The 115343-nt window shown below is 35.7% G+C and carries 105 protein-coding genes, 3 tRNA genes and 24 pseudogenes (2 of these 132 running past the window's edge); 57 read left to right on the plus strand and 75 right to left on the minus strand.

The window, feature by feature from the left end; genetic code table 11:
• The 13 genes from miaA to RHABOEDO_RS07980 all read right to left on the minus strand — a co-directional run.
• Positions 1–435, minus strand: the beginning of a protein-coding gene (gene miaA / locus RHABOEDO_RS07920) for a tRNA (adenosine(37)-N6)-dimethylallyltransferase MiaA (protein WP_215216856.1). It extends 597 nt beyond the left edge of the window; only the first 435 of its 1032 coding nucleotides appear in the window; the start codon lies at positions 433–435; its stop codon lies off the left edge, out of view.
• A 98-nt stretch (positions 436–533) separates the two neighbouring features.
• Entirely contained in the window at positions 534–773 is a 240-nt protein-coding gene (locus RHABOEDO_RS07925; RefSeq protein ID WP_245397501.1) for a KH domain-containing protein, read from the minus strand.
• 232 nt (positions 774–1005) lie between these two features.
• Entirely contained in the window at positions 1006–1932 is a 927-nt protein-coding gene (locus tag RHABOEDO_RS07930) for a cell division protein FtsQ/DivIB (RefSeq protein WP_215216854.1), read from the minus strand.
• The gene (gene murC / locus RHABOEDO_RS07935) at positions 1933–3279 is read right to left on the minus strand and encodes a UDP-N-acetylmuramate--L-alanine ligase (protein WP_215216853.1); all 1347 of its coding nucleotides are present in this window, start codon (positions 3277–3279) and stop codon (positions 1933–1935) included. It lies immediately after the preceding gene.
• A complete protein-coding gene (gene murG / locus RHABOEDO_RS07940; RefSeq protein ID WP_215216852.1) occupies positions 3272–4357 on the minus strand; it encodes an undecaprenyldiphospho-muramoylpentapeptide beta-N-acetylglucosaminyltransferase in 1086 nt (361 codons plus the stop codon). Before murG ends, murC begins: the two co-directional genes overlap by 8 nt.
• Positions 4347–5447, minus strand: coding sequence for an FtsW/RodA/SpoVE family cell cycle protein (locus RHABOEDO_RS07945; protein ID WP_215216867.1), 1101 nt, complete (start codon positions 5445–5447; stop codon positions 4347–4349). Before RHABOEDO_RS07945 ends, murG begins: the two co-directional genes overlap by 11 nt.
• A gap of 164 nt (positions 5448–5611) precedes the next feature.
• Positions 5612–6247 carry a LysM peptidoglycan-binding domain-containing protein gene (locus RHABOEDO_RS07950; RefSeq protein ID WP_215216851.1) on the minus strand — a complete coding sequence of 212 codons (636 nt, stop codon included), beginning with the start codon at positions 6245–6247 and terminating at the stop codon, positions 5612–5614.
• A 5-nt stretch (positions 6248–6252) separates the two neighbouring features.
• On the minus strand, positions 6253–7530 hold the full coding sequence (gene murD / locus RHABOEDO_RS07955) for a UDP-N-acetylmuramoyl-L-alanine--D-glutamate ligase (RefSeq protein ID WP_215216850.1): 1278 nt from the start codon (positions 7528–7530) through the stop codon (positions 6253–6255).
• Positions 7531–7760: 230 nt separating this feature from the next.
• Positions 7761–8774, minus strand: a complete 1014-nt coding sequence (locus RHABOEDO_RS07960; protein ID WP_215216525.1) for an IS30 family transposase — start codon at positions 8772–8774, stop codon at positions 7761–7763.
• A 640-nt stretch (positions 8775–9414) separates the two neighbouring features.
• Entirely contained in the window at positions 9415–10323 is a 909-nt protein-coding gene (locus RHABOEDO_RS07965) for a hypothetical protein (protein ID WP_220017525.1), read from the minus strand.
• Between the two features lie 23 nt (positions 10324–10346).
• Positions 10347–10757: a transposase gene (locus tag RHABOEDO_RS07970; protein WP_220017526.1), complete on the minus strand. Its 411-nt coding sequence runs from the start codon at positions 10755–10757 to the stop codon at positions 10347–10349.
• Positions 10696–10863, minus strand: a complete 168-nt coding sequence (locus RHABOEDO_RS07975) for a hypothetical protein (RefSeq protein ID WP_220017527.1) — start codon at positions 10861–10863, stop codon at positions 10696–10698. The genes RHABOEDO_RS07970 and RHABOEDO_RS07975 overlap by 62 nt, the downstream gene beginning before the upstream one ends.
• Positions 10820–11173, minus strand: coding sequence for a transposase (locus RHABOEDO_RS07980; RefSeq protein WP_215217041.1), 354 nt, complete (start codon positions 11171–11173; stop codon positions 10820–10822). The genes RHABOEDO_RS07975 and RHABOEDO_RS07980 overlap by 44 nt, the downstream gene beginning before the upstream one ends.
• A gap of 437 nt (positions 11174–11610) precedes the next feature.
• Between RHABOEDO_RS07980 and RHABOEDO_RS11815 the strand changes: the two are divergent.
• Both RHABOEDO_RS11815 and RHABOEDO_RS11820 read left to right on the plus strand, forming a co-directional pair.
• Positions 11611–11800, plus strand: a pseudogene (locus RHABOEDO_RS11815) (transposase); the annotation flags it as partial.
• A gap of 105 nt (positions 11801–11905) precedes the next feature.
• A pseudogene (locus RHABOEDO_RS11820) lies at positions 11906–12121 on the plus strand (IS5/IS1182 family transposase); the annotation flags it as partial.
• Here RHABOEDO_RS11820 and RHABOEDO_RS11825 read toward each other — a convergent pair.
• Positions 12101–12205 (minus strand): annotated as a pseudogene (locus RHABOEDO_RS11825) (transposase family protein); the annotation flags it as partial. The pseudogenes RHABOEDO_RS11820 and RHABOEDO_RS11825 sit on opposite strands and share 21 nt — an antisense overlap.
• Positions 12206–12419: 214 nt before the next feature.
• Here RHABOEDO_RS11825 and RHABOEDO_RS07995 point away from each other — a divergent pair.
• Entirely contained in the window at positions 12420–12638 is a 219-nt protein-coding gene (locus RHABOEDO_RS07995; protein WP_215217448.1) for an IS630 transposase-related protein, read from the plus strand.
• Between the two features lie 20 nt (positions 12639–12658).
• Here RHABOEDO_RS07995 and mraY read toward each other — a convergent pair whose 3' ends face one another.
• The gene (gene mraY, locus RHABOEDO_RS08000) at positions 12659–13858 is read right to left on the minus strand and encodes a phospho-N-acetylmuramoyl-pentapeptide-transferase (protein WP_215217447.1); all 1200 of its coding nucleotides are present in this window, start codon (positions 13856–13858) and stop codon (positions 12659–12661) included.
• Positions 13859–13925: 67 nt separating this feature from the next.
• On the minus strand, positions 13926–15239 hold the full coding sequence (locus RHABOEDO_RS08005) for a UDP-N-acetylmuramoyl-tripeptide--D-alanyl-D-alanine ligase (RefSeq protein WP_215217446.1): 1314 nt from the start codon (positions 15237–15239) through the stop codon (positions 13926–13928).
• A 99-nt stretch (positions 15240–15338) separates the two neighbouring features.
• Between RHABOEDO_RS08005 and RHABOEDO_RS08010 the strand changes: the two genes are divergently transcribed.
• From RHABOEDO_RS08010 to RHABOEDO_RS08025, 4 genes are all read left to right on the plus strand, one after another.
• A tRNA-Cys gene (locus tag RHABOEDO_RS08010) sits at positions 15339–15409 on the plus strand.
• A 20-nt stretch (positions 15410–15429) separates the two neighbouring features.
• Positions 15430–16251, plus strand: coding sequence for a 16S rRNA (cytidine(1402)-2'-O)-methyltransferase (gene rsmI, locus RHABOEDO_RS08015; RefSeq protein WP_215217445.1), 822 nt, complete (start codon positions 15430–15432; stop codon positions 16249–16251).
• A 96-nt stretch (positions 16252–16347) separates the two neighbouring features.
• Positions 16348–17931 carry a chaperonin GroEL gene (gene groL / locus RHABOEDO_RS08020; protein WP_215217444.1) on the plus strand — a complete coding sequence of 528 codons (1584 nt, stop codon included), beginning with the start codon at positions 16348–16350 and terminating at the stop codon, positions 17929–17931.
• Positions 17932–18065: 134 nt separating this feature from the next.
• The gene (locus RHABOEDO_RS08025; protein WP_215217443.1) at positions 18066–18410 is read left to right on the plus strand and encodes a hypothetical protein; all 345 of its coding nucleotides are present in this window, start codon (positions 18066–18068) and stop codon (positions 18408–18410) included.
• An 84-nt stretch (positions 18411–18494) separates the two neighbouring features.
• Here RHABOEDO_RS08025 and RHABOEDO_RS08030 read toward each other — a convergent pair whose 3' ends face one another.
• Both RHABOEDO_RS08030 and RHABOEDO_RS08035 read right to left on the minus strand, forming a co-directional pair.
• Positions 18495–19034: an IS630 family transposase gene (locus tag RHABOEDO_RS08030; protein WP_320412789.1), complete on the minus strand. Its 540-nt coding sequence runs from the start codon at positions 19032–19034 to the stop codon at positions 18495–18497.
• The gene (locus RHABOEDO_RS08035; RefSeq protein WP_215216866.1) at positions 18986–19354 is read right to left on the minus strand and encodes an IS630 transposase-related protein; all 369 of its coding nucleotides are present in this window, start codon (positions 19352–19354) and stop codon (positions 18986–18988) included. The genes RHABOEDO_RS08030 and RHABOEDO_RS08035 overlap by 49 nt, the downstream gene beginning before the upstream one ends.
• 267 nt (positions 19355–19621) lie before the next feature.
• Between RHABOEDO_RS08035 and RHABOEDO_RS08040 the strand changes: the two are divergent.
• The 5 genes and pseudogenes from RHABOEDO_RS08040 to RHABOEDO_RS08060 all read left to right on the plus strand — a co-directional run.
• Positions 19622–19792: pseudogene (locus RHABOEDO_RS08040) on the plus strand (transposase); the annotation flags it as partial.
• A gap of 189 nt (positions 19793–19981) precedes the next feature.
• Positions 19982–20854: a metallophosphoesterase family protein gene (locus tag RHABOEDO_RS08045; RefSeq protein WP_245397606.1), complete on the plus strand. Its 873-nt coding sequence runs from the start codon at positions 19982–19984 to the stop codon at positions 20852–20854.
• On the plus strand, positions 20847–21254 hold the full coding sequence (locus RHABOEDO_RS08050) for a YkgJ family cysteine cluster protein (RefSeq protein ID WP_215216997.1): 408 nt from the start codon (positions 20847–20849) through the stop codon (positions 21252–21254). The genes RHABOEDO_RS08045 and RHABOEDO_RS08050 overlap by 8 nt, the downstream gene beginning before the upstream one ends.
• 14 nt (positions 21255–21268) lie before the next feature.
• On the plus strand, positions 21269–23026 hold the full coding sequence (locus RHABOEDO_RS08055) for a phospho-sugar mutase (protein WP_215216998.1): 1758 nt from the start codon (positions 21269–21271) through the stop codon (positions 23024–23026).
• Positions 23023–23802 carry an SDR family NAD(P)-dependent oxidoreductase gene (locus RHABOEDO_RS08060; RefSeq protein WP_215216999.1) on the plus strand — a complete coding sequence of 260 codons (780 nt, stop codon included), beginning with the start codon at positions 23023–23025 and terminating at the stop codon, positions 23800–23802. The genes RHABOEDO_RS08055 and RHABOEDO_RS08060 overlap by 4 nt, the downstream gene beginning before the upstream one ends.
• A 134-nt stretch (positions 23803–23936) precedes the next feature.
• Here RHABOEDO_RS08060 and RHABOEDO_RS11565 read toward each other — a convergent pair whose 3' ends face one another.
• Both RHABOEDO_RS11565 and RHABOEDO_RS08065 read right to left on the minus strand, forming a co-directional pair.
• Entirely contained in the window at positions 23937–24065 is a 129-nt protein-coding gene (locus RHABOEDO_RS11565; RefSeq protein ID WP_215217007.1) for a hypothetical protein, read from the minus strand.
• A 322-nt stretch (positions 24066–24387) separates the two neighbouring features.
• Positions 24388–26523 carry an HD family phosphohydrolase gene (locus tag RHABOEDO_RS08065; protein ID WP_215217000.1) on the minus strand — a complete coding sequence of 712 codons (2136 nt, stop codon included), beginning with the start codon at positions 26521–26523 and terminating at the stop codon, positions 24388–24390.
• A 192-nt stretch (positions 26524–26715) separates the two neighbouring features.
• Between RHABOEDO_RS08065 and dnaX the strand changes: the two genes are divergently transcribed.
• Both dnaX and RHABOEDO_RS08075 read left to right on the plus strand, forming a co-directional pair.
• On the plus strand, positions 26716–28044 hold the full coding sequence (gene dnaX, locus RHABOEDO_RS08070; protein ID WP_215217001.1) for a DNA polymerase III subunit gamma/tau: 1329 nt from the start codon (positions 26716–26718) through the stop codon (positions 28042–28044).
• A 5-nt stretch (positions 28045–28049) separates the two neighbouring features.
• Positions 28050–28334: a YbaB/EbfC family nucleoid-associated protein gene (locus RHABOEDO_RS08075; RefSeq protein ID WP_215217002.1), complete on the plus strand. Its 285-nt coding sequence runs from the start codon at positions 28050–28052 to the stop codon at positions 28332–28334.
• Between the two features lie 197 nt (positions 28335–28531).
• Here RHABOEDO_RS08075 and RHABOEDO_RS11175 read toward each other — a convergent pair whose 3' ends face one another.
• From RHABOEDO_RS11175 to hprK, 9 genes are all read right to left on the minus strand, one after another.
• On the minus strand, positions 28532–28660 hold the full coding sequence (locus tag RHABOEDO_RS11175) for a hypothetical protein (RefSeq protein WP_256439906.1): 129 nt from the start codon (positions 28658–28660) through the stop codon (positions 28532–28534).
• Positions 28661–28681: 21 nt separating this feature from the next.
• Positions 28682–28933 carry a transposase gene (locus RHABOEDO_RS08080; protein WP_220017528.1) on the minus strand — a complete coding sequence of 84 codons (252 nt, stop codon included), beginning with the start codon at positions 28931–28933 and terminating at the stop codon, positions 28682–28684.
• Between the two features lie 5 nt (positions 28934–28938).
• A complete protein-coding gene (locus RHABOEDO_RS08085) occupies positions 28939–29118 on the minus strand; it encodes a helix-turn-helix domain-containing protein (protein ID WP_215217004.1) in 180 nt (59 codons plus the stop codon).
• A 22-nt stretch (positions 29119–29140) separates the two neighbouring features.
• The gene (locus tag RHABOEDO_RS08090) at positions 29141–29434 is read right to left on the minus strand and encodes a helix-turn-helix domain-containing protein (RefSeq protein WP_220017529.1); all 294 of its coding nucleotides are present in this window, start codon (positions 29432–29434) and stop codon (positions 29141–29143) included.
• A gap of 99 nt (positions 29435–29533) precedes the next feature.
• A protein-coding gene (locus RHABOEDO_RS08095) for an IS5 family transposase (RefSeq protein WP_434062186.1) occupies positions 29534–30326 on the minus strand; the annotation gives its coding sequence in 2 pieces (ribosomal slippage) (positions 29534–30061 and positions 30063–30326; 792 coding nt in all).
• A gap of 353 nt (positions 30327–30679) precedes the next feature.
• Positions 30680–30865, minus strand: a complete 186-nt coding sequence (locus RHABOEDO_RS08100) for a DUF4277 domain-containing protein (RefSeq protein ID WP_215217298.1) — start codon at positions 30863–30865, stop codon at positions 30680–30682.
• A 180-nt stretch (positions 30866–31045) separates the two neighbouring features.
• Positions 31046–32851, minus strand: a complete 1806-nt coding sequence (ptsP, locus tag RHABOEDO_RS08105) for a phosphoenolpyruvate--protein phosphotransferase (protein ID WP_215217297.1) — start codon at positions 32849–32851, stop codon at positions 31046–31048.
• Positions 32852–33112 carry an HPr family phosphocarrier protein gene (locus RHABOEDO_RS08110; protein WP_245397607.1) on the minus strand — a complete coding sequence of 87 codons (261 nt, stop codon included), beginning with the start codon at positions 33110–33112 and terminating at the stop codon, positions 32852–32854.
• Positions 33093–34067 (minus strand): HPr(Ser) kinase/phosphatase, encoded by a 975-nt coding sequence (gene hprK / locus RHABOEDO_RS08115; RefSeq protein WP_215217295.1) that lies wholly within the window; start codon positions 34065–34067, stop codon positions 33093–33095. Before hprK ends, RHABOEDO_RS08110 begins: the two co-directional genes overlap by 20 nt.
• A gap of 239 nt (positions 34068–34306) precedes the next feature.
• Here hprK and RHABOEDO_RS08120 point away from each other — a divergent pair, with 239 nt between their 5' ends.
• From RHABOEDO_RS08120 to RHABOEDO_RS08130, 3 genes are all read left to right on the plus strand, one after another.
• Positions 34307–35563, plus strand: a complete 1257-nt coding sequence (locus RHABOEDO_RS08120) for an NAD(P)/FAD-dependent oxidoreductase (RefSeq protein WP_215217294.1) — start codon at positions 34307–34309, stop codon at positions 35561–35563.
• Positions 35564–35701: 138 nt separating this feature from the next.
• Positions 35702–36298: a hypothetical protein gene (locus tag RHABOEDO_RS08125; protein WP_215217293.1), complete on the plus strand. Its 597-nt coding sequence runs from the start codon at positions 35702–35704 to the stop codon at positions 36296–36298.
• A 272-nt stretch (positions 36299–36570) separates the two neighbouring features.
• A complete protein-coding gene (locus RHABOEDO_RS08130; RefSeq protein WP_215217292.1) occupies positions 36571–38082 on the plus strand; it encodes a ComEC/Rec2 family competence protein in 1512 nt (503 codons plus the stop codon).
• Positions 38083–38477: 395 nt separating this feature from the next.
• On the opposite strand, the pseudogene RHABOEDO_RS11830 reads toward RHABOEDO_RS08130, so the two are convergent.
• Positions 38478–39444: pseudogene (locus RHABOEDO_RS11830) on the minus strand (IS30 family transposase).
• A gap of 86 nt (positions 39445–39530) precedes the next feature.
• Complete coding sequence (locus tag RHABOEDO_RS08145; protein WP_215217449.1) at positions 39531–39671, minus strand: hypothetical protein; 141 nt, start codon at positions 39669–39671, stop codon at positions 39531–39533.
• Positions 39672–40058: 387 nt separating this feature from the next.
• Between RHABOEDO_RS08145 and RHABOEDO_RS08150 the strand changes: the two genes are divergently transcribed.
• The 7 genes and pseudogenes from RHABOEDO_RS08150 (at position 40059) to RHABOEDO_RS08180 (ending at position 44937) form a co-directional block, all read left to right on the plus strand.
• Positions 40059–40132, plus strand: a tRNA-His gene (locus RHABOEDO_RS08150).
• Positions 40133–40198: 66 nt separating this feature from the next.
• On the plus strand, positions 40199–40423 hold the full coding sequence (locus tag RHABOEDO_RS08155) for a transposase (RefSeq protein ID WP_215217450.1): 225 nt from the start codon (positions 40199–40201) through the stop codon (positions 40421–40423).
• Between the two features lie 286 nt (positions 40424–40709).
• Positions 40710–41129, plus strand: a pseudogene (locus tag RHABOEDO_RS08160) (IS5 family transposase); the annotation flags it as partial.
• Positions 41130–41168: 39 nt separating this feature from the next.
• Positions 41169–41948, plus strand: a complete 780-nt coding sequence (locus RHABOEDO_RS08165) for an undecaprenyl-diphosphate phosphatase (protein ID WP_215217451.1) — start codon at positions 41169–41171, stop codon at positions 41946–41948.
• A 9-nt stretch (positions 41949–41957) separates the two neighbouring features.
• Positions 41958–44312, plus strand: coding sequence for an FtsK/SpoIIIE family DNA translocase (locus tag RHABOEDO_RS08170; RefSeq protein ID WP_215217452.1), 2355 nt, complete (start codon positions 41958–41960; stop codon positions 44310–44312).
• Positions 44299–44652 (plus strand): hypothetical protein, encoded by a 354-nt coding sequence (locus RHABOEDO_RS08175; protein WP_215217453.1) that lies wholly within the window; start codon positions 44299–44301, stop codon positions 44650–44652. Before RHABOEDO_RS08170 ends, RHABOEDO_RS08175 begins: the two co-directional genes overlap by 14 nt.
• Positions 44653–44688: 36 nt before the next feature.
• A complete protein-coding gene (locus tag RHABOEDO_RS08180; protein ID WP_220017530.1) occupies positions 44689–44937 on the plus strand; it encodes a response regulator in 249 nt (82 codons plus the stop codon).
• Between the two features lie 67 nt (positions 44938–45004).
• Here the strand turns inward: RHABOEDO_RS08180 and RHABOEDO_RS08185 are convergent, their stop codons facing one another.
• The 3 genes from RHABOEDO_RS08185 to RHABOEDO_RS08195 all read right to left on the minus strand — a co-directional run bounded on the left by RHABOEDO_RS08185 (position 45005) and on the right by RHABOEDO_RS08195 (position 47340).
• A complete protein-coding gene (locus RHABOEDO_RS08185; protein ID WP_220017531.1) occupies positions 45005–46015 on the minus strand; it encodes an IS30 family transposase in 1011 nt (336 codons plus the stop codon).
• A 213-nt stretch (positions 46016–46228) separates the two neighbouring features.
• The gene (locus RHABOEDO_RS08190; RefSeq protein WP_215217645.1) at positions 46229–47002 is read right to left on the minus strand and encodes an MBL fold metallo-hydrolase; all 774 of its coding nucleotides are present in this window, start codon (positions 47000–47002) and stop codon (positions 46229–46231) included.
• Positions 47003–47088: 86 nt separating this feature from the next.
• Positions 47089–47340 carry a hypothetical protein gene (locus tag RHABOEDO_RS08195; protein ID WP_215217646.1) on the minus strand — a complete coding sequence of 84 codons (252 nt, stop codon included), beginning with the start codon at positions 47338–47340 and terminating at the stop codon, positions 47089–47091.
• Positions 47341–47540: 200 nt separating this feature from the next.
• On the opposite strand from RHABOEDO_RS08195, the pseudogene RHABOEDO_RS10940 reads away from it, so the two are divergent.
• Positions 47541–48089 (plus strand): annotated as a pseudogene (locus tag RHABOEDO_RS10940) (ISAs1 family transposase).
• Positions 48067–48189 carry a hypothetical protein gene (locus RHABOEDO_RS11180; protein WP_256439931.1) on the plus strand — a complete coding sequence of 41 codons (123 nt, stop codon included), beginning with the start codon at positions 48067–48069 and terminating at the stop codon, positions 48187–48189. Before RHABOEDO_RS10940 ends, RHABOEDO_RS11180 begins: the two are co-directional and overlap by 23 nt.
• Positions 48190–48292: 103 nt before the next feature.
• Here the strand turns inward: RHABOEDO_RS11180 and RHABOEDO_RS08210 are convergent, their stop codons facing one another.
• From RHABOEDO_RS08210 to RHABOEDO_RS08250, 8 genes and pseudogenes are all read right to left on the minus strand, one after another.
• Positions 48293–49177: a glycosyltransferase family 17 protein gene (locus RHABOEDO_RS08210; RefSeq protein WP_215217768.1), complete on the minus strand. Its 885-nt coding sequence runs from the start codon at positions 49175–49177 to the stop codon at positions 48293–48295.
• A 338-nt stretch (positions 49178–49515) separates the two neighbouring features.
• Positions 49516–50490 (minus strand): IS30 family transposase, encoded by a 975-nt coding sequence (locus tag RHABOEDO_RS08215; RefSeq protein ID WP_220017533.1) that lies wholly within the window; start codon positions 50488–50490, stop codon positions 49516–49518.
• Positions 50491–50609: 119 nt separating this feature from the next.
• A complete protein-coding gene (locus RHABOEDO_RS08220; protein WP_245397504.1) occupies positions 50610–51110 on the minus strand; it encodes a GNAT family N-acetyltransferase in 501 nt (166 codons plus the stop codon).
• Positions 51111–51129: 19 nt separating this feature from the next.
• Positions 51130–51933 (minus strand): annotated as a pseudogene (locus tag RHABOEDO_RS08230) (transposase family protein).
• Positions 51934–51962: 29 nt separating this feature from the next.
• Complete coding sequence (locus RHABOEDO_RS08235) at positions 51963–52082, minus strand: transposase (protein ID WP_215217217.1); 120 nt, start codon at positions 52080–52082, stop codon at positions 51963–51965.
• 53 nt (positions 52083–52135) lie between these two features.
• The gene (locus RHABOEDO_RS08240; protein WP_215217216.1) at positions 52136–54094 is read right to left on the minus strand and encodes a heavy metal translocating P-type ATPase; all 1959 of its coding nucleotides are present in this window, start codon (positions 54092–54094) and stop codon (positions 52136–52138) included.
• A gap of 1 nt (position 54095) precedes the next feature.
• Complete coding sequence (locus RHABOEDO_RS08245) at positions 54096–54818, minus strand: VIT1/CCC1 transporter family protein (RefSeq protein WP_215217215.1); 723 nt, start codon at positions 54816–54818, stop codon at positions 54096–54098.
• 4 nt (positions 54819–54822) lie between these two features.
• Entirely contained in the window at positions 54823–56100 is a 1278-nt protein-coding gene (locus RHABOEDO_RS08250; protein WP_215217214.1) for a M18 family aminopeptidase, read from the minus strand.
• A 210-nt stretch (positions 56101–56310) separates the two neighbouring features.
• Between RHABOEDO_RS08250 and RHABOEDO_RS08255 the strand changes: the two genes are divergently transcribed.
• The 5 genes from RHABOEDO_RS08255 (at position 56311) to RHABOEDO_RS08275 (ending at position 63200) form a co-directional block, all read left to right on the plus strand.
• Positions 56311–57528 (plus strand): MFS transporter, encoded by a 1218-nt coding sequence (locus RHABOEDO_RS08255; RefSeq protein WP_215217213.1) that lies wholly within the window; start codon positions 56311–56313, stop codon positions 57526–57528.
• A gap of 76 nt (positions 57529–57604) precedes the next feature.
• Entirely contained in the window at positions 57605–58639 is a 1035-nt protein-coding gene (locus RHABOEDO_RS08260) for an IS630 family transposase (RefSeq protein WP_220017534.1), read from the plus strand.
• A gap of 103 nt (positions 58640–58742) precedes the next feature.
• Positions 58743–59756, plus strand: a complete 1014-nt coding sequence (locus RHABOEDO_RS08265) for an IS30 family transposase (protein ID WP_215216525.1) — start codon at positions 58743–58745, stop codon at positions 59754–59756.
• A 318-nt stretch (positions 59757–60074) separates the two neighbouring features.
• Positions 60075–61169: a UPF0158 family protein gene (locus RHABOEDO_RS08270; RefSeq protein ID WP_215217626.1), complete on the plus strand. Its 1095-nt coding sequence runs from the start codon at positions 60075–60077 to the stop codon at positions 61167–61169.
• Positions 61170–61178: 9 nt separating this feature from the next.
• Complete coding sequence (locus RHABOEDO_RS08275; RefSeq protein ID WP_215217627.1) at positions 61179–63200, plus strand: alpha-ketoacid dehydrogenase subunit alpha/beta; 2022 nt, start codon at positions 61179–61181, stop codon at positions 63198–63200.
• Here RHABOEDO_RS08275 and RHABOEDO_RS08280 read toward each other — a convergent pair.
• Both RHABOEDO_RS08280 and RHABOEDO_RS08285 read right to left on the minus strand, forming a co-directional pair.
• The gene (locus tag RHABOEDO_RS08280) at positions 63175–63573 is read right to left on the minus strand and encodes a hypothetical protein (protein ID WP_220017535.1); all 399 of its coding nucleotides are present in this window, start codon (positions 63571–63573) and stop codon (positions 63175–63177) included. The genes RHABOEDO_RS08275 and RHABOEDO_RS08280 overlap by 26 nt on opposite strands.
• Positions 63574–63816: 243 nt before the next feature.
• Positions 63817–64641 (minus strand): annotated as a pseudogene (locus RHABOEDO_RS08285) (IS5 family transposase).
• A gap of 170 nt (positions 64642–64811) precedes the next feature.
• On the opposite strand from RHABOEDO_RS08285, the pseudogene RHABOEDO_RS08290 reads away from it, so the two are divergent.
• From RHABOEDO_RS08290 to dnaK, 6 genes and pseudogenes are all read left to right on the plus strand, one after another.
• Positions 64812–65051: pseudogene (locus RHABOEDO_RS08290) on the plus strand (DDE-type integrase/transposase/recombinase); the annotation flags it as partial.
• A gap of 154 nt (positions 65052–65205) precedes the next feature.
• Positions 65206–65507: pseudogene (locus RHABOEDO_RS11835) on the plus strand (IS30 family transposase); the annotation flags it as partial.
• Between the two features lie 386 nt (positions 65508–65893).
• Positions 65894–68977, plus strand: a complete 3084-nt coding sequence (locus RHABOEDO_RS08300) for an NAD-glutamate dehydrogenase domain-containing protein (RefSeq protein WP_215217321.1) — start codon at positions 65894–65896, stop codon at positions 68975–68977.
• A gap of 125 nt (positions 68978–69102) precedes the next feature.
• The gene (hrcA, locus tag RHABOEDO_RS08305; protein WP_215217320.1) at positions 69103–70269 is read left to right on the plus strand and encodes a heat-inducible transcriptional repressor HrcA; all 1167 of its coding nucleotides are present in this window, start codon (positions 69103–69105) and stop codon (positions 70267–70269) included.
• Positions 70270–70842 carry a nucleotide exchange factor GrpE gene (locus RHABOEDO_RS08310; protein WP_215217319.1) on the plus strand — a complete coding sequence of 191 codons (573 nt, stop codon included), beginning with the start codon at positions 70270–70272 and terminating at the stop codon, positions 70840–70842.
• Between the two features lie 22 nt (positions 70843–70864).
• Positions 70865–72772, plus strand: coding sequence for a molecular chaperone DnaK (dnaK, locus tag RHABOEDO_RS08315; protein ID WP_215217318.1), 1908 nt, complete (start codon positions 70865–70867; stop codon positions 72770–72772).
• Positions 72773–72887: 115 nt separating this feature from the next.
• On the opposite strand, the pseudogene RHABOEDO_RS08320 reads toward dnaK, so the two are convergent.
• The 9 genes and pseudogenes from RHABOEDO_RS08320 to RHABOEDO_RS08360 all read right to left on the minus strand — a co-directional run bounded on the left by RHABOEDO_RS08320 (position 72888) and on the right by RHABOEDO_RS08360 (position 81952).
• Positions 72888–73671 (minus strand): annotated as a pseudogene (locus RHABOEDO_RS08320) (IS5 family transposase).
• Positions 73672–73724: 53 nt separating this feature from the next.
• On the minus strand, positions 73725–74078 hold the full coding sequence (locus RHABOEDO_RS08325) for a transposase (protein WP_220017538.1): 354 nt from the start codon (positions 74076–74078) through the stop codon (positions 73725–73727).
• Between the two features lie 3 nt (positions 74079–74081).
• Positions 74082–74678 (minus strand): helix-turn-helix domain-containing protein, encoded by a 597-nt coding sequence (locus tag RHABOEDO_RS08330; protein ID WP_220017539.1) that lies wholly within the window; start codon positions 74676–74678, stop codon positions 74082–74084.
• A 180-nt stretch (positions 74679–74858) separates the two neighbouring features.
• Entirely contained in the window at positions 74859–76811 is a 1953-nt protein-coding gene (locus RHABOEDO_RS08335; RefSeq protein WP_215216993.1) for a site-2 protease family protein, read from the minus strand.
• Positions 76812–76830: 19 nt separating this feature from the next.
• Entirely contained in the window at positions 76831–77973 is a 1143-nt protein-coding gene (gene dxr / locus RHABOEDO_RS08340) for a 1-deoxy-D-xylulose-5-phosphate reductoisomerase (RefSeq protein WP_215216992.1), read from the minus strand.
• A gap of 7 nt (positions 77974–77980) precedes the next feature.
• Positions 77981–78973: a metal ABC transporter permease gene (locus tag RHABOEDO_RS08345; RefSeq protein WP_215216991.1), complete on the minus strand. Its 993-nt coding sequence runs from the start codon at positions 78971–78973 to the stop codon at positions 77981–77983.
• On the minus strand, positions 78970–80298 hold the full coding sequence (locus RHABOEDO_RS08350) for a metal ABC transporter permease (RefSeq protein WP_245397505.1): 1329 nt from the start codon (positions 80296–80298) through the stop codon (positions 78970–78972). The genes RHABOEDO_RS08345 and RHABOEDO_RS08350 overlap by 4 nt, the downstream gene beginning before the upstream one ends.
• Positions 80295–81062: a metal ABC transporter ATP-binding protein gene (locus RHABOEDO_RS08355; RefSeq protein ID WP_215216990.1), complete on the minus strand. Its 768-nt coding sequence runs from the start codon at positions 81060–81062 to the stop codon at positions 80295–80297. The genes RHABOEDO_RS08350 and RHABOEDO_RS08355 overlap by 4 nt, the downstream gene beginning before the upstream one ends.
• A gap of 8 nt (positions 81063–81070) precedes the next feature.
• The gene (locus tag RHABOEDO_RS08360; protein WP_220017540.1) at positions 81071–81952 is read right to left on the minus strand and encodes a metal ABC transporter solute-binding protein, Zn/Mn family; all 882 of its coding nucleotides are present in this window, start codon (positions 81950–81952) and stop codon (positions 81071–81073) included.
• Between the two features lie 619 nt (positions 81953–82571).
• Between RHABOEDO_RS08360 and RHABOEDO_RS08365 the strand changes: the two genes are divergently transcribed.
• From RHABOEDO_RS08365 to lepA, 3 genes are all read left to right on the plus strand, one after another.
• The gene (locus RHABOEDO_RS08365; protein WP_215216988.1) at positions 82572–83120 is read left to right on the plus strand and encodes a hypothetical protein; all 549 of its coding nucleotides are present in this window, start codon (positions 82572–82574) and stop codon (positions 83118–83120) included.
• Between the two features lie 294 nt (positions 83121–83414).
• Positions 83415–85001 (plus strand): NTP/NDP exchange transporter, encoded by a 1587-nt coding sequence (locus RHABOEDO_RS08370; protein WP_215216987.1) that lies wholly within the window; start codon positions 83415–83417, stop codon positions 84999–85001.
• 148 nt (positions 85002–85149) lie between these two features.
• Complete coding sequence (lepA, locus tag RHABOEDO_RS08375) at positions 85150–86958, plus strand: translation elongation factor 4 (protein WP_215216986.1); 1809 nt, start codon at positions 85150–85152, stop codon at positions 86956–86958.
• Between the two features lie 37 nt (positions 86959–86995).
• Here the strand turns inward: lepA and RHABOEDO_RS11185 are convergent, their stop codons facing one another.
• Positions 86996–87124, minus strand: coding sequence for a hypothetical protein (locus RHABOEDO_RS11185; protein WP_256439920.1), 129 nt, complete (start codon positions 87122–87124; stop codon positions 86996–86998).
• Positions 87125–87231: 107 nt separating this feature from the next.
• Here RHABOEDO_RS11185 and RHABOEDO_RS08380 point away from each other — a divergent pair.
• From RHABOEDO_RS08380 to RHABOEDO_RS08395, 4 genes and pseudogenes are all read left to right on the plus strand, one after another.
• Positions 87232–87336 (plus strand): annotated as a pseudogene (locus RHABOEDO_RS08380) (IS5/IS1182 family transposase); the annotation flags it as partial.
• A 2-nt stretch (positions 87337–87338) separates the two neighbouring features.
• Positions 87339–87542: a hypothetical protein gene (locus RHABOEDO_RS08385; RefSeq protein WP_220017541.1), complete on the plus strand. Its 204-nt coding sequence runs from the start codon at positions 87339–87341 to the stop codon at positions 87540–87542.
• A 3-nt stretch (positions 87543–87545) separates the two neighbouring features.
• On the plus strand, positions 87546–87815 hold the full coding sequence (locus tag RHABOEDO_RS08390; protein WP_434062187.1) for a helix-turn-helix domain-containing protein: 270 nt from the start codon (positions 87546–87548) through the stop codon (positions 87813–87815).
• Positions 87788–88042, plus strand: a complete 255-nt coding sequence (locus RHABOEDO_RS08395; RefSeq protein WP_220017542.1) for a transposase — start codon at positions 87788–87790, stop codon at positions 88040–88042. Before RHABOEDO_RS08390 ends, RHABOEDO_RS08395 begins: the two co-directional genes overlap by 28 nt.
• A gap of 38 nt (positions 88043–88080) precedes the next feature.
• On the opposite strand, the gene RHABOEDO_RS08400 is transcribed toward RHABOEDO_RS08395, so the two are convergent.
• Positions 88081–89124, minus strand: coding sequence for a hypothetical protein (locus RHABOEDO_RS08400; protein ID WP_215217661.1), 1044 nt, complete (start codon positions 89122–89124; stop codon positions 88081–88083).
• 16 nt (positions 89125–89140) lie between these two features.
• On the opposite strand from RHABOEDO_RS08400, the gene RHABOEDO_RS08405 reads away from it, so the two are divergent.
• Positions 89141–89623, plus strand: coding sequence for a hypothetical protein (locus RHABOEDO_RS08405; RefSeq protein WP_220017543.1), 483 nt, complete (start codon positions 89141–89143; stop codon positions 89621–89623).
• A 191-nt stretch (positions 89624–89814) separates the two neighbouring features.
• Here the strand turns inward: RHABOEDO_RS08405 and RHABOEDO_RS08410 are convergent.
• Together RHABOEDO_RS08410 and RHABOEDO_RS11840 are read right to left on the minus strand one after the other, a co-directional pair.
• A pseudogene (locus RHABOEDO_RS08410) lies at positions 89815–90084 on the minus strand (integrase core domain-containing protein); the annotation flags it as partial.
• 9 nt (positions 90085–90093) lie between these two features.
• Positions 90094–90168: pseudogene (locus tag RHABOEDO_RS11840) on the minus strand (helix-turn-helix domain-containing protein); the annotation flags it as partial.
• A 137-nt stretch (positions 90169–90305) separates the two neighbouring features.
• Between RHABOEDO_RS11840 and RHABOEDO_RS08415 the strand changes: the two are divergent.
• Positions 90306–90911, plus strand: coding sequence for a transposase (locus tag RHABOEDO_RS08415; RefSeq protein ID WP_220017898.1), 606 nt, complete (start codon positions 90306–90308; stop codon positions 90909–90911).
• On the opposite strand, the pseudogene RHABOEDO_RS11845 reads toward RHABOEDO_RS08415, so the two are convergent.
• The 3 pseudogenes from RHABOEDO_RS11845 to RHABOEDO_RS08430 all read right to left on the minus strand — a co-directional run.
• Positions 90908–91111, minus strand: a pseudogene (locus RHABOEDO_RS11845) (IS481 family transposase); the annotation flags it as partial. The gene RHABOEDO_RS08415 and the pseudogene RHABOEDO_RS11845 sit on opposite strands and share 4 nt — an antisense overlap.
• 37 nt (positions 91112–91148) lie before the next feature.
• Positions 91149–91292 (minus strand): annotated as a pseudogene (locus RHABOEDO_RS08425) (transposase); the annotation flags it as partial.
• 445 nt (positions 91293–91737) lie between these two features.
• Positions 91738–92340 (minus strand): annotated as a pseudogene (locus tag RHABOEDO_RS08430) (helix-turn-helix domain-containing protein); the annotation flags it as partial.
• Positions 92341–93074: 734 nt separating this feature from the next.
• Between RHABOEDO_RS08430 and RHABOEDO_RS08435 the strand changes: the two are divergent.
• Both RHABOEDO_RS08435 and RHABOEDO_RS08440 read left to right on the plus strand, forming a co-directional pair.
• The gene (locus tag RHABOEDO_RS08435) at positions 93075–94109 is read left to right on the plus strand and encodes an IS630 family transposase (RefSeq protein ID WP_215216421.1); all 1035 of its coding nucleotides are present in this window, start codon (positions 93075–93077) and stop codon (positions 94107–94109) included.
• Between the two features lie 75 nt (positions 94110–94184).
• Positions 94185–95825, plus strand: a complete 1641-nt coding sequence (locus tag RHABOEDO_RS08440) for a phospholipase D-like domain-containing protein (protein ID WP_215216963.1) — start codon at positions 94185–94187, stop codon at positions 95823–95825.
• On the opposite strand, the gene gnd is transcribed toward RHABOEDO_RS08440, so the two are convergent.
• On the minus strand, positions 95822–97255 hold the full coding sequence (gene gnd, locus RHABOEDO_RS08445; protein ID WP_215216964.1) for a decarboxylating NADP(+)-dependent phosphogluconate dehydrogenase: 1434 nt from the start codon (positions 97253–97255) through the stop codon (positions 95822–95824). The two genes, RHABOEDO_RS08440 and gnd, sit on opposite strands and share 4 nt — an antisense overlap.
• A 90-nt stretch (positions 97256–97345) precedes the next feature.
• Here gnd and RHABOEDO_RS08450 point away from each other — a divergent pair.
• Positions 97346–97419: transfer RNA gene (locus RHABOEDO_RS08450), tRNA-Arg, on the plus strand.
• Here the strand turns inward: RHABOEDO_RS08450 and RHABOEDO_RS11570 are convergent.
• The 6 genes and pseudogenes from RHABOEDO_RS11570 to RHABOEDO_RS08480 form a co-directional block, all read right to left on the minus strand.
• A complete protein-coding gene (locus tag RHABOEDO_RS11570) occupies positions 97381–98073 on the minus strand; it encodes an N-acetylmuramoyl-L-alanine amidase family protein (RefSeq protein WP_215216971.1) in 693 nt (230 codons plus the stop codon). The genes RHABOEDO_RS08450 and RHABOEDO_RS11570 overlap by 39 nt on opposite strands.
• Positions 98074–98086: 13 nt before the next feature.
• Positions 98087–99571: a UDP-N-acetylmuramoyl-L-alanyl-D-glutamate--2,6-diaminopimelate ligase gene (locus RHABOEDO_RS08460; RefSeq protein WP_245397507.1), complete on the minus strand. Its 1485-nt coding sequence runs from the start codon at positions 99569–99571 to the stop codon at positions 98087–98089.
• The gene (locus RHABOEDO_RS08465) at positions 99559–101583 is read right to left on the minus strand and encodes a peptidoglycan D,D-transpeptidase FtsI family protein (RefSeq protein WP_215216965.1); all 2025 of its coding nucleotides are present in this window, start codon (positions 101581–101583) and stop codon (positions 99559–99561) included. The genes RHABOEDO_RS08460 and RHABOEDO_RS08465 overlap by 13 nt, the downstream gene beginning before the upstream one ends.
• The gene (locus RHABOEDO_RS08470; protein WP_215216966.1) at positions 101583–101945 is read right to left on the minus strand and encodes a hypothetical protein; all 363 of its coding nucleotides are present in this window, start codon (positions 101943–101945) and stop codon (positions 101583–101585) included. The genes RHABOEDO_RS08465 and RHABOEDO_RS08470 overlap by 1 nt, the downstream gene beginning before the upstream one ends.
• A 13-nt stretch (positions 101946–101958) precedes the next feature.
• Positions 101959–102878, minus strand: a pseudogene (gene rsmH / locus RHABOEDO_RS11575) (16S rRNA (cytosine(1402)-N(4))-methyltransferase RsmH).
• Positions 102868–103458 (minus strand): division/cell wall cluster transcriptional repressor MraZ, encoded by a 591-nt coding sequence (locus tag RHABOEDO_RS08480; protein WP_320412777.1) that lies wholly within the window; start codon positions 103456–103458, stop codon positions 102868–102870. The pseudogene rsmH and the gene RHABOEDO_RS08480 overlap by 11 nt, the downstream one beginning before the upstream one ends.
• A 167-nt stretch (positions 103459–103625) precedes the next feature.
• Between RHABOEDO_RS08480 and RHABOEDO_RS08485 the strand changes: the two genes are divergently transcribed.
• The 3 genes from RHABOEDO_RS08485 to dnaA all read left to right on the plus strand — a co-directional run bounded on the left by RHABOEDO_RS08485 (position 103626) and on the right by dnaA (position 106096).
• Entirely contained in the window at positions 103626–104132 is a 507-nt protein-coding gene (locus RHABOEDO_RS08485; RefSeq protein WP_215216968.1) for a DUF5399 family protein, read from the plus strand.
• Between the two features lie 9 nt (positions 104133–104141).
• Positions 104142–104537, plus strand: coding sequence for a tetratricopeptide repeat protein (locus RHABOEDO_RS08490; RefSeq protein ID WP_215216969.1), 396 nt, complete (start codon positions 104142–104144; stop codon positions 104535–104537).
• A gap of 215 nt (positions 104538–104752) precedes the next feature.
• Positions 104753–106096, plus strand: coding sequence for a chromosomal replication initiator protein DnaA (gene dnaA, locus RHABOEDO_RS08495; RefSeq protein WP_215216970.1), 1344 nt, complete (start codon positions 104753–104755; stop codon positions 106094–106096).
• 163 nt (positions 106097–106259) lie between these two features.
• Here dnaA and RHABOEDO_RS10965 read toward each other — a convergent pair.
• Positions 106260–106600: pseudogene (locus RHABOEDO_RS10965) on the minus strand (transposase family protein); the annotation flags it as partial.
• On the opposite strand from RHABOEDO_RS10965, the gene RHABOEDO_RS08505 reads away from it, so the two are divergent.
• The gene (locus RHABOEDO_RS08505; protein ID WP_220017545.1) at positions 106542–106865 is read left to right on the plus strand and encodes a hypothetical protein; all 324 of its coding nucleotides are present in this window, start codon (positions 106542–106544) and stop codon (positions 106863–106865) included. The pseudogene RHABOEDO_RS10965 and the gene RHABOEDO_RS08505 overlap by 59 nt on opposite strands.
• Positions 106866–106898: 33 nt before the next feature.
• Here the strand turns inward: RHABOEDO_RS08505 and RHABOEDO_RS08510 are convergent, their stop codons facing one another.
• The 3 genes and pseudogenes from RHABOEDO_RS08510 to RHABOEDO_RS08520 all read right to left on the minus strand — a co-directional run bounded on the left by RHABOEDO_RS08510 (position 106899) and on the right by RHABOEDO_RS08520 (position 110476).
• On the minus strand, positions 106899–108158 hold the full coding sequence (locus tag RHABOEDO_RS08510; protein WP_220017546.1) for a hypothetical protein: 1260 nt from the start codon (positions 108156–108158) through the stop codon (positions 106899–106901).
• Between the two features lie 340 nt (positions 108159–108498).
• Positions 108499–109512, minus strand: coding sequence for an IS30 family transposase (locus RHABOEDO_RS08515; protein ID WP_215216525.1), 1014 nt, complete (start codon positions 109510–109512; stop codon positions 108499–108501).
• Positions 109513–109692: 180 nt separating this feature from the next.
• A pseudogene (locus RHABOEDO_RS08520) lies at positions 109693–110476 on the minus strand (IS5 family transposase).
• 154 nt (positions 110477–110630) lie between these two features.
• Here RHABOEDO_RS08520 and RHABOEDO_RS11580 point away from each other — a divergent pair.
• Entirely contained in the window at positions 110631–110714 is an 84-nt protein-coding gene (locus RHABOEDO_RS11580; RefSeq protein WP_215217799.1) for a transposase, read from the plus strand.
• Between the two features lie 51 nt (positions 110715–110765).
• The gene (locus RHABOEDO_RS08530; RefSeq protein WP_220017547.1) at positions 110766–110963 is read left to right on the plus strand and encodes a hypothetical protein; all 198 of its coding nucleotides are present in this window, start codon (positions 110766–110768) and stop codon (positions 110961–110963) included.
• Positions 110964–111105: 142 nt separating this feature from the next.
• On the opposite strand, the pseudogene RHABOEDO_RS08535 reads toward RHABOEDO_RS08530, so the two are convergent.
• Positions 111106–111929: pseudogene (locus RHABOEDO_RS08535) on the minus strand (IS5 family transposase).
• A 376-nt stretch (positions 111930–112305) separates the two neighbouring features.
• Positions 112306–112896, minus strand: coding sequence for a hypothetical protein (locus tag RHABOEDO_RS08540; protein ID WP_215217760.1), 591 nt, complete (start codon positions 112894–112896; stop codon positions 112306–112308).
• Positions 112897–113248: 352 nt separating this feature from the next.
• Here RHABOEDO_RS08540 and RHABOEDO_RS10970 point away from each other — a divergent pair.
• Positions 113249–113482 (plus strand): annotated as a pseudogene (locus RHABOEDO_RS10970) (transposase); the annotation flags it as partial.
• Positions 113483–113655: 173 nt separating this feature from the next.
• On the opposite strand, the pseudogene RHABOEDO_RS10975 reads toward RHABOEDO_RS10970, so the two are convergent.
• Positions 113656–113850: pseudogene (locus RHABOEDO_RS10975) on the minus strand (IS481 family transposase); the annotation flags it as partial.
• A gap of 226 nt (positions 113851–114076) precedes the next feature.
• The gene (locus RHABOEDO_RS08550) at positions 114077–114232 is read right to left on the minus strand and encodes a hypothetical protein (protein ID WP_220017548.1); all 156 of its coding nucleotides are present in this window, start codon (positions 114230–114232) and stop codon (positions 114077–114079) included.
• A 124-nt stretch (positions 114233–114356) separates the two neighbouring features.
• On the opposite strand from RHABOEDO_RS08550, the gene RHABOEDO_RS08555 reads away from it, so the two are divergent.
• On the plus strand, positions 114357–115343 hold the 5' portion of the coding sequence (locus RHABOEDO_RS08555) for an IS110 family RNA-guided transposase (protein WP_220017549.1). The gene runs 45 nt beyond the window's last position; only the first 987 of its 1032 coding nucleotides appear in the window; its start codon is at positions 114357–114359; its stop codon lies beyond the right edge, outside the window.

Here is a 115343-nt window from a genome sequence, read left to right on the forward strand (position 1 = left end):
ACTAGGAGGGCCATAGATTAAGGAATGGATGTAAAAACCGGTTCCGCCGACTATAATGGGAACAGCTCCTCGATCCAGAATCTCTTTAATTGCTGAATTTGCTTCCTTACAAAATTCTACCACATTAAATGTTTCATCTAAACATCGGCTATCAATCAAATGGTGAATAACTTCGCTTCTATCTTCTAAACTGGCTTTAGCAGTACCAATATCCATCCCTCGATAAACTTGCATAGAATCTGCTGAAATGATTTCACCGCCAATTGCCTTAGCAATTAATAAAGATAATGCGGTTTTACCCACTCCAGTAGGCCCTGCAATAATAATTACCTTTTTCTTTTGAGACCTTGGAATCAATTTATGGGTTTGCTCTAAGGGAAACTGCGTTAATAAAAGCTGGAGTTCTTTATCTTCACAAATACCTACAGTGCCCACATCTACTCTCTTTGTAACTCATATTGCGACTTTCTTAAGTTAGCACACCTCTTTTTTTTGAAAGCATGCAAAAGAATCGCTTAAATTCTAAGATCAAATCAAAGAACCTCTACTCGCACGCGACAGTTAAAACGCGCACCAATAGCGCCAGCAATAATCCTTAAAGAACGAATCGTGCGTCCTTGTCTACCTACTACTTTAGCCACATCATGAGCAGAAACTCTCACTTCAACAGTGGTTTCTTTCTGATTATCAATCACTTGAACATTTACCTCTTCAGGAGAGTCAACTATGTTTTTAATAATATAAGCAATAAATTCTTTCATAATTTTAATCATCCCTAATGGTACTATTTGAAAAAATCTGGTTAAACACATTCTTAGCTAACATACTAATTGAGCTTCAATAAGATATCACTAAAAAATAAAAGAGAAATATCCTTCAAAAGGATAAAAAAAATTGAACTCTTGCCAACAGAACTCATTAAAGAGTATAAGCTCAAATTAAACCTTCTCGCGTCTTGGATCAGAAGGCGAACCAAAACAGCGCTAGCTGTAATCGTTCTGAGGTTTAAGACGCACTTTGTACAAAAGCTAATTTTGATAAACGCAGATCGATCACTTTTTCTCTTAGACGTAAAAAGGGCTGGTTTATCTGTAATACTACCCTCTTTTTTTCTTGCTCAATCAATTCCTCCTTTAAATTCAAATAATTCACAAGTTGTTCTTTATAATTTTTTGTACCTAAACGAAGAAGGTGAGGAAAAATCATTTGTTGTTCTAGTCCATTTTGCCATTGTAAGATGATATTATCCACTTTTAGAACAATCTCTCTTTTACCACAACTAGAAGCAAATGCATGAGAGAGATCGATCCGTACCACATTGGATAATCCCACTTCATGAATCAGTTGAAGCAAAGAAAAAACCAGATTTACATAAGTACCGGTCATGGCTTCTTTCCATCTCACAACGGGTTTATCAGGGTCCGTAGATCGCCTGCCAAAAGAAGACAACCCAAAGTAGATATACGGCAGGTTTTTAGGAGAAAGAAAAGGATAGAAAGGAAAAGGGTAACCCGCTTTATCCATTACCACATTTTCGTAGTCCTCAACCCATGCAACTGGTTGACGAATCGTATAATCTATGTAAAGAGTGGCAGGCTTTAATACTTTTACATCTGCCTGAGCGATTAAAGGAGAAGAAAGCAACCGCTGTTTAGCTAGCTCTTCATTAAAAAAAATTATACTAGTTGGAACATCGCGAGAAATTTGCAAAAGTTCCGCTAAATATTCTGTTTTCAAAGCTTCTTTTTGGGGACCTGTTTGGATAATGGAGTGGATTTGATTGTCATAGCTAAAGGCTTTTTGGTGTTTTTTTTTTAAATACTGCTTTAGATAAGCAAAAGACCCTCCTGTACATAGAAGCGTAGAAACAATAATCCAACCAATTGCATAAGAAAGAGGTAAACGTATAGAGAGTTTTAATCGAGATATCATCTAAAGATTTTCCATAATATCATAAGATAGGCTACTGATGTCTCCAGCCCCCATAGTTATTAGACAGTCCCCTGTTTGTAGGATTTTTACAAGCTGACAAGATAATTTGCTACGGGAGAAGTAATAAGCAGGACGCTTAATTTCCTTGTTAATTTCGCGTAATAAAAGCCCTTCATCGATCTCTTTAATAGGAGCCTCTCCAGCTGTGTAAATGTCTGTAATAACCACTATATCCGCAGCTTCAAAAGCAGCCCCAAACTCATTTAAACAAGCCAGGGTACGCGAATAACGATGAGGTTGAAAAGCCAAAACAATCCTTGCTGATCCTACTGCATTTTTTATAGCTCTTAAAGTTGTAAGGACTTCCGTAGGGTGATGAGCATAATCATCATAAAAAATGACCCCTTTTGCTTCTCCTTTACACTCTAGACGTCGATTTATCCCCTTAAAGCTCATAAAAGCACTGCGGATTTTTTCTTCCATCATCCCTAATTTAAGGCAAAGACCAAATACTGCAGATGCATTGAGTATATTATGCCTACCTATTATGGGTATTTCTATCTCTTTATAACGTTTATTTTCAAAACAAATAGTAAATATATTCCTCCATTTATCTTGACGATGGCTTTCTATAAATAGTGCATTTTTTTTATCAAACCCATAACTATACCCTTTAGTTACAATCTCCGATAACCACGGGTTATCCCCATGCCAAAAAAAATGCTCCCATGAGATAATTGAGTCAATAAACTTCTGGAATCCCCTAACCAATCCATTCATTGTTTGCCAGTAATCAAGATGATCACGATCGATATTTGTGATAATTGCCCCGAAAGGGGTATATTTTAAAAAAGACCCATCGCTCTCATCTGCTTCTGCAATAAAATAACGCCCTTTTCCATAGCCTGCATTAGCATTTAAACCACGGATAAATCCCCCTATTGCAAAACTTGGCTGCATCTCTTTTTCAAGCAAGATATGAGCTAAAAGAGAAGAACTTGTGGTCTTTCCATGAGTTCCTGTTACTAATAAAGCTTCTTGAGGCTGCATAATTAAGGCGAGTAGATCAGATCTATGCAAAATACTAAGCTTATGCGATTTTGCAAACATAAGCTCTGAGTTATCAGAAGAAATAGCGCTGCTGTAAACAACAGCAGCATCTAAAGGAATTTGCTCTTTTTTATGCCCAATAAAGATCTTAGCTCCTTTTTTTTGCAACCCACTTGTAATGCAAGAGTGCACGGTATCGCTTCCACTAACCATTGCGCCTTTTTCTAGAGCAATTAACGCCAAACCACTCATTCCAATCCCACCAATACCAATGAAATAATAGTGTTTGTTATACATGTAGAGTCTCTATAATGAGATCGCTCATTTCTCTTTTTTCACTCTTGAGATTTTGCAGAGAAACACGCATTTGCTCTCCTAATTCTGGATTTTTATAAAATGTATCTAAAAACTCTAAGATTACTCTTTGCATGTCGATTCCCTCTTTAACTACATAAGCTGCGGATAGACGCTCCAGAAACAAAGCATTTTCTCTTTGGTGCTGCTCTGTTGCATAAGGATAAGGAACAAGTATTGCAGGCACTTGGTAGTGAATGATTTCAGCTATTGTAGCAGCGCCTGATCTACAAAGAGCTAAATCTGCCGCATAGAAGACTTGGCTCATATTTTTCTCAAAGGTTTTAATGGATGCGGGAATATTATGCCTTTTACAGAACTGCTCTACTTCAACAGATATTGATCTACCAGCTAAATGGATGATCTGAAAAGGTATCTCTTTAGCAAGTAAGTGCTTGCAAATACTTAATACAGAATGATTAATAGCAGATGCTCCTTGAGAACCTCCAAAAATCAAAAGAGTAAAGCGATGAGGAGCTAATTGAAGTTGCTCTCTTGCCTTTACTTGCGATAGAGTAGACTCTTTTACTCTTAAAGGCCAAGCCACTTCTATCAGATTCCCCTTGATTTTCTTTGCGAGAGGTAGATGAATTGCGGTATGAGTAGCAAAAGAGGAAAAAAACCTGGTTACTTTTCCTGCTACTGTATTCGATTCGAATAGCATGAACGGTCTTTTTTGCAATTTTGCTGCACATAAAATAGGGAAGGCATGAAAACTGCCAAAACCGATGATAAGATCTGGTTTAAAGCCTTTAAGAAAAAAATAACTTTGAGCAACTGCTTTGAGTAAAGCATATAGCGCCCCTAAACATCTGGTTAATCCTTTCTGAAAAGGTGTTTTGGCCAAAATTTCATGAAACTTAAAACTCTTTCTGTCAAAATATAGATTTTCTTTTAACCCAGATCCAACAAAGAGAACTTCTATCTCTTTTTCTTGCAGCTTTTTAGCAATCTCTTGTGCGGGCAAGAGGTGTCCACCTGTTCCTCCTGCAGCGATTATCACTTTTTTTTTAATCATCATTTTTCAGTTGTTGTTTAGATTCTTCTGCTACTTTTATAATAACGGTTAGTGCGAGCATATTTGCAATTAAAGAAGACCCTCCTTGGCTAAAAAAAGGAAGATTCGTGCCCTTGCTAGGTAATAATCCTGAAACTATGCCTAGGTTTAAAAAAGCTTGAAAACAAATCAGAAAGGTAAAACTTGCCACAAGATAAAACCCACCGATTTCCTTTACCTGCAACGCAATAGCAAAACCACAAAACGCTACCATAGCATACAGAAAAATCAGAATACTCATCCCAATAAAACCACACTCCTCTGCAAAAATGGCTGCAATATAATCACATCTTGCCTCTGGAAGATACTCTAGCTTTTGTAAACTCTCTCCGATTCCTCTGCCAAATAACCTACCAGAGCCCGCTGCAATTCTTGCTTGATAAGGTTGATGTCCCTTGCCTTTCAGATCGTATTCTGGATGTAAATAGATCTTTAATCGATCTGATACATGAGGCATTTGTGAAGCAACCACAGCACCTATACAGCAAATAATGGCTAAAGGCAGTGCCCAGTATACCCAATTAATCTGGCTTAAGATGAACAAAACAATTAAAGCAGAGAGAATAATGGCCACTGTTCCATTATCGGGCTCAATTAAGATTAAGCCTAAAGGAATACAAATAACACCTAGCAAGCGTAAAAATTGCAGCCAATCCAAAGAGCTTTTTTGTTTAGTGACCGCATAGATATAATACAAAGGGATTACATACTTGACAAACTCTGAAGGCTGTAAAGAATTTCCAAACAGACTAATCCAACGACGAGCTCCATTGAGTTTAGGCCCAAATACCAAAACGAGAATTAAACCTATAACCCCTAAAAAAAGTAGCAATGGACTCAATGACAAAAGAGATCGATATCCCACCGACCAAATAGCAATCACGCCTATTGCGCTTATAGCTGCATAGAGAAGTTGTTTTACTAATGCATAATAAAGGCTACGGTCTGAAAAACGATCTAGAATTTGTGCAGAGGTTGTATTAAAGACCATAACAAGGCCTAATACAAAAAGCACAGAAATAGAGCTGAGCATGATAAAGGCGTAACGATTCATAAAAATCGATCCTTGAAAACAAAAGCTATACTCGTTTACATTCAAATTAAGAAGTTGAATATATAAACATTTTTATAAAAAGAATAACCTATTCTTGCAAGATAGAGCAGCTTTTTCAAAAAAACTCAGTTATGCAATTCTTAATTTGAAAGAAAACTAGTGTATTAACGAATACGCAATTTATCCCCAGGTCGTAGTTTTCGAGCTTTTTCCTCGCTCATCTCATTTAGATTCAAAAGAATTTCTAGCTTAATATTATTTTTCTTTGCAATAATCGAAGGATTATCTCCTTCTTTTACAATATAGTATTGGGTTGTCTCTTCCAAAACAGGGCTTGCGGTATGATTAGAAGGAATTTTCAGAATCTGGCCAATACGCAAATGAGATGTTTGCAACCCATTTAGTCGCATAATTTCATGAACCGTAGTATGATGTTGGCGAGCAATTTTTTCCAACATATCCCCTTTTTTGATAGTAACCTCTTGTCCAGCTAGTTTTTCCGTTTTATTTTCCAAAATAGCAACTTGCCTAGGTTCTCCTGCAATAACAGGATTTTGGATGACTACAGGTTGTTCTACAGTATTTAAGCGTTGCTTTGCAAATTGTTCTAAAGCGTGATCTACAGCATCTCCTTTTTGAATAACTACTTCCTTTTTAGGAGAACCATCTACAATAGGCTTCAATGGTTCTGGCTGATAGCACGTATTATGCATATGTGGCTTTAGGGCGCTGGCAAATAAAATAATTAATAAACCTGCATTAACCAATACAGCAATAATAATGGTATCTTTACGACTCATAACTCTTAAATCTCCCCATCTCTTAATAAGCGCACTTGATACTGAAATTCTTTTCCTCTATGAGCATAGTCACAAAACATATCAAAACTTGCACATCCTGGTGAAAGTAAGACGCTCTCTTTTTCCTTGGCAAGCTTTTTTGCCATAATTACTGCTGTTTGCATGGAGTCAACGCATATAACGGGAACAAAAGGATGCAGTTCCTGTTGTATTTTTTTTGCTGCTAAGCCAATTGCTATAATTTGTCTTACTTTTCCTGAAAAAGGTTTTTTCCAGACTGCATATGAGCTTCCCTTATCAACCCCTCCGGCAATCAGGATAACTTCCCCTTTCATTGCGCGTACAGCACAAATAACCGCATCTATATTTGTGCCTTTACTATCATCATAGTAATCAACTCCAGCAATAGAAGCTATATATTCTAATCGGTGTGGAGGCCTACAAAATGTGGTTAAAGCTTTCGTAAATTGTGTGTGGGAAATACCAAAAGGTTTACAAAGAGCCCAAGCTGCTAATGCATTTTCCCTTTCATGCTCTGCACATTCTCTATATAGTACCGATGAAAAATATTCAAGATCTTTTTGATAAAAACCTAATGTTTTATATTCGTTTCTTTCCAAAAGAAAACCAAACCGCTCCACCACTTTCTCATGTACAAATAAAGAACCTCTCTCTTTTATACAATTTTGTAGACGTAGCTTTGCTCTAGCATAAGCTTGCATATTAGAATAACGATCTAAATGATCTGGTGTAATATTAAGAACAACCGCTTGATCAAATACAGGAGAGTCTAAAGTTTCCAGTTGAAAAGAGCTCAATTCAACCACAAGAACCTCTGCTTTTCGAGGAGCAAGCACATAAGAACAAAGAGGCATGCCCACATTCCCCATTGCTTTTGCATAAATTCCACTTGCCTTTAGAATATGTTCTACCATTAGAGTTACAGTAGTTTTACCATTGGTTCCTGTCACCGCTATTAAAGGCGCTGAAATAAAAGGCAGGGCTAATCCTACCTCTGTGACAATAGAAATACCCCTATCTTTAGCAGTTGTATAGATTACATGTTTAGGATTAACTCCCGGTGAAATAACGCATTGATCTATTTCCTCCCAACAAATAGCTCCAAAATCGGGAATACACTTTAAGCCAAGCTCTTCTAAACGAAGAGCTTCTTTAAGATCCAAGTAATCATCAAAAGCACATACGTTTTTTTTATGGAATAAAAGTAATTCCGCAGCAGCCCTTCCGCTTTTTCCCAGTCCCAGGATAAGAGCCCTTTTCATAAAACCCTCTAAATACCAAACGGTTAAAGCTTATGCTTATTTTCAACTAAAACTACAAGATTTGTGATTTAAAAACTATAGATGAACCTATCTTGAATTGACTATAAATTTTCATTAGGATGCATGGTTTTTTTATTAGACCTCTTTCAAAACCCATTAACATAGCTCCAGATTGGCCCTTTCAACCTTGAAGTGCACAAAAAAGAACATATAAATACTTGAAAAAACATCTATTGTGCACCCGAGCATAGCATGTTTGTAGATAATCTCGTAAACACTTCTAGTGGAGTTTCGAAGTTGAGAGCCTTTCTAGGTCTGTTATTTAGTAAAGTTTCCACCCTTTCTATATCCTTAGAAGTCGTATCTAAAAAGCTTTGTGTTTTAGGAAAATATTGCCTAACTAGTCCGTTTGTATGCTCATTTAAGCCTCTTTCCCAAGAATGGTAGGGCGTTGCAAAGTAGAAGTCTGTCTCTAGCTCGAAACTAACCATTTGGTGATAGGCAAATTCTTTTCCGTTGTCTGCTGTTAATGTGTGTACAAAATCTTTGATAGGTTTAAGTTGTTCAATTAACGCTTGACTTACTTCCTCTGCAGTTTTATGAGAAACTTTGGCGAGCTTAGTTAGCTTGGAAGTTCTTTCTACCATTGATACAATTACGCCTTTATGTCCTGCCCCTATGACTGTATCTAGTTCCCAGTCTCCTAAACGAGTCTTTTTTTCTACAATACAAGGCCGTTGCTTAATATCTATACGACCAGGCATGTTCCCTCTTCCAGAAGCTCCCTTTCTCTGCTTGTTATATTTTTTCCCTCGATGACGGAGCTCTCTATAAAGCTGTCCTCCCTGTCGTTTATCTTTCCAGATATGATTATAGATGGTCTCATGACTAACATGTTCTTTACCATGTCTTTTAAGCCATCCGGATATTTGTATAGGGCTCCATTGCAACTTGATTTTTTCTTCAATACGGGTAACTATTTGAGGAGTCATTTTTTTATTGGGCTGAGAATTTTTTCTAAGAAATGCTTTTTCTTGAGCTTGCTGATGACGGTATCCTCGTTGCCCTTTATTTCTCTTAAGTTCCCTACTAATAGTGCTATGATGAACTTTTAGAATGTTTGCTATTGAGCTAGATGTATCTCCTCTAGCTTTTAAAATATAAATCTGACATCTTTGGTCATAGGTTAGGTGATGGTAGCCTTTAGGCAAGGTCTCTCCTTGTGTTTGATTGTTAAAAATCACAATAGAGATTCTTTCATCGCCTGCCTATTCTTTTTTTAATTCTTCTGTGCACTTCAAACTTGAAAAGACTTCCTTAAATATCCTAAAATCATGTCTTCTACCTTTGGAAAAAAAGGTACAAATAATCTTTTTTGTATCCTTGCTCATTACAAAATGAAAATGCTAGATACATTACACCAATTTGACACTGAACTTCTTGCATAACCCCCTATTTTAAAGCTTTCATTTATAGATTCCTATCTTAACAAAAGCATTTCCAGATATATCGCTCAAACAATCATATCTCATGGACTAAATTCCTTTAAAATTATTGGTTATGCAAGCGATCTACTGTCAATGAAGCGCTGCCTGTCAACTCAAGTTCTGTCTAGGACACAAATCTGACGCTGAGATAACCAATCTAATTTCTCAGTGCCCATACTTCTCTTATCTCACTACGTCCTCGAGTACATTTTTCAGACCGCCAATAATCACAGCTAGCTTCTTCCGGTATAACGTCCTGTGCTTGTTCAAAAAAGTTATGAGCTTCTGCATGTAAGTGGTCTTGATTGCCTTTAAGGGCAATAACATAATCTCCTCCCTGGGAACAAATCTGTTCTAATACTACTTTGTGACAACCGGCTGCATCGATTTTTATCTCTCAACTATCAAGCAAAATCTTCATGCGTTGGCCCTGTACTTGAGTATGGCCTTGTCTCTGCGAAGTTTTTAAGTTATTAGCAAGATGTAAACTATGCTGGCATCTTCTTTTTTTCTTAAACATGAAAATACCAGCTAATAAACTTCCAGTTGCAAATAGAGCTAATCCTATTAATGCAATCCCTCGTTGAATATTTGTTGATTTAGTTATTTTAGGTTCTGTTGTTGTGGTTGGTTCAGGTATTGCTGTTGAAGTAGCAGCTGTTGGTTTTGTTTGTTTAACTGTTGTTTCTGGAGCAGTTGTTGAGTGAGTTAGTTCAAATATTGTAGTTGGTTTTTCTGAACTTTTTTTATATCGAGTTGACCTACTACACTGCTCTTCTAATTGAGCAATCATGCTCTCTTTTTCTTTTAAAGAGCTATTACATACCTGATTTTCTGTACGGCAAGTATTAAGATCAGCAATCAGGTTTAACACGGTAGGTGGTAGTTTTGTGTGGTTAACTGTTATTTCTGGAGCAGTTGTTGAGTGAGTTAGTTCAAATATTGTAGTTGGTTTTTCTGAACTTTTTTTATATCGAGTTGATCTACTACACTGCTCTTCTAATTGAGCAATCGTGCTCTCTTTTTCTTTTAAAGAGCTATTACATACCTGTTTTTCTGTACGGCAAGTCCTATAATCGATAACCAGGCTTGTCATGTATTCTACCGATACCTCGTAAACAGGTTCTATTACTCTAGGTCTTTTATGTCTTGCATGAATACGCTTTGACCGTGGAATATTTCCATACTTTGAATCTGTAAACCCATTTCCAATTTTCACCTTAGCCACTCTATCTATTTTTCGATGTGAAGAAAACATATTGGTAGCATTCTTTAAATTCATTGGAAGTTCATTTGAAAATGGCACTATGAACCTATCTTGAATTAAATTTACTGTTTTAAAGATACTTGCCGACTTAAGAAATTCATCCAATATCCCAGTAGTCCAAACATTAATAGTCCGTTCCAATATATTGCCTTTCTTTCCCAGCGCACTGTAAGACGACGGAAGCATGTCTTTAACCAAGAAATCGTTCTCTCAACGACCCAACGTTGCTTTTCAAGGTAGCAAATGCCTTTTATCTTATATCCCTTAGTGTTTCTTTTCCGAGCTATCAGAGGAAAAACCTCATGGGAAAGAACATCGATACGTGTTTGCTCTGAGTCATAACCTTTATCTGCTTCAAGTATGGGTACTTTTCCCTGATTCCATGCTTTTTTAATGAAGGAAATGACTTTCCTAAGCAGAGGGATCACTTGTTTTTTTCTCATCCCCGGATGCTGATGTAAAAGTGATTGCAAGAGGCTTTCCTGATTTTTCTACCAGTAAATGCGATGTCACGCCTTTACCTTTGTAGCCATAATCAACTTGCTCTCCTCCTCCGCGTCCGCTGGAAAAAAAAACCATCTACAGAGAGTCTCTGGGCATCAATACACCCCAGCTGTTCGGCAAGCTTAAGCAGCTCTTCTAAAAATTGATCTAAAAATCCAGCAGATTGCATTCTTCCAAGCCATGCGTGTGCTGTTGAGGGATGAGAAAACTCCTTGTTTCTAGGTGCATCTTTCCAAGGAGCTCCTGTCCGAAGCACCCAGAAAATAGTATTCACTACAGGTCTCCATGGCGCTAATTTTCTTCCATAATGGTTACGATTTACCCATTTTTCCATTTGAGGTTCGAGTATTTTAAACTGTTCTTCATTTAATCCTTGCTTGCTCATGTCATCTGTCTTTAGTTAAAAAATAAAAAGATCTGGTATCATAGCGAAAATTTATATTCAATTCAAGATAGGTTCTTGAATTGATAAAGCTCATTTTTATTTCCTAATATTAAATTGTTCAACTTTTTAAAAAACAAGAATACGAAGACTTATTTATTGCAAAATTTCGCGAAAATAAATATCCTAATAACGTTGAAGTTATTCTTTGAAATACATTATCTTGAATTTTGTGCATACATAAATCGTCAAAATCTTTCGACTATACTAGTGCCGATTCAAATGGCTAACTTATATAGAGTTCAAGTCAACGAATTGAAACTTGTCGTTAATCCTACATTTCAAAACATCTGTTAGTTTCGGTATCTCTTCTAAGAGCCTGTTTAAAATCTTCTCATTAAGGTATAATGATAGTTTTCATAAAACCTTTGGAGGTAGTTATGACCCGCTCTTATCCAAGCGATATTTCTCGTAAACAATTTAGCAAAATCCATCTAATAATTGAGTCTACACGCAAAAAAACACGTCCACGAAGAGTTGATCTATATGATATTTTTTGTGGAATTTTGTACATTTTAAAAAGTGGTTGCCAGTGGCGTATGTTACCCATAGAGTATCCTAAATGGGAATTATGTTATTATTATTTCCATCTTTGGAATAAAAAAGATGATAAAAATTCTAAGAGCCTGTTTAAAATCTTTTCAAAAGTGAGGATATTCTGGAGAAAGATTTGGAAAGAGTGTACAGGAAATATTAGAATATATATTAGAAATAGCAAAAAGAAATGCACTTCATACTTTTACAGTCATTTCTAGAAGATGGATTGTAAAGCGTTCTTTTGCGTGGATAGAAAAATGTCGCAGGCTATGGAAAAATTGAGAAAGAAAACTACATACAAGCCTGAATATGGTGGTTCTTGCTTTTATTGCTCTACTTTTGAAAAGATTTTAAACAGGCTCTCAGACCGTACCTGCAACCTGTGTGAAAATACGTTCGATATTCTCTCAAATATTCTAAAGTCTTTAAAAGCTTGTCTTCTAGGTTTAAGTAAGCCTTTTCTCCTAGCTTTTCTCTATCTTTTGTTTTGCTCTTCCAATAAAATTAAGACCTTTTCTTCAAAAGTTTTTCGTTTCACTCCTGTTAGTCTTCTAAATTGCTCGGGTGAGAGTGATTGAAGTTCTAAGTAATTTTTCATATTCCTCCATTTAGGAAGGAAGTATAGCAAAAACCTAATTACGCAAGAAGTCTAATGAAGGCTAGCCAGCTATTTCAAGTTGGGATTGCAACTGTCTACCGATGGGTAAAGAGTAAGAAACAAAGAGGAAACGTAGAACCTCTAAAAAAGAAAAGCACTTATAGGAAAATTGATGATCAGAGATTAATCGCTTATGTAGAGAAAAACCCCGATCATTTTTTATCAAAAATTGCAAAGCATTTTGGTTTGACTATGCAAGCAAATACAAACTAAAATAGCAACAGCTCTAACTCTTACTGAAATTTTAAGGAAACTAACCCCAATAACGCTAAAATCAAACCCATAATCCAAAAGCGAATAACCACTTTTGTCTCAGGCCAGCCCTTATATTCAAAATGATGGTGAAGAGGTGTACATAGAAAAATACGTTTGCGATTACGCAATTTGTAACTTCCTACTTGTAAGATCACAGAAAGGGTTTCTGCAACAAATACTCCCCCCACTAAGGCTAAAAGAAGCTCTCTTCGTAATAAAACAGCACAAAAGCCAATGATCCCCCCTAGAGATAATGAGCCGATATCGCCCATAAAGACCTGTGCCGGGAACCCATTATACCACAAAAACCCAAGAGTTGCGCCAATAACAGCAAATAAATAGATAGCTATTTCTCCACTTTGTTTGATGTATAAGATATTTAGGTAACGAGCCATTTCTTTATTATTTGATAAAAAGGCAACGATTCCTAATACAACCGCTACCATAATCAAGCAACCTGAAGCTAAACCATCTAATCCGTCTGTTAAATTTACCGCATTGGAAGAACCGGTGATTACAAATACACTTAAAAAAATTCCAAGCACTAAGCTTAAACCAGTTAACTTAAATAGAGGCTTTTTGATAAAAGGAACAAAATAATAGCCCATGTATTGCTGTGTATTTAATACTTTCCACTCTCCTTCTGTCTTGCTTCTTTTAACCCATTCTTTAGCAATAGGTGGATGCAAGAAGTCTTCTTGTGTAAACTGAGGGATATATAGATAGCTACAAATTCCTAATGTAATAAACAGCTGCATGAGAAATTTGGTGCGCGCCTTCATTCCTTTAGAATTTTTTAATTTCATTTTTAAATAATCGTCAATTCCACCTATAACTGCTAGACCCAAAGTAAGTAAGCATAACATGATGGTAAAGCTGCTTCTCCAATCCATCCACAAAATAAGGGAAATCAGTGCCGAAAATAAAAGGAAAATACCTCCCATAGTCGGGGTTTCTTTTTTTTTTTGATGAAGTTCTGCTAATAGAGGGCAATCTTCCACACGAATTGACTGTCCTGTTTTTAAGGCATAGAGCCTTCTGATACAGTAAGGGCCTATCCAAATCGCACATAGCAAAGAGCTCAATGCTGCTAGTATCGTCCGAGTAGATGAATAAGTAAAAACCGAATGTAATGGAATTCCTAAACTACTTAAATATTGATAAATGAAAAGAATCACGGATGCACTCTTAAGTTGTTCTTTAAGTAAATGTTATCTTAAGCTAGAAGATGAAAACATCGCAATCCTAATCCAAAATGCGCCATAATTGATGAGAATTCGCGCCTTTAATTAAAACAACATCACCATGGCTTGCAAGAGCATATACAGCTTTGTACAGATCTTGAAAATCATGATATAGATAAGCTTTGCGTTTATTCTTAATAAATAATTCTACCATTAAGGAACAATCTTTTCCTAAACAGAGCAATATATCGGTGACTTCTAATGCGTATTTAGCCACTTCCAAATGACATGTCTCTGTAAACTCTCCGAGCTCTTTCATATCCCCTATTACAGCAATTGTCTTTCCTTTAGACTTTGGCAAGGACTTAAAAGCTGCTCTCATGGAAGACACACTAGCATTATAAGAGTCATCAACAAATATAATCCCTTTTTTTTCTACAATAGTAAATCGATGAGAAATGGTTTTAAGTTGCTTGGTTTGTTCAATAATCTTTTTCCAGCAAACGCCAAATTCCCTAACAACTAGAGCAGCACCACAAAAATTTTCCCATAAATGCTCTGCTTGAAAAGGCAAAGAAAAAAAAGAAGATCTACCAGATTTTTCTATCAAACAAAACTTTTCCTCACAAACTTGTAAATAGAGATCTAATCCTTGTGATAAACCATAATTTTTTTTGGGCAACAAGCTATTTTTAATAGCGGAAAAATTTCCTACATTAGATCCTAAAATAGCAAGACGCGTTTTGCTGGATGACAAAACTTCAGCCTTTGCCTGAGCAATAGCTTCTAATCCTTCTGGAAAATAAGCGCTATGAGCTAAACCTATATTGGTGATTACAGCAATTTCTGGAGGGGCAATAGATACAAGTTTAGCTATTTGTCCTTTTTGACTCATTCCCATTTCCACAACAAAAATATCTGCTTTTCTATCTGCATTTAATAAAGCCAAAGGTACCCCTATTCGAGAATTGGCATTACCGGGAGTTTTCGCAACCCTAAACTGCGCGGATAAAAGCGCTGCAATAAACTCTTTAATAGTTGTTTTCCCCACAGATCCAGTAACTGCAATAATACGGGTTTGTCTCTTTGAAAATACAACCTGTGCCAAAAGATGTAATGCATTCATGACATCTTCTACAGCTAATAGAGATAAACCATAGCTTGGCCCTTTGTATCGCTTGGATACAACAGCTGCTACTGCCCCTTTTTTTGCTACTTCTCTTAAAAAAGCATGACCATCCACTCTCTCTCCAGACAGAGCAAAAAACAGATCGCTTGGCTCAATTAGCCTGCTATCTTGATGAAATCCCTTTATGGAAACCAGATTAGAGGAGAGGATGCCTAAATAAGCTGCAATTTCTTTACAAGTATACATTTGTATGAAAGAGTAACTAAATAAAGATTTTAATCATTAAAAAAACTTATCCTTGACCCTTTTATGCTTAATACAGCATAATTTTTGCAAATTCCTTAAGGTGGCATGGCCAAGTGGTAAGGCAGGAGCCTGCAAAGCTCCTATCCCCAGTTCGAATCTGGGTGCCACCTTTTATTTTTACTAAAAATCCATGTTATATGTAGTTTCAACCCCTATTGGCAATTTAAAAGATTTTTCCTTTCGTGCACTTGATGTACTTAAAGAATGTGATTATATCTTATGTGAAGATACCCGTCATAGCCAAATCCTCTTAAATCATTACTCGATTAAAAATCCCCTAAAAAGCTTTCATCGCTTTAATGAAAGAATGAGACTCGATAGCATTTTAGAAGATTTAGCAAATGGAAAAAATGTAGCACTTATTTCCGATGCGGGAACTCCTACAGTTTCAGATCCTGGTCTACCACTTATCTCTGCATGTCGCCAGAAAAAAATTCCTATGACAGTGATCCCAGGAGCTTGTGCTCTAATTGTTGCCCTTGGATTGTCTGGCTTTTCATCTACTGTTTTTCAATTTCTAGGGTTTGTTCCTAAAAAAGAAAAAGAAAGGGCTCTAATCCTTAAGATAGCATTAGAGTATAAAGGAACTAGTATCTTCTATGAGACTCCTCATCAAATACAAAAAACCCTGTCTCATTTACAAAAACTAGATAATACAAGGTTTCTTTGTATTGTAAGAGAAGCAACCAAACTACATGAGGAGAGTTTGTTTGGAGAAGCTAGTGTCTTACTCGATCATTTTCAAACACATACCCCTCGTGGAGAAATCGTCTTATTAATTTCAGAAAATACACAAGAGGGCTGTCTAACAGGCAATGTCATTTCGCATATTAACATACTACAAGAAGAACTACATCTTAGCCGCTCTGAAGCCGTTAAAATAGTCGCCAAACTGCATCAACTCCCTAAAAGAAAAATTTATAAAGAAGATCTTGACTTTGAAGACAACTAATTGCAAAATAAGCTTTCTCTTTTTATACTTCTTCTATCAGAAATAATCACTATTATGTCACTCTGTATGACAACCACTTTTAACTAGGAGATAGTTATGTCAACACTTAAGGAACTGATTTTCGAAGAAGAAGCCAGAAATAAATTACTCGAAGGAATAGATCAACTTGTAGACGCTGTTTGTAATACATTAGGTCCTAAAGGCAGCAATGTAGCTATAGAATCCTCTTGGGGAGCTCCTAGTATTACCAATCATGGAAATAATGTGGCTAAAGAAATCGAGCTAAAAGATCAATATACAAATATGGGAATTGCTTTAGGTAAAGAGAGTGCTGCAAAAATGAAAGAGCTGTGTGGAGATGGAATCACTACCTGTTTGATTTTACTACGCGCAATTGCAAAAAATGCCGCTAAACAAATCACATCAGGATCAAACCCTGTTCATTTAAAACGAGGAATAGAAAAAGCACTTGACGCCATTTTACATGATTTGAAGACAAATGCTATTACCATTGAAACCCAAAAAGAAATACAAAATATAGCAACAGCTTCTGCTTCAGGCGATCAAACCATTGGAACCTTTATTGCTGAAGCTATTGAACGAGTAGGGAAAAATGGTGTTATTACTATAGAAGAGAGCAAAGGAATCCACACAACGGTTGAAATAGCTAAAGGGATGCAATTTGACCGTGGCTATATCAGTTCCTCTTTCTGCACAAAAGAAGATGCACTATGTGTAGAACTACATAACCCTCGCATTTTAGTCACAGATAAAAAGATCTCATCTGCTCAAGAATTACTGCCTATTTTACAATCCATTGCCACTTCCTCTTCTGAATTATTGATTATTGCAGAAGAGGTAGAAGCAGATGCTCTTTCCACGCTAGTGATTAATAAATTAAAGGGAATACTTAAAGTAAGTGCAGTAAAAGCCCCTGGTTTTGGAGATAACCGTCAGGAAATGCTCAAAGATATTGCTATATTAACAGGCGCTAAGTTTATCTCAAAAGAGACCGGTTTGTCTTTAAAAGATGCTACTTTTGAGGATCTAGGCTATGCAGAAAAAGTGATTGTGAGCAAAGATAAAACAATTATCATTACAGATGAGAGCAAAAATGAAGAAGTAAAAGTACGCATTAAGCAGATTGAGTTAGAAATTACAGAAACTACCTCCTCTTACAACAAAGAAAAGTTAGAAGATCGCAAAGCTAAATTGATAAGCGGAGCAGCGGTCATTCGCGTAGGAGGTGCTATTGAGGCAGAAGCCAAACAAAAACAACAAATATTTAAAGACAGTCTCAATTCCACAAGAGCTGCAATTGATGAAGGAATTGTAATTGGAGCAGGAATCGGGCTTTTAAGAGCTAGCCGCAACATAAACGTGCATCTAAGCGATGAAGAAAATAGGGGAGCGCAAATTTTGATCCAAGCTTGCGAAGCTCCTCTTAAGCAAATCATTGCTAATAACGGTCTAGACAGCGCTGTTATTTTTAATGAGATTCTGAGCAAAGAGTCGCAATTTGGATTAAATGCCCTAACAGGAAAAGTAGAGGATCTTCTAAAAAGCGGCATTATAGACCCATTGAAGGTTTTAAGGTCTGCTCTACAATGTGCTGTATCAACAGCTATTCTTATTCTTTTCTCAGAGGTTTTGATTGGTAATGCTCCTGAAAAAGAATAAAAAGCTTTTATTTAGCCTAGGTTTCTTTAGACCTAGGCTGATTTTACACAAAAATACTGGTTATAAATTGAAAATAAATAAATTAAAAAATAGAATGAGCATTTAAGAGCAATATATCCATTCAAGGCTAATCTATGAAAGATCAACTCTCTTTAAAAAATCGCAAAAAACAAAGAAAAGAAATTCATTCTGCTCAAAAAAACCCCGTCATTCAAGAGAATCCTCCTGTAAAAATTCCTAAAAAAATCATGCAAAAAAGAAAAGAGTTAATGGATTCTTTTACAAGACATATGAAAATTAAAAAAGCTAGACACAATACTAAAAATTCTAAACGCACTACGCCGGGAATAGGCATTACAACAACCGATGCTCAACCAGCTCACACTCACATTGAAGGTGTTCGCTGGATAAAAACAACCATCAAACAAAATCTTGCCCAGCAGAAGATTTTGAGCCGCAATGGACCTAGAAAAAAATAAGGACGTTTTTGTCTTGCCTCTAGGGCTTTTTTTATTAATGCCAAATGTAAGAGTTTGCCTACGCTAGTAAGAAGTTATAGTTATTTAAATCGACATTGATAAAACAGCTTGATCTAAGGCTTCGGATAAATTAGCTACAGTAGGTAAAAGTTCTCGGATTTTCGTTTTCATATTGGCCCAATATTTTTCGATAGGATTTAAGTCCGGTGAATAAGGCGGGAGAAAGAGCATTTCGTATCCACTTTCCTCTATCAATGTTCTAGTTGTCTTTGATTTATGAAAGCTCGCGTTATCGAGAATCAAAACTTGGCCATGAGTCAAATTTGGAATCAATTCCTGTTTTAGCCATACATTAAATAGATCCGTATTGCAAGTTCCTTCAAAACACATCGGTGCCAGCAATTTCTTCCCTTGTAGTGCCGAAATTACACTCTGTCTACCAAATCGTTTTCCTGAAATTCCTCCAAATATTTGTTTTCCCCTCGCGCTCCTCGCATATTGCCTATGCACATATTGACTGATTCCGCTCTGATCCAAATAGACCCTTTTTTCAGGAGAAATTGCTTCTATCTTTTTTAGATATTCCGCTCTTGCTTCCGCATTCCTTTCCTTATAAAACGCAATCTTTTTTTTCTTGTGATCTTGAGTCTTTTCAAAGCGTAAAAGATTGCTTGCAAAGTCAAACCAAAATGCTTTGCAATCTCTGATAAAAAATGATCGGGGTTTTTTTCTACATAAGCGATTAATCTCTGATCATCAATTTTCTTATAAGTGCTTTTCTTTTTTAGAGGTTCTACGTTTCCTCTTTGTTTCTTACGCTTTACCCATCGGTAGACAGTTGCAATCCCAACTTGAAATAGCTGGCTGGCCTTCATTTTGTCGTTATTTTCTTCTAGGTATTGAAGCACTCGTTTTCTTAGATCCATTGAATAAGGTTTAGGCATTTCTCTACCTCCATATATTTTGTTGGAGAAAAATATACAACTTTATCAATAATATTTTAAATAACTATACATTGACTTAACAGATATATGCATACTCACTAGGTCTTTCAGAAATGCTATGGCCCTCATTTTGGCATCCATCCTATTGTTGAAGATCTTGCTACTGAGTCTTTAGATGTAACTATACTCGTTTGCATTCAAATTAAGAGTTTGAATGTATAAACATTTTTCTATCCACGCAAAAGAACGCTCTACAACCCCTTCTTGAGAAATACACTTCATACTTTTACAGTTATTCCTAGAAAATGGGTTGTAGAGCGTTCTTTTGCGTGGATAGAAAAATGTCGCAGGCTATAGAAAAATTGCGAAAGAAAACTACATACAAGCCTGAATATGGTGGTTCTCGCTTTTATCGCTCTACTTTTGAAAAGATTTTAAACAGGATCTTAGAAATATTTCTTGTATAGAGTAATTGGGGATTATTTATTGACTAAAACCCAAAACTGAGGTTCTTACACTTTTGCATAAAGAACATTGTGCGACAAGCCTTTTGCTCGTTTGTATATTTATAGAGAAGAATTCTCAGATCGGTTAATCTAATGACCAAAGTATTTTAGGATGATCACAATGGTTCGCTGCGCTCATATTTCAGATCTACATTTTGCAAAACCGTCTTGGAAAATCCATCAATTTTTTTCTAAGAGATGGATAGGAAATGTTAACTTCTATCTACGCAGACGCTCCCAATTTTGTTTTGAAAATATACAATCGCTCCCTTTGCTTTTTAAACAGTTAGGGGTTTCTAAGGTACTGATTACAGGAGATCTAACTACTACTTCTGATGAAAAAGAATTTTTAATGGCGCAAGCTTTTCTTCAAAGACTAGAGGAACAGGGCCTTTTAGTATTTCTTCTTCCTGGTAATCACGACCAATACACAAAAGCTGATTTTTCCCATAAAACCTATTATCGTTTTTTCCCCTCTTATTTTTCTGAATCTACATGTAACTTAAAAGACGATGGTCTAACAATCGTTGAAATAGAAAATAAATGGTCTGCTATTTTTTTAGATACCGCAATAGCTACGCCTCCTCTTGCGTGTCATGGTTTTTTTTCAATAGAACTAGAAAAGAGATTAAAACAAGCTTTAAAACAAATACCTAAAGATCACAGTATATTGATTTTAAATCATTTTCCTCTCATTTATAACGAAGCTCCTGAAAAAGGTCTTAAACGCTCAGAGGCTTTATGCGATCTCATTAAGGAGTTTCCTCGGGTTAATTTATATCTACATGGGCATACCCATCGCCATTGTATTGCAGATCTTAGACAAAGCGATTTACCTATTATCCTAGATAGCGGATCTATTATAGAAAAAAAAACGGGCTCTTGGAATCTCATTGAATTACATGAAAAGGAATTTTGGGTTGAGGGCTTTAAAATCATTAACAGCAAATGGCAACCTACTTCCCGCTCTTATTTTAAGGTTAATAATGTCTGAAAAATGGTATAAAGAAGGTCTACGTTTTCATTGTACAGGATGCGGTAAATGCTGCACAGGATCTCCTGGATATGTATGGGTAAGTGATAGCGAAGTGAAAGAAATCTCACAATTTTTACAAATAAGTTTTGAAGAATGCATAAAAAAATACACCCGTAAAGTGGTAGGGAGACTCTCGCTTTTAGAGGATTATCTAAGTTATGATTGTGTTTTTCTAAAAGATAAGAACTGTCAGATTTATTCTACTAGGCCTAAACAATGCCGCAAATTTCCTTGGTGGCTAGAAAACTTAAAAACAAAAAAAGATTGGGAAGAAGAGGCCATACGTTGTGAAGGAATAAACCATGTTGATGCGCCTTTGATCTCTTTTGGAGAAATAGAAAAACAAGTAGATTCTTAAAAAAGCGGTGATATATGGCAATTCCGGCAGATATTCAAAAACGTGCTGAGGTTTGGCTAAATAGCCCTTTTGATTCTGACACGCAAAACCAAGTGCGTTTGCTCATGCAAAAGCCCCAAGAGCTTATCGATGCCTTTTTTTGCGACCTTTCTTTTGGGACAGGAGGTATGCGAGGATTAATGGGAGTAGGGACCAACCGTCTAAACATCTATACTATTCAAAGAGCTACCCAAGGTTTAGCAAATTATGTAAATCAACAAAAAAAAACAGGAAAAGTTGTCATTGGTTTTGATAGTCGACATCATTCTAAAGAATTTGCAGAAGAAGCCGCAAAAGTACTTGCTGCTAATCAAATTCAAGTCTTTTTAATCCATGAATTAAGACCGACTCCTTATATTTCATTTGCTTGTCGTTTTGTGCAAGCAGATGCTGCTATTATGATTACCGCTTCTCACAATCCCGCTCAATACAACGGATATAAAGTCTATTGGAGCGATGGCGGTCAAGTTGTATCTCCACATGATATAGGTATCATGCAAGAAGTAGAAAAAATATCCCAACTTTCACAAATTCATTTAAGTGATTTTTCTAATCCAATCATCCAAAAAATTAATAATTCTTCAAATCAACTAGATCAACTAGATCAATTCTATTTACAAGCAATAGCCCCTCTGCAGGTCTTTCCCAAGCAAGACCATCAAATGGGTAAGAATTTGAAGATTACCTATACAAGCTTATACGGTACAGGTAGCACTATCGTGCCTCAAGCTTTAACACATTGGGGTTTTGATCAGGTCTATCTAGTCAAAGAACAGTGCCAACCTGATGGTTCTTTTCCCACTGTAGCTTTTCCAAATCCTGAGTATAAAGAAACATTTACAATGGGTCTGAAATATATGCTAGATACCAAGTCTGATCTTTTGATCGCAACAGATCCCGATGCAGATCGGATAGGGATTGCGATTTTACATCAAAATAAACCTATCCTATTGGATGGGAACCAAGTAGCAGCTATTTGCGCAGACTATCTTGCCCAAGTATTGAACTCAGAGAACAAAATGCCAGCTAGAGCAGCAATTGTTACAACTATTGTTTCAACGCAGCTCTTAAAAAGCATTGCAAAGCGCTATAAAATTGCCTATAGAGAAGTTCTTACTGGATTTAAATATATTGGCGAACTGATTCATAAATGGGAACAATCCCAAGAAGGCCCTCATTTTCTATTCGGTGCTGAAGAGTCTTACGGCTACTTAATCGGTACTCACGCAAGAGATAAAGATGCTATTGTCATGTCTTGTTTACTCGCAGAAATTGCGCTATATGCAAAAAAACAGAATCAAACCCTCCAAGATCGCTTAGAAAAGATTTATCAAACATATGGTCTTTTTCAAGAAAAGCAATTTTCTATAGATTTTGCACCTGGTAAAAAAGGCATGGAAAAAATTGAGAAAATTATGCAACAATTAAGACAAAACCCGCCTAAGACAATTGCAGCGATAGACGTGCTCTATATAGAAGATTATCAAAAAAGAATACGTTTTACCTTAGAGCTTAAGCAAGAAGAAGCCCTAGAGCTACCTCTTTCTAATGTATTAGTGTTTGGATTAAAAGATCAGAGTCGCTTAATTATACGCCCCTCTGGAACAGAGCCTAAAATAAAAATATATCTATCTACTCATTTAGATTCTTATTCTTCATTAGAACAAGGAATTAATCAATGTCAAACTCATTTACATACTTTACTAACTAATTTTAACCAGTTTATATTATGAATTATGATTTAGCTTTAGTCACTGGAGCTACATCTGGGCTAGGAAGAGCCTTATGTTATGCGTTAGCGCAAAGAAACATCTCTTTAATTGCAGTCGGTAGAAATATCCAAAAATTACAGCTTCTCGCTAAAAAAATACAAACACCGATTCGAATTGTGCAAGCAGATTTGAGCCAATTAAATCAAAGAACTTCTCTTTATGCACTGATTCAAGAGCTCTGCCCAGATCTTGTGATTAATAATGCAGGATTTGGTTTGTATGGCTCTGCTATAAAGCTACCCTTAAAACTATTGCAGGAAATGATCCAAGTAAATATACAGGCTGTTATGGAGTGTTCTATAGAAGCTACTTCAGCGTTAAAAAAAGCTAAAAAGCCCGGGTTGATCTTAAATATTTCATCAGCCGCTGCTTTTTTTTCCTATCCTAATTTTTCTGTATATGCAGCTAGCAAGGCATTTGTCTACCGTTTTTCAGAAGCTCTGGACATAGAGCTATCTGCTTATCATATTCGTGTACTTACCATATGTCCTGGACAAATAGCAACGGATTTTCGTAAAAAAGCCTCTCAGAACTTCCCTCAAAAACCAGATTATTTTACCCTATCTTGTGAAAAAGCAGTACGATTGATCATCAAACAAATAAGCCAAAAAAAAAGAGTAAAAATCATCGATCTAAGATATCGCTTGATGATTTTTTTAACTTACTTTATTCCTAAGAGCTTTCTACTGCCTCTTTTGCAAAGATCTTTAAGTAAAAGATATAGAAAAAATTCCTAAATCTTACTTCTTTAAACTCAAAGGTCCTGATCCAAAATGCGTAATTAGTAAAGCAGCGCCTAAATAAAGCGGCATTTTTCATAAACATCACTTGCTGCATGTCATGCATCATGAGATTTGAAATCGTCCAAAATTTATGCATCATATAAGTAAACAGGAACTAAAAAGATCACTAATAACCAAGCTCCGTAACGCGCTTTATAACCTAAAAGGATACTTAATCCCCCTACAAGAGCTAATAGTCCTGAAAAAGGAACAAGTATACTAGTTTGGCTTCAAATTAAGAATTTGAACCATATAAAAATCTTTAAGCAAAGAACAATACCTTATATGAAGGTAAAGAGATTTTTTTCAAAATACCAAGAATGTAATCCTTAATTTGAAATTAAACTAGTATAATACTTCTCTGGCGTCCTACCTTCTTAATAAGAAAAGATCCTCAGCTCCCACGTTTTTTATTTCAAGAAGAATAGATTTGTCTAATATAAGTCCACCTAGAAAAGTCCTTCTTTTCTGAGTCATATGGAAGAGAAAATAAACGCTTAAAAGTTCCTTAGACATTATATGTTTTTAAGAATCTGGAATCTAGTTTCTAGAGGGATATTTAATGCGCAGATGACGTGTAACAATTAAAGACTTAATGATCGCTCTTTTTACTTTTCCTAATTCTTCGAATGTTAATTGAGATTCATTAAATTGCCCATCCTCGGCTTTTTCGTCTATTAACTTATCAATCATATCGGTAATGGATTCTTCTGTAAGTTCTTCCATAGAACGAGAAGCTGCTTCTATTGTATCAGCAATCATAATGATTGCTGATTCTCTACTATGGGGTTTAGGGCCTGGGTAACGAAAAAGCTTTTCATTCACTTTATTCGCATCACTACCCATTTGTTCCATTTGTTTACAATAAAAATAGTAAACCATTGTTGTTCCATGATGCTCTCGAATAATATCGATAAATCCTTGCGGAAGATGGTATTTACGAGCTAATGCTTCCCCTTCTGGCACGTGAGCAATAATTACCTGCGTTGATTCCATGGGGGTGAGTAGTTGGTGGATATTAAATCCTCCAAATTGATTTTCTGTAAAATAATGAGGATTAAACAATTTGCCGATATCGTGATAGAGAGTAGCTACTCTGCAAAAAAGGCCGTTGGCGCCAATAGATCTAGCCCCCGCTTCTGCTAAATGCCCTACAACTAAACAATGCTGATATGTTCCCGGTGCTTCTAAACTCAAACGATGTAACAACTCATGATTAGGATCCATGTACTCCATTAAACTCATATCTGTTGTTATATGAAATAAGGTTTCTAAAATGGGTAATAGAGCAACCGTAAAAATAGCAATCGCGCATAAAAATACAAAACAACTCATTACATCTGGAATTAAATTAAAACCCCACAAGCCATTTCTATCTAAATTCAAGCCAATTATAGGTAGAAGAATAGATAACCAAACTTTGCCGAAAACAGAAAATATTTGCTTTCTCTTATGCAAATTATGCGTAAATAAAACTGTGGTAAGTATCGCAATAAAATTGATTAAGATAAAAGGTACATAATTTACGGCTAAAACAGCTGAAAATAAAGATAAAAGAAATAAAGAAAAGATCAAAGCTAGTTGGGTTTCAAACAAAATACATATTAATATAGAGGCAAAAGGCACTAGAATGGGAATACGGACAATTTCAATCAAATGATTTTCTTCAGATAGCAATAAATGTTCCACTAAAGAAGAAAAAATTAAAGTCAGAATAGAAACTAACACCAAAAGAGCTAATTTACGTACTGATTGTAAAATTTCATGATAGAAAATATTTAAAAATGCAATTAGTGAAATGAGCAAAGATAGTGCTATCAAAAAACTGCTTAACAATGTCTTAAAAGCCCATCGGTCTTGAGATTCTGCTAACGCATGCTTCATAGATTTCAACATTGTTAGGTGACGTTGAGAAACTCTTTCGCCTACCTTAATAATTTGACTTCCCGGTTCAATATGAGTATAGCGTGGAACAACTCGATCTTGAATACTATGTTTGATGCTGCGCTCTAGAGAAAGATCTTCTTGAAGAAGCCAAAACTGTTTAGAAAACTGTACAAGGATAAAATCAATTGCCTCTGAATTTAAATGACGAAGTTCCTTTAACCTCTCTTCTAATTTCTGCCAAAAGCGCTCAGGCACAAGCTGCTGCTCTTCTATATTTTCTTTAGCTAAAGAAAGAACAAAAATTCCTTTGGTAGGGATATCAAGCCCATGCATTTTATTTAAGGTTCGTTGATCGGTAAAATGCGCCTGAATCAAAATTTCTTCTAATCGATCCAAAACAGTATAAAGATTTTCAAAAGTGCTTTTACTTAATTTAGATCGCCAATTTGGATTTTGAATTAAAGAAAGTTCTAATTCTTTGCGATAGCTGCGAATTTGATTTTCATCTATGCGGTAGAAGGGGCTAATATCTCTTACAGCTTCCTGTTTTAGCATTCTTGTAGCTTCAAGATCTGGAAAATCAAAAGCGACTTGAGCGCTTATATAGCGAGGAGCTAGACTTCCAACTTCTGGTAAATCAATTAAAACTTCTCGGTTATTAATAAAAAAAGTCAAAGAAATGATCAAGAGTGAAAACAAGACAAGCCGCTTAACAAACTCATGGCCTTTAAACCATTTTTGCCATCCACGTAAATCTAATGAGTTTTCATCAATTTCTGCTTCTTGCATAAGGGGTTTAAGCGTTGAAAACTCCCTTTGAACTTATCTTTTCCATTATAACAGATTCTTAGCAATTAATAACTATCTTTTCTAGGGGTAAAAATTTTTTTGCAGATTCCCTTAATTTTTAAACGATCTCTTTGGCTTCTAAATGCTTTTTTTGTATGATAATAGAAGTATTGTTTATAGCTAGAGGATTTAGTGAGTATTTCTTATAGAAAATATCGACCGCAGCTTTTTGGAGATGTGCTTGGACAAGATGCAATTGTTACTACCTTAAAAAATGCTCTCTATAATTCAAGATTAGCCCATGCATATCTTTTTTGTGGGTTGCGGGGTACTGGGAAAACCTCTCTCTTACGGATTTTAGCAAAAGCGCTGAACTGCCAAAACCTTGCAGAATCTGAACCTTGTAACCAGTGTAATTCTTGTTTAGATATCTTAAACAATTGTTCTCTGGACGTATTGGAAATTGATGGAGCATCTCATAGAGGCATTGATGATATCCGTCAAATGAATGAGACAATTGGCTATGCTCCAACACACGGTAAATATAAAATATATATTATCGATGAAGTACATATGCTTACAAAAGAAGCTTTTAATGCCCTTCTTAAACCTCTTGAAGAACCTCCTTCTACTGTTAAATTCATCTTTGCTACTACAGAGCCGCATAAAGTTTTGCCAACTATTATTAGTCGCTGCCAACGGTTTGATCTTAATCGCATTTCTCCTGAATTAATTGTCAAAAAACTCAAACAAATTTTAGAAAACTTAGGAATTTCCAGTGAAGAAGAAGCTCTTTTCCTGATTTCTGAGTTATCTGATGGATCTCTACGCGACGCGGAATCTTTACTTGATCAACTCATCTGTTTTGACAACTCTTGCATTACTGTAAAAAATGCTACCTCTGCCTTTGCTTTAATTAATAAATCTATCTTTTTCAAGTTAGATAAGGCAGTAGAAGAATACGATCTTAAAGTTGCCTTTGAGCTATCTCATGATCTCTTTTCAAGTGGTAAAGACCTTTATTATTTCATTAACCAACTCCTCCAGCATTACCGTAATTTAATCCAATATAAGTTGGATCGTTTTCCTATTTGTTTATTTGGAAACCAGCACAGCAATTACAAAGCATCTGCTGCTTACTATACTTTAGAACAGTGCTTAGATGTTTTAGATTATCTGATTCATTGGCAGCAAATGATTAGTAAAATCTCTGTAAAACAAATCTTAGTTGAAACCATCTTGTTATATATCATTCGTTCTAAATACCGCATGCACTCTTCTACACTTGTGCAACGCCTTATTCAGTTAGAATCTAAATTATCTATACCAGCTATTTCTTCTTCTGAGCCATTAGATCCATTAATTAAACCAATAGAAAACATAACATCTCTACCTTCCCCCACTATTCAAGAACCAAAACCTACACCCGCATCTTTACCTTCTGCACATCAAAGCCGATATGATACCTTATTGCGATTTGCTGCTGTAGAACTAGAAGCTGTAATTAAAAAGGAGTCATAATTTATATGGGCAGTGGTTATTCAAAAGCAAAAAAACAAGCAAAGCTTATGGAACAGCAAATCGAAACAATGCGCCATGAGTTACAAAACAAAAAAGTAACAGGGACAAGCTCAGCTAATCTTGTTACAGTTGTGCTAAATGGAGAAAAAGAGCTTCTAGAAATAAACATTAAACCAGAGTGTTTAGATCCCAATGACCCTGAAGGATTGCAAGATTTAATCAAAGCAGCTTGTGAAAATGCCTATCAACAGTTATCTAGCGAATCAAGTTCTCTCCCTTTTGGTTTCTAATTTTTAAAGAACCAGTTGGTAATTTTTGCTATTTTTAATGCTAATCACCCAAAATGTGCCTATTGGGTCAATAGGAGATTACATGAAACATCAGGGCAAGAATCCTCAAAGTTAGAGTTTATAAATCAATCATTCCAGCTAAATGAAAAAATCATTTTTTTGAGTTTTTAATGACTTCGGTCTATAGTAGTGCCGATTCAAACGGCTAGCTTAATGGGATTTAAGTCAACGACTTGAAACTTGTCGTTAATCCTACATTTCAAAACATCTGTTATTTTCGGTATCTCTTCTAAGAAGAATCCTCTAATTGCCTGAAAAAAAGTCACCGACGTTTCGTAATATCGATTTTATACCGTCTTTTCCTTTAAGATCTTCCACAAGCGTTCAATAGGATTCAAATTCGGCGAATAAGGAGGGAGATAGTGCACTTTAATCCTAGAAGACATCAGAAACTCTTCTAGTTTCTTATTTTTGTTTGATCTCGCATTATCCAAAATTACATGAATAATTCGAGCCTCTGTCTGTTTTTCTAGCTTCTTGAAAAAATCGAGCATTGCATCGGCATCAACTGTCTTATATTCCTCTGTAAAAATCTTCATTCCTATCAGGCAAAATCAGGGTTTAAGGTCTCCTTTAAAGCCATATATTGTTCTATGAAAATTCGTTGTTTTTCAGGATCTAATTTCCCAGGAATCTTTTTAGGACGTTTATAAGCAAATCCGTGCTGTATTAGCCAATCTGTCATGCCACTTCGGGAATATTTTATCCCATATTGCTCATGCACATAAGCTATGATCCCTTTGACTTTAAGATAGGTCTTTTCCCTGTAGGTGTTTTAGTAGAGACTCTGTTTGGTCTTGTGAAAGTTTTGATTTGCTACCGCCTCGAGGGCTACTTCCAGTTTTATTTTCGGAATCATATTCTCTGAGGTATTCCTGAACAGTGATAGGACTTATCCGGAGTGTTTTAGCAAGATTTTTTGTTGAGATACCCTCATCATAGCCCAAAATTACACAAAGCCTATTCCGTTCAGAATAGTCTTTTGGATGCTTTAACTTGTGTTCTAAGTCAGCTCTCTGGCTAGGGGTCAGTTTTTTCATACTCAATAGCTTAACACAAAACAAAATATTTTTCTATACGATTGAATCGGAACCACTATATCCCATAGGATAAGAAGTAAACTTCTTCTTAGAGCCTGTTTAAAATCTTTTCAAAAGTAGAGCAATAAAAGCAAGAACCAACATATTCAGGCTTGTATGTAGTTTTCTTTCGCAATTTTTCCATAGCCTGCGACATTTTTCTATCCACGCAAAAGAATGCTCTACAACCCATCTTTTGGGAATAACTGTAAAAGTATGAAGTGTATTTCTTTTAGCTATTTCTAATATACATCCTAATATCTCCTGGACACTCTTTGCAAATTTTTCTCCAGAATATCCTCCATCTGCTAAAACATTTTTTACACAGAACAAATTGTTTTTATGTAGTGAAAATGCTTCTATACACCCATTTCTGTCAGTGATATTAGCAGTGGTAATGTGAATCGCATGAGGGAGCCCTTGGGTATCGACTGCTATATGTCTTTTTATTCCTGATATTTTTTTCCCTGCATCATATCCTTTCTTCTCCGCTGTATCAGTATTTTTAACACTTTGAGCATCAATAATTACAAAGCTTGTTTTCTCTTTCCGACCACTGCTTTTTCTGACCTCGCCAACCAATTTTTTTTAAAACTATTTCAAGAATACTCTTAGAACTTTTATCATCTTTTTTATTCCAAAGATGGAAATAATAATAACATAATTCCCATTTAGGATATTCTATGGGTAACATACGCCATTGGCAACCACTTTTTAAAATGTACAAAATTCCACAAAAAATATCATATAGATCAACTATTCGTGGACGTGTTTTTTTGCGTGTAGACTCAAGTATTAGATGGATTTTGCTAAATTGTTTACGAGAAATATCGCTTGGATAAGAGCGGGTCATAACTACCTCCAAAGGTTTTATGAAAACTATCATTATACCTTAATGAGAAGATTTTAAACAGGCTCTTAGACATTAATCCAACATTATATTGAAAAACAGAAACTCTCGGCTGTCTTTTTTTGATAAAGCAGCCTTTTATTGTAACAGGGGCACCATTTATGTAAAAACTTTGGTAAAGAAGAAATTCATTAGCAAAGCTAGTATCATAACACGCCTATCAAAAGATAAAGAATCATCTATAGAAAGTTCTAACTCTGCAAACTTATTATGAGCTCGCCAAACCGTCTAAAATTTTAAAGTATTTTAATCCATGAGATATGATTATTTGAGCGATATAGCTGGAAATGCTTTTGTTAAGATAGGAATCTATAGATGATCATAGCCAACGCTGCTATTCCCGGACTAACTTTTCTTTGAGGGCCTGATAGCATACGATTGTCAATCCTTTCAGCAATTTTTAAGTCCTGACAAATGGCAGCCACTAAGCCATGATGGTCCATTACTGTCGTTTGAATTTCTCCTTCTGAAACCTCTACCATAACGCACTTCTTTGTTCAAAAAAGACATAATAGCATAAAAGGCTTAGCTAATTCCAAAAATATATGCTAGGGGGTAGGAATGTAGGATGGAAACATCTTTTTTAGATCAAAAGCCTGCCAAATAAGCCTATCAGATGCCAATCGATAGGTACAGAAATCGGAGAAAGGGGTCTAATATATTCACGATCTATTTTTTGCATAAAGATTGCTGCTCAAATATGCAGGAATATGTATAGAACTGAGATAATTTTGTAAGATCTCAAAAATTTGTGCTGATGAATCCATTTCCAATATTGTTTGTGCTAGAATAGCTGCATCTTTAAGGTGAATTTGTTTAATTACATATCTAATAGCTGGAATATAGCGAGGAGAACAGGAAAAGATTTTCAATCCTAATCCCATTAATAGAGCAACAAAGAGAGGGTTAGAAGCAATCTCTCCACAAATGGAAACATCTTTTTTATTTTGTATAGCCTCAGAAATAACCATTTTAATCATGCGGATAATACTCGGATGAATAGAATAATTAAAACCGCTTTCTACATAATCACTCCGATCTATTCCTAAGCTATATTGTATAAGATCATTGGTCCCAATAGATAAGAAATCGCAATTTTTTGCTAAAGCACCAGAAATGAATACAGCCGATGGGATTTCAATCATACATCCTAAAGGTAGATTTGATTTATATAATGCCCCTTCTTGAGATAGCTCTTGAGACACTTGTTCTATCAAAATACGCGATTCTTCTAATTCGATAAGATCGCTGATTAAAGGTAATAAAATGCGTACATTTCCATAATATGCTACTCGTAAAATAGCTCTTAATTGCACACGGAAAATATCTTTATGTAAAAGAAGAAAACGAATACCTCGATATTTGGATACAGTATTATCTGTGTTAAAAGAGTGTAAAAACTGTGGAATTTTATCTCCTCCAATATCAAAAACACGAATAGTTACTGGCATATCGGCGGCTTTCTGAATAATTTTCGAATAAAACTCATATTGATGTTCTTCTGAAAAAGAAAAATGATCGTTTTGGAAGAAAAGATATTCTGTTCGAAACAAACCAATCCCTTTGGATCCAAGCTTTGTCAACTGTTCGACATCATGTAGATGACCTACATTTGCTAATACTTCTACAGATTGTCCATCCTTTGTTCGTAAAACAGAATCTGTATTCACATGAATTTTCTTAATCCATTTCTGTAAATTATTTCTGCGGTTCTGATATTCTGCTAAAGTTTTATCGTTAGGATTTAAAATAACTTCCCCACTATATCCATCTACAATAACGCATTGGATTAAGCATAAGCGCAGATTATTTAAATTAATACAAGTCACATAAGGAATTCCTTTCGATCTAGCAATAAGTGCTGCGTGTGAACTAGTTCCTCCTTCTTCTGTAACAAAAGCAATCACAAGAGGATAATCAGCAACTGCTGCATGAGAAGGAATTAAATCTTTTGCAAAAATGATAGACTCAGCCGGAACATTAAGCCAAGGAGCTTGCTCTTGAAAACAAAGATGCCTAAGAACTCTTTTCGCTAAGTCCATTATATCAACCCATCTATCTTGAAAAAGGTTATCCTTTATACAAGAAAAACGAATCTCATATTCTGTAATTACAGAATGAAAAACCGCTTCGATATTTTGCAGCATATTCCGAATCTTTTCTTCTACTTGAGTGGTTAAACAGGGATCTCCCAAAATTTGGATTTGCGTATCAATAATAGTAGCGGCTTCTTTGGAACCTTTATAGGTTAAATATTTGGAAAGTTTTTTAAGATCTTCACTGCTGCACCTTAAAGCTATGTGATAACGTTGGATCTCTTGATCAACTTCATTTAATGTAATAGGGAAATTAGGAATGGGTTTGTCTATATTTTCTAGAAAAAAGGGATGACCTATTGCAATTCCTTCGCTAACCGAATAACCTTGAATCCGAGTTTCTTGGGTTTTGTCTTCTTGTTTTTTGGACATTTACTGCTCTCCAAAATGATTCTCAAATCCATTAACTAGCTTTTCCATAGTTTCTTGAGCATCATCTCCTTCCACCAAGATAGTAATCAAAGAGTTTTTTGTTGCAGCTAACATCAAAATGCTCATGATACTCCGTGCATTAATTGTTTCTTTGCGATAGGTAAAAGAAACAGCAGACTTTGTCCCTTGCAGTAATCTAACAATTCCGGTAGCTGGTCTAGCATGCAATCCCATTGCATTTTTAACCCTCACTTTGCGCATGACCTTCACAGATTTTAGCCCTCTTACTCTGTTTTCTAGAAATACTTTCCAATAACTTAGCATTGAATTCCCGAGCAGAATGATACCCCATCTCTTTTAATCTTTGATTCAAAACAATGGTTTCAATCAGCAAAACAATATCTCGACCTTGCTTAACGGGAATCACGTGAAAAGGAACTTTGATTCCAAGAATATCATAATATTTTTCATCTAAACCCACTCGATCATAAAATCTACGCTCATCCCACTCTTCTAGCTTTATAATGAGATCGATTGTTTTCTCATCTCTTACACATACCGCTCCATATAGGTGGGCTACATTAATAATGCCAATTCCTCGAATTTCAAGTAAGTGACGGGTTAATTCAGGGCCTGATCCTTGAAGATAAGATCCTTTTCGCAGACGAATACGCACAACATCATCGGAAATTAAACGATGCCCTCTTTCAATAAGGCCTAAAGCAGCTTCGCTTTTACCTACCGAGGAATCGCCTTGTATCAATATGCCTACTCCAAAAGCTTCTACTAAAGTTCCATGGCAGCTCATGGTTAACGAGAACTCTTCATTGAGTATTAATGTCATTTTACTAACTAAGCTCATGGTGGAACCTTGAGCTTGAAACAAAGGAATTTTCACTTCTGCGCAAATACGCACCAGTTCTTTTAAAGGCGTATAACGACCAGCTAAAATAACAGCGGGGGTTTGGGGAGTTAGAATTGCTTGTAATCTACTTAATCGTAGTTTTTTGTCGAGATCTCTAAGATAGCGCGCTTCAACGTTACCAAACACTAAGATTCTTTGACTGGCATAATTCTTTAGATATCCGGATAAGCTAAGGCCTGGACGATGTACTTCTGGTACTTTAATTTGACGATTTAAACCCGGTTCTCCTGCAATTAATTTTAATCCAAGCTGTGGTCCATATTTTTGGAAAAGATCTTGAACACAATACATGTAGTAACTTAAGGTAAATGCGAATCGCTGCTTTAACGGATTTTTCAGCTTTAGCGCAATATGGTGTTAAAATTTTTATTTTTGTATTTTAAAGTGATTTTATTGAGAAGTAGGCTTTCTTGCAAATCAAAAAGAAATATATTCTCTCGATAAAAGAATCTTGCAAAGATTTTACTTTTCCTCTTATTTAAATAAAAACAAGAAGATTAATTTCATAATAATAAAACTAAAGTAATTTTATGACTAAAAGCAGATTAATTATTATTGGTGGAGGCTTTGGAGGATTAAATGCCGCTAAAGCTTTAAAAAAAGCTAATGTAGATATTTTATTAATCGATAAAATGAACTACCACCTATTTCAACCTCTTTTATACGAAGTGGCTACAGCGGCTCTATCGCCGGGAGAAATCGCAACACCTCTAAGAGAAATTCTTAGAAACCAAGAAAATGTTTCTGTAATTATGGGCGAGGTAACTGATATCAATACCGCGCAAAAACAAGTGATTCTTTCTAATCAAGCATGGTTTGGATATGATTATTTAATCATTGCAACTGGAGCTCGTCACAGCTACTTTGGCAATGATCAATGGGAAGCATTCGCTCCTGGTTTAAAAACCATTCCCGATGCTTTAAATATTCGCGAGCAAATCTTAATCTCTTTTGAAAAAGCAGAAAGAGCGGATTTTGGATCCATTTTGCCTTATTTAACATTTGTAATTATTGGAGGAGGACCTACTGGAGTAGAAATGGCAGGCGCTATTGCTGAAATTGCTTACAAAACCATGTTTAAAAACTTTCGTAAAATTAATCCAGAGAAAGCACAGATTTTTTTAATAGAAGCATGCCCTAATATCCTACCTAGTTATCCTGAAAGATTATCCAAACGTGCTAAAAAAGACCTTGAAAAACTCGGAGTTCGAGTACTTAATAACACAAAAGTAACCAATATTGATGACTCAGGCGTTCAAATAGCAGACACGTTTATCGCTTCAAAAAACATCATTTGGGCAGCTGGCAATCAAGCATCCAAATTACTCAACTGCTTAAATACTCCCCTAGATCGTGCAGGTCGTGTGATTGTTGAACCTGATTTAACCCTGTCTAACTTGCCAGAAGTATTTGTCATCGGAGATGCTGCACATATGGAATACAAAGACAAGCTTCTTCCTGGGATTGCACCTGTAGCTATTCAACAAGGGCGCTATGTAGCAAAAACCATTATCCGCGACCTAGATAAAAAAAATAGAAAACCTTTTAAGTATTTTGATAAAGGGAGCATGGCTACTATTGGAAAAGCCAAAGCCATTGCTTTTATTGGTAAACTCCAATTTACCGGCTTTATCGCCTGGCTTATATGGGCTTTTATTCACCTTATCTATCTCATTGGGTTCCGTGACCGCTTTATCGTACTAATTGAGTGGGTAATGACCTTGATTTCTGGTAAAAGAGGGGTACGACTCATCTACAGCCGTTCTATAGATGAAATAAAAGAATAGATCTAGATGTTTTTTAAACAACGGTTTTCCATACTGTCAATTTATTTAGTTCCATTACGTTCTTATTTAAACTATATTTTAATAAAAACATACTTATAAGTCTAAAAATCATGATAAAATAATTTACTAAGGAGATTTATGACATCAGCGGTAAAATTTCACTCAGTTCCACAAAACTCATACACAGTAACCGTCGATTTATCACCTTCAACATCTAATCATTCTTGCTTAACACGAAGGAATATTGTAATTGGATGTGCTACTGGCGTTGGAATCGCAGCAATAGCTGCGGTTACTGCATGTTATTTTGAGGCTGGTAAAGATGCTGAATCTTTATGCCTTAACGAAAACCGGAATTTTATTTGTGAAACTGCAGAAGGTAATATCATCGCAGGTGAAATTTTCGATTTATCTAAACAGGTTAGAGGAAATTTTTCTAATTGTGAAAATGCTTTTAATAATCTCTTTAATAAAGATCTTTGTCGTTTGTTTAGTCTTAGAGATTTTTTTTATGATTGCTTTGATGTAGCTCAATCTTGCGCACAATCAATTTGCTCGTCATGTTATGAAGCTGCAGATTTGGCACAAGCATGTTTAGAATACATTCCCAATATTAAGAAAAAACGCGCCGAAAATGGTACTATCTACTGTTCACATGAAATTTTGAATCAGTCAATAAACTTGCAGGATTCAGAAAAATTACCGCCCTTACTGGAGTCATATGAATATTCTTAATTTTAGCAAACAACTCAGTGCTTCTTAATAGAAGCACTATTGTTTTTTAGTTTCTAATCTATCTTTATTCTTTTTCAACCAAAATCTGAAAGCTTTTTCTACAAGTATTTCTTATACAAACTGTATAAAATCAGGCTTTAGAAAAATCTCGTGGGAAATAGTAAAAAATAAGCTCTAGATAATAGGACTTTATTGTTATATTGGCTTTGTAAAAAAATTATGAGAAAAGCCAAGGGTTTGGAAAATATCATCCAAAAGAGTTATTTCCTAAGATGCTTTCAAATACATGCCAAGCTTACTATAACTTTTGGCTAAAACACCCTGCGCTTCTTACAGGGATTTCTCTCTTAATGGGAAGCGCTTGTTATTTAAGCTTCCAGTCCTATTATCTGGTAGTTTTAGCAGTTCTTATTCTTCCCATAACTAAAAATCTGAAGCTTTTTTGTTTAGCAATTATCGCTATTCTAATTGGTTTTGTATCTATCTTATTCCGCTATCCTGAATTAACACTTGCTTCTGAAAAGATTTCAGGAGTAGGTAAGTTCAAACCCCAATTGATTAAAATGGTCTCTTCTCCTTTTTATCGTTCTTTGCTCTATCAGGGAACATTAATCGATTTTCAAACGAAAGAACAAACCTATCATAATATCCCTTGTTCTATTTACTTGCCCATTTACGGTAAAAGGCCTATTTGTAATGCGATTTATGAAATAGAAGGCAATCTACAGCAAAAATCTTCTCACCTTTTTGTCTTAAAACCAACGAAGAAAAAAACTTGGAAGAGGGTAGCTCCTTTTTTAAGTCTCATTGAATGGCGCTTCTCGGCTAAACAGCTAATCTCCAAATACATCCATAAGCAGGTATCGGATCGAAAAACAGCTGTTTTTTTAAGTGCTTTGGTTACTGGGCAAATCGATGAGAGATTATTAACGATGCAGTTTGGTAAGTTAGGTCTACAACATTTACTTGTCATTTCAGGTTTTCATTTTGCACTATTAGCTTATTTGCTGAAAAGTATGTTTAACTGTTTACTTCCTTACAAGACAACTGCTTTGACGACTCTTTTATGCCTTAGCTTCTATTATGTTTTTCTAGGAGATTCTCCTTCTATTCAAAGAGCGTATATTGCAATTGCTACCCTTTTAATGGGAGAATTAATTGGTTATCCCTCTTCTGGACTCAATACTATTGGTTTAGGATTGATTGTTGAGCTATATGCATTGCCTTTGAACATTTTAGAACTGGGGTTTCAACTTACCTTTCTTTGTACTTTAGCTATCCTTTTATTGTACCAACCAACAGAACATCTATTGAGCTATTTTTTACCCAAACGCACCGAAAAAGAACTCAAGGAGATGCCCCTTATAGATAAATATGCCTACAGTATTTTGCACCTCTTGCGCAGTTCTTTTTCGGTAAATATCGCAGTTCACATTGCAACCGTTCCCTTACTGCTCTATCTGTTTCACCAATTTCCCTTGCTTAGCATTGCTTACAATCTTTTCTTTCCCTATTGTGCAGCTCTTTCTTGTATTTTACTATTTCCTAGCCTTATTTTGTATTTTATACCTAAGGCATGTTCTTTTGTATTCAAGATCAATGAGCTTTTTTCCACAGCTATTTTACATATCACATCCTATCCTCCCATAAAGCTACAGTTTAGTCTACGCACAGATGTGATAACTCCCAATATGCTCGGTTTATATCTAACAGTGCTTTTTTTTGGAGCGATTGCTTTTCATGAAAAAGCTTCTTTGCAAAAGGCTTCAAATCCTATCTTTTAAAGAAAGTGGTTCTGCTTTGATGAAGATAGAGCGTTTCTTTAAATGAGCTCTAGTGGACTCAATGGATTTAACTGATTTAGTAGACTGCATATCTAGGCTGAATTTCGGGTTAGATTTCTTTATCAATTTTTTATATTTCCCAGGTAATTCTTTATAGATTTTTTTATTGTTTATTTGGGTTTTTGAACTTTCTTTATCTTTAGTAACCTCAGTTTTGGGTTTTATTCAATAAATAATCCCAAATTACTCTACACAAGAAATATTTCTAAGTTAATAATTATAAACAACTAATACTATATGTATCTATCTATAAGTCACCTGTTTCTTTGTATTTCATTTGGCCCTTTCAACCTCGAAGTGCACAAAAAAGAACATATAAATACTTGAAAAAACATCTATTGTGCACCCGAGCATAGCATGTTTGTAGATAATCTCCTAAACGCTTCTAGTGGAGTTTCGAAGTTGAGAGCCTTTCTAGGTCTGTTATTTAGTATAAGTTTCCACCCTTTCCATATCCTTGGAAGTCGTATCTAAAAAGCTTTGTGTTTTAGGAAAATATTGCCTAACTAGTCCGTTTGTATGCTCATTTAAGCCTCTTTCCCAAGAATGGTAGGGCGTTGCAAAGTAGAAGTCTGTCTCTAGCTCGAAACTAACCATTTGGTGATAGGCAAATTCTTTTCCGTTGTCTGCTGTTAATGTGTGTACAAAATCTTTGATAGGTTTAAGTTGTTCAATTAACGCTTGACTTACTTCCTCTGCGGTTTTATGAGAAACTTTGGCGAGCTTAGTTAGCTTGGAAGTTCTTTCTACCATTGATATAATTGCGCCTTTATGTCCTGCCCCTATGACTGTATCTAGTTCCCAGTCTCCTAAACGAGTCTTTTTTTCTACAATACAAGGCCGTTGCTTAATATCTATACGACCAGGGATGTTCCCTCTTCCAGAAGTTCCCTTTCTCTGCTTGTTATATTTTTTCCCTCGATGACGGAGCTCTCTATAAAGCTGTCCTCCCTGTCGTTTATCTTTCCAGATATGATTATAGATGGTCTCATGACTAACATGTTCTTTACCATGTCTTTTAAGCCATCCGGATATTTGTATAGGGCTTCATTGCAACTTGATTTTTTCTTCAATACTGGTAACTATTTGAGGAGTCATTTTTTTATTGGGCTGAGAATTTTTTCTAAGAAATGCTTTTTCTTGAGCTTGCTGATGACGGTATCCTCGTTGCCCTTTATTTCTCTTAAGTTCCCTACTAATAGTGCTATGATGAACTTTTAGAATGCTTGCTATTGAGCTAGATGTATCGCCTCTAGCTTTTAAAATAGACTTCTTTCGAAATTCCTCAAAGCAACTCCAAATTGTGAATTTAGGCAATTTAAAGAGATTTAAGATTATAAGCGATAGATACAGAAATCGGAGAAAGAGGTTTGGTTTGTGATTTAATCTTATCGCAGGGATTCACAATTTGGAGTTGCTTTGAGGAATTTCGAAAGAAGTCTAATATAAATCTGACATCTTTGGTCATAGGTTAGGTGATGGTAGCCTTTAGGCAAGGTCTCTCCTTGTATTTGATTGTTAAAAATCACAATAGAGATTCTTTCATCGCCTGCCTATTCTTTTTTTTAATTCTTCTGTGCACTTCAAACTTGAAAAGACTGATTCTTTCATCGCCTGCCTATTCTTTTTTTAATTCTTCTGTGCACTTCAAACTTGAAAAGACTTCCTCTTAACAATAAGTTCTAAAACACAATAGATTTTTTACTTATATTAAGTATTTAAAAAAATACTCTTTTATAATTAAGCGTAATTAATTATTAAAATAAATTCAAATTAAATTTTAAACTAAAAATTATTTTTTTATTTATTGTTAACATGTATTCACTACACTCTTTAATAGGGCGCATTCCGTCTTATTTTTATCGAAGTAATTTGACGCAAAAAAACTTTTAAGATAAAATGATTCGCTTATTGTGGCGGTCGTAGCTCAGCTGGTTAGAGCACTGGATTGTGGTTCCAGATGTCGCGGGTTCGAGCCCCGTCGATCGCCCAAATTCTTACTATCTCCTGTTCAATTATGCTAAGAGCCTGTTTAAAATCTTTTCAGTAAGGCATAATGATAGTTTTCATAAAACCTTTGGAGGTAATTATGACCCGCTCTTATCCAAGCGATATCTCGCGTAACCAATTTAGCAAAATCCATCTAATACTTGAGTCTACACGCAAAAAAACACGTCCACGAATAGTTAATCTATATGATATTTTTTGTCGGGTTTTGTACATTTTAAAAAGTGGTTGCCGGTGGCGTATGTTACCCATAGAATATCCTAAATGGGAATGATGTGATTATTATTTCCCTCTTTGGAATAAAAAAGATCATAAAAATTCTAAGAGTATTCTTGAAATAGTTTTAAAAAAAATTAGTTGGCGAGGTCAGAAAAAGCAGTGGTCGGAAAGAGAAAACAAGCTTTGTAATTATTGATGCTCAAAGTGTTAAAAACATTGCATAACTGGGTTTTTTGAAAAAACTGCTCTATCTTGCAAGAAGATGTTATCCTTTGTATAAAAATGTTTATACATTCAACCTCTTAATTTGAATGCAAACGAGTATACAGTGGAGAAGATAAGGACATGATGCAGGGAAAAAAATATCAGGAATAAAAAGACATATAGCAGTCGATACCCAAGGGCTTCCTCATGCGATTCACATTACCACCGCTAATATCACTGACAGAAATGGGTGTATAGAAGCATTTTCACTACATAAAAACCATTTTTTCGGTGTAAAAAATGTTTTAGCAGATAGAGGATATTCTGGAGAAAGATTTGCAAAGAGTGCGCAGGAAATATTAGGATGTATAGTAGAAATAGCCAAAAGAAATGCACTTCATACTTTTACAGTTATTCCTAGAAGATGGGTTGTAGAGCGTTCTTTTGCGTGGATAGAAAAATGTCGCAGGCTATGGAAAAATTGCGAAAGATAAATACATACAAGCCTGAATATGGTGGTTCTTGCTTTTATTGCTCTACTTTTGAAAAGATTTTAAACAGGCTCTAAGTTAAATTTGTAGGCTAAGGAGATTTTCATGTCTTTATTAGAAGCTTTTTTGTTAGGTCTAATACAAGGGTTAACTGAATTTTTTCCGGTTAGCTCTTCAGCACATCTTACATTATTTAAATTGATGCTTGGTATCCAAGACACAGAAACCCAAGTTATTTTAAGTCTTTTCTGCCATTTAGGCACTCTCTTAGCTGTGATTGTTTTCTTAAAACAAGATATTCTAACCATTTTGCGAACGGACCGTAAAAAAGCTCTTTTGCTTTTTTTAGCAATAATTCCTCTTATTCCTTGCTATTTACTGGTTAAACCATTTAAAGATTGGGTTTTTAATCCCAACTTTCTTGGGTTTGGTTTAATGTTTACAGGCTTTGTTTTACTGATAGGTCATTTTTGGCGTTTAAAAATACCCATTGAATCTTCTTTGAAAAAACGCGTACATGATGCTCTCTACATTGGAGCCTTGCAATCCATTGCTTTAATTCCTGGTGTATCGCGTAGCGCTTCTACTATTTGTTGTGCTCGTGTTTTAGGATGGGAAACAAGCGATGCAGTACGCTTTTCTTTTTTACTCTCTATTCCTACTATTATCGGCGGTAACTGTTTAGAGCTTTTTCAAATAACTATATGCGATGCTCCTAAAGATTTCTCCCTGATGGCTTGTATAGTGGGATTTATCACTTCTTGCCTAGTTGGGTTGCTTGTTATTCGCTTTGCCTTTTCTATCCTAGAAAAAGGAAATTTTAAACCCTTTGCTTGGTATTGTCTTATTCTTGGCTTTTGCAGCGCAATTTATTTAAACTATTAGGAGTTGATAGTGAATAAAAATACATCTTTTGAAAAAAAATCTAAAGTAGTACATCCAGAAGCAAGAGGATTGATCTTATTAGCACTTACTGTGATTGTTTTACTAAGTTTGATCAGTTTTCGATTCGATGCTCCTCATCAGAATTGGTTAGGTCTCATTGGTTGGGGATTGGGATTTGGTTTTAATTATCTTTTTGGAATAAGCAGCTATCTCATTGCTGGTTTTGGTTTGTGGCTTGGATGGAAGTTGATCCTCAATCAAAAACCTATATATATGCTATCTAAGCTTTTTTGCTTCCTGATTCTGTGTTTTTCTTGTTGTTTTTTACTAAATTTACTAGCAGAGAATAAATGGACTTACACTCAGTTGTTTGAAAACAGGGTGTATACCGAATCATATTTTTTCGAACTCCCCTATCCTTATTCTACCCTTCGATATAATTTGGGAGGAGTTCCTTTGTACTATCTATATAAGGACATCCCTACATTTAATTTACAGCATATGCTAAGCGATGTAGGAATCTTTATTACTTTCTTTATAACAGCTTGCGTATCTTTTTTGTTCTTAATGGAAATTGAATTGCTTGCCATTGGCAGAAAACTTAAATCTTTCACCTTATTTCTAAAGAATAAACTCCTTAACAAAATCTCTCAAAAAAAAACACTTCCCACGATTAAAAGCGCTTCTGAAATTGAGCGTTTACTTTCACAGCGCTCCATAGCTCCTCCTTATTTACACACAAAACCTCAAGAAAGGCCGGAAAAGGAGATAAAAATTCGCACGATGGCGGATATTGAGCCTGTTAAAAAAAAACAGCCCATAGAAACTAAACTCAGCAAACGGCAACTAGCGCTTAATGCACAATGTGTTGTCAAAGGAGATTATACAACATATCAAGTCCCTCCTGCCTCTTTATTGAATCACCCTAAAAAAGTAGATCAACCACTTCTAAAAAAAGAATTAAAAAAACAAGCCGAGGTACTTCAAGATACTTTAATGAGTTTTGGGATCGAAGCTAAAGTCGGTGAAATCAACTGCGGCCCCACTATTACCTCTTTTGAAGTACATCCAGCTATTGGAGTAAAAGTACAAAAGATCAAAACGCTAGAAAATGATATCGCTCTCAATCTACAAGCTAAATCCATCCGCATTATTGCTCCTATTCCAGGTAAGGCAGCAGTAGGGGTAGAAGTCCCTTCTATTTATCCTCAAGAGGTGAGTTTTAAAGAGCTGCTAACCCAATATCAAAGCCATGTACGTAAAATGATGGTTCCTCTTTTGCTAGGTAAAACAGTCTCAGGAGATAGCGTAATTAGCGATTTAAGTAAAATGCCTCACTGTCTAATTGCAGGGGCAACAGGTTCGGGAAAATCCGTTTGCGTAAATACTCTGATCATGTCCATTCTTATGAATGCACGCCCTGATGAAATCAAGTTAGTCATGATCGATCCTAAAAAAGTAGAGTTAACCCCCTATACTAATCTACCTCATATGTTAGCACCTGTTATTACAGAACCCCATGGAGCTTATGCAGCTTTGAGTTGGCTTGTAAAAGAGATGCAAACCCGCTACGATATTTTAAAGCAATTAGGAGTACGTAACATCACAGCTTTTAATAATAGGCAGATCAATCAAGAATTAGAAAGTTCTTTGAATATTCCTATCCCTGCTAAAATGTATGCAATTGTAGCTATTATTGATGAGTTTGCTGATCTTATAATGGCCTCTAGCTCTGATTTAGAAACTCCCATTGCTCGTATTGCCCAAATGGCTCGTGCAGTGGGCATACATCTTATATTAGCAACACAAAGACCATCTAGAGAAGTGATTACAGGTCTTATTAAAGCAAATTTTCCTACTCGAATCGCTTTTAAAGTAGCTAGTCGGATTAACTCGCAAATCATTCTAGATGACGTAGGAGCAGAAAGTCTTTTAGGAAATGGCGATATGCTTTTTTTACCCCCCGGTACATCTACCTTAATTCGTTCTCAGGGAGTATATATTAGCGATGAAGAGATCAATCGAGTCGTCTCTTTTATATGCAATCAAAGCCCTCCGAATTATTTGATAGAATCTTTTGACAAAATGCGTTTTGAAGATCTATCTTCTGAAGAAGGGGCAGAAAGCGGTCCTCGTGATATGCTCTATGAACAAGCGCTTAACCTAGTTATAGAAACAGGAATGGCATCGACAACTTTTCTGCAACGCAAATTGAAAATTGGCTATGCAAGAGCTGCCTCTTTAATGGATGAACTAGAGAGCAAAAAAGTGATTAGCTCGCAAGAAGGAGCAAAACCTAGAAGGATTTTAGTGGATCCTAAAGATTCCTTGCTTAAACCAAATAAGGTAAATGATACAGAATAACACTCCTGACGAGGATACAATCCATCCCGATATTCCACTATTGCCCGGTTTAAAGTTCATGGGATACATCCTCTATGGATTTGCTTGTATTACTCTATCTATAGCCATTTTTGCACCTAAATCGAATTCTATTTACACCGAGCTTGCAGAAGATAACTTAACAACTCCTCAAGAAATGGAGCAAGGCTCGGGTTTAAGTCTTCTTACAGAAGATGAATCTCTTTTAGAGCTTGATCCCAGAGAGGTTTTTAACTTTTTCTATGTGAGCGCATTATTTGCTTTAGTAGGAACTTCTTGCTTTTGGCTCTTTTATAAAAAGAAGAAAAATCTACAGGTTTAATCATTAATGAACAGAAAAGAGTCTAAAAAAATTCTTTTGGCTGATTCTGATCGAAAATTACATCAACGTATTAAACAAGCTAAAGAAGCAGCGCAATATCATTTCGAATTCGCAGCTTCTGGAACAGAAGTTTTGAAAAAAATGCCTCATTTTCAACCCGATCTAGTGGTTGTAGAGCTCGTGCTACCCCATATTCACGGAATCGAAGGGCCCTTTCAACCTCGAATTGCACAAAAAAGAACATATAAATACTTGAAAAAACATCTATTGTGCACCCGAGCATAGCATGTTTGTAGATAATCTCCTAAACACTTCTAGTGGAGTTTCGAAGTTGAGAGCCTTTCTAGGTCTGTTATTTAGTATAAGTTTCCACCCTTTCCATATCCTTGGAAGTCGTATCTAAAAAGCTTTGTGTTTTAGGAAAATATTGCCTAACTAGTCCGTTTGTGTGCTCATTTAAGCCTCTTTCCCAAGAATGGTAGGGCGTTGCAAAGTAGAAGTCTGTCTCTAGCTCGAAACTAACCATTTGGTGATAGGCAAATTCTTTTCCATTGTCTGCTGTTAATGTGTGTACAAAATCTTTGATAGGTTTAAGTTGTTCTATTAACGCTAGACTTACTTCCTCTGCAGTTTTATGAGAAACTTTGGCGAGCTTGGAAGTTCTTTCTACCATTGATATAATTGCGCCTTTATGTCCTGCCCCTATGACTGTATCTAGTTCCCAGTCTCCTAAACGAGTCTTTTTTTCTACAATACAAGGCCGTTGCTTAATATCTATACGACCAGGGATGTTCCCTCTTCCAGAAGTTCCCTTTCTCTGCTTGTTATATTTTTTCCCTCGATGACGGAGCTCTCTATAAAGCTGTCCTCCCTGTCGTTTATCTTTCCAGATATGATTATAGATGGTCTCATGACTAACATGTTCTTTACCATGTCTTTTAAGCCATCCGGATATTTGTATAGGGCTCCATTGCAACTTGATTTTTTCTTCAATACTGGTAACTATTTGAGGAGTCATTTTTTTATTGGGCTGAGAATTTTTTCTAAGATGTTTAGTCCCAAAGTATAATGGTGTATATAGTGGTTCCGATTCAATCGTATAGAAAAATATTTGTTGGTCTTGTGAAAGTTTTGATTTGCTACCGCCTCGAGGGCTACTTCCAGTTTTATTTTCGGAATCATATTCTCTGAGGTATTCCTGAACAGTGATAGGGCTTATCCGGAGTGTTTTAGCAAGATTTTTTGTTGAGATACTCTCATTATAGCCCAAAATTACACAAAGCCTATTCCGTTCAGAATAGTCTTTTGGATGCTTTAACTTGTGTTCTAAGTCAGCTCTCTGGCTAGGGGTCGGTTTTTTCATGCTCAATAGCTTAACACAAAACAAATATTTTTCTATACGATTGAATCGGAACCACTATATACAGACACCTCTCATTGGATTGTGACTCATCATGATCCTATGCATACAGATGAAAATTTATTGCATAAAATTCAAACTGCATCGAGATGTCTTAATCGATTGTAATACAGATTGTCATTTTGAAATGGCCTTTGATGGACTCTTACTGCCGCTTTAAAACACAACAGGTTGACTGCAATGCTGTTGAAAAGCGATGCATACCTTAGTCTCCGCCTGTAAGATTTCAAGTTTTTTTTGCACGGTTTCTAATGCCACATCAGGATGATTACATTCACTAGAAAGATGTGCTAAGTAGATCTGTTTGAGGTTTGGATGAAAAATTTGCTCAATTAAAGAGCTACACTCTTCGTTAGAAAGATGTCCCTGACGCCCTAAAACTCTTTGTTTATAAATAGCAGGGCGCGCACTCGCATAAACCATCGAAGGTTGATGATTAGCCTCTACATACAGATAATCACATTTCTTCAATGTTTGTACAATGGAAGTAGAAATAAAACCCAAATCTGCACAAATACCTATTTTTAATCCCTCCAAATGAAGGGTAAATCCTACTGGATCTGCTGCATCATGGGGAATAGAAAAAGGAAGAATTTCAATATCTCCAAATGAAAAATATTCTCCTGTAGAAAAAATCTTAAAACGAGGGATCTTCTTGACATAAGAAGCAATAGCACAAGCTGTATCGCTATTTACAAATACAGGAATTTGATCTTCCCAAGCTAAACGCTCTAAGCCTTTAATATGATCTGTGTGCTCATGAGTGACTATAACCGCATCGATTTGACTTAAATGCACACCAATCAATTCTAATCTCTCTTTTAGGATTTTTATACCGATTCCTGCATCGATTAAAAGTTTTGTCTTTTCAGTTCCAATATAGAGACAATTACCTTTAGAGCCAGATGCAAGAGGACAAAAACCAATCATCTTTTTTTTCCTTAAATTCCAAGATAACTGTTTTAACAAGAAAACAGCGATTTGCACAAGCTAAGAAAAAAAATTCTCTCTTTGCATCAAAAAATACATTTCGCGATAGAACCTATTGATTTAAGATGTTCCACATTTTCCATAACATATTTAGGAAAAGTATTGTCAATAGGAATAGTTACTTGTTGTTGAATCCAAGTTTCGAGTTCCTCATCTGTAATGCCAAGTATATCGTCTCTTCTTTCTCTCTTTACGGGACAATTTTTTAGGAGCAGATAAAAAGAATAGCCCGCAAACTTGATTTTTTCTTCAATACTGGTAACTATTTGAGGAGTCATTTAGAAAAACAGGAAAAAAGTATTAGACTTCTTTCGAAATTCCTCAAAGCAACTCCAAATTGTGAATCCCTGCGATAAGATTAAATCACAAACCAAACCTCTTTCTCCGATTTCTGTATCTATCGCTTATAATCTTAAATCTCTTTAAATTACCTAAATTCACAATTTGGAGTTGCTTTGAAGAATTTCGAAAGAAGTCTATTAAAGGAGTTGTTGTAACAATCGATGCAGCCGGTTGTCACAAAATAGTAGTAGAACAGATTTGTTCCCAGGGAGGAGATTATGTTATTGCCCTTAAAGGCAATCAAGACCACTTACATGCAGAAGCTCATAACTTTTTTGAACAAGCACAGGACGTTATACAGGAAGAAGCTAGCTGTGCTTATTGGCGGTCTGAAAAATGTACTCGAGGACGTAGTGAGATAAGAGAAGTATGGGCGACTGAGAAATTAGATTGGTTACCTCAGCGTCAGATTTAGAAGAAGCTGCATAGCTTGATATACGTAAAAGTACAGAAGAAATCGCAAGAGAGGAATAGCTGTGAAATTCGGTATTTTATTTCAAGTCTACCTGCTAATGCAGAACGTCTTGCAAAGGAAGTGCGTAATCAATGGAGCATCGAAAACAAATTGCATTGGCAACTTGATGTTAATTTCCGAGAGGATTTAAGTCGTGTTAGAAAAGGAAATGGAGCTGAAAATCTATCTATAGTTCGACGGAGCTACTTTGAATCTTTTACAAAAAGATAAGACAAGCAAGGTCAGTTTACATAAACGGCGCTTCATTGCATCATGTCGTAAAGATTATTTATTAGATCTGGTAGGTGCAAAGGAAATTCTTCATGCGTAAGCCCTGAGAGCATAACAGGCAAAAAAGTATTAAAATAGCGCTCATAGCATAAAATCTTTAAAAACTTAAGATCGATCTTCTGATTCTAACTTTTCTCTAGCACTTACTCTGCAATAAATCCCATTGATCTAAGGTGCTTCATATTTTTTTTCATATATTCAGGAAAATCGTTAGGATACTCACTATCAACAGGGATGATCTCTTGTGCTTGAATCCAGATTTCTATTTCTTCATCTGAAAGCGAATCTACATTTTCTTTATCTCTACCTTCTACAATACTAAGTAACTTCTGTCTAGTCTTATCTTTACCTCCCATACAGGTAAAATGCCATCCCCCATCCATAATTTGAAAAAAGTTCCAGCGGTTATCTCGAAAGAACTGAATTCCCTTCCTTTTAACAGTATCATATAGAGTAGCAACGGTCCCTACCCATCGACCCCCATTAAGTTCACTTTTTCTATTGAGTTGATACATAAATAAAGGCATTTCAAGAGCTATTGCATCTGGTGGATTTTTTATGACTAGCTTTTTGGGCTTTCTTGTTTCTCTATAAAATAGCCACCTAAGCGTTTCTAAAGCCTGTACTCGAGGAATCTCATCGAGATCGGAAATCATAATAATATCCCAATCATTGCACTGCTGTAGACCTTTTATGATGCATTTTCTTTGAAAATTCTCTCTATCCCAACAAAGCCCTGTTGCAGGATCCATTGTATTTGAAGCTAGACGTTCATCGACAATGACATGTTTGATTTTAGGTAGATACTTTTCAAAAAGATGTTGGTTTTCTTGAAAATACAAAGGCTTAGGTTCCCCTCTTTGTGTTTCAACCGATTCTACCAATACAAAATAATCCACGTGATCATTGAGTTCTTCTAAACGCATCTTTAAAAGTTCTAACTCATTAAAAAAGGTAAAACAATCATATATCTTGCTGTAAGACGGGATACAAGTGCATAAAAAAGTAAAAAGGAAAATAAAATACATATCTATTTGCTCATAAAAAATTCATTCCATGAAGCTATCAGAGCAATCAAAAAAAATAAAGATTATTTTAAAAAAAGAAATAGATCTCTAAAAAAATAGTTATTCTTATTAACAGATTTTAAAGATGTGTATTTAAAAATTTATAAGATCTTAGAAAGATTTTTTGGTTATATATCTTATTGCTATTTTATTTATGGTTTTTTCTCCATTTTAGGTAATCCTAAACATGTAATGCTTAATATGGCCCTTTCAACATCGAAGTGCACAAAAAAGAACATATAAATACTTGAAAAAACATCTATTGTGCACCCGAGCATAGCATGTTTGTAGATAATCTCCTAAACACTTCTAGTGGAGTCTCGAGGTTGAGAACCTTGTCTAGGTCTGTTATTTAGTAAAGTTTCCACCCTTTCCATATCCTTGGAAGTCGTATCTAAAAAGCTTTGTGTTTTAGGAAAATATTGCCTAACTAGTCCGTTTGTATGCTCATTTAAGCCTCTTTCCCAAGAATGGTAGGGCGTTGCAAAGTAGAAGTCTGTCTCTAGCTCGAAACTAACCATTTGGTGATAGGCAAATTCTTTTCCATTGTCTGCTGTTAATGTGTGTACAAAATCTTTGATAGGTTTAAGTTGTTCAATTAACGCTTGACTTACTTCCTCTGCAGTTTTATGAGAAACTTTGGCGAGCTTAGTTAGCTTGGAAGTTCTTTCTACCATTGATACTATTACGCCTTTATGTCCTGCCCCTATGACTGTATCTAGTTCCCAGTCTCCTAAACGAGTCTTTTTTTCTACAATACAAGGCCGTTGCTTAATATCTATACGACCAGGGATGTTCCCTCTTCCAGAAGTTCCCTTTCTCTGCTTGTTATATTTTTTCCCTCGATGACGGAGCTCTCTATAAAGCTGTCCTCCCTGTCGTTTATCTTTCCAGATATGATTATAGATGGTCTCATGACTAACATGTTCTTTACCATGTCTTTTAAGCCATCCGGATATTTGTATAGGGCTCCATTGCAACTTGATTTTTTCTTCAATACTGGTAACTATTTGAGGAGTCATTTTTTTATTGGGCTGAGAATTTTTTCTAAGAAATGCTTTTTCTTGAGCTTGCTGATGACGGTATCCTCGTTGCCCTTTATTTCTCTTAAGTTCCCTACTAATAGTGCTATGATGAACTTTTAGAATGGTTGCTATTGAGCTAGATGTATCGCCTCTAGCTTTTAAAATATAAATCTGACATCTTTGGTCATACGTTAGGTGATGGTAGCCTTTAGTCAAGGTCTCTTGTTGTGTTTGATTGTTAAAAATCACAATAGAGATTCTTTCATCGCCTGCCTATTCTTTTTTTTAATTCTTCTGTGCACTTCAAACTTGAAAAGACTCTTCCAAAGGTTTTATGAAAACTATCTTTATGACTTATCGAAAAGATTTTAAACAGGCCTCTTAGGATGCAAATCTCTCATATACAGCTCCATTTGGTAGTGAGGGACTGGATGCCAGCTTGCAATAAACTCTCCCATGATCTTAAAGCCCACTTTTTGATACACGTGGATGGCTCGTTTATTGGTCGCTTCAGGGTCTGTCAGAACTCTTTTCATATTTGGAAACTGGCTGATTAAAAACTCTTGAATCATCGGTACAGCAATCCCTTTCCCCAAATAATTCAGGTCACAAATGAACAAATCTAAGGTAGTCGCATCATTTCCTTTAGGAGAAGTTATCAGAAAAGCGAAAGGGATATCTTTATCATAACCAATCCAGTAGGTAGTATTAGATTCTCCTTGAAAAAACTTTTCCAATCCGTTTAGGGTATTTTGAAGTCCGACTCCATGAATCCACTCAGCAACATGGGGTTGTACAAGCCATTTGTGAATAAGAGGCCGATCTTCTAATACCAGTGGTTTAAATGTAAACCGAAATTTAGACGGCATCATACCTTTCCTAGTAGTTTCATCGTATTTTCCATAGCCTGCGACATTTTTCTATCCACGCAAAAGAACGCTCTACAACCCATCTTTTGGGAATAACTGTAAAAGTATGAAGTGTATTTCTTTTGGCTATTTCTACTATACATCCTAATATCTCCTGCATACTCTTTGCAAATTTTTCTCCAGAATATCCTCCATCTGCTAAAACATTTTTTACACCGAACAAATGGTTTTTATGTAGTGAAAATGCTTCTATACACCCATTTCTACCATTGATATAATTGCGCCTTTCTACGACTATTTGTCTTTTGATCGAATGCTTTTTCTTTTTTCCGGAGTAAAATTGCGATTTTTTATCCTCTTTTTATCTTTGACTTTTTTTTGGGACGCTCTATAGGTGTTTCTGATGCATCTATAAGAATTACTTCGTATTCCATGTCACTCTTAAGAAGAGCTTTTTTAAAAAGTGGTTACCAGTGGCGTAAAAAAAACTTTTATCTGTATCACTCTTCAAAAGAGCTTTACGTCCTGGTAGCTCAAAATCTGGATGCTTAATTACTGTGTCTTCCAACCATTTCACTGTTTTATAAGCATTACTTTCACTGACTGAGTAACTTTGGCTTATGTGAAAGTAAGTCCTATATTCTCTAATGTACTCTAAAGTCATAAGCAGCATGTTTTCTATGCTTATCTTCTTTTTTCTTCTCTTCTTTGTTTTTCTATCTTTAACTTCTTGCTCTAGAATACCTATCATCTTATCAAACGTCTTTTGCTTAACACCGGTTAGACGACGAAACTTTTCTTCATCCAATAGAGGATACAATATACTCTCAAAAATTTAATTTCGAAAGAAGTCTAATATCGATTATTGAGAACTTTTTTATTCATGAATCGCCAAAGGCGTTCAATCAGATTGAGATCGGGAGAATAAGTAGGACAAGGATTCTGTACCTCACAATAGAGACATTGGCTCATAGAATCTTTAATTTTTTTATAAGTTGCTTTCCCTGTAGAAAATAGCTTAAGGTTTATTGTCTAAGGAGTCTTAGGCTATTTAAGCCCACAAGAACGGTGCCTCCTTCGTGGAAGATAACCGCAAGCCAAAGGGGAACCAAACCTAAAAGGGCAGGGAGGGTTACTAATAGAATAACAGCAAGAGCTAGGGTGATGTTTTGTTTGACAATAGCAATTGTTCTGTGGGCTTTTTGAATCATCCAATCGAGTAAAGAAAGATCATCATTGAGAAAAACAATATCTGATGCTTCAATTGCTGTAGCACTTCCTATTGTTCCCATAGAGATACCCACAGTGGCTCTTGCTAGGGCAGGAGCATCATTAATTCCATCGCCAACCATAATAAGACCTTGGCTAGTAGAAAGTTCTGCTACTTTAGCTAATTTATCTTCAGGTTTTAAGTCTGCATAGATTGTAGAAATAGCTAATTGCTCAGCTACATCTTTTGCAATTTTTAACTTATCACCTGTAAGCATAACGGGATGAAGTTTTTGGTTTTTTAGTCGATCGATTAAGGGTTTTGATTGAGCTCGTAAAGTATCGGTAAAATGGAAGAGAAATAGAGTATTTCCTAATAAAAGATAACTATTTAGTGTTCCTTTTTGAAAGATCTCAGGAGAAAAGGTTTTAGGTAAATAGGGTAGGATAAATGCTGAATTACCTATGTAGACAGGGACTTTGCGGTTTTGTAAAAAAACAAAACCTTGTAAACCAGAACCTGGAATAGATGTAAAATCTAAAAGTTCCGAAGGCTTAATTTGTTTTTCTTTTGCATAAGAAATAATAGCATCTGCAATGGGATGTACGGCAAATATTTCTAACCCATAAGCTGCTTGTAATCCTTCTTCTAAAGTATAGCATGGAGCCTGCTTTGGATGGATTATTTCTAATTTTGTGCAATGAAGCTTTCCCGTTGTTAATGTTCCTGTTTTATCAAAAGCTACAGTGTGACATGAGGTAAGTGCGTCTAAAATAATCCCTCCTTTAAGCAAGATGCCTTTACGAGCGCAGCTACTGATTGCACTTAAATAAGCCGTTGGAGTTGCTATGATTAATGCGCAAGGAGAAGCTGCAATTAAGAAAGATAACGCGCGGTAGAGCCCTCCTTCAGCTCCTAAATAGGTGATGGGAAAAATCCAAGGTAGTGTGATTGCAAAAATTAAAAAAAGTGAGATGATACTCATCGCATACCATTTACCAAAACGATCTAAAAAGCGTTGCAGACGGGGTTTTGATTCTTGAGCTTGAGTAATGAGCTCAATAATCCGATTTAATGTGGAATCACTACTTGTGCGAGTAACCTCTACTGTAATAGTGCCATCAAGATTATAAGCACCTGCCTGTACTTCATCGCCTAGTTTTTTACTAACAGGGCGACTTTCTCCTGTTAAATGACTTAAATTTACAAAAGAACTACCCTTAATAACAACAGAGTCAAGAGGAACAATTTCTCCTGCTTTAATCAGCAGGGTGGTTTTAAGAGGGATATCTTTTACAGATCTCTCGTAAATAGCTCCATCTTCTGCTACTACGTAGGCAAATCTAGGAGCTATTTGATGCAAACTAACCAGGGCACTTTTTGTTTTTTCTGTAACTAAAGTTTCCATAGCACCAGATAACTCAAATAAAACAAGCAATAAGGCTCCTTCCATACCATTCCCTATTAATACCGATAAGAGAGCGGCTAAAGTCATTAGTACATCGATATTAATTTCGAGATTTTTTATATCCCCTAAAGCTCCAATTAACGCAGGGGTTCCCGAAAAAAAATAAACAAATAACAGACAGAGATTAGAAAAAGCAGGGTTAAGAAAGGAAAAAATAAAAGCGCATAGTAATAATATTCCAGATATAAAAGCTGTTTTTAAAGAGAGGTGTTTACCCCATTTACGCGAAGAAGGGGTTAGAAAGGGACTGATGCTCTCTTCCTTACCCGAGGCAAAAAATTCATCAAAGAGATAAGGGCTATTCATTTTAGATGCCCTTGATTAACTGTTGAGCAAATATAACAGCGCCGCCAACAAGAACCAATACAGCACAATTCCAAACAGTTCTTTGCCAAGCTGAACTATTTTCAAGACGAGCAGAAAGTACAGTGGAAAAAACCGTTATTAAAAGAACGGCAATAGGCAGCCCAAATGAGAAAGATAAAGCATAACCTATTAAACACAAAACAGCGCTTATTAAAGCCCCTAACAAGGCAAAAGCGCTTTGTTTAAGCGGATGTTCGTATTGTTCTAAAGAGAGGCCTAATTCTTCTTCTAACATAATTTGTAAAAGACGATTGTCATCAGCCATCAGACAGTCGATCACTTCTTCGAGCAATTTACCAGAAAAGCCTTTTGCTTCATAGATTTCGGCTAGCTCTTCTCTTTCTTGATGTCTATGATGCTCAATTTCAAAGCGCTCTTCTTCAATCACACGATGTAATCTTTCCATTCGCGACCAGCCATTTAAAGCACTACGCGATGCTATAAATAAAATCAGACCAAAAGAGAGTAGTCCGAGAGTTTGCAAAGATAGTTGAATAAGCCATCCAATCAAAAGCGCTATCGCAAGCAATTTCATGCTTTCTGTTGCGGCAATTACATGGGAGGGAACTTCTGATCCATGTATTTCAGCTTTGAGAAGCATTCCTTTTTTACGTGCTTCTTTTAGATGTTCTGGAACTAACTTTCCTTTAAAATGTTTGGACATGATTTTATGATCCCTCTTGAACCAAATAGCTAAGCAAGTGCAACAGATCGAGGTAATCTTGACAAGCAATTAATTCCCTGGTCGAATGCATAGAAAGTTGAGGACATCCAATATCGATTGTATCAATTCCTAGATTAGCAGCCATGATGGGACCAATGGTGCTTCCACAAGGAAGATCAGATCTAGATAGAAAAGATTGGTAGTTGAGATTTAAGTTGTGACAAGCATGTACAATAGGAGCTACAGAAATTGCCTGGGAAGCATATTTTTGGTTTGCATTGTATTTAATCACAATCCCCTTATTTAAAAGAGGCTGGTGCTGTGAATCGTGTTTATCTATATAATTTGGGTTTAGCGCATGAGCCATATCAATCGAAAGACAAAGAGAACTGTTTTTCATGCGTGTTAGCGCTTCTACATCTAATCGAAGGTGGTAAGAAATGCGTTGCAATATATCTTGTAGGAAGGAAGAGCCAGCTCCTTCTACACTATAGGACCCTATCTCTTCATGGTCCCAAAAGAGCGCTATTTGTAGCTGGCTTAAGCTTGGTTTTTTACAATAGACTAAAGCAGCTAAAGCAGCATGTGCACTGACTAAGTTATCTATTCGATACGAGGCAAGCATTTCATTGTTTAATCCTATAAAACGCGCAGGTTCTTGTGGTACTAGAAAAAGATCGAAGGAAAGCAGCTTTTCAAAAGAGAGCTGACGTTTTAATAATTTTTCTAAGATATTTTTTTCTTGACTAGATACACTGACAAGAGGGCATAAGTGTTCTTGTTTATTTAAAATCACTCCTTTTTCATTCACTTCGCGATCTAAATGGAGGGCAAGCTGTGGGATGATAAAAGTAGCATCGTCTAAAATAACCAGGTTCTCTTCTGGTTGTTGATCCTTATTTAAAATAACTACTCTCCCTGCTAGAACCAGATCGCGATTTAGCCACGAAGAAAGCAGAGGACTGCCATATACTTCAACACCAAACGAGGTCATGTTTTGCTTAAGATAGCTGGGAAGTGGTTTGAGTTTAAGAGCACAGCTATCCGTGTGAGAGGCAAGAATAAGCGCTTGTTTAGGGGGGTTTTTAGGAAGGGAAAAAGCACACAAACTTCCTCCTCTTATCGTGAAATATTTACCACCTGGTTTTAATTTCCATTTATCGATTTCTTCTAAAGGCAGGAAATTATGAATGGCTAGACGATTACCTATTTCCTGAACAGCATGCCAAGAAGTAGGTGCTGTTTCTAAAAAAACTTTTAAATCAGCTAAAATGTGTGTCATAGAATTTTTGTTCTTTTACATTGCATTTATCTAACTTAAAATTTATATCACATGAGGTGGGATGAGAGCTATAATAATATGGCTTTTAAAAAAAGATAAAATTATAATGTTTCGAGCTGCTATCAGTCAATCTTGTTTTAAAAGAATATGACTTTAAAACATTTGTACTTTACTCTTTTTTGGAATTCAGTTTCACTCTGAAAAAAATGTATGCGTTTATTTCCTATATTATTAACTGTCTTTATCGATAGCTTAGGTTTTGGTCTGGTTTATCCGATTTTTTCTGTGTTGCTCATGAATCCTGAACAAGGATTTTTGCCTCTAAATACCTCTTTAGCGCTCCGAGGCTGGTTATTTGGATTACTGGTTTCGGGTTTTTGTTTGGGGCAGTTTTTTGGTGGACCGATTTTAGGGACTTTATCTGATTATAAAGGGCGTAAAAAAATTTTATTGCTCACTCTTTGGCTTGCTGCATCTACTTATGCATTGACTGTTTTCGGAATTATTTTTGAGAGTATCGTTGTCATTTTTATCTCTCGTTTATTAGGAGGAGTAGCTGCTGGTAATTGGTCTGTGGCTCAAACGATAATTGTAGATACCAGCACTGAGGAAGAAAAAACCAAGAACTTTGGTTTATTGGGAATGGCATGGGGAACAGGGTTTGTTATAGGACCTTATCTAGGAGGCAAGCTTTCAGATCCTTCTATATGTGCTATTTTTAATTTGACCACCCCTTTTTGGGCGGCTTCTGTTCTTTGTTTGCTTAACATTGCTCTTTTACTTTGGAAAATGCAAGAAAGCCTGCCAGCCATTCAGTTTACAAAAATTAGCTTAGTTGCTGGTATTCATCAACTTAAGGAAGCATTTACCTCTGTTAAACTTCGTAGTTTATTCTTCATGATGTTTATTTTTTGTATCGGTTGGGGGTTTTTTACGGAATTTTGTCCTGTTTTTTTGATTCGAGAATTTCACTTTAGCGGGTCTGAAATTGCTAATTTTTATGCAAGTATTGGTTTTTGGATTGCTTTCTGCCAAGGGCTTGTTATTCGTCCTTTCTTAAAATGGTTCTCTCCTAATTCTCTTATTTTAACTGCCTTACTTGGAATGGGTTGTACTCTAATAATTATGGTTTTTATAAAAGTTAAATTCTTTCTTTATTGCATGCTACCAGCCCTTGCTTTTTTTGAGGCTTTGCTTTTTCCATCTGCAACGACAATTGTCTCGAACGTGAGTGATAAGCAATCGCAAGGACATATTTTAGGCATTTACAATTCAGTGCAGTGGGCGGCAATTGGCCTGACTCCTCTTTTCTCGGGTTCGTTTGTAGCCATTTATCCTTATCTTCCTTTCGTTGTGGGAGCTATGGCTATGTTTTTTGCTCTTATTGTATTTATTGCAAATAATAGACCTAAAGAACTTATCTATTAAAAAATAATTTTTAAGATATAGTGGTTCCGATTCAATCGGATAGAAAAATATTTTGTTTTGTGTTAAGCTATTGAGTATGAAAAAACTGACCCCTAGCCAGATAGCTGACTTAGAACACAAGTTAAAGCATCCAAAAGACTATTCTGAACGGAATAGGCTTTGTGTAATTTTGGGCTATGATGAGGGTATCTCAACAAAAAATCTTGCTAAAGCACTTCGGATAAGCCCTATCACTGTTCAGGAATACCTCAGAGAATATGATTCCGAAAATAAAACTGGAAATAGCCCTCGAGGCGGTAGCAAATCAAAACTTTCACAAGACCAAACAGAGTCTCTACTAAAACACCTACAGGAAAAGACCTATCTTAAAGTCAAAGGGATCATAGCTTATGTGCATGAGCAATATGGGATAAAATATTCCCGAAGTGGCATGACAGATTGGCTCATACAGCACGGATTTGTTTATAAACGTCCTAAAAAGATTCCTGGGAAATTAGATCCTGAAAAACAACGAATTTTCATAGAACAATATATGGTTTTAAAGGAGACCTTAAACCCTGATGAAGAGATCTATTTCATAGATGCTGTGCATCCTGAACATCAGTCCCAAGCCGTATGTGGATGGATCAAAAAAGGCGTTCAAAAGACTTTGCAGACATCCGGGAAACAATTGCGATTGCATTTTGCTGGAGCTCTTTGCCTGACAGGAATGAAGATTTTTACAGAGGAATATAAGACAGTTGATGCCGATGCAATGCTCGATTTTTTCAAGAAGCTAGAAAAACAGACAGAGGCTCGAATTATTCATGTAATTTTGGATAATGCGAGATCAAACAAAAATAAGAAACTAGAAGAGTTTCTGATGTCTTCTAGGATTAAAGTGCACTATCTCCCTCCTTATTCGCCGAATTTGAATCCTATTGAACGCTTGTGGAAGATCTTAAAGGAAAAGAAGGTATACAATCGATATTACGAAACGTCGGTGACTTTTTTTCAGGCAATTAGAGGATTCTTCTTAGAAGAGATACCGAAAATAACAGATATTTTGAAATGTAGGATAAACGACAAGTTTCAAGTCGTTGACTTAAATCCCATTAAGCTAGCCGTTTGAATCGGCACTAGTATATACTAGCTTGATTTCAAAAGTCTTTTCAAGTTTGAAGTGCACAGAAGAATTAAAAAAAGAATAGGCAGGCGATGAAAGAATCTCTATTGTGATTTTTAACAATCAAACACAAGGAGAGACCTTGCCTAAAGGCTACCATCACCTAACCTATGACCAAAGATGTCAGATTTATATTTTAAAAGCTAGAGGAGATACATCTAGCTCAATAGCAAACATTCTAAAAGTTCATCATAGCACTATTAGTAGGGAACTTAAGAGAAATAAAGGGCAACGAGGATACCGTCATCAGCAAGCTCAAGAAAAAGCATTTCTTAGAAAAAATTCTCAGCCCAATAAAAAAATGACTCCTCAAATAGTTACCCGTATTGAAGAAAAAATCAAGTTGCAATGGAGCCCTATACAAATATCCGGATGGCTTAAAAGACATGGTAAAGAACATGTTAGTCATGAGACCATCTATAATCATATCTGGAAAGATAAACGACAGGGAGGACAGCTTTATAGAGAGCTCCGTCATCGAGGGAAAAAATATAACAAGCAGAGAAAGGGAGCTTCTGGAAGAGGGAACATGCCTGGTCGTATAGATATTAAGCAACGGCCTTGTATTGTAGAAAAAAAGACTCGTTTAGGAGACTGGGAACTAGATACAGTCATAGGGGCAGGACATAAAGGCGTAATTGTATCAATGGTAGAAAGAACTTCCAAGCTAACTAAGCTCGCCAAAGTTTCTCATAAAACTGCAGAGGAAGTAAGTCAAGCGTTAATTGAACAACTTAAACCTATCAAAGATTTTGTACACACATTAACAGCAGACAACGGAAAAGAATTTGCCTATCACCAAATGGTTAGTTTCGAGCTAGAGACAGACTTCTACTTTGCAACGCCCTACCATTCTTGGGAAAGAGGCTTAAATGAGCATACAAACGGACTAGTTAGGCAATATTTTCCTAAAACACAAAGCTTTTTAGATACGACTTCCAAGGATATAGAAAGGGTGGAAACTTTACTAAATAACAGACCTAGAAAGGCTCTCAACTTCGAAACTCCACTAGAAGTGTTTACGAGATTATCTACAAACATGCTATGCTCGGGTGCACAATAGATGTTTTTTCAAGTATTTATATGTTCTTTTTTGTGCACTTCAAGGTTGAAAGGGCCAAATTAAGAATTGCATAACTAGGTTTTTTTGAAAAAACTGCTCTTTCTTGCAAGAAGATGTTATCTTTTTTTATAAAAATGTTTATACATTCAAACTCTTAATTTGAATGCAAACGAGTATAGTAGTTCTGTTCTTTCTTGAATTAGAGCTCAAAGTATGCTACCCTCTTTACTTAAAAGAATAAAAAAACCATTTTATCTGTAAAGTAGCGTTTAAGCTTTGCTTTAACAAAAATACAATGGCGATTTAAGAGGTTTATCAATGTCAAAATATCCACAGGCACAAAATCCACTTTTGCTCCGGTATCACCGTCTAATGGATGCTTTTGCTAAATCAGATGACGAGCGTGATTTTTATCTAGATAAGGTAGAAGGGTTTATTGTTTATGTCGATTTAGATAAAGGAGAAAAAGAATTAGCTGATCTTGACAAAGAGATTAGCATCCATAATAAACGCTACGCGCTTTTACCAAAAATGACTTTCTATGAGACAAAAAAGTTTATGGAAGGATTTATTAATGAAAAAGTGTATGACATCGATACTAAAGAAAAGCTGCTGGACATTATTCAATCTAGAGAAGCTCGCGATAATTTTTTGGAATTCATTTATGATCATCACACGGAACTAGAGAAGTGGCAGCAATATTATGTAGAGCGCTCTCGTATTCGTATTATCGAGTGGTTGCGTCTTCAGGAAATCTTATTTGTATTTGAAGAAGATTTAGATTTAAATAAAAATATGATGGAGAAGTTAAAGCGATATTTATTTGACATGAAGGTCTCCAAAGACATAGCAGCTGTGAGAGAAGCTTTATATGTAAAAGCAAAAACCTATTATTCAAATGAAGCACTAAATCCTCGTCCTAAACGTGGACGTCCTCCTAAACAAGTTGCTAAAGTAGAAGTAGAGCCACAGGTAACCGTTGATATGTATACAATGGTTCCTTCTTCCTGTCGAACCTTTTTATATTTGCCAGATATTACCAATGCTGCAAGTATTACTTTTTCTGCTAAATTTGATACGGAAGCGCAACTACTCGCTAGCCTTAGAGGAAGTTCTCGTATTAAAGTGGATACTAAATTGCAAGCACTTTCAGAAAGACTGGAATCATTGCGCCATTTATCCACGCGGCTAATCACTACAGCAGATAGTTCTAGTTTAGCCGAACAAGGCATTAAACACTTAAAACAGATTCCCGAAGCTACAGTCTCTGCACCAATAGAAAATAAGAAAAGTTCTATTTCGGAGGTTGTTAAAGATTTGCTACCTTCTCGAAAAAAATCTGCAGATCCAGCAAAGAAAAAGGGTGAGATAAAGACAGTGACACAGATCCGCAAACAGCATAGAAAAGGGTAAGAGTTGAAAATGACGCAGCAACTTTTTTGCCAAGGTCTGACAAGAGCCATGAAAACTTTAGAAGTGATTTATCGAACGCGATTTGCCGATGAAAAAATGAAAAAGTTGATTCGCCAAAATAAAGGTGGCACATTTCATTTATGTACTGCAGGACACGAAATGGTAGGAGCTGTGGCTGCATCAGCATTGATCCCAGGCAAGGATTGGGGGCTAGCGTATTATCGCGACCGAGGTTTTGCAATAGGAATTGGTTGTACTCTCACAGAAATTATTGCAGCTTCCTTAGCGCGTGATATACCGCATCATTCCTCTGGGCGTATGATGCCGGAGCATTTTTCTCATAAAGAGTTTCGTTTGCCTTGTCAATCCAGTTGTGTAGGATCTCAATTTTTACAAGCTGTAGGCGTTGCAAAGGCAAGGCAACTCCTTAAAGAGGATGATGTTGTTTATGTGTCTGCTGGAGATGGAGCTACTTCTCAAGGAGACTTTCACGAAGCGTTAAATTTTTCCCTTTTACACAAACTAGGGGTTATTTTTGTTATTCAAGATAATGGGTTTGCGATTTCTGTTCCTATAAAAGATCAAACAGCAGGAGGCTCTATCGCCTATATGGCAGAAGGCTATCCAGGTCTTTCTATTTTTGATGTTGATGGTGGAGATTACGAAGAACTCACCAAAGCATTTGATACAGCTGTGCAAAAAGCTAGAGGTGCTCAAGGGCCAAGTCTTATTGTAGCCAAAGTTCCTCGAATAGGCCCTCATAGCAGTAGCGATGACCAAAATAAATATAGAACAATAAAATGCATTGCAAGCGATCAAGCAAAAGATATTTTGCCTCGTATGGAAAACCATCTTGTAGGGCTTGGAGTTTCTATCGATGAAATGCAAAAAATGAAAAATCGTTGTTTTGAAGAAGTGGAAAAGGCCGCAGTAGAAGCGGATCAAATTCCTTTTCCCATTGCAGACACAGCAGCCGATCATGTTTTTAAAAAGAGTGTGATAGAAGATTTTCAATTGCAAAAAACCTCTAAATGTCCGTTAGAGAGCATTGTAATGATGGATGGATTAAACCATGCTTTAGACGAAGAAATGCAATATGATTCCAACGTTGTTGTTTTTGGTCAAGATGTGGCTCATGGGAAGGGAGGAGTATTTGGAATTACCCGTAAGTTAACAGAAAAATATGGAAGTTCTCGCTGCTTTAATTCGCCTCTTGCAGAGTCTAGTATTATAGGAGTTGCTTTGGGAATGTCGATAGCAGGAATTCGTCCTGTTGTAGAGATTCAATTTGCAGATTACATGTGGACGGGCGTTAATCAACTTTTTAATGAGTTATCTAGCTTTCATTATCGTTCTAATGCAGAGTGGCATTGCCCTGTGGTCATTCGCATGCCATATGGCGGATACATTCAAGGAGGCCCTTATCATTCACAGAGCGTTGAGGCTATTCTTGCTCATATTCCAGGATTAAAAGTAGTCATTCCCAGTAATGCGGCTGATGCAAAAAGACTCTTAAAAATGGCTATTCGCGATCCTAATCCTGTTGTGTTTCTTGAACACAAAGCTCTTTATCGTCAAAGGGTTTTCTGTGCTAGCCCCGAGCCTTCAGAAGAAGAATTACAAGCCTTTGGCATAGCTAAATACGTTCGGAAGGGAGCGGATTTAACAGTTGTTTGTTGGGGAATGATGGTTTTTATGGCTTCTCAAATTGCAGATCGTCTCTTGCAAGATGGGATTTCTATAGAAGTTATTGACTTGAGAACTCTAGTTCCTCTTGATCTTGATCTAATTGTGCAATCTATTAAAAAAACCGGTAAATTACTCATTGCTCATGAAGCTGTTCGTACTTGTGGTTTTGGTGCTGAAATTGCAGCTCTTATAGCAGAAGAGGCTTTTGATTTACTAGATGCGCCTATTAAGCGTGTTACAGCAAAGGATTGCCCCGTTCCTTATTGTAAGCGGTTAGAAGATGCTGTATTGCCTCAAATAGAAGATTTAGAGCAGGCTATACATCAACTTGCTCGGTTTTAATCGGTCTCTTTTTTCTACAAGGACGAATCTGTGGCTTTTTTATTTGTTGAGATGTTTTAACCTTTTGAGCTAGATGCTCAATTAATCGTGCATTCAATTGGCCAAATTCTTTGAGTTTATTTTCTATTTGATTTAAAGGATTGGCTTTTTTTGTAAGAGTCTGTGGCTTTTTGTCTTTTTCTAATAATTCATGCATATGCATTAGACGTGCCATTAAACTTTCTTGTGTCTTTTGTAATGCTTGTACTTCAGATGTAAATAATGCATTGAATGAAATGCGATTAATTATGTCTGCATTTTCAATTAATTGATCCAATGTTTGATCAATATCAGCTAAAATTTCTTCTCCTGTACTTAGCATTGCTTCCCTCATTTTGTATTGTTTTTAGCCTAATATACATCTAATTAAATTAGTGTTCTTAGTTTTTATAAAACAATTTTTCTTAATTTTGTCAATTAATAAAAAAATTTTTTGCTTGTTTATTTTGTAAAAAATTACTTGATAAATCTTATTTTATTTTTCAGTCTAAAAAAATTAGATATAACAATCTTTTAAAATAGGGTAGTCCTAAACATGTAAAGCTCGGAATTAACAGTAGACCTCTTTCAAAACCCATTAACATAGCTCCAGATTATAAATGCCCGCAATTAGATTGAACCGAAGACCAAACCTTTTTCGTCTATTTCTATAACGATCAGCTAAAATTTTGAATCGCTTAAGCAGACCAATAGCATTTTCATTAATTACACGTTCTTTGGAAAGGAATTGATTATTTTTTTTGTCTTGTTTTGTTAAAGGATTTTTCTTGCTTCTTCTTTTAGGCATTTGGGTTTTAGCATGAAGCTTTTTAAGTCCTCAATACCCTCCATCTGTTAGAAGGTTTATTTCGGAATGAAACTTGATTTTAGAATCCTTAAATATCCTAAAATCATGTCTTCTACCTTTGGAAAAAAAGGTACAAATAATCTTTTTTGTGTCCTTGCTCATTACAAGCTGCATCTTTAAGGTGTGCCTTTTCTTCTTCCCTGAGTAAAAATGTTTTTGTTTTTTTTAGGGCTCTCTATGGGTGTTTCTGTGGCATCTATTAAAATAACATCATATTCCATATCGCTTTTTAATAGCTCTTTACGTCCAAGCAGTGCAAATAGGGGATGTTTTATCAGGGTGTATTCTACCCATTTTATTGTTTTATAAGCTGTACTTTCACTGATATTATAGCTCTGGCTTATATGAAAATAGGTTCTATACTCTCTTAGATACTCTAAGGTCATCAGTAACATGTCTTCTATTTTTAATTTATTGACGCGGCCTCCTCGGGCTTTTTTCTCTTTGTGACTTATCTTCCAAAATCAAGCTCATTTAATCAAATGTGCTACGTTTTACTCCGGTTAATCTTCGGAATTTCTCGTTGTCTAAACTTTTTGCTTTTTCAAATTTCATCATGCCCTTACGTATTTTTAAGGGCATTATTTTATACAAGGGCTTTTTTATTTCCTAGTTTTGAAAGAGCTCTAGTTATAATCGCAGATGAAGTACATGATCATTCCTATGTGATTCACAAGCTTTTTACTGCAACTAAAATGCATAAAGAAATAGTTCCTAATTATGTAAATCAAAACTTTACAATAGGCGCTCCGAATCAAACTTGGGTGTCAGATATCAGTTATATAGCTACTCGTGAAGGATGGCTATATTTAGCAGTTGTGCTAGATCTGTTTTCAAGAAAAATTGTTGGATTCTCTATGAGTAGCAGGATGCAAACAGATCTTGTTAAACGTGCATTACAGCAAGCTATTATGAATAGAAATCCAGAAAGAGGCTTTATTCACCATTCTGATCGTGATTCTCAATAGATTTCTTTCATAACCCCTTATTTTAAAGCTTTCATTTATAGATTCCTATCTTAACAAAAGCATTTCCAGCTATATCGCTTAAACAATCATACTCTCATGGATTAAAATACTTTAAAATTTTAGATTGCTTATTGGTTATGCAAGAGATCTATTAACAACAGACAACGGAAAAGAATTTGCCTATCACCAAATGGTTAGTTTCGAGCTAGAGACAGACTTCTTACTTTGCAACGCCCTACCATTCTTGGGAAAGAGGCTTAAATGAGCATACAAACGGACTAGTTAGGCAATATTTTCTTAAAACACAAAGCTTTTTAGACACTACTTCCAAGCGTATGGAAAGGGTGGAAACTTATACTAAATAACAGACCTAGAAAGGCTCTCAACTTCGAAACTCCACTAGAAGTGTTTAGGAGATTATCCACAAACATGCTATGCCCGGGTACACAATAGATGTTTTTTCAAGTATTTATATGTTCTTTTTTCTGCACTTCGAGGTTGAAAGGGCCTGTCTAAAAAAAGGTGACAAGATCACTTTTTATTCCTGCATCATATCCTTTCTTCTTTGCTGTATTCAGTATCTAAAATAAGCTTTAACCGCTTTTTAGCATTTTTAAAGTAAGAAAAAATATCAAATAAAATATTTTAGGAATATTAAAAAATTTAATTTGAATCCTATTTTTCCTTGTTTGTTTATTTTATAAAAGTATTGTTATATTTTTTATATTCTATCGATAGTTAGTAAAAATCAAATAATGTTCGCTCTTTTATATTTAATAGATTGATTTTTTTCCTCTACATGCTATTCATAAGAAAAGACAACGGAGGAATAAACAGAGATGGATTCGCAATCCAAATTTCCTAAAGAAACACTAGAATATGGTATTGAAAAAGAACGTAAAAAATTTGAAGAGTGCTATCAATGGGTTGAGCAGCATATGCCTGCTAGTTTCTTTGAAAAGATGGACGAAGAGAGTTTGATGCTAATCGTTCATAACCTGATGAGCTTTAATCTAAACGATTTTTTTTCCCATATTCATTTAAAAAATCTCGGATTTACTCTTTGTTTAGATAGTCCAGATGCTGATTTGAAAGTTTTAAAACATTATAAAATGTTTGGTATTAAAAACTATCGATCGTTTACCTCTAATGCCCCTCTCCCTTTTCCTGGGGTAAAAAAGCTGCTACGCATTTCTATGATTGTCTTTAAAGAGACACAGGAAAAGGAATCAGAGGATGTTATTTCCCTAAAAAAGGAAAAAGAAATTTTAAAAAAAATCCAAGAACGTAACCCACAGGTAACAGAGCCTGATTTGCACAAGCTAATTACAGAATTAAATTCTTATTTTTTACGCTCTTTACCACAAGAGCGATTGACTTTAGCTTTAGATATGTTTTTTCGTGCTAAATCTCGAGATAATTGTCAGTATGAAGTGCGCTATAATGAAAACTGGGAAGAGAAAAAAGATACCCCTTCTTTGCAAATCGTATTTGCTTGGCGCAATGTTCCCAAATACAGTTTTTTGTACCGTATGGCACGCATGATTCATCGACATGGTCTGACGATGAAAAGGGTAAATGCTACTTATGTTGATGCATATAGTAGGCAAAATATTCTCATAATGTCACTAGGTTTACATGGGATTCAAGGAAAAGCTGCTTGGGAAGAAACCAATATCGATGATTTCTTAAGAGAACTCGTAACGTTAAAATACTTTGAAGGACTAGAAATCATTGAAGAGCTTTTTGTCGACGAAGGACTTTTAACCGGCAATCAAGGGAATCTTGTCAAAGCAATCATCTATTTTATTCACCAAACGCTCGTTCATGCTGATATGAATATCTATTCTTTTGGCCACATTGAAGAAGGCGTCTGCCGACATCCGGAACTAATTGTGAAAGTAATCCAAGCATTTGAAGCCAAATTCAATCCAGAAAGCGTCAATTTAGAAGCTTATCAAAATATACGTAGAGAATTTATGGATCTAGTAGATCGTCTAGACACAGGACATGAAATCAACGATACTAGGCGCAAAAATATTCTTAAACAAGCAATGAACCTGGTCGATTACACATTAAAGACAAACGTCTACCGTAACAATAAAACCGCATTTTGCTTTCGTTTAGATCCGGAATATCTTAATAGTGTCTTCTATGAGAGAAAAGATAAATTCCCCGAACTGCCCTATGCGGTTTTTTTTATGAAAGGATTGTACTTTATCGGTTTTCATATTCGCTTTCGCGACTTATCTAGAGGAGGCTTGCGGACTGTATTTCCCGAAAAAATGGAACAGATGCTTGTAGAGAGAAACTACATTTTTGCTGAATGTTATAATTTGGCATATACCCAGAACAAAAAAAATAAAGATATTCCAGAAGGAGGTGCTAAGGGAGTCATTTTCCTAGAGCCTTATGAAAGGTTGTACTCTGAGGAAGAAATCTATCAAAGAGAGTTAGAAGATGAAGGACTTCCCCAAGAGGAAATCAAGCAATATCTTAAGGCTTATCATCGAGAACAAAAGCTAGAATACCTCTATCAAACACAACGCTCTTATATTGAAAGTTTTTTAACTATTTTAAATTGTGATCCCGATGGAAAACTCCGGGCAAAACGGATTATCGATTATTGGAAAAAGCCTGAATACATCTATTTAGGCCCTGATGAAAATATGCACAATGAAATGATCGATTGGATTGCCTCATATAGTCAATATTATAACTATAAGCCAGGAGGAGCCTTTATCTCTAGTAAACCTGGATCAGGGATCAACCATAAAGAATTTGGGGTTACTTCTTTGGGTGTTAATGTATATATGGAAGAGATGTTAAAATTTCTGGGGATTAACCCTAACAAAGATTGTTTTACTGTAAAAATGTCAGGAGGACCAGATGGCGATGTAGCAGGCAATCAAATCTATAACTTATATCGATTTTACCCTACTACAGCTAAACTGCTTGCAACGATAGATATCTCAGGTACAATTTTTGATCCAGTCGGTTTAAATTTAGAGGTAATGGCTCGTTTATTTAAAGAAGGAAAACCCTTACGCTTCTACCCTCCATCTGAGCTTAATGATGAAGGGTTTTTATTAGACTTATATACAAAAAGAGAAGAAACGGCTTATGCACAAAAAACTCTTTGTTGGAGAAAAAAAAACGGGCAGTTAATAGAAGACTGGTTATCGGGAAATGAAATGAACCATCTGCTCAGACACAATGTACATCAGGTGAAAGCAGATGTTTTTATTCCAGGAGGAGGCAGACCTCGTACCTTAAACGAAAACAATATAAAAGATTTCCTAGATGAGGCAGGGAAACCCACTGCGCAAGCTATTATTGAAGGAGCTAATCTCTATCTTACTCCCTGGGCTAGACGTTCTTTAGAAAAATTAGGAGTGCTTATTATCAAAGATAGTTCTTCTAACAAAGGAGGCGTTACATGTTCTTCTTTTGAAGTACTTACTTCTTTGGTTTTATCTCAAGAGGAATTTGTTAAAGAAAAACAACAGATTGTAAATGAAATTTTAAGATTGGTAAGTATAAAAGCCCGAGAAGAAGCCTCTCTTTTATTAACTACTCATCGAGACACTCAAGGATTTTTAACCGATATTTCAGAATGGATTTCAGAAAGAATTAATCAGTATAAAGACCAATTAATGCAATATTTTCAATTTATGACCTTATCTAATGACCCAACCGATCCTTTTATTCGATGTTTACTTAACTATTGTCCTCCTCTTTTGAGGAATCAATACCAAAATAGAGTTTTAATAGAGGTTCCGGATATGCATAAAAAAGCGATTATTGCCTGTCAAATAGCCTCTCGAATCGTATATACTCGGGGCCTAGATTGGTCTCCTAGTCTAGTCGATATTCTTCCTCTCATTATTACTGACCCAAAAATCATTAATGGCTTAGATTAATAAAAATCTTATTTTCAAAAACTTATCCATAAAAATTAGCAGTCTAACCTCAAGACTGCTGATTTTTATTGATTCTCAGCTCCCTTTCAGTTATACTGGCTTTATAAATTTTAAGATTTTTTTATATGAAGCCACTGACCCCTAAAAAGCCAGCTAAAAGTCAAAGAGAGCGTTTAATCCTATTTGGATTGATTGAGTTATACCTTAAAACAGGTAAGCCGATTGGATCTCATACGCTTAAAGAGCAAGGGTTTAAAGCTTTGAGTCCAGCAACTATCCGCAATTATTTTATGAAATTAGAAGAAGAAGGCTATCTTAAACAGCAACACTCTTCTGGAGGGCGCATTCCCACCTCATTAGGATTTAAAATCTATGCGGAAGCACATATAAATAAGCCTCGTTTATCCGAACAAGATAAAAAAAACGCAACCCGTTTATTTCAAAAGCAAACAAGAGAACTAGTTGTCTATTTAAATCAAGTTACAGAATCTCTAAGCGAATTAACCAACTGTGCTGTCTTCCTTTCCGCTCCCCGTTTTGATCAAGATTTTATCTTAGATATTAAACTAGTAAGTATTGATCAAAACCGCTTGCTTTGTGTACTGATCAGTGACTTTGGTCTTATTCACAATGAAGTTTTATATGTTGATAATAAAATTTCTCATTCATTACTGCGAAAATTAGAAAGCTATTTTAACTGGCGTCTTAACAAACTAGATAAACCTCTATTAAATCACGAAGAAGAATCCCTTTCTGCTAAACTATATAAGGAAGCCATCTTAAGACATATTGTCTCTTATACTAATTTTAGTGTGGAAGACTTATTTCAAGCAGGTTTTTCTAAATTACTAGCTTACCCTGATTTTAATGATGCTTCTGTATTAGCAAGTGGGCTGTCTTTATTTGAAAACAAGCAGCAATTGCGAGCTCTGCTCAATAAGAGCTGTCAAATTGGTAAATTACACTCTTGGATTGGAGATGATTTACACGCCTTTGCTCCAGAAGCTATCTCTTGTTCCGTATTAGCAGTCCCCTACCACATTCACTATACAATCTGCGGAGCATTTGGCATATTAGGGCCAAATCGCATGCCTTATCGAGAGCTTTTTGGACTTTTAGAAATGGCCGCAAACATGATTTCAGACTCGCTAACAAGCAGTATGTATAAATATAAAATTTCTTTTAGACAACCTAAACACTCTCATCTCGAATCTAAAGAAAACCCACTTATCTTAGAAAAGAGTTCCTACTTGCTATTAGAAAATAAATCGCTTTATCAGAAGGAGAAATAGATGACTCAAGAACAGAATGAAACACAAGATGCATCGCATGAACTAGATGAAGGAAAAACTCATCAGCAAAAAGCAGAGCAAGAGCTGGAAGAATACAAAGATAAATACCTGCGCTTACTAGCTGAAATGGATAATACACGCAAAAGAATGCAAAAAGAAAAACAAGAAGCTATACGTTTTGCTATTGAATGTGCTCTAGAAGATTTTTTAAAACCCATTGATAATTTGGAAAACGCTTTAAATAGTACAGAGCATATGTCCAAAGAAGTACTTAATTGGGCTCAGGGATTCCAAATGATTGCACAGCAATGCAAAGAGGCGTTAGAAAAGCATGGAATTACCGCTTTTAGCTCTGATGGCAATATGTTTGATCCTAATTTGCATTATGCAATTGAGACAAAAGAGACAGAGGAAACTCCAGAAGGAACTATCCTTCAAGAATTTATTAAAGGGTATAAAAGCAGTAACCGCACTATACGCCCAGCGCATGTAAAAGTTGCTGTTTTGCCAGAATCAAAAAAGAAGGAAACAACCGATTTAGAAAAACCTTCTTTACCAGAACAAGATACATAAAAAAATAAAAGGAGAATATATTATGGCACAATCTAATTCTAATAAAAAACAAGTTGTTATTGGTGTCGACCTAGGAACTACGAATTCTTGCGTTGCTATTATGGAGAACGGCAAAGCAACAGTAATCTCCAATGCAGAAGGAGGTCGTACAACTCCATCAACCGTTGCTTATAAAGATAATGAACGTTTAGTAGGGGTGCCTGCAAAAAGACAAGCTGTTACCAATGCTAAGTCTACCATTTCTTCTTCTAAGCGTTTTATTGGACGCAAGTTTAATGAAGTGGAATCTGAAATTAAAACCGTCCCTTATGAAATCACTAAAAATGCAAATGGAGACGTTGTATTTAACATAGCTGGCAAGATAATCACTCCTGAAGAAGTTGCAGCTCAGATTTTAATGAAAATGAAAGAAACAGCAGAAGCCTATTTAGGGCATCCAGTCACTGAAGCTGTTGTAACAGTCCCTGCTTATTTCAATGACTCTCAAAGACAATCGACAAAAGACGCGGGGAAAATTGCTGGTTTAAATGTCTTAAGAATCATTCCAGAGCCAACTGCTGCTGCTTTAGCTTATGGGCTAGAAAAAAAAGAAGATCAAAAAGTAGTGGTCTTTGACTTAGGTGGAGGTACATTCGATGTTTCTGTATTAGAAATTCACGGTGGTGTTTTCGAAGTGTTAGCAACAAACGGAGATACTCATCTAGGCGGTGACGACTTTGACAATGCTATTCTACATTGGATGCTTGAGGAATTTAAAAAAGAAACCAGTATTGATTTAAGTAAAGATAGCATGGCTCTACAGCGTTTGCGCGATGCTGCTGAAAAAGCTAAAATTGAACTATCTGGTACACAGACTACCGAAATTAATCAACCATTTATTACTATGGATGCATCAGGTCCTAAACACCTCGCATTAACATTAACCCGAGCCAAGTTAGAATCCTTAGTTCATAACTTAATTGAACGTTTGATTAAACCTTGTGAAAAAGCGCTTGAAGATGCGAAATTAACCAAAGAAAAAATCAATGAGGTAATTCTAGTAGGCGGAATGTCTCGTATGCCAGCTGTTGAGAAAAAAGTGAAAGAAATATTTGGCCAAGAACCTCATAAAGGAGTTAATCCTGATGAAGTTGTCGCTATTGGTGCTGCTATCCAAGGGGCTGTGCTGACAGGAGATGTCAAAGACGTCTTATTGCTCGATGTAATCCCATTGACTTTAGGAATTGAAACACTAGGTGGAGTTCTAACTCCTATTGTAGAAAGAAATACAACGATTCCTACTAAAAAAACACAGATTTTTTCTACTGCAGCTGATAATCAACCTGCTGTTACTATTGTCGTTTTGCAAGGGGAACGTAAAATGGCTAAAGACAATAAAGAAATTGGCCGTTTTGATCTTACAGATATCCCTCCTGCACCTCGTGGTATGCCACAAATCGAGGTGGCTTTCGACATCGATGCTAATGGTATCTTGCATGTATCAGCAAAAGATGTAAAAAGTGGCAAAGAGCAAAAAATTCGCATTGAAGCAAAATCCGGTTTATCTGAAACTGAGATTGAGCGCATGCTAAAAGATGCAGAAGATCACGCAGAAGAAGATAAAAAAAATAAAGAAGAAGCAGAGCTAAAAAATAAAGCTGAAGCTGAAGCTTTCCAAGCACAAAAAGCTTTGGAGGAATTTAAAGAGCGCATCCCTCAAGAGTTTGCTCAAGAAGTACAAAGCAGAATAGATGCTGTAAGAAAAGCACTAGGTGATAAGGATATTGCTGCTATTAAAGCTGCCTACACAGAGCTAAATACCCATATGCAAAAAATTGGGGAAGCGATGCAGAGCGCACAACCAGCACCAGATGCTCAACCACCAAAGAATGAGAAAGAAAACATAGAAGAAGCAGAAGTAGAAATTCTCGATGATGAGGATAAAAAATAACTCCTGCTTGGAAAATCACATTCTGAGCTGTTCTAAGTAGCTCAGAGTTTTATTTTGTCAAACAGCTAATCTGTTTTTACAAGCTAAAAACAGATTAGCTTCTCTTAGAGCCTGTTTAAAATCTTTTCAAAAGTAGAGCAATAAAAGCAAGAACCACCATATTCAGGCTTGTATGTAGTTTTCTTTCGCAATTTTTCCATAGCCTGCGACATTTTTCTATCCACGCAAAAGAACGCTCTACAACCCATCTTTTGGGAATAACTGTAAAAGTATGAAGTGTATTTCTTTTGGCTATTTCTACTATACATCCTAATATCTCCTGCACACTCTTTGCAAATTTTTCTCCAGAATATCCTCCATCTGCTAAAACATTTTTTACACCGAACAAATGGTTTTTATGTAGTGAAAATGCTTCTATACACCCATTTCTGTCAGTGATATTAGCGGTGGTAATGTGAATCGCATGAGGAAGCCCTTGGCTATCGACTGCTATATGTCTTTATATTTTTTTCCCTGCATCATATCCTTTCTTCTCCGCTGTATCAGTATTTTTAATACTTTGAGCATCAATAATTACAAAGCTTGTTTTCTCTTTCCGACCACTGCTTTTTCTGACCTCGCCAACCAATTTTTTTTAAAACTATTTCAAGAATACTCTTAGAATTTTTATCATCTTTTTTATTCCAAAGATGGAAATAATAATCACATAATTCCCATTTAGGATATTCTATGGGTAACATACGCCACTGGCAACCACTTTTTAAAATGTACAAAATTCCACAAAAAATATCATATAGATCAACTCTTCGTGGACGTGTTTTTTTGCGTGTAGACTCAAGTATTAGATGGATTTTGCTAAATTGTTTACGAGAAATATCGCTTGGATAAGAGCGGGTCATAACTACCTCCAAAGGTTTTATGAAAACTATCATTATACCTTACTGAAAAGATTTTAAACAGGCTCTAAGAAGAATCCTCTAATTGCCTGAAAAAAAGTCACCGACGTTTCGTAATATCGATTGTATACCGTCTTTTCCTTTAAGATCTTCCACAAGCGTTCAATAGGATTCAAATTCGGCGAATAAGGAGAGAGATAGTGCACTTTAATCCTAGAAGACATCAGAAACTCTTCTAGTTTCTTATTTTTGTTTGATCTCGCATTATCCAAAATTACATGAATAATTCGAGCCTCTGTCTGTTTTTCTAGCTTCTTGAAAAAATCGAGCATTGCATCGGCATCAACTGTCTTATATTCCTCTGTAACAATCTTCATTCCTGTCAGGCAAAGAGCTCCAGCAAAATGCAATCGCTATTGTTTCCCGGATGTCTGCAAAGTCTTTTGAACGCCTTTTTTGATCCATCCACATACGGCTTGGGACTGATGTTCAGGATGCATAGCATCTATGAAATAGATCTCTTCATCAGGGTTTAAGGTCTCCTTTAAAGCCCTATATTGTTCTATGAAAATTCGTTGTTTTTCAGGATCTAATTTCCCAGGAATCTTTTTAGGACGTTTATAAGCAAATCCGTGCTGTATGAGCCAATCTGTCATGCCACTTCGGGAATATTTTATCCCATATTGCTCATGCACATAAGCTATGATCCCTTTGACTTTAAGATAGGTCTTTTCCTGTAGGTGTTTTAGTAGAGACTCTATTTGGTCTTGTGAAAGTTTTGATTTGCTACCGCCTCGAGGGCTACTTCCAGTTTTATTTTCGGAATCATATTCTCTGAGGTATTCCTGAACAGTGATAGGGCTTATCCGAAGTGCTTTAGCAAGATTTTTTGTTGAGATACCCTCATCATAGCCCAAAATTACACAAAGCCTATTCCGTTCAGAATAGTCTTTTGGATGCTTTAACTTGTGTTCTAAGTCAGCTCTCTGGCTAGGGGTCAGTTTTTTCATGCTCAATAGCTTAACACAAAACAAAATATTTTTTTATACGATTGAATCGGAACCAATATATAAATGATAAACCCAAACCTGCCTTTCACTATCCCTCTCTATGGGGTGATCGAATGCTTTTACCTTCTTCTGAAGCTAAGTGATTAAAAGAGACACTTTTTTTTAAAAGTGTCCTTCAATCTACAAGAACCTTTTTATAATCCGAGAGAGATCTTGATAGGTAAGATAAATAAAGAGAGTAACTAAAAATACGACAAAGGGAATAACCAGCTTCTGCATGGTTTTTGCCTTGATCGGTTTTTTAGTCATCCACTCCCAAACAGAAAAACAGATATGACCTCCGTCTAATATTGGAATAGGCAGCAGGTTTAAAACGCCTAAATTCAAACTAATCATCCCCAGCCAAAAAAGAGCTTCTTTGCTTCCTTCAGCCCAACTTGTATGCATGATTTCTACGATTCCAATTGGACCTGTTAGAGCCTTTGGGGTTAAAATTCCAGTCATAAGAGCCGTTATTGTTTTACCCATTTCTTGAAAGGCGCTGGAAAAAAGCGCTAAAGGAGAAGGATTATAATTTACTTTACAATCAGCTAAACTTACACCTAATCTAAGCTCTTTTTGTTGATCTTGCCATGTTTTTAAGGCTTGATCTTTAATCTTAGGATCTTCAATGGCATCAATCATCTTACGTTGTTCTTGCAATTGATGCGTATGAAACATCTTGATAGATTCTGGCAAAGGTAATTGATTAAATGGCTTAGGCTGTACTGGTTTGAGTAAATGTAGATTTTCAACTGTTTTTATTAACTCATCTGTTCCAATGGAATGAACAATCTTTCCAAGTCCACGCCAATCTACTTGATCGATAAATGCTTTATCGGCTGTTTTCCAAGAAAGAGTCTCGAGCGCTTGGCTATCTCGAGAGACAACTATTTGTACTAAGTGAGTTTGTAGTTGGTTTAGCAATTCATATCCTGAATGAATTCTTACCCCATCAACAGCTATGATTTGATCATTTGCTTCTAAAGGCACTTCTAAAAAAGATCCTTTTTTTAATTCATGCATCTGTTCTTGAGAATCATTATTGAAAAAGGAAATTAAGTGATCTACCTTGCAATCCGAGGTGATTTGATAGGGAATAAAATACAGATCATTTAGCTTGCCTTGTATTTTAGCTTCGTTTTGCCAATCGCTAATCTCATCTTTTTGAGATGTATTTATCCGTAAATCGGAAACTCTTAAGCGAGGAACTCTTGTTAGAAAAACCTCAGAACCTCTTTTAATTGTAAGCAAGGCTTTTTTTTGATTAATTGTAGATACTAATTGCTGCCTTGAGAAAACAATCTCTCCATCTACCCACACAATGCGATCTTTATTTTGGATCCCGCTATTTTCCATGGGAGATCCTGCAGGAATACTTGAATTCACAGCGCCTATGCTTTGAGAATAGATCAAAAAGTTAGCAGGTTGCACAGCTTGCATAATCAATCTGCTTCTCTCTATTCCTTTTAGTTGATTTGTATCGTTGCAAATTAGAGTAAAAGGGTGTTGTTTTTGATCTAGATAATTGATTTGGGTCCCTTGAATCTTAGGGGCTTGTTCTTCTAGAGCGACATACGCATAGAGCTGTCTAAATTGTGATAAAGGCTTATTGTTAATTTGCGTAATACGATCCCCGGGATAGATCTCTGAAAAGCAAGCTTCTAAATCAGAATCAACCCAACCTACAATTTGCGTATGATCTGAAAAGGAATCTTGCCTTCCTCCAGAGAGCCATAAGATACAAAATATGAATAAAGCAAAAACAGCGTTTATCAAAGGCCCCATAAAAGCGACTTTAATTCGTGCCCAAGGTTTTTTTGCGTAAAAACTATTAGGGATTTGATAAGGCTCTAAAGTTCCTTCTTTTTCCATTCCTGCAATTCGTACATATCCTCCAAAGGGGAGCCAGCACAACTGCCATTTCACACCCTGGTATTGCCAATCGCAAATGGGACTACCAAATCCAATAGAAAAAACTTCTACTTTCATTCCTTCTTTTCGAGCCATCCAATAATGACCAAACTCATGAATAAATACGATAAGACCAAGTCCAAAAGCTGCTAAAATAAAATAGATCACGCTAAATATCATAATATATGCCTATACCTTTTTAAACAGAGTTTGCATGTAGACGACCAAGTCTATCTGTTTCTAGAATTTTTTCCAAAGTTAGCTCTCTCTCTGGTCGATACTTCATTAATAGTTTTTCTAATCTATCTGAAATATCTATCCAAAGAATTTCGCCTTTTACAAATCTTTCCACTAATATTTCATTCACAGCATTTAAATAACAAGGGGTTGTTCCTCCTTGCTTTAATGCGTAATAACAAAGATTTATACATTTAAAACTAGGATTCGGCGCCAAAAACTCCAGTTTGGAAAAATTTGTATAATCAAACCGCTCAATTAGGCCTGGATAACGTTTAGGATGGCTCAGTGCGTATTGAATAGGAACTAACATAGTAGGAGCTGACATTTGAGCCAACATCGAACCATCAATGAACTCAACCATACTATGAATGACACTCTGCGGATGAATAACAATCTCTATGTTTTCAGATGTAATACCAAATAAAAAATGCGCTTCGATCAATTCTAAACCTTTATTCATTAAAGTTGAGGAATCAATAGTATTTTTTACCCCCATCTGCCAAGTAGGATGCATAAGGGCTTCTTTTAGCGTGACTTGACAGAGCTTATCGCGAGAATAGCCTAAAAAAGGTCCACCAGATGCGGTTAAAAGCAATCTTCTCACAGACTTATGATCTTTTCCTTCTAAGCACTGAAATAAAGCGCTATGTTCACTATCGATGGGAAGGACAGAAGCTCCATGTTCTTTCGCAGTACGCATGATGAGTTCCCCTGCAGCTACTAGAACTTCTTTATTAGCTAAAGCTACGTTTTTTGCCACCTTTAGAGCGCTTAAAGTAGGCTCTATCCCTACACTTCCAGACATAGCGGATACAACGATATCAGCTTCTTGAAGGGAGGCTACCTCTTTTAATCCTTCTATACCTGTAACAATTTTTTGTTGGGGCAGGCGTTTTTGTAGTTCAAATGCTTTTTTCTGATCATAAACTGCAATGATCTGTGGCTGCCATTTATGTGCTTGTTGTTCCAAAAGATCAATTTGAGAATGAGCAGCTAATGCAATTGGCTTGAAACCCTCAGGTTTAAGATGATCAATGACATCTAAAGTTTGGGTTCCAATGGAGCCGGTACTGCCTAAAATAACTACATTTTTTTGCTTCATACAGTACTCATCTTAATTCTAAGTATTTTTTTTGTTTAGCTAATCTAGAGAGAGTGACGGATCTTTTTATTTTAATAAACAATAAAGAAGCAGAATAAATAACCGTGATCACAAATACAACAAGGCCAGCTGTAGATAAGGACATATCATGCACAGAGAGTAAATGTCTGGCCATAGCTACACTTAATAGAGAAGAAAAAGATCCAATCATACAAGAGTAGAAGATCATGGGCTTTAAGCGTTTTGTAAAAATCCGTGCAATGAGAACAGGGCCGACAAGCAAGCTTAACACCAATAAAACCCCCACAGCACGAAACGCTCCAATCACAGTAGCCGCAGTTAAACCCATTAACAGATAATGAAATAGAGAAGGCCTTACTCCTAAAACCGTTGCAAAGCAAGGATCAAAAATAACCATTTTAAATTCTTTGAAAAAGATCCCTACTACAAATATATCTAATAAAACAACCCAAGAAATAAGTTTTAAATCATCTAGATGCAGAGCATCTACATTACCCATGACAGCTTCTATTCCTAAATGTGTGCTCTTTGTATACATAGTTACAATTGTCACACCTAAGGCAAAAAAAAGAGTAAATATAAGCCCAATACTTGCATCTTCTTGCAATCTTAAAGAATGAATGAGAAATTGTGTAAGTACAGTTGTAAGTATAGCTGTGATAAAAGCTGCTAATAATAAAACATAAACCCCAATGACAACCTGGGTTTGTTGTTGAGAGAAAAAGGCCACCATTAAATAAGCCACACTAATCCCTAATAAAACCGTATGAGATAAACTATTTGCTAACATAGTGCTTTTCTTTAAGACGAGCAAACTTCCCACAATTGCGCTTGTACAAGAGATTAAGCTTAATACAAAGATCTGTAATTCATCGGATACTATTTCTGCCATAGAGAGCTGTCCGCTAAAAAAGAGAAATAAGCGTTGTATAAATATTGCAAAAAAAGAAAAAAAATCTTTAGCAAAATAGGGATTCATAATGTTGTTTCCCTTGCTGGAATGGGCTGCGAATGAGGATCTTGTTTAGGATCATTTAAAAGCTCTGTAAGCTGAGCTTCTATCTCTGGGCTGATGATATGCTCCATCCCTTCCGCACTTCGATGTACTTTCTCTATACCCTGTCCTAAATAAACTAAATATGCCTCCCACAGTCTATGCAAACGTATAACCCTTGCTGCTCTTTGGACCCCATCGCTAGTTAAATTATACTTAAAATCTATTTTTTTTAGCCATCCTTGTTGCTTAAGGTATCCAAGAAGAAGAGTGGTATGAACATAGGACAAACTAGATTTTGCTTGTATCTCTTTTTTGGACAACCCTTCTTGAAGCTGCAACTTCCACAGCAATTTAAGCAGGTTTTCTTCCTTGCAATTCCATCGAAATCTAGCAATTCGCCATAAGCGAAATGCAAAACCTCTTGTAGGGCTAAAAAGTAAGGAGAAAAAAGCTAAAAATATAGCTACTAATAGAATCATAGGTCCTGTTGGAAAAGAAAACCTCTCATTACCAAACCATTTAGGTACTTCAAAAGATAAGTAATTACCTAAAAATCCACTAACAGCTCCAAAAATAGCAGATAAAATAAATATCTTACTTAATCGATTGCTCCATTGACGTGCAGCAACAGAGGGTGCAATCAACATACCGGACATCAAAACAACACCTACACTTCGAATCCCAATGACAATCGCTAAGACAAGAAGGAAAAATAATATCGTTTCAATCAATCGTACAGAAGTATTTAAAACCCTTGAAAAATCCCGGTCAAACAAAACAAGAATAATAGGTCGGTAGCAAAGCAAGATAATAGCTATAACAACCAAAGTTAACCCTGCATAAATCCAAATATGGGACTGAGTCATAGTAGCTACTTGTCCATATAGAAACATTTGTGCCATTTTATAATAAATGACATTTGTCGTTTGCATACGACTTGCAAATAAAACTCCTATTCCAAAAAAAGAAGAAAGAATAAAGCACAGGGCTCCATCATCTTTTACTCTAGTTAATTTCTGCATCTTTTCGAGAAACCATAAACCTATACAAGCAGAAATAAACCCTCCGACTAAAACGCTTAAGGAAACCAAATCGTATTGTCCAGGGAAAAAAGTGGATAAAAAGAGCAAAGATAAAATAACCCCTGGATAAGCCGCATGGGATAGAGCCTCTCCTAACAAAGAGCGCTTGCGCATAAGAACAATGACTCCTACAATAGCACTTGACAAACACATCAGCATGCTAGCTATTGTTGGTGCTTGTAAAACAGGATCGGAAAAAAACTGCCACACAGAAGATAAAATCACGATATCCCTGTGGTCTTATTTTGTGTTAAATGAGCCGCCTCATCTAATAAAACATGTGATCTTCCAAAAGTACGCATAATCATATCAGAACAAAAAACCTCCTGCACAGGACCATTTGCAATCAAACATGTATTTAATAAAATGACCCAATCAAAATAGGTTTTTACCGTTGATAAATCATGATGCACAACAAGTAGAGTTTTTCCTTGTTCCCTGAGCTTATTCATCAAAACCACAATAGCTTTCTCTGTTGCTATATCAACTCCTGCAAAAGGCTCATCCATTAAATAAAATTCTGCTTCTTGCATAAGAGCTCGAGCAATAAATAGCCTTTGTTGTTGTCCTCCTGACAATTGGCTAATCTGTCTATTTGCAAAAGAGAGCATCCCTACTAGGCCCAATGCCTTTTTTGTAGCTTCTCTATCCGCTGCTTTAGGCCATTTCAAATATCCTATCTTGTTATATCTACCCATCAAAACAAGCTCAAAAGCTGTAATAGGAAAATCCCAATCTACAGAAGAGCGTTGGGGTACATAGGCAATTTTCTTACGAGATTTTTTAAAAGGCTGATCCAAAAAAGTAATGGTACCCGATAACACATCAACCATTTCTAACATAGCCTTTAAAAGAGTGCTTTTTCCTGCTCCATTAGGCCCAATAATTCCCACGAGTTTGCCTTTTGGAATAGTTAAATTAATGTCCCAAAGAACCGCTATTTTTCCATAAGTCACAGTAATATTTTCTACCTCAATAGCATTTTGCATGTAAGCCCTTAGTTTTTTTCCCATTCTGAAAGAATTGTACTTGTATTATACCACATCATATCCAAGTAATTACTGGCCCCGCTATCTTTTCCTCCCATTGAATCGCTATAAAGAGAAGAACTGGCCATATGGACCTTGAGTCCTTTTTTCTGGCAATCGTGAATGATCTTGTTCAATGCATCTCGATTAACACTGGACTCAGGGAAAACCGTCCGGATATGCTTTTCTAATAAAAAATTTACAATGTATTGGATATCGCTTGAGCTTAATTGTCCATCTGGAGCTAAACCCTCCGGTGCATTTACTCGGCTTTGCCAATACTCTTCATCAGGATTTGCTAAATAAGCTCGCGTAAAATAATTAAATGCATCATGACTTGTAACAAGATAGCGTTGAGATGAAGGGATTTCATGCATTGCATGGTAAATCTTTTTGTCCATTCTTTGCATCGCTTCTAAAAGATTTTTTCCGTTATTCTTATAAAATTCTGCCGATTCAGGGTCTAATCTAGAGAATTCTTGTACGATGGGATCTATGATTAGACTCCATAATGAAATATCCATCCAGATATGGGGATCAACTGTCCTGTCTATATAAATAATTTCTTTTGGAACTAGGCGAGCTACTACATCTCCTAAAGCAATGGCATTTTTATGATTCAATAAATGATTACTTAAACTAGCTCCATGTTCCAAACCCAAACCATTATAAAACACAATAGTTGCCATCCGGAGTTTTTCATCATCTCCTTTGACCATTTCGTAACTATGAGGATCTATTTGACCTGAAATAAGAGACATGTGTAAAACTTTTTCTTGTCCAATTTGTCTTACAATATCATCTATCATAGCTACAGTAGATAACACTTTAATTTTATCACTAGATTGCATCCATTGATTAAATAGATTTGACGATACCCTCGTTTTACTACAACAAGATAGCAGAAAAAGACCGCTTAAACATGCTATAGAAAGAAAAGATCCCACTATTCTTATCCACTTATTAATCATTTAGACCAAGCTCTAACTTTTTAAAAAAAGTCATTTTATCAATTATTGTCAGATTAGTAAACCCGTAATTATTTCTAAACACGGAGTAATCCTAAACCCTTTCATTCCAAAATTCAAATGCAAAACTAAAAAGCTAAGCGATATTAGCAATATGCCCTTAGAATATATAAATGACTTTGTTTTCAAATTGAATGGGAATAAATTAGCAAACATCTGTCTTAAAAATTAAGCGGAATTTTAAAAAATTCTGAATAGACTAAATCTTTTTAAAGATTTTTTGTAAGATACAAATAATTATTGCAAAAAAAGAACCTTGTCATAAAATCAAAGGAAATTGCTTTGAAATTTAAAAGTCATATAGAGAATCTTAAGCATTTAAAAAAGATAAATTCATAACTGTATTAGTTATCTGTAAAATTAAGATTGAAAATAAAGAAACAATTTAGTTTAATCCAAAGACTCAAAGGAAAACAATTTGCAACAAAAAGGGACGCCTCTTATGAGCCATAAAGAAGACATAGTCGAGCATAAAACAAAAAATTTAAAAGAAATTGAAGAAATTATCGCAAAAGCAATTAAAAAAGTCAATGGAAGAAAAGAGAATGACCTCTGCAAGTATTTACCGATGACATCAGGTGGTTATATGCATCATTTTACTTTAAGAAAAATGAAAACGCGCCAACCTCATGAACTGGGTTCTATGCTCGAAAAATATATTATTAATTCAGAAAGACCTGCTACTGTCCCTCCTAAACAACGCGCTGCTAGAGGCTCTCGCAAACGTCGCGATCAGCTCACCTTTACCCGTAATCAAATTGAAAGAATGCTCAATATTGCTCGTTTAGCTGGAGATAAAGAAATGGTTTCCATTTTAGCCCCTAAAAAATCTTTAGCAACTTGTAAAAGAGAATTAATTGCTTCTATTCGTCATTCTCGAGTGGAGCCTGATTTGTGGAATGCCTATGTAGAGTCCTTAAATACTCAACAAAATCCACCTACTAATGCTTCTCTAATGGATATTCTCTCTGCTATGCAAGGCAACAAGTAATTTATCTAAAAACACCTGTTTGTTGGCTTTTTAATAACTTAAAAAAGCAGGTGTTTTTCTTATTTATCTCATTATCAATGTTTTAAAATTAAAAAAACCATTTACCTGAATAAATAAACTCTTAACATTCCATAAATTACCCTTGAAAAGAAATAAATTTGTGGTATAATTGATTAGTTATATCGTAGATTTGAAATGTCAAACATTATTCGCTTAAAATATTTTTAAGCCTATCGCAATCGACTTCAATTTACAAAAAAAATTGTTTGAATCTTGTCTAAAGGATTATATTATATGTCAGAAACAAAAAAAACAGAATTTGGAAAATGGAGATCCTTTCTTTGGCCCGTGCATAATTTCGAGCTGAAAAAGTTACTCCCCATGTTCTTTCTCTTCTTCTTCATTAACTTCAACTACACAATTTTGCGAGATACTAAAGATGCTCTAATTGTTACAGCCCCAGGTTCTGGTGCTGAAACCCTTCCTTTTTTAAAGGTATGGGCAGTTTTGCCTATGGCTGTGCTTTTCATGATCGTTTATTCTAAATTGAGTAATATCTTTAGCAAACAAAAGCTTTTTTACTCCACGATCTCTCTCTTCATTGGGTACTTTGCTTTATTTGCTCTCGTATTTTATCCAAACCGTGAATTTTTCCATCCTAATGATCTAGCCGACAAGCTACAAACAATCCTTCCTCAAGGGTTTAGCGGAATGATTTCCATGCTTAGAAATTGGACCTTCTCCCTTTTCTATGTGATGGCAGAATTATGGGGAAGCGTAGCTATATCCTTACTTTTCTGGGGTTTTGCTAATGACATTACCAAAGTGTCTGAGTCTAAACGTTTTTATACTTTATTTGGGTTAGGAGCAAACGTAGCCATGCTCTTTTCTGGTCCTGCTATTATTTACTTCTCAAAAATGCAAAAAGGGCTTGCTGCGGGAATTGATGCATGGGGAATTACCATAAATTACATGGTTGGTATGGTATGCCTTTCAGGTCTTATCATTATGGCAATTTATAGATGGATCGACAAGAATGTCTTAACAGATAGCAGATTTTACGATCCTAACGAACTTCGCCGTGTAAAGAAAGAAAAACCCAAAATGTCTCTTAAAGAGAGCTTTTTATTCCTAACTCGTTCTAAATACATTGGCTGCATTGCCGTTTTAGTAATTGCCTATGGAATTGCGATCAATTTGGTAGAGGTAACCTGGAAAGGACAATTAAAGCTCCAATATCCTAATGGCAATGACTATCAAGCCTTTATGGGACAATTCTCTACAATTACAGGAGCTATAACCATCTTTATGATGTTATTTGTCGGAGGTAATGTAACTCGTCGTTTTGGTTGGAAAGTCGGTGCTTTGATTACTCCGATTGTTCTATTGGTTACAGGAGTGGGTTTCTTCTCATTCGTGATTTTTCGCGATTCTTTAGCAGGCATGATTGCTCTTCTGGGAACAACACCTCTAATGCTAGCTGTGATATTTGGTACTGCTCAAAACATCATGAGTAAATCCGCTAAGTACTCCTTATTCGATCCTACAAAAGAAATGGCTTATATCCCCCTTGATCAAGAATCAAAGGTTAAAGGAAAAGCTGCTATTGACGTTGTAGGAGCTAGATTAGGTAAATCTGGTGGATCGCTTATACAACAAGGGTTAATAGTAACCTTTGGTTCTTTAGGAGCTGTTACTCCTTATATTGGTGGTATCTTGTTAGTGATTATCCTTGGTTGGATATTTGCAGCAAACTCTCTTGGTAAGCAATTTACCAAACTAAGTGCTGAGAAAGATGAGCAAGCCAAACTTGCAGCTGAATCCATTTCAACAGAAGCAGCCGTTAAATCAAATGTAGAGCAAGAGGTAACTACTAGCTAAAGTTTTTTCCTTTTACTCTTTGATAAAAACCCTTTTTCTGTCCATACGGAAAAGGGGTTTTTTATTTGAAGACAAATGCAATAATTGATATTGAGCACTTTAGCCAAAATTAGTAGAATAGCATCGACTTTAATTCTTTAGGACCTTCATGTTTACATACAATCGCAAACAGATTCGCAATTTTTCTATTATTGCGCATATCGATCATGGAAAATCCACGATTGCAGATAGATTATTAGAAATTACCGGTACCATTTCCGCTCGTGAAATGCAAGATCAAGTTTTAGATGATATGGACCTAGAAAGAGAGCGCGGGATTACGATTAAAGCACATCCTGTTACGATGTATTACCGAGCAGATGACGATAAAATTTATCAAATGAATTTCATAGACACTCCAGGGCACGTAGACTTTTCCTACGAAGTATCTCGTTCTCTTTCTGCTTGTGAAGGAGCTTTACTTGTCGTTGATGCAGCACAAGGTGTACAAGCTCAGAGCTTAGCAAATGTGCATTTAGCCATTGAACGCAACTTAGAAATTCTTCCTGTAATCAATAAGATAGACCTTCCCTCTGCTGATGTAGAAGGAGTAAAACAGCAAATTGAAGATGTCATTGGTTTGGATACATCTCATGCCATTTTATGTTCTGCTAAAACCGGAATAGGAATTAAAGATATTTTAGAACAAATCCTTATTTTTATCCCCCCCCCCTCCGAACCTTTAAACGATACCCTTCGTGCACTGGTTTTTGATTCTCACTACGACCCATATCGCGGGGTTACCGTCTATATACGCGTCATGAGTGGAGAGATTCATAATAAAACCCTAATTAAAATGATGGTTACAGACAAGGTCTTTGAAGTTCTAGAAGTAGGTGTTTTTTCACCGAAAGAAAAACCAGTTGATGTATTAAGGCCTGGAGAAGTGGGATATCTTCTAGCAAATATTAAAAATACAGCCGATGTGAAAATCGGTGATACTATCACTTCTTCTCGCAAACCAGCTATTGATCCTTTACCTGGATTTAAGATGATTTTCCCTGTTGTTTTTGCAGGTATTTATCCAGTTGATTCTTCCGATTTTGAAATGCTAAGAGACGCTCTTTTCAAACTCCAGCTCAATGACTCTGCTCTGCATGTAGAACAAGAAAGCAGTATGGCTTTAGGATTCGGTTTCCGCTGCGGATTCTTAGGTCTTCTACATTTGGAAATCATTTTTGAAAGACTTCAAAGAGAGTTTCTCTTAGACATCATCACAACAGCTCCCAGTGTTGTCTATAAATTTACCCTAACCGATGGTAAAAATCTGCTGATTGATAATGTGGCACATTATCCCGATCCTACTTTTATTGAATACATTGAAGAGCCTTGGGTAATTTGTCATATCATGACTCATTCTGAATACTTAGGTGCTATTATGAGTTTAGGAATGGATAAACGCGGAGAGCTCACTAAAACAGAAACAATCGATGCAAAGAGGCTACTATTAACTTATAGATTCCCCTTAAATGAAATTATCATCGATTTTAATGATAAACTGAAATCGGTTACTCGAGGCTATGGTTCTTTCGACTACGAGTTTGAAAAATATGAGATCAGCGATATGGTAAAATTAGAGATTCGCGTTAACGAAGAGCCTGTGGATGCTTTTTCCTGTCTTGTTCACCGCACAAAAGCTGAAGCTAAAGGAAGAGCTATCTGTAAAAAACTAGTCGATGTAATCCCCATGCAACAATTTAAAGTGCCAATCCAAGCTGCTATTGGAGGGAAAATTGTAGCCCGTGAAACCATCCGCGCATTGACTAAAAACGTCACTGCTAAATGCTACGGTGGAGACATCACGCGTAAACGCAAATTATGGGAAAAGCAGAAGGAAGGTAAAAAGAAAATGAAAGAAATTGGCAAGGTGAATATCCCTCAGTCTGCTTTTATGGAAGTACTTAAAGCTAGTAATTAGTTTGATAAAAAATACTCAGATATATATTAGTGCCGATTCAAACGGCTAGCTTAATGGGGTTCAAGTCAACGACTTGAAACTTGTCGTTTATCCTACATTTCAAAATATCTGTTATTTTCGGTATCTCTTCTAAGAAGAATCCTCTAATTGCCTGAAAAAAAGTCACCGACGTTTCGTAATATCGATTGTATACCGTCTTTTCCCTTAAGAGCCTGTTTAAAATCTTCTCATTAAGGTATAATGATAGTTTTCATAAAACCTTTGGAGGTAGTTATGACCCGCTCTTATCCAAGCGATATTTCTCGTAAACAATTTAGCAAAATCCATCTAATACTTGAGTCTACACGCAAAAAAACACGTCCACGAAGAGTTGATCTATAGTGGTTCCGATTCATCGGATAAGCCCTATCACTGTTCAGGAATACCTCAGAGAATATGATTCCGAAAATAAAACTGGAAGTAGCCCTCGAGGCGGTAGCAAATCAAAACTTTCACAAGACCAAACAGAGTCTCTACTAAAACACCTACAGGAAAAGACCTATCTTAAAGTCAAAGGGATCATAGCTTATGTGCATAAGCAATAGGGGATAAAATATTCCCGAAGTGGCATGACAGATTGGCTCATACAGCACGGATTTGCTTATAAACGTCCTAAAAAGATTCCTGGGAAATTAGATCCTGAAAAACAACGAATTTTCATAGAACAATATAGGGCTTTAAAGGAGACCTTAAACCCTGATGAAGAGATCTATTTCATAGATGCTGTGCATGTGGATGGATCAAAAAAGGCGTTCAAAAGACTTTGTAGACATCCGGGAAACAATTGCGATTGCATTTTGCTGCAGCTCTTTGCCTGACAGGAATGAAGATTTTTACAGAGGAATATAAAACAGTTGATGCCGATGCAATGCTCGATTTTTTCAAGAAGCTAGAAAAACAGACAGAGGCTCGAATTATTCATGTAATTTTGGATAATGCGAGATCAAACAAAAATAAGAAACTAGAAGAGTTTCTGATGTCTTCTAGGATTAAAGTGCACTATCTCCCTCCTTATTCACCGAATTTGAATCCTATTGAACGCTAAATAACAGATATTTTGAAATGTAGGATTAACGACAAGTTTCAAGTCGTTGACTTGAACCCCATTAAGCTAGCCGTTTGAATCGGCACTAGTATAGACTTCTTTGCTATGCCAACTAATTTTCGCGTTACAAAGACCATTTCAGCGGTAGTCTTAACATTTTTAACCTCTTGTCTTAATTGAGGAAAATCTACTCCATTTAATCGCATGCAAATTTTTTGCACACGCCATAAGTAACGAGTTAATAATCTTTTAAATTGAGGAATGCTCTTTTCCATAGTTTTATGAATCAGATAGTTTCCTGATACCATGCCAAATATCCCAGCAAATATACCCATTGCCGATATGCTAGCCCCCGCCCAATAACTATACCAGATCTCATTAATTTCCTTTTTTTGGCCTAAAGTCGCTGCTACCAACGGAGTAAATAAAATACCTATTGCTACATGGTAGACAACACCTGCAGTTGCAGAAAAGGTAAATCCAGCATACCTGATTCTTGGGACTAGTGACTCATTGATAAAATTTCTTTCTTCTGGTTTTTGACAGCAAATATCAAAAAAATTATGCAACACAGTTACAGCTAATCTACATACATCATGAGAGGTTAAGATCCAGCGGATAAGGTTTTTTTCTCTAGAAGATTGAATAGGCAGTTGCTTTGAAGGATTGTTTCTGGAAGCAGTGTTGGTAGAAGGATTTGATAATAAAGCTTGTAGGTCAAATTCTCTAGTGATTATACCAACTAAGTTTAAAGAAATAGGAGGAGTTTCTACTTCTTCATGCACTGCTTCTAAAATAGGACCCATAGAAGAAATCTCATCAAGAGAAGTTATAGTTGGTAAGTTAAGTTTAGTAACTCTACTAATTAAAGTTTCTACTTGATTACTTTGTTCTCTTTCTATAGGGCTAATAGGATATACATAAGAAAATCTACTGCCTATTAGAGTTGCTGCAGGCTTAGGTTGCGCTAAAACTCTTGTATCTGGTTTAAAAATTATGGCATTTGTAGGTAAAATCTTACTGAAACTTGATGAAGCCAAAATCCTATTATATAGTCCTCTTTCTAAAATAAAACGAGGCATATCTGGTTTAAAAATTATGGCATTTGTAGGTAAAATCTTACTGAAACTTGATGAAGCCAAAATCCTATTATATAGTCCTCTTTCTAAAATAAAACGAGGCATATCTGGTTTAAAAATTATGGCAGTTGTAGGTAAAATCTTATTGAAACTTGATGAAGCCAAAATCCTATTATATAGTCCTCTTTCTAAAATAAAACGAGGCATATCTGGTTTAAAAATTATGGCATTTGTAGGTAAAATCTTACTGAAACTTGATGAAGCCAAAATCCTATTATATAGTCCTCTTTCTAAAATAAAACGAGGCATATCTGGTTTAAAAATTATGGCATTTGTAGGTAAAATCTTATTGAAACTTGATGAAGCCAAAATCCTATTATATAGTCCTCTTTCTAAAATAAAACGAGGCATATCTGGTTTAGCATTATTAAAGGATAAAATATTAGAAAGTATAGACATAAAATCTCTTTTAATTAAATTTGATTACAAAAATATAAACTAATAGCAAATAAAAATAAATAAAAGATATAATTTTAAAATTAATCAATACAAACAAGTTTTTCTAAGAAAGCATCTAAGATGCCCGTTTAAAATCTTTTCGATAAGGCATAAAGATAGTTTTCATAAAACCTTTGGAAGTAATTATGGCCCGCTCTTATCCATAGAAATTTCTTCTTTTACATAGATTTTGTCCTAGACAGAACTTGAGTTGACAGACAGCACTTCATTGACAATGTCAATTTGGTGTAATGTGTCTAGCATTTTCATTTGTGCTAGATGCTTTGCATCCTGAAATGTTTGCCATGGTGTCTTCCCATAACAATATTTCCCAGAATGGACTCGCTCTTCATTGTACTCTTTTACCCATTTATCCACATCCATTTGCAGTTCTTCTAGACTATGATAAACTTTTTGCCTAAATGCTGATACATAAAATTCATTTTGAATCGTCTGATGAAACCTCTATCGAGCTTTTTCATAAAGCTCTTTATATGTATAAAAGCTTTCTCTTGAATATCCCATGTGTTTACATGCTTGAGATACATTATCTTACAATTTTTCTTGAAAACAGATCTAGCACAACTGCTAAATATAGCCATCCTTGACTAGTAGCTATATACTGAAATGCATTAGAAAAAAGACTTTTCAAACACTAAATTCATTGAAATTTTCTAGACGATACGATAAGACGTTATTATAAAATCTATTCAGAAGACGGAAAAGAAGCCTTACTAAATTTGAACTATACAGGAAAGGTTTGCTGGCTCAGTCAAAATCAGCTTGAGCAACTAAAAATCTATGTAAAAGAAGAAGCACCCCATTCGGCTAAACAAGTGATTAATTTTGCCAAAGACCGCTTTGGAATATATTATACGCCATCAGCTATGGTTTCTTTACTGCACCGCTTAAACTTCACCTATAAAAAGCCTAATCTGATTCCAGGAAAAGTGAATGAGGAAGCAAAAAAGCTTTTTTCACAAGAATTACAAAAACTAGAAAAAGAACTCGCTCAAACAGATCAACTGCTTTATCTAGATGGGGTTCATCCTCAACACAATTCCAAACCCTCTTATGGATGGTATGAAAAAGGATCTAAAGCTATATTGCTAACGAACACAGGACGTAAACGTATCAATATCAATGGAGCCTTAGATGTAAAGCGCTTAGAAATTACAACTCTTTCTTCCGACTCTATCAATGCGCAATCTACTCTTGATTTGTTTAAAAAATGGGAAGAAAAATATCCTTTTGCACAAAGAATCGTGGTTATATGCGATAATGTGTCCTAGACAGAACTTGAGTTGACAGGCAGCACTTCATTGACAGTGTCAATTTGGTGTAATATATCTAGCATTTTCATTTGTGCTAGATGCTTTGCATCCTGAAATGTTTGCCATGGTGTCTTCCCATAACAATATTTCCCAGAATGGACTCGCTCTTCATTGTACTCTTTTACCCATTTATCCACATCCATTTGCAGTTCTTCTAGACAGTGCATTTTTTCTATCATACAACTTAGAGCCTGTTTAAAATCTTTTCAAAAGTAGAGCAATAAAAGCTAGAGTCATCATATTCAGGCTTGTATGTAGTTTTCTTTCGCAATTTTTCCATAGACTGCGACATTTTTCTATGCACGCAAAAGAACGCTCTACAACCCATCTTTTGGGAAGATACATGCCATAATTGCACACAAAGAAGGGGTTGCTCCTTAAACGGAGTAGGTTAAACTCTCCAATATAAACGAGATTTTTTCAAATCTCAAAACCGCTCATTAAAGAGCAAAAAAATGAGGAGCAACCTATGAAGCATTTCGGAGAGCTTATGAAGAATTAAGAGAATTTATATTCCCCTTGTGTGCAATTAGAGAACTCGTTTGTTTTTAAATTAAGATTTAACTAAGCAAAATTTCCTAGATAAAAGAGGCTGCAGTTCTTCCCGATATTTAGGAATGTTTTCAAAAAAGGCATAAATTGCCGTCTTAAAATCTAAGAATTTTTCATAATATCGATTATTGCGAACTTTTTTATTCATGAATCGCCAAAGGCGTTCAATCAGATTGAGATCGGGAGAATTATGAAAACTATCATTATACCTTAATGAGAAGATTTTAAATAGGATCTTAGCAAAAGCAACTTTACTATAGGTATCAATCACTGTTTGTTGATAAATTCGCCCCACTCCTTTAATAGTTCCTACATAATAGGTATCTTGTGCAACAAGATAGCCTGGATGTTGTGTTTCTATCTCTCCATGAGCTTCTTTTTCTTCTTTAGCTTTTTCAAGCGCTCTTAATTGATCTTCTGTAAAGATCAAGTGATCTTGAGCTGCTTTTGCTTCTAACGTCTTTAGTCTCTTCTTAAATGTTTCTAGATCATGCCTTAACCATATCGATCTGACCCCTCCAGGAGAAACAAGAATTCCCTTCTTTTTCATCTCATTGGAAACTCGGAGCTGTCCATATGCAGGTTTTTCTATAGCAAATTCAACTACGCTATTTTCTATTTTTTCTTCCACTCTATTTTTAGGGCAGGGTTTCCTTCTAGAGATTTCTTGTAATGCGGCTTCTCCGCCTTTTTCATAAAGCTCTTTGTATGTATAAAAGCTTTCTCTTGAATATTCCATGTGCTTACATGCTTGGGACACGTTCCCAAGGGCTTGAGCTAGTTTTAAAAGGCCTAGTTTATTTTTTATCACTTTTCTCTCTATTGCTATATTCATAAATTACCACTTTGCTATTTACCACTAAGTGTCAATTTAAGTCTTGTCTATTACATTTAAGTCGTGTTAGAAAATGAAATGGAGCTGAATATCTATCTATAGCCCGACGGGCTAATTTGAATCTTTTACAAAAAGATAAGACAAGCAAGGTCAGTTTACCAGGGCTTACGCATGAAGAATTCCCTTTGCACCTACCAGATCTAATAAATAATCTTTACGACATGATGCAACGAAGCAATGCATCATAATAGATGAAGAATGAATGAATCCTTCCATTTTATACTCCTTATGAAAAAGGAGCCAGAATCATTTTTTATCTCTCAATTATCAAGCAAAATCTTCATGCGTTGGCCCTGGTCAGTTTACGTAAACGGCGCTTCATTGCATCATGTCGTAAAGATTATTTATTAGATCTAGTAGGTGCAAAGGAAATTCTTCATGCTTAAGCCCTGATATTTGATCAGGAATACAAAGCCTTTAATTGTGTATACTTTGCGACTTCTATAATTATTAAAAATATTATTCTAATATGCAAAATTATAATCGTTTGCATTCAAATTAAGAGTTTGAATATATAAACATTTTTATACAAAAGATAACATCTTCTTGCAAGATAGAGCAGTTTTTTCAAAAAAACCTAGTTATGCAATTCTTAATTTGAAATCAAACTAGTATATAGTGGTTCCGATTCAATCGTATAGAAAAATATTTTGTTTTGTGTTAAGCTATTGAGTATGAAAAAACTGATCCCTAGCCAGAGAGCTGACTTAGAACACAAGTTAAAGCATCCAAAAGACTATTCTGAACGGAATAGGCTTTGTGTAATTTTGGGCTATGATGAGGGTATCTCAACAAAAAATCTTGCTAAAACACTCCGGATAAGCCCTATCACTGTTCAGAAATACCTCAGAGAATATGATTCCGAAAATAAAACTGGAAGTAGCCCTCGAGGCGGTAGCAAATCAAAACTTTCACAAGACCAAAAAGAGTCTCTACTAAAACACCTACAGGAAAAGACCTATCTTAAAGTCAAAGGGATCATAGCTTATGTGCATGAGCAATATGGGATAAAATATTCCCGAAGTGGCATGACAGATTGGCTCATACAGCACGGATTTGTTTATAAACGTCCTAAAAAGATTCCTGGGAAATTAGATCCTGAAAAACAACGAATTTTCATAGAACAATATAGGGCTTTAAAGGAGACCTTAAACCCTGATGAAGAGATCTATTTCATAGATGCTGTGCATCCTGAACATCAGTCCCAAGCCGTATGTGGATGGATCAAAAAAGGCGTTCAAAAGACTTTGCAGACATCCGGGAAACAATTGCGATTGCATTTTGCTGGAGCTCTTTGCCTGACAGGAATGAAGATTTTTACAGAGGAATATAAGACAGTTGATGCCGATGCAATGCTCGATTTTTTCAAGAAGCTAGAAAAACAGACAGAGGCTCGAATTATTCATGTAATTTTGGATAATGCAAGATCAAACAAAAATAAGAAACTAGAAGAGTTTCTGATGTCTTCTAGGATTAAAGTGCACTATCTCCCTCCTTATTCGCCGAATTTGAATCCTATTGAACGCTTGTGGAAGATCTTAAAGGAAAAGAAGGTATACAATCGATATTACGAAACGTCGGTGACTTTTTTTCAGGCAATTAGAGGATTCTTCTTAGAAGAGATACCGAAAATAACAGATATTTTGAAATGTAGGATAAACGACAAGTTTCAAGTCGTTGACTTAAATCCCATTAAGCTAGCCGTTTGAATCGGCACTAGTATATATGCTTATTGCAATATTTATTATTTAATTGTATAATATAGCATTAAATGAGGTATGTTTATGATTATTAATAATATTAACAATAGTTCGGGTCCATCTATAAATCAAAAAGAAACAAATAAGCAACAATCCTCTTTAGCTTACAAAACTTGTCTTTTTGTTTTAAAAACTTTATGCCTTGTAAAGATATTCAAATTTATTTTTTCTATAAAAATTATACCAGCAGGCTCAATTGGAAGCTTTAGCGGGTCTGCTTATTGCATTTATACAAAACAACTCTTCTCAAATTCTGCTTCTACTATAGCTTCTTTGCTTAGGGGTAGAAAAACCATTTTTCTAGGTCTAGCCAAAGAGCTCATGCAATCTATTCGACAGCCAATTGCTCAAAATCAATTTAGTGCATGCAATGCAATTGCCTGTCAAAATACTATGGAATCTTTTGAATGGAAAAAAACACTTATTCAATCAGCTGATCATAACATTGTTTTATCTGGTAATTATTGTGGAGGGAAAGCATTTGATGAACTCTTATCAATAGTAAAAGATCAATTAGAAAAGAAATCTCAATTAAAAGTAGTTATTCTATCTTCGGATAAATTCATTGATCCATCTAATCGTGAAAAAATTAGTTATCTTATGGCTTCTTATTCCGATAGATTCCAATTAGTAGAGAGTCCTGATATATGGACGATTGGTGAAAAAGTAAAGCTTTCAACCAATCATTCTAAAATCCTGTCTATTGACTATGGTAAATATTTTATACTAGGAGGAAGCGGAATAGAGGATAAATATGCTTATGATGATGGTCTAAATGATAAAGCAGCTTTTTTTACTCCGCATAAAACAGGATTGCTTCATAAAATTTTACCTCGCAGCTTTCGCGATCAAGATTTTGTCTTTTATGATGAAAAAGGATATGAAGGAGTTGGAGGTAGAGTTCATATAGAGGCAATTCAATTGGCTTATGCATGGATGCATTATAATAAGAGTCAAGAACAGGGCAGCGTAACTGAAAAGATTCTTCTAGATCAAGCAATAAATCGATCCTCACCTATTGTTCATACAAGGATTGAGCAATTTCATCAAAATTTGAATATGAATAAAGATGTAAACACAAAAGTCTTATTCACTGGACCAGAGAACACTAACAATGTTTTCGAACAAGAATTAATTATGCAATTTGATCGAGCAACTTCGCGCATTGTGATTGATCATATGTATTTTCACCCCTCTCAAGCAATATTCGATGCTTTGGTTAATGCAGCAAATCGCGGAATACCTGTTAATCTTATTACCAATGGATATGACAAGAATAGTCCAATGGGTCATAAAGCTTTTGGTCCTCGTAACCGATTTAATTATATTGCATTTAAAAATGCAGTGCATAAAGAATATCAAGAACATATTAATATTTATGAATTCAAAGTACACAAAACCACTCTGCATAAAAAAGTGATTATCGTAGACGATACCATAATTGCAGGAAGCAGTAACTTTGGTTACAAAAGCTTAGGTCCAAATTCTGATCATGAAATCAATTTTATTGCAAAAAGCGCTTTATTTGCAGAACAAACTTTAGAAGCTATTAAAGTAGATTATCAAGAAAATCACTCTAAACCAGTTTCCAAGGTAACAAGGCTGACCATCCCCGAGTTTGTACGTACCATTATTCACTCTTTATCCGCTTTTCTAGTTGGTTAAGAGCTTTCTTCTATTTTATTCCAATCAGTGTGAAAAAATTGCCCACGCGGTTTGTCAGTTCTCTCATAGGTATGTGCCCCAAAGAAGTCTCTTTGCGTCTGAATGAGATTAGCTGGAAGATATCCACTGCGATACCCATCAAAAAATGCAAGCGCTGAACTAAAACAAGGAATAGGAATTCCAGCTTGTACAGCGGTAATGATTACTTTACGCCAAGAAACCTCGGCATTGATAATTGCTTTTTTAAAAAAGGCATCAAAAAGCAAGCTTGGTAGATCTGCATTTATATCGTAAGCTTTTTTAATATCATTTAAAAATCCACTTCTAATAATACATCCAGCTCGCCAAATAAGTGCTATGGATCCGTAATTAAGATCCCATTTCATCTCTTTAGCAGCAGCTCGCATCAGCATAAAACCTTGCGTATAACTGATAATCTTAGAGGCATATAAGGCTTGTTTTATATCTAAAACTAACTGCTTTTTTGTACCGGTATAAGAATTGGTAACTTGAGGAAAGAATTTCTGGGCCTGCAATCGCTCTTCTTTTAAAGAAGATAAGCATCTTGCATAAACAGCTTCTGTGATTAAGCTCACAGGGACTCCTAAATCTAAAGCACTAACACCTGTCCATTTCCCCGTACCTTTTTGATTTGCTACATCTAGGATATGGTCTAATAGCAGGGTTCCATCTTGCTCTTTTTGCAAAAAGATTTTAGCTGTGATTTCAATTAAGAAGCTATTCAAGTAGCCTAGATTCCATTCTGCAAAAATATCATGTAGTTGCTTTGGATCATTACTAACAAATGTCTTTAGCAAAAAATAAGCTTCTGCAATCAGTTGCATATCCCCATATTCAATCCCGTTATGCACCATTTTCACATAATGACCGGCTCCTCCTTCCCCAATCCATTCACAACAGGGAAGGCCATCTTCCTTTGCCTTTGCAGAAATATTCTGAAAAATTTGTTTAAGGATGGGCCATGCTTGCTTGTTACCGCCTGGCATAATCGAAGGTCCAAACCTTGCCCCTTTTTCTCCTCCAGAAATTCCTGCTCCAATGAATAGAATTCCCTTCTTTTGCAAAAAATCGGTTCTTCTCTTTGTATCTGGATAGTGACTATTGCCTCCATCGATGATAATATCGCCCTGTTCTAGAAGAGGTAGACATTCATCGATTAGGTCGTCAACGGGACTACCTGCTTTAACCATGAATAATAATTTACGCGGCTTTTTCAAACTAGAGATCAGCTCTTTTAAAGAATATGTTCCTATGATTTGGGTTTCTTGTTTAAGACCTGATAAAAATTCTGTTACTTTTGTAGTGGTGCGATTAAATACAGCAATCCTATAGCTACGATCAATCATATTCAACACAAGATTTTGTCCCATGACAGCTAATCCTATTAACCCTAAATCAGCTTTAGCCATTATTACTCCTTAAGAGTTCTCTATTCATGTAAGCTTTTTAGTATACAGAATGGATGACAATTATTCAATCTTCAGACAGACTACTCTTTTGTCCTCGTAGCTCAGGAGGATAGAGCGGCCGCCTCCTAAGCGGCAGGTCGTGCGTTCAAATCGCGCCGAGGACATTTGTTCATCTTAAAATATTTATCTATCCCTTGCGCAACTCCCAAGGCGATTTGATCAAGATACGTCTTTTGTCTTATTTTCTGTCTTTCTTGAATGTTGGTAATAAAGCCCCCTTCAACAAGCACAGCTGGCATAGTGGTTTCTCGAATAACATGAAAATTACCTGCTTTAATCCCTCTTGAATTAGCCTCTGTTTGGTCAATTAGTCTAGTTAAGACACAATTAGCAAGTTGTTGGGAAGCTCTATTACGAGGAAGGAGTTTTGACGAATAATAATAAACCTCTATTCCTTTTGCTTGTCTATTTTTCGAAGAGTTAAAGTGGATACTTACAAAAATATCTCCCTTAACCTGACTTGCAATTTCAACGCGCCGAACTAAAGGGATAAAAATATCCTTAGAACGAGTCATTATTACACGATAACCCAATCCCTCTAAATGCCTTTTTGTCAGTAAAGCAGTAATGATATTCACTCTCTTCTCTAAAAAGTTGCCAAAGCTGGCCCCACTATCTTTTCCACCATGCCCAGCATCTAATATAACAAGGGGCTTCACACATCCTGCTACTGTTGCATGGGATTCGTCCGGTAAAAATAAAAAAGAAAAAATAAACCCTACGCAAATCTTCCAGCGTATAAACCTAAATCTCTTCATATAACTCCTTATCTTAATTGAAAACTGCAGTTTCACACGCTAGCTTAGCAACTAAACGATCATCAAATACTACAGATTGTTGAGAAAAGACCTGACAGGTTTCATGTCCTTTCCCTGCAATTAATACAATATCTTTAGAAGAGCCTTTTTCTATTGCAGAAAAAATGGCTTCTTTCCGATTTAAAAACGTCAATATAGCATTGGGATTTTTACACCCTTTTAAAATATCATTTATAATTCCTTGAGGATCTTCTTGTCTAGGATTGTCTGTAGTTACAATTACAACATCTGCTAATTTTTCTGCAATACTGCCCATTTTAGCTCTTTTTTGACGGTCTCGATTGCCCCCACATCCAAACACCACGATTAATTTAGCCTGCTTTATCTCTTTAAGAGCAGATAATACACATTCGAGAGCGTTTTCCGTATGGGCATAATCTACAAAAATGTAAAGACCTCTTGAATTAGCTACTTTTTCTAAACGCCCTGGCACTTGATTAAATGATTTTAGGGCATATATAATTTTTTTCAAACAGTATCCGTGAGACAAGCCAACTCCTACTGCAGCAAGAAGATTATACAGATTATGTTTACCAATTAAACGAGAGACCAGTTTTATCTTTTCTCCTTGGTAGTGAATGAAACATTCTATGCCCTCTGGAGTTAACTTTATTTGATGTGCATATAGGTCTGCTCTAGAATCCATACCGTAAGTGAGTAGATGCGCCCTGGTATTTTTCATAATTTCTTCTGCATAAACACTATCTAGGTTGATAACGGCTGTTTTTGGCCCTTTATGCGCTAAGGGATTGAGTTGTGAAAATAGTGTAAGCTTAGCTTGTAAATAGTTTTGTATAAACATGTGGTAATCTAGGTGATCCTGGTCAAGATTTGTAAACACAGCCACATCAAATTCAATCTCCTTTACCCGACCTTGATCTAAAGCATGTGAAGACACCTCCATCACACAACTTTTACATTTAGCAAGAGTCATGTCATTAAAGAGTTTGAAATTAGTTAAGACATCAGGTGTAGTGTGGGTTGCAGGGAAATGGTGCTTTCCAATAATCCACTCGATAGAGCCGATCAATCCACATAAACTGCCGAGCTTATCCAAAATATGTTTAACAATACAAGCTGTTGTTGTCTTACCATTTGTACCTGTAATACCTACTAGAAATAGCCTTTCATCAGCAAGATGATAATACTCTTTTGCAAGTAGTGCCTCTATTGCATTCACATCAGGGTGGATGATTTGCACTACATCAGATAGAAAAGGATTATATAAATCGGTTAAAACAGCGGTAGCTCCAGCAGCTATTGCTTCTGAAATAAATTCTGCTCCATTAAGGGACAAACCTTTTTTAGCAATAAATAGATTACCAGGCGCTACTAATTTAGAGTTTGCACAAATTCCTGTAATCTCTAGGTCTTTTACACCTTTATATGTTTTTATTTTTAGGCGCTTAAGAAGATTTTTTAATTTTATCCGTTCCATTTTTTATATAATTCCAGTAAAGTTCGACTCTCTTTTAGCCAATCCCCTTTTTCTTTATCATATCGAGGATCTTGAGGGGAATACCCATGGGGATCGTCTGGAGGTATACCAAGATATTCTAATGTGCGCAGTCCAATTTCTCTAAAAGCAGGAGCTGCACATCTACCTCCGTGCTGGTTTCTTCCTACTCCGGGAATATATTTGTATTCAGGCTCATCAATCACAACCAAAAGCACAAAGCGAGGAGAAGAAACAGGAGCAAATCCAATAAAAGAAGAAATATGATTCTTTTTGGAATACACCCCACTTACAATTTTTTCAGAAGTTGATGATTTTCCCACTTCGGTATATCCATAAATATCCGCTTTAGCAGCGGAGCCTCCTGGTTTTGTCACATATTTTAGAGCTTTTAAAACATGTTCTATAATCTCTTGTTCTAATAACCTAGGGAACCCTTTTACTCTTTCCTGAGTTGTATTGTCAAAAAGAACTTCTTCTAAACCTTCTTTTTTTTTTCGAGTAATTTTACGTACTAAGGTAGGTTTTACATCTTTTCCTCCATTAGCCAAAATAGCATATGCTCGTAGCATTTGTAGGCTATTCGCAGTAATATTATGACCAAAAGCCATGGAATAAGGTGTAGGAACAGACCAGTATGTTTTTCCATTTTTCGATTTCTTTCCAGGTACAGGTAGAAACCCTGTACTCTCAGAAGGAAGTTCAATCCCCGTTTTTAGACCAAAGCCAAAAATATCTTGTAGAGCATCCCTATACCACTTCTCTCCAAGCTCTGTAATGATCCTTTCCACTAAAATAGCCATATAAATATTTGAAGACTTTTGTAGTGCCATATACATATTCAAATAAGAATGGGAGCGTACATCGCGAATAGGTTTTTTTTTGCGTCCAGGAAAGGTTTTTCCTATAATTTTGATTTTTTCCTCTGGCGCAAATAAAGCGGGTTTACCTTGTCTTTGCAGCTCCAAATTGGCTTTAAGAGCTAGTGCTACTGTTAATGGCTTCATCGTTGAACCAGGTTCAAAAGGATCTGTAATAGCTTTTACCTTTGTATGTTCTATCAGATTTTCATCATTAAAATACTTTTGACAATCTCGTGGATCAAACCACGGATACTGAGCTAAGGTCCAAATTTCCCCCGTATGCGGTTCCATTAAAACAGCCCATCCACTCTTTGCATTAGCAAGTTTTACAGCCTTATAAATTTCTTCTTCTGCTAAAGCTTGCAAATGGTGGTTAATTGTTAAATGTATATCCGCTCCATTTTCTGGTTCTGCAATGACCTCTGCTGTCTCTAAAGAATGACGAGGGGAGCGTAAAATATAACGCTTTCCCTCTTTACCTTGTAAAATGGTGTTAAAAAATAACTCCATGCCACCAGTTGGTATGCTTTTCTGACTTTTTTGATCTTTTTCTTGTCTGACCGTATGTAAAACTTGGCCTAGTAATTTTCCAAAAGGATAAGAGCGTTGATAATCTTGAATAAAAAAGAGTGCATTTTGGGCAATTTTATGTGTTTTAGCAAAAGCAAACCACCATTCTTGAAGTATATTTTTTTGTTTTTGACTCAGCCACATAGCAAGCTTTCGCGAACGAGTATTGAGATTCAAGTATGCCTGGAGCTTTTCAGCTTCTGCCTTATTTAAAAGACAAATATCAGCAATTTTATCTGTGATTTCTTTTCGATGAGAACTAGGAATGGATTTAGGATCAGCATACAAATGGAATTTTAAAATATCGATGACAAAAGTTTGAGGGTTCTCTGGATGTCCTTTTTTTAAAGCTGTATTAGAATAAAATACGCCTCTTTTACATGGCTCTGTAATCAGTAATTGATGTTGAGTGCGGGCCATTTTTTCCCATTTTTTTCCCTCAATAATTTGCAGATGAAAAAATCGAAGAATAAGTATAGAAAATAAGAGAAAAAGTCCTCCAAAAACCCATACTAGGCGCTTATAAGCTACTAGCCAAGGCGAGGGATTGTTATCCAACATTATTGCTTAGCCCCAATCGCAAGATTCCATTTAAGAGTAGGAAGGCTCTTCTCTTTTTCTAGAGGAGATTTTGGCAAGATAACAGTTTCAGAAACGGTAAAGACTTCTTGCAGTGTTGGATATTTTAAATGACTAAACTCGCTGCAGCGCGCTAACTGCATAAGATGTTCAGGGCTCTCAAAAAGATCAATTTCATATTTTAAGCGATTATTTTGTTCTTTTAGTTTATTGAGCTCAGATGAGAGTATAGGAATTTCTAACCGCAGTCGCGTCACTGCATTTTGTGTATTTACATAAGAGCAAAGACAACATCCAAAAACCCCTATACAGCAAGCTAATTGAATGAATGCTCTCTTTAACATGATTACTTGATCCCTATATTTTCTCCACTACACGCATTTTTGCACTTCGAGCTCTAGGATTTACACGCATCTCTTTTTGAGTAGGAACTACTGGTTTTTTCGTCATTACATGCAAAACAGGCTCACAAACACGAGACTTAGAACGATCCGATGCTTGTCTAAAAATATGCTTTACGATACGATCTTCCAAACTATGAAAGCTAATAACACCCATGATACCGCCAGAGGAAAGATATTGGATTGCTTTGGTAATTCCTTCGGTGATTCCTTCCAACTCGTGATTTACACACATACGCAGAGCCTGAAAAATCAGGGTTGCAGGATGCAATTTACCTTTCAAAAGCGTCTTCAAAGAAGAGGAAATGGTATCAGCCAACTGAGTTGTGGTTTTAATGACTCTCTTGCGTCTTTCCTCCACAATTGCCCTAGCAGCTTTTTTCCAACGCGGTTCCTCACCCAGGCGAAATAACTCACCTAATTGTTTTTCTGTCCAATGATTTACAATTTCCATGGCAGTAAGAGAAGATGAAGGATCCATTCTCATATCAAGAGGCCCCTCCTCTGAAAAACTAAAACCTTTACGCCCTTTGTCTAGTTGCATAGAAGACACTCCTAGGTCAAAAAAAAACCATCCACACGTTGAATGTTTCTTTGGTTTAAATACTGATTAAGGCTTGCAAAATTCCCTTGAATAAGGTCCACCTTACCTTTCCAGGGCTCAAGCACTCTAGCTGCAATTTCAAGAGCTTCTGGGTCTTTATCACAACCGATAAATCTCTGAATCTCTGGATGCGCCTCTAAAATGGATTTTGCATGCCCTCCTGCTCCCAGCGTTCCATCAAAAAAAATAGATAGCTGTGAATTTTGAAAAAAGTGTAACATTTCCTCTACCAAAATCGAAACATGTTCTGTTTGCGGTCGATTATGCGTCATCCATTTCCTCTTCTGGTTTTTCGAGTAAAGCAAATGCTTCTTCTGTTAATTTAGCCAAATTCATATCAACGTCTTTACCGCTTAGTACCGTTTCAATCTGCGTGTCGTACTCTTTTTTTGGCCAAATTTCAATTTTGTTAAGAACTCCTGCGATTACAATTTCAGAGGTAATCCCTACTGCTTTTCTCAGCATTGATGGAGTATGCACTCTTCCGATTTTATCGCATGTGGTTTGGTACAGTGTGGAAAAAAACAACGTGAAAAATTTCTGATATTTGCCTAAGTGTGATTTTTCCTGGAATTTAGCTACAATTCTTTGGATATCGCTTTGACGGTAAATAGCTAAACACCCCCCTAATCCAAGACCTAGACTGAACTCTAATACACCATTTTCCACCAAACCAAAGCGCATCCTTTGAGGAAGCACAAATCTTCCTTTTTCATCAATTTTAGTTGCTATTGACCCACTAAAAAAGAACTTATGCATAGGGATACTGCCTATCATTCCCACATTTTCCCACAATCTATCACTAAAACATAAAGTTGGCAAGAATCTTAAGTAAATTTTAGTAAAAAACATTGTTCTAAAATGCTAATTGTTAATTATTAAAAAATAAATTATTATTAAAGGGAAATTGGTGGAAAAGAGATTTTTTCTATCCTAAAAGCACCGATCTATTGATAATTTAAACGCAACATGGCAAATCTCTTATAATAAGAGCATAAAACAACTTTAGGTAAACGGTTATGCCACCACGTACAATTGATAACTTAGGAATAGAGGTCTCAACTCGGTATGCAGAGGACTTAAGAGAGCTCGACCAAAAACTACTGGTCGAAGCTCGAGGCATTCAAGAACAGACTGAAATAGAAATCACCCATCCATTCTTTCTCACAGAGTTAGAAGTTCTGCTCGAGCCTCAAAAACAGCAAACATGGGCAACTTTCACTCCTCCTAAAGGATACTTTGAGCAAAAAAAACGATTTTTTATGTTTCAATTGATCCCTTCTTTAGGGTCGGAAGAAAAACATGAAACGCAAACGCAAAAGATTCTTTCTCTGAAAACCTTTTCGAGAAAAAAAAGAGGTAATCAACAACGGCAACAAGAACAAGAATCAAATCGTTCCGATCCTGAAAAAGAATATCATGAGAAAGAAAAAAAAATACTCGTTTCTGTTTTACAAACCATTATGCATTTAGACAAAGAAATTCAAGAAATCAATGCTCGAAGAGGGCAATATCACAAAGGCTAAATCACAACCATGAATCAAATTGATTGGATATCTATATTAGGATGGAGCGAAGAAGAGCTCTCCGATTTACGTTTTGTCGGCTATTCTTATATTAAACAAGGCAAATACGATATTGCGATTACTTTTTTTGAAGCGCTTACCACTTTATCTCCTTCTTCTCTTTACGACCTTCAAACTTTAGGTGCTTTATATCTACAGAAAAATAACAACCTAATGGCCTTAAATTATATTGAAAAGGCGCTTAAACTCGATCCACTTCACCAACCCACTTTACTTAATCGAGTAAAGGTTCTATTCGCTTTAGGTTACAAAAAACAAGCATTAGCTCAAGCTAAAGAACTTGAAAGAAGTCAAAATCCTGAAATGATAAACCAAGCTACAGCTCTTATCATGGCGTATAGCTAAATCACTTTGAAATCATTTTTTTAAATAAAAGAGTTTATCCTATTTTTTTTCCTTATCTTGCCTTTTTGAGACTTAACTATTTACCTCTTCGATCACGCAAAATCGAGCAAAAATCTATTGCCAGCTTTGTTCATCAATGTTAACTTGACGACATAAAAGATAGCTCAGAAGTATCTGTGGAAAGTTTGTTTATAAGTGCAATTAATTAGGAATCTATGTTGACAAAAACCCCGCAAGAAGCATGGTCGGAATTTTTAGAGACTGTTGAAAAACGATGTTCTCCTACAGAATTTCAGAATTGGTTTGCTCCAATTCGCTTACGAGAAGAGGTCTCTGAAGAACTCTGCCTTGAGGTGCCAAACATTTTTGTTCAAGAATATCTCATTAATAATTACAAAAAAGAACTCAGTTCTTTTCTATCAGTAAAAGCAACAGGTGAACTTAGTTTATCTTTTACCATTTCAGAGACAAAAAAAGCAGAGCCCTTACCACAAATCCCTTTAAACCAGCTAGCCTCTCCCTCTTCTCAACACGCCTTAGAGGTAAAGCTCAACCCCAATTATACATTTCAGCATTTCATTGAAGGGCCTTCGAATCAATTTGTAAAATCTGCTGCTGTAGGAATTGCCACTCGTCCTGGTAAATCTTACACCCTTATGTTCATTCATGGAGGAGTAGGCTTAGGTAAAACCCATATTTTGCATTCTATCGGTCATCAAGTAAGAGAAAGGCATAAAAAACTACGCGTTTATTGTATTACCACAGAAGCTTTCATTAATGACCTAGTTGATAACTTACGCAATAAGTCTTTAGATCGTATGAAACGATTCTATCGCTCTTTAGATGTTTTACTTGTAGATGATATTCAGTTTTTGCAAAATCGCCCTAATTTCGAAGAAGAGTTTTGTAATACTTTTGAGAGCTTAATCAATCAGGGTAAACAAATTGTAATTACTAGTGATAAACCTCCAGGACAACTCAAACTCTCCGAAAGGTTGATCGCAAGAATGGAATGGGGACTTGTAGCCAATGTAGGAATCCCCGATTTAGAAACACGGGTAGCAATCCTGCAACACAAAGCAGAACAAAAAGGATTTCGTCTTCCTCAATCAATTGCATTTTTTATTGCAGAGCACATTTATAACAATGTGCGCCAACTGGAAGGCGCTATCAACCGCCTAAATGCTTATTGTCGCTTGATGAAACTTGATATCACACAAGAAGTTGTAGAAAGCACTTTAGGTGAGTTATTTCAAACTTCTTCACATAAAAAGATCTCTGTAGATAACATTTTAAAAAGCGTAGCTACCATTTTTGGAGTGCGCATTAGCGATTTAAAAAGTTCTGTTCGTTCAAAAGATGTTTCCTTTCCAAGACAAGTTGCTATGTATCTTGCTAAAGAACTCATTAATGATTCTCTTATGCGACTTGCTTCTGCTTTTGGAGGCAAAACTCACTCTACTCTTTTACATGCCTGGAAAAAAATTGCAGGCCTTGTGAAAAAAGATGAAAGACTACGTCGTCAAATCGATATGGCTAGACGCAATTTAGAAGCTTAAAAGACTTGAAGTCTATGTGTGCTATTTTCCACCCTGTTAAACGTCAAAATTTTTCCCTTTTATAAAAGCCTATTTTGCAAGTGCTCTATCGTAGAAACCATATTGCACTACTCCATTTCTTTAAAATCCCCCACTTAAAACATTAGACCTCTTTCAAAACCCATTAACATAGCTCAAGATTATAAATGCCCGCAATTAGATTGAACCGAAGACCAAACCTTTTTCGTCTATTTCTATAACGATCAGCTAAAATTTTGAATCGCTTAAGCAGACCAATAGCATTTTCATTAATTACACGTTCTTTGGAAAGGAATTGATTATTTTTTTGTCTTGTTTTGTTAAAGGATTTTTCTTGCTTCTTCTTTTAGGCATTTGGGTTTTAGCATGAAGCTTTTTAAGTCCTAGATACCCTCCATCTGTTAGAAGGTTTATTTCGGAATGAAACTTGATTTTAGAATCCTTAAATATCCTAAAATCATGTCTTCTACCTTTGGAAAAAGCAGAATGTCTTGCAAAGGAAGTGCGTAATCAATGGAGCATCGAAAACAAATTGCATTGGCAACTTGATGTTAATTTCCGAGAGGATTTAAGTCGTGTTAGAAAAGGAAATGGAGCTGAAAATCTATCTATAGCCCGACGGGCTACTTTGAATCTTTTACAAAAAGATAAGACAAGCAAGGTCAGTTTACGTAAACGGCGCTTCATTGCATCATGTCGTAAAGATTATTTATTAGATCTAGTAGGTGCAAAGGAAATTCTTCATGCGTAAGCCCTGAAAACATTATGGGGATTAATGTAATTACTATGCAAAAAATAGAGTTTCTTTATTTATTAGAGAAACACATCGTTTCCGACAATCAATCATTTTTTTCTCTGTTTCTTCTTTATTTTCTAATTTGCTCATTTCTTCTAATTGAGATAGCACATTTTGAGGAATAAAAGACTTAAACATTTGCACGCCTTGATCAAATTTTGTAAAATCAATCTTATTTATTTCAGAAACATTCATTTTTTTATCGATGTAATTAAAAGAGCTTTCTGAAGCTCCCATCTTTAATAAATTAATACCGTATGCAAATATCAATAGACTCTGAGTAGTTGGTTTAAAGACAAGCTCTCCTTGGATCTGCTGCGTTTGTGCAATTGGATATCCGTTGATCTTTGGAATTTCCCCTGCACACAATTCATCTTGCATCTTATCAATTTCAATTGTGTTATCCTTTGTTCTGAATCCTTCTAATAGATCAGAAAACCAGTGAGTCAGGTCATTTAATTGGAAATAGGTTTTTTCTTCAAAATGAGTACTTAGCCAAGGCTGAACGATTTTTTCTAGTTGTGTATCCCAGTAGAATTTTTCTAAAGATAAGGATATAACCATATCGAATGTTTTAATTGTTGTAGAACATAATGGATTTATTGCAATATTAGAGAAAATTCTTTCTGCTACTTCATCTGTATCTGTAGCAATATTAAAAGATTTTCCAAATAGCTTTGAAACCCTCGTAAAATTATGTACAGAATTAAGATCTAAAGTTTCTTGAGATTTTTCTAGATAAGTAATATTAAATTTTCCTTTTAAATAAGAGAATATAGAACGAGCTAGTAAGCTTATCCTAAACAAAGATCGGGATTCCCATTGTTCTGCAAGGTTTTCTTGAGCACGTTCAAAATCACCTTTTGCTTTTATAACTAGACACTCGAACATTTTTTGTAAAATAGGACTAATTGTATCTTTAAAGGCTTGTTCTGTTGTATTTTTATATAAAAGTTCTAGTAATAATAAAAAATCGGATTGAGATCGATTTTTTTCTTCATTACAAGTTTTGTAAAGCTCTAGATAAGCTTCTTTAATTTTCATTTCCTCAGCAACAAGACATTGTCCTCCGCTACCAAAAATAAGGGTTAATAATCCTTTGAAAAGGTTTCTAGATTGTTTTGATGCGGTTTTCTCTTGTAATAAACCCTTATTTTTTAAAAGCATTTTACAAATATTTTGCTTAAAAAATAAAAGTTCTTTTCGAGGGGTATTTTCTAAAAGCTTGACTAACCACTCTTTTGCCATTTGTTTTGCTCGAGGCAGTTGATCTTGGCGATATACCTCCTTTTCTTCTTCTGAGACCACATCTTCAGGATATTTATTGGCGGTTCTTCCTGATGTAAATCACTCCAAACTTTTTGGAATTGCTCAAGACTAGTTATTGAAGGTAAGGACTTTTTTGTTTTTATCGTCGTCTTATAATACTCTGTGGATAAAAGACAATATAACCCAAATAAAGCAAAACCAGTACTTAAGTAGCTTCTTGTTGCTATACCAACCATTAATCCAGAAAAAGGGCTAATGTATTTGGCCCTTTCAACCTTGAAGTGCACAAAAAAGAACATATAAATACTTGAAAAAACATCTATTGTGCACCCGAGCATAGCATGTTTGTAGATAATCTCGTAAACACTTCTAGTGGAGTTTCGAAGTTGAGAGCCTTTCTAGGTCTGTTATTTAGTAAAGTTTCCACCCTTTCTATATCCTTGGAAGTCGTATCTAAAAAGCTTTGTGTTTTAGGAAAATATTGCCTAACTAGTCCGTTTGTATGCTCATTTAAGCCTCTTTCCCAAGAATGGTAGGGCGTTGCAAAGTAGAAGTCTGTCTCTAGCTCGAAACTAACCATTTGGTGATAGGCAAATTCTTTTCCGTTGTCTGCTGTTAATGTGTGTACAAAATCTTTGATAGGTTTAAGTTGTTCAATTAACGCTTGACTTACTTCCTCTGCAGTTTTATGAGAAACTTTGGCGAGCTTAGTTAGCTTGGAAGTTCTTTCTACCATTGATACAATTACGCCTTTATGTCCTGCCCCTATGACTGTATCTAGTTCCCAGTCTCCTAAACGAGTCTTTTTTTCTACAATACAAGGCCGTTGCTTAATATCTATACGACCAGGCATGTTCCCTCTTCCAGAAGCTCCCTTTCTCTGCTTGTTATATTTTTTCCCTCGATGACGGAGCTCTCTATAAAGCTGTCCTCCCTGTCGTTTATCTTTCCAGATATGATTATAGATGGTCTCATGACTAACATGTTCTTTACCATGTCTTTTAAGCCATCCGGATATTTGTATAGGGCTCCATTGCAACTTGATTTTTTCTTCAATACGGGTAACTATTTGAGGAGTCATTTTTTTATTGGGCTGAGAATTTTTTCTAAGAAATGCTTTTTCTTGAGCTTGCTGATGACGGTATCCTCGTTGCCCTTTATTTCTCTTAAGTTCCCTACTAATAGTGCTATGATGAACTTTTAGAATGTTTGCTATTGAGCTAGATGTATCTCCTCTAGCTTTTAAAATATAAATCTGACATCTTTGGTCATAGGTTAGGTGATGGTAGCCTTTAGGCAAGGTCTCTCCTTGTGTTTGATTGTTAAAAATCACAATAGAGATTCTTTCATCGCCTGCCTATTCTTTTTTTAATTCTTCTGTGCACTTCAAACTTGAAAAGACTACAGATAGAAAAGCAGGAAGAAGTGATTATCTTAAGTATAACATCTCTATTAAGCACCTTTGACAAAATAGTCGAGCAAGTAGAAAAACTGGAAATGCTTAAGAGCCTGTTTAAAATCTTTTCAAAATTAGAGCAATAAAAGCAAGAACCACCATATTCAGGCTTGTATGTAGTTTTCTTTCGCAATTTTTCCATAGCCTGCGACATTTTTCTATCCACGCAAAAGAACGCTCTACAACCCATCTTTTGGGAATAACTGTAAAAGTATGAAGTGTATTTCTTTTGGCTATTTCTACTATACATCCTAATATCTCCTGCACACTCTTTGCAAATTTTTCTCCAGAATATCCTCCATCTGCTAAAACATTTTTTACACCGAACAAATGGTTTTTATGTAGTGAAAATGCTTCTATACACCCATTTCTGTCAGTGATATTAGCGGTGGTAATGTGAATCGCATGAGGAAGCCCTTGGCTATCGACTGCTATATGTCTTTATATTTTTTTCCCTGCATCATATCCTTTCTTCTCCGCTGTATCAGTATTTTTAATACTTTGAGCATCAATAATTACAAAGCTTGTTTTCTCTTTCCGACCACTGCTTTTTCTGACCTCGCCAACCAATTTTTTTTAAAACTATTTCAAGAATACTCTTAGAATTTTTATCATCTTTTTTATTCCAAAGAGGGAAATAATAATCACATAATTCCCATTTAGGATATTCTATGGGTAACATACGCCACTGGCAACCACTTTTTAAAATGTACAAAATTCCACAAAAAATATCATATAGATCAACTCTTCGTGGACGTGTTTTTTTGTGTGTAGACTCAAGTATTAGATGGATTTTGCTAAATTGTTTACGAGAAATATCGCTTGGATAAGAGCGGGTCATAACTACCTCCAAAGGTTTTATGAAAACTATCATTATACCTTAATGAGAAGATTTTAAACAGGCTCTAAGACTGGTCAGTCAAGATAAAGAAGTAAAGCAGCTCATGACAATTCCTGGCATAGGACCTGTAACAGCATGAACCTATAAAACAGAAATTTTTGATCCAGCCCGCTTCAAAGACTCTAAATCAGTAGGAGTTTATCTTGGTATGACTCCCAAACAATATGCCTCTGGATAAGTGCAAAGACAGGGAAGAATTTCGAAATGTGGATCCAATGAACTTAGGTCCTTGTTAGTTGAGGCTGGAATGGTAATGCTCACACAAAGTAAGAAATGGAGTAAAGTGAAAGCTTGGGGTTTAAAAATTATGCGAAAAAAAGGGATGAAGAAAGCCACTTTAGCAGTAGGTAGAAAGTTATCCATGATCATGCACAAGATGCTGATCGAACAAAAAGAATTTATTTATGGCGAGCCAAAAATAGCTTAAAACACATCTTTTTAGAAATAGAAAAGTACATTAGGAAAAGCAGCTAAAATTTTTGTAGGAGAAAAACCGAAGAAATAGGCAAAGACGAAAAGAAGTTGGCTCTTAGAAGCCGTAATAGACATTAGACCTCTTTCAAAACCCATTAACATAGCTCCAGATTATAAATGCCCGCAATTAGATTGAACCGAAGACCAAACCTTTTTCGTCTATTTCTATAACGATCAGCTAAAATTTTGAATCGCTTAAGCAGACCAATAGCATTTTCATTAATTACACGTTCTTTGGAAAGGAATTGATTATTTTTTTTGTCTTGTTTTGTTAAAGGATTTTTCTTGCTTCTTCTTTTAGGCATTTGGGTTTTAGCATGAAGCTTTTTAAGTCCTCAATACCCTCCATCTGTTAGAAGGTTTATTTCGGAATGAAACTTGATTTTAGAATCCTTAAATATCCTAAAATCATGTCTTCTACCTTTGGAAAAAAAGGTACAAATAATCTTTTTTGTGTCCTTGCTCATTACAAGCTGCATCTTTAAGGTGTGCCTTTTCTTCTTCCCTGAGTAAAAATGTTTTTGTTTTTTTTAGGGCTCTCTATGGGTGTTTCTGTGGCATCTATTAAAATAACATCATATTCCATATCGCTTTTTAATAGCTCTTTACGTCCAAGCAGTGCAAATAGGGGATGTTTTATCAGGGTGTATTCTACCCATTTTATTGTTTTATAAGCTGTACTTTCACTGATATTATAGCTCTGGCTTATGTGAAAATAGGTTCTATACTCTCTTAGATACTCTAAGGTCATCAGTAACATGTCTTCTATTTTTAATTTATTGACGCGGCCTCCTCGGGCTTTTTTCTCTTTGTGACTTATCTCCAAAATCAAGCTCATTTGATCAAATGTGCTACGTTTTACTCCGGTTAATCTTCGGAATTTCTCGTTGTCTAAACTTTTTGCTTTTTCAAATTTCATCATGCCCTTACGTATTTTTAAGGGCATTATTTTATACAAGGGCTTTTTTATTTCCTAGTTTTGAAAGAGCTCTAATGTAAACGAGTATATAGTAGTGCCAATTCAAACGGTTAGCTTAATGGGGTTCAAGTCAACGACTTGAAACTTGTCGTTAATCCTATATTTTTCTATACGATTGAATCGGAACTACTATATATCATCAAAAATTGGTAAAAAGAACCAAAAATTTTTAGAATTAATCCATTCCATCACACTTTGGGACTAAACATAATTATAATTGCATCTATATGTCGTTTAGAGGGTATTCTTTAAAAAATAAATATTTATAAATTCTTAATTTGAAACGAGATTAGGATAACTGATGTAATCTAGAAGCTTATAAAGAGCCAATCAATGTAAATCCGATTAAGATTTCGGGGTTTTCTTTCTTTACTACTTGCATGCTTTTATCATAGCTCTGATCCTGTTGAAAACCTATTAATAAAACATGACTATTTCGTACCTTCTTTAAAAAAAATCGTCTATGTGGCACCTGTAAAATTTTACTTATTTCTTTTGCTAGTAAAATGGATAGTCTTTTGTGTTTGCATAAATTAGGTATAATATAATCAGGCAAGGAGAAATCCAATCTTATATATTGATAGGCCATAAGAGCTGCTACAGCTGGAATTCTATAGTGTTGCCCCTTAAGAATCTTTTCTAATAAAGCATAAAGGGGCCCTCTTTGCTCACTGACATATGCTTGTTTTATGTTGGTTTGATGCGTGCAAGATAAACAATAGGGCTCATAGGAAGCAGAAAAACAACAAGAACACCTCTCTTCTTTCTCTAAAATATTGATTAAATCAAAACACTCTTCGCAAAAGATGTGTCTTTTAGAATTACAGAGTTTATGACAATAGATACAAATAGAAGGATAACAGATCTGTTGAATGGCCCTGCTTAAATTTTTTAAAAGAACTTTCATTACAATACTCTTAAAAGAAAGATCTCTTAACTGGATTTGTTTCAGTTAAGATATCTTTTTAACTAATCATCGATTTTACAACAACTTGTTTTGTTTCTAAGAGCCTGTTTAAAATCTTCTCATTAAGGCATAATGATAGTTTTCATAAAACCTTTGGAGGTAGTTATGAACCGCTCTTATACAAGCGATATCTCTCGTAAGCAATTTAGCAAAATCCATCTAAATACTTGAGTCTACACGCAAAAAAACACATCCACGAATAGTTGCTCTATAGGATATTTTTTGTGGGGTTTTGTACATTTTAAATGGATGTATAGAAGTATTTTCACTACATAAAAACTATTTGTTCGGTGTAAAAAGTGTTTTAGCAGATGGAGGATATTCTGGAGAAAAATTTGCAAAGAGCGTGCAGGAGATATTAGGATGTATAGTAGAAATAGCCAAAAGAAATACACTTCATACTTTTACAGTTATTCCCAAAAGATGGGTTGTAGAGCGTTCTTTTGCGTGGATAGAAAAATGTCGCAGGCTATGGAAAAATTGCGAAAGAAAACTATACTCGTTTACATTCAAATTAAGAGCTTGAATATATAAAAATTTTTATACAAAAGATAACATCTTCTTGCAAGATAGAGCAGTTTTTTCAAAAAAACCTAGTTATACAATTCTTAATTTGAAATCAAACTAGTATACATACAAGCCGGAATATGGTGGTTCTCGCTTTTATTGCTCTACTTTTGAAAAGATTTTAAACAGGCTCTAAGTGTTTAGTCCCAAAGTGTGATGGATTGGGTTAATTCTAAAACTTTTTGGTTTTTTTTGCCAACTTTTGATAATATGCTCAAATGGTGTCAATCCTTTTAGAGCTTTCAATCTTTTCGCAAAGTTATAGGCATTTAAAAAATTATATAAATGCTCTTTTAACTGCTGATGAGTTTGGTAGTAGTATCTTTTCAACCTCAATGTTGAGTTTATCTCTTTGTTTTTCAAATAGATAAACGGATTTTTCTAGGTAAAAATCCTAAAAGCTATAAGGATTGAATCGAATAAGAAAAAACACACTGGTTTTATGAAAATGAAATACAAAGAAACAGGTGACTTATAGATAGATACATATAGTATTAGTTGTTTATAATTATTAACTTAGAAATATTTCTTGTGTAGAGTAATTGGGGATTATTTATTGACTAAAACCCAAAACTGAGGTTTTCACGGTAGCCTCTTTAAGGGTTCTGTTCATCCGTTCAACTTGGCCATTTGTCCATTCAATAGCTACAATGAGATAAAGTTTTCCTTCTTGGGTACGCACTTCAGCAATATCAATAGGAATATACATGCCATAATTGCACACAAAGAAGGGGTTGCTCCTTAAACGGAGTAGGTTAAACTCTCCAATATAAACGAGATTTTTTCAAATCTCAAAACCGCTCATTAAAGAGCAAAAAAATGAGGAGCAACCCATGAAGCATTATATTGGATTAGATGTATCAATGAAAAGAACTTTTATCTGTGTATTAAATGAACAAGGTAAGATTGTCCATGAAGGTTCAGAAAAAACAGATCCTGATTTACTAGCAGATTATTTTTCCAAAAGAGATTTTCAAGAAATCGTTGTTGGCTTTGAAAGTGGATGTTTATCTCATTACCTAGTCACAGGATTTAGAAAAAGAGCTATAGATCCCCTATGTATGGATGCAAGGAAGCTGAGTACGATTCTTGCTTTGAAAATAAATAAGACAGACAAAAATGATGCACGAGGAATCGCAGAAGCCCTTCGATCAGGTATGTATACACGAGTACACTGTAAGCCCCAAGATTCAGTAGAAAAAAGCATTTTGTTAGTTTCCAGAAGAGCGCTAATTAAACAGCAAACGCAGTTAAAAAATACTGTAAGGGGCTTGCTTAAAAGTTACGGAATACGATTGGGATCTGTGGGATCCAAAAGATTTTCGTCTGTGGTTATAAAGCAGATAGAAAAACAGGAAAAAAGTATTGTTCTGAGCATAACCTCTCTATTAAATACCTTTGATAAGGTAGTTGAGGAAGTAGAAAAACTGGATAAAGAAATGCTTAAGCTGGTCAGTCAAGATAAAGAAGTACAACGGCTTATGACAATCCCTGGCGTAGGACCTGTAACAGCATTAACCTATAAAACAGAAATTTTTGATCCCACTCGTTTTAACGATTCTAAATCAGTAGGAGCCTATCTTGGTATGACGCCTAAACAGTATGCCTCCGGAGAGGTGCAAAGACAGGGAAGAATTTCAAAATGTGGATCCAGTGAACTTAGATCTCTATTAGTTGAAGCCGGAATAGTAATGCTGACACGAAGTAAGAAATGGAGCAAGCTAAAAGCTTGGGGATTAAAAATCATGAGAAAAAAAGGAATGAAGAAAGCCGCCTTAGCAGTAGGTAGAAAGTTATCCGTAATTATGCATAAGATGCTG

It is taken from the genome of Candidatus Rhabdochlamydia oedothoracis, assembly GCF_019453995.1.
GTDB classification, from domain to species: Bacteria; Chlamydiota; Chlamydiia; order Chlamydiales; family Rhabdochlamydiaceae; genus Rhabdochlamydia; species Rhabdochlamydia oedothoracis.

What these genes read in the sequence shown, in the direction of transcription:
- RHABOEDO_RS07925 (WP_245397501.1), bottom strand. Translation starts at nt 773, where the DNA reads ATGATTAAAATTATGAAAGAATTTATTGCTTATATTATTAAAAACATA.
- RHABOEDO_RS07930 (WP_215216854.1), bottom strand. Translation starts at nt 1,932, where the DNA reads ATGATATCTCGATTAAAACTCTCTATACGTTTACCTCTTTCTTATGCA.
- murC (WP_215216853.1), bottom strand. Translation starts at nt 3,279, where the DNA reads ATGTATAACAAACACTATTATTTCATTGGTATTGGTGGGATTGGAATG.
- murG (WP_215216852.1), bottom strand. Translation starts at nt 4,357, where the DNA reads ATGATGATTAAAAAAAAAGTGATAATCGCTGCAGGAGGAACAGGTGGA.
- RHABOEDO_RS07945 (WP_215216867.1), bottom strand. Translation starts at nt 5,447, where the DNA reads ATGAATCGTTACGCCTTTATCATGCTCAGCTCTATTTCTGTGCTTTTT.
- RHABOEDO_RS07950 (WP_215216851.1), bottom strand. Translation starts at nt 6,247, where the DNA reads ATGAGTCGTAAAGATACCATTATTATTGCTGTATTGGTTAATGCAGGT.
- murD (WP_215216850.1), bottom strand. Translation starts at nt 7,530, where the DNA reads ATGAAAAGGGCTCTTATCCTGGGACTGGGAAAAAGCGGAAGGGCTGCT.
- RHABOEDO_RS07975 (WP_220017527.1), bottom strand. Translation starts at nt 10,863, where the DNA reads ATGGTTTTTTTTTCCAGCGGACGCGGAGGAGGAGAGCAAGTTGATTAT.
- RHABOEDO_RS07980 (WP_215217041.1), bottom strand. Translation starts at nt 11,173, where the DNA reads ATGAGCAAGCAAGGATTAAATGAAGAACAGTTTAAAATACTCGAACCT.
- RHABOEDO_RS07995 (WP_215217448.1), top strand. Translation starts at nt 12,420, where the DNA reads ATGAAGGCTAGCCAGCTATTTCAAGTTGGGATTGCAACTGTCTACCGA.
- RHABOEDO_RS08005 (WP_215217446.1), bottom strand. Translation starts at nt 15,239, where the DNA reads ATGTATACTTGTAAAGAAATTGCAGCTTATTTAGGCATCCTCTCCTCT.
- rsmI (WP_215217445.1), top strand. Translation starts at nt 15,430, where the DNA reads ATGTTATATGTAGTTTCAACCCCTATTGGCAATTTAAAAGATTTTTCC.
- groL (WP_215217444.1), top strand. Translation starts at nt 16,348, where the DNA reads ATGTCAACACTTAAGGAACTGATTTTCGAAGAAGAAGCCAGAAATAAA.
- RHABOEDO_RS08025 (WP_215217443.1), top strand. Translation starts at nt 18,066, where the DNA reads ATGAAAGATCAACTCTCTTTAAAAAATCGCAAAAAACAAAGAAAAGAA.
- RHABOEDO_RS08035 (WP_215216866.1), bottom strand. Translation starts at nt 19,354, where the DNA reads ATGCCTAAACCTTATTCAATGGATCTAAGAAAACGAGTGCTTCAATAC.
- RHABOEDO_RS08045 (WP_245397606.1), top strand. Translation starts at nt 19,982, where the DNA reads ATGGTTCGCTGCGCTCATATTTCAGATCTACATTTTGCAAAACCGTCT.
- RHABOEDO_RS08050 (WP_215216997.1), top strand. Translation starts at nt 20,847, where the DNA reads ATGTCTGAAAAATGGTATAAAGAAGGTCTACGTTTTCATTGTACAGGA.
- RHABOEDO_RS08055 (WP_215216998.1), top strand. Translation starts at nt 21,269, where the DNA reads ATGGCAATTCCGGCAGATATTCAAAAACGTGCTGAGGTTTGGCTAAAT.
- RHABOEDO_RS08060 (WP_215216999.1), top strand. Translation starts at nt 23,023, where the DNA reads ATGAATTATGATTTAGCTTTAGTCACTGGAGCTACATCTGGGCTAGGA.
- RHABOEDO_RS08065 (WP_215217000.1), bottom strand. Translation starts at nt 26,523, where the DNA reads ATGCAAGAAGCAGAAATTGATGAAAACTCATTAGATTTACGTGGATGG.
- RHABOEDO_RS08075 (WP_215217002.1), top strand. Translation starts at nt 28,050, where the DNA reads ATGGGCAGTGGTTATTCAAAAGCAAAAAAACAAGCAAAGCTTATGGAA.
- RHABOEDO_RS08080 (WP_220017528.1), bottom strand. Translation starts at nt 28,933, where the DNA reads ATGAAGATTTTTACAGAGGAATATAAGACAGTTGATGCCGATGCAATG.
- RHABOEDO_RS08090 (WP_220017529.1), bottom strand. Translation starts at nt 29,434, where the DNA reads ATGAAAAAACTGACCCCTAGCCAGAGAGCTGACTTAGAACACAAGTTA.
- RHABOEDO_RS08100 (WP_215217298.1), bottom strand. Translation starts at nt 30,865, where the DNA reads ATGGTAGAGGTTTCAGAAGGAGAAATTCAAACGACAGTAATGGACCAT.
- ptsP (WP_215217297.1), bottom strand. Translation starts at nt 32,851, where the DNA reads ATGTCCAAAAAACAAGAAGACAAAACCCAAGAAACTCGGATTCAAGGT.
- RHABOEDO_RS08110 (WP_245397607.1), bottom strand. Translation starts at nt 33,112, where the DNA reads ATGCGCAAAGTGAGGGTTAAAAATGCAATGGGATTGCATGCTAGACCA.
- hprK (WP_215217295.1), bottom strand. Translation starts at nt 34,067, where the DNA reads ATGTATTGTGTTCAAGATCTTTTCCAAAAATATGGACCACAGCTTGGA.
- RHABOEDO_RS08120 (WP_215217294.1), top strand. Translation starts at nt 34,307, where the DNA reads ATGACTAAAAGCAGATTAATTATTATTGGTGGAGGCTTTGGAGGATTA.
- RHABOEDO_RS08125 (WP_215217293.1), top strand. Translation starts at nt 35,702, where the DNA reads ATGACATCAGCGGTAAAATTTCACTCAGTTCCACAAAACTCATACACA.
- RHABOEDO_RS08130 (WP_215217292.1), top strand. Translation starts at nt 36,571, where the DNA reads ATGCTTTCAAATACATGCCAAGCTTACTATAACTTTTGGCTAAAACAC.
- RHABOEDO_RS08155 (WP_215217450.1), top strand. Translation starts at nt 40,199, where the DNA reads ATGATAGTTTTCATAAAACCTTTGGAGGTAATTATGACCCGCTCTTAT.
- RHABOEDO_RS08165 (WP_215217451.1), top strand. Translation starts at nt 41,169, where the DNA reads ATGTCTTTATTAGAAGCTTTTTTGTTAGGTCTAATACAAGGGTTAACT.
- RHABOEDO_RS08175 (WP_215217453.1), top strand. Translation starts at nt 44,299, where the DNA reads ATGATACAGAATAACACTCCTGACGAGGATACAATCCATCCCGATATT.
- RHABOEDO_RS08185 (WP_220017531.1), bottom strand. Translation starts at nt 46,015, where the DNA reads ATGAAAAAACCGACCCCTAGCCAGAGAGCTGACTTAGAACACAAGTTA.
- RHABOEDO_RS08190 (WP_215217645.1), bottom strand. Translation starts at nt 47,002, where the DNA reads ATGATTGGTTTTTGTCCTCTTGCATCTGGCTCTAAAGGTAATTGTCTC.
- RHABOEDO_RS08195 (WP_215217646.1), bottom strand. Translation starts at nt 47,340, where the DNA reads ATGACTCCTCAAATAGTTACCAGTATTGAAGAAAAAATCAAGTTTGCG.
- RHABOEDO_RS08210 (WP_215217768.1), bottom strand. Translation starts at nt 49,177, where the DNA reads ATGTATTTTATTTTCCTTTTTACTTTTTTATGCACTTGTATCCCGTCT.
- RHABOEDO_RS08220 (WP_245397504.1), bottom strand. Translation starts at nt 51,110, where the DNA reads ATGCCGTCTAAATTTCGGTTTACATTTAAACCACTGGTATTAGAAGAT.
- RHABOEDO_RS08235 (WP_215217217.1), bottom strand. Translation starts at nt 52,082, where the DNA reads ATGAGCCAATGTCTCTATTGTGAGGTACAGAATCCTTGTCCTACTTAT.
- RHABOEDO_RS08240 (WP_215217216.1), bottom strand. Translation starts at nt 54,094, where the DNA reads ATGAATAGCCCTTATCTCTTTGATGAATTTTTTGCCTCGGGTAAGGAA.
- RHABOEDO_RS08245 (WP_215217215.1), bottom strand. Translation starts at nt 54,818, where the DNA reads ATGTCCAAACATTTTAAAGGAAAGTTAGTTCCAGAACATCTAAAAGAA.
- RHABOEDO_RS08250 (WP_215217214.1), bottom strand. Translation starts at nt 56,100, where the DNA reads ATGACACACATTTTAGCTGATTTAAAAGTTTTTTTAGAAACAGCACCT.
- RHABOEDO_RS08255 (WP_215217213.1), top strand. Translation starts at nt 56,311, where the DNA reads ATGCGTTTATTTCCTATATTATTAACTGTCTTTATCGATAGCTTAGGT.
- RHABOEDO_RS08260 (WP_220017534.1), top strand. Translation starts at nt 57,605, where the DNA reads ATGAAAAAACTGACCCCTAGCCAGATAGCTGACTTAGAACACAAGTTA.
- RHABOEDO_RS08270 (WP_215217626.1), top strand. Translation starts at nt 60,075, where the DNA reads ATGTCAAAATATCCACAGGCACAAAATCCACTTTTGCTCCGGTATCAC.
- RHABOEDO_RS08275 (WP_215217627.1), top strand. Translation starts at nt 61,179, where the DNA reads ATGACGCAGCAACTTTTTTGCCAAGGTCTGACAAGAGCCATGAAAACT.
- RHABOEDO_RS08280 (WP_220017535.1), bottom strand. Translation starts at nt 63,573, where the DNA reads ATGAGGGAAGCAATGCTAAGTACAGGAGAAGAAATTTTAGCTGATATT.
- RHABOEDO_RS08300 (WP_215217321.1), top strand. Translation starts at nt 65,894, where the DNA reads ATGGATTCGCAATCCAAATTTCCTAAAGAAACACTAGAATATGGTATT.
- hrcA (WP_215217320.1), top strand. Translation starts at nt 69,103, where the DNA reads ATGAAGCCACTGACCCCTAAAAAGCCAGCTAAAAGTCAAAGAGAGCGT.
- RHABOEDO_RS08310 (WP_215217319.1), top strand. Translation starts at nt 70,270, where the DNA reads ATGACTCAAGAACAGAATGAAACACAAGATGCATCGCATGAACTAGAT.
- dnaK (WP_215217318.1), top strand. Translation starts at nt 70,865, where the DNA reads ATGGCACAATCTAATTCTAATAAAAAACAAGTTGTTATTGGTGTCGAC.
- RHABOEDO_RS08330 (WP_220017539.1), bottom strand. Translation starts at nt 74,678, where the DNA reads ATGAAAAAACTGACCCCTAGCCAGAGAGCTGACTTAGAACACAAGTTA.
- RHABOEDO_RS08335 (WP_215216993.1), bottom strand. Translation starts at nt 76,811, where the DNA reads ATGATATTTAGCGTGATCTATTTTATTTTAGCAGCTTTTGGACTTGGT.
- dxr (WP_215216992.1), bottom strand. Translation starts at nt 77,973, where the DNA reads ATGAAGCAAAAAAATGTAGTTATTTTAGGCAGTACCGGCTCCATTGGA.
- RHABOEDO_RS08345 (WP_215216991.1), bottom strand. Translation starts at nt 78,973, where the DNA reads ATGAATCCCTATTTTGCTAAAGATTTTTTTTCTTTTTTTGCAATATTT.
- RHABOEDO_RS08355 (WP_215216990.1), bottom strand. Translation starts at nt 81,062, where the DNA reads ATGCAAAATGCTATTGAGGTAGAAAATATTACTGTGACTTATGGAAAA.
- RHABOEDO_RS08360 (WP_220017540.1), bottom strand. Translation starts at nt 81,952, where the DNA reads ATGCAATCTAGTGATAAAATTAAAGTGTTATCTACTGTAGCTATGATA.
- RHABOEDO_RS08365 (WP_215216988.1), top strand. Translation starts at nt 82,572, where the DNA reads ATGAGCCATAAAGAAGACATAGTCGAGCATAAAACAAAAAATTTAAAA.
- RHABOEDO_RS08370 (WP_215216987.1), top strand. Translation starts at nt 83,415, where the DNA reads ATGTCAGAAACAAAAAAAACAGAATTTGGAAAATGGAGATCCTTTCTT.
- lepA (WP_215216986.1), top strand. Translation starts at nt 85,150, where the DNA reads ATGTTTACATACAATCGCAAACAGATTCGCAATTTTTCTATTATTGCG.
- RHABOEDO_RS08400 (WP_215217661.1), bottom strand. Translation starts at nt 89,124, where the DNA reads ATGCCTCGTTTTATTTTAGAAAGAGGACTATATAATAGGATTTTGGCT.
- RHABOEDO_RS08405 (WP_220017543.1), top strand. Translation starts at nt 89,141, where the DNA reads ATGGCATTTGTAGGTAAAATCTTACTGAAACTTGATGAAGCCAAAATC.
- RHABOEDO_RS08435 (WP_215216421.1), top strand. Translation starts at nt 93,075, where the DNA reads ATGAAAAAACTGATCCCTAGCCAGAGAGCTGACTTAGAACACAAGTTA.
- RHABOEDO_RS08440 (WP_215216963.1), top strand. Translation starts at nt 94,185, where the DNA reads ATGATTATTAATAATATTAACAATAGTTCGGGTCCATCTATAAATCAA.
- gnd (WP_215216964.1), bottom strand. Translation starts at nt 97,255, where the DNA reads ATGGCTAAAGCTGATTTAGGGTTAATAGGATTAGCTGTCATGGGACAA.
- RHABOEDO_RS11570 (WP_215216971.1), bottom strand. Translation starts at nt 98,073, where the DNA reads ATGAAGAGATTTAGGTTTATACGCTGGAAGATTTGCGTAGGGTTTATT.
- RHABOEDO_RS08460 (WP_245397507.1), bottom strand. Translation starts at nt 99,571, where the DNA reads ATGGAACGGATAAAATTAAAAAATCTTCTTAAGCGCCTAAAAATAAAA.
- RHABOEDO_RS08465 (WP_215216965.1), bottom strand. Translation starts at nt 101,583, where the DNA reads ATGTTGGATAACAATCCCTCGCCTTGGCTAGTAGCTTATAAGCGCCTA.
- RHABOEDO_RS08470 (WP_215216966.1), bottom strand. Translation starts at nt 101,945, where the DNA reads ATGTTAAAGAGAGCATTCATTCAATTAGCTTGCTGTATAGGGGTTTTT.
- RHABOEDO_RS08480 (WP_320412777.1), bottom strand. Translation starts at nt 103,458, where the DNA reads ATGTTTTTTACTAAAATTTACTTAAGATTCTTGCCAACTTTATGTTTT.
- RHABOEDO_RS08485 (WP_215216968.1), top strand. Translation starts at nt 103,626, where the DNA reads ATGCCACCACGTACAATTGATAACTTAGGAATAGAGGTCTCAACTCGG.
- RHABOEDO_RS08490 (WP_215216969.1), top strand. Translation starts at nt 104,142, where the DNA reads ATGAATCAAATTGATTGGATATCTATATTAGGATGGAGCGAAGAAGAG.
- dnaA (WP_215216970.1), top strand. Translation starts at nt 104,753, where the DNA reads ATGTTGACAAAAACCCCGCAAGAAGCATGGTCGGAATTTTTAGAGACT.
- RHABOEDO_RS08510 (WP_220017546.1), bottom strand. Translation starts at nt 108,158, where the DNA reads ATGGCAAAAGAGTGGTTAGTCAAGCTTTTAGAAAATACCCCTCGAAAA.
- RHABOEDO_RS08540 (WP_215217760.1), bottom strand. Translation starts at nt 112,896, where the DNA reads ATGAAAGTTCTTTTAAAAAATTTAAGCAGGGCCATTCAACAGATCTGT.
- RHABOEDO_RS08550 (WP_220017548.1), bottom strand. Translation starts at nt 114,232, where the DNA reads ATGTATATTCCTATTGATATTGCTGAAGTGCGTACCCAAGAAGGAAAA.